Genomic DNA, 115,343 nt, shown 5'->3' on the forward strand with positions numbered 1-115,343 from the left:
GTCAATTCCAGGTACGTTTCTACCGTTAAGGAAATCTTTCATTTTTTCAGCAGTAACAATGAGTTCAGTATAATCTTTACCTTTAATCTCAATATTAATTGGGTATCCTGCTGGCGGACCTGCTTGGTCTTTTTCTACAGAAATTGAGATTCCAGGATAAATATCTTTTAAAGCTTCTTGGACTTTAAGTCTCATTTCTTCAGAATCTCTTCCGTTTCTATACTTGTATTCTTGCATTGAAACGGTAATCTTTGCTTTGTGTGGCATTTCTGCTGATGAACCTCCATCCGTTTGTGGATTTCCGGCGCCTTCTCCAACTTGGGAAACGGCTGATTCCACTAAATAGTTAGATTTAGTAGTCTCATCTACAAATTCTTTAGCATCAAGAACTGCGTAAACTCTTTTCTCAATGTCTTTTGTTATAGTGTTTGTTTTCTCAATATCAGTTCCCTGTGGGTATTCGACATACACTATAATTTGATTGGGTTTATTGTCAGGGAAAAATTCGACTTTTGTTCTCCCGCTTCCAACACTCCATCCAAAATAAGTTATCAGGACGATAAAAAACATAAAGAACATCACAATTACTACGATGTATGGTTTTTTACCGGTCAAGAAGAATTTCAATCCTTTTTCATAACTGTTTTCTAATTTATTTAAAGTGTTATTCTGAAATTTTAATGTTCTGTCTTTTATGACATATTTGTACAACCAAAACATTAAAACTGTAAATAACATTAATGATCCAAGACCTCGAACAGCTCCACCAAAAAAGAGGATCAAAAGGCCAAAAGAACCTAAAATTAAAGTCAGGCGGATTAACTGTTTCTTTGTTAATATTTTTTCGTTGATGTCCATAAACTGTGACACCATAACAGAGTTAAAAAAGATTGCTACAAATAATGAAGAACCTAATACTACCGAAAGGGTTATAGGGAAATAAACCATAAATTGTCCCATTACACCTGGCCACAAACCAAGAGGCACAAAGGCGGCCACGGTTGTAAGAGTAGAAATGATAATAGGCATGGCGATTTCACCAATTCCTTCTTTTGCGGCTTGCAAACGTCCCATTCCTTCGTCTTCCATTAATCTATAGACATTCTCGACAACTACAATTCCGTTATCGACAAGCATTCCCAGTCCCATAATAAGCCCAAATAGAATCATCGTGTTCATCGTGTAGCCTAAGGCGTCTAATACCATAAAGGACAAGAACATTGACATAGGTATGGCGAATCCAACAAATAGTGCATTTCTAAATCCTAGAAAAAACATTAAAACCCCTACCACAAGGACAATTCCAAAAATGACATTGTTTACAAGGTCATCCACTTGATTTAATGTTTTTGAAGAAGAATCATTTGATAGTGTTAAGTTTAAATCCTTCGGTAAAACATTTTCTTTTGCATTAGCAATAATTGTTTTAATTTTTTCCGAAGCTTCTATCATATTTTTTCCAGCTCTCTTTTTTACATCAAGCATCACAACACTTTTACCAAATTCTCTGGCGTAAGTGGTTTTGTCAACGTTTTTAAAGGTAACGGTAGCGACGTCTTTGAGGTAAACAGTTCCGTTTTGGGTTTTTACAACAAAGTTTTCTAAATCGGTTGGTTTTTCTATTTCTCCCTTAATGCTGATAGTTCTCCTTTGTCCGCTTGAAATTATATTTCCTGCTGACATCGTCACGTTTCCGTTTCGGATAGCGTTTATTACGTCATCAAAACTAACTTTTGAAGCCATCATTTTGAAAACATCTACGGCAACTTCAACTTCTTTTTCTTGGGCTCCACGAATGTTTACTTGTTTGATTTCGGCTAAGCCTTCGATTTCATCTTTTAAGTATTCACCAAATTCCTTCAATTTCTCTATTGGAAAATCACCCGATAGATTAATGTTCAAAATTGGAATTTCTTCGGAAAGATTTAAGTCAAAAACATTAGGTTCCACTTTTACTCCATTAAAAGTAGGCCAGTCTTCATTCGATTTTTTGGCGTCAACCTTGTCTTTTACTTTTTGTTTTGCGTCTTCAACTGAGATTTTCTCGTCAAATTCAACCGTAATTATTCCGTAATCTTCTTGAGAAGTCGAAACAATTTCAACAACATTGCTTATGTTCTTTATGTCTTCCTCAAGTGGATCTATGACAAGGCGCTCAATGTCTTCGGCTGTGTTACCGGGATAGATTGTGCTTATGTATATTTTTGTTTCTTTGATTTCCGGAAAATCCTCTCGCGGCATTGCGTAATAGGCTGAAATCCCCAAAACAAAAAACAATGCCATGATAACATAGACGGTCATTTTGTTGTCAATGGCTAATGATGACAGTTTGAATTCTTTGTTTTTATTGTTCGTGCTCATAACGGATATTATTTTATTATAGACACTTTTTGTCCGTCTTTTATACTTCTAGCTCCTTCTTTTATAATGGAATCACCATCGTTCAATCCTTCTAGAATTTCAATTAAATCGCCCTGTGATTTACCGGTTTTAACAATTACTTTTTTGGCAATTGCCTGATTGTCTTTACCTGTTTTCTCAGCGATATAAATGTATTGTTCACCATCTGCATTTTCTGAGATTATGCTTAATGGCACAGTGATTACATTTAAATTAGAATAATCGTTGATGTTTATTTTAGAAGACAGATTTGGTTTTATAAGCCCCGATTTATTAGGCACCTGAATTTGAACTTTAAAGGAACGGTTTCCTGGGTTTATATTATTGTTTACTAATGATATTGTAGTGTTTATTGTTTCATTCAACATAGGGAAATCCACTATTACTTCTGTTCCGCGTTTTATTGATCCAATGTATTTCTCCGGCACTTCAGCTTCCAGATACATGTTTCCAAGACTGATGACCCTTAAAAGTGGGCTTCCAGGCCCTACAACCGAACCTTTTTCTGTTATTATTTCGTCAACTATACCTGAAAATGGTGCTTTTATAACTGTTTTAGCCATTTGTTTCTTTAATTGAAGAACGGCTTTGTTTTGCGCTTCATAGGTTGATTTGGCTTGTAAGAATTGAATTTCTGAACCAATTTTTTGATCCCAAAGATTCTTTTGTCTGTCAAAGGTAGTTTTAGCTAAAACAGCTTGAATTTCTAACTGGGCTAATTGCTGTGTAAGTCCACCATCATCAATTTTTCCTAATGCTTGTCCTTTTGTTACTCGTTGCCCTTCTTTCACGTTTATTTGCGTAAGGATCCCTCCAAATTCAGCATTAACGACTATGTTTTCTTTGGTTTCAACTGCCGCCTGTAATTCTAAATAATGTTTAAAAACACTTTCTTTGGCTTCAAATGTTGTAATGAGAGTTTCTTTATGATTTACATCCAAGGTACTTATAGCATCATCTATTTTTTTTAATTCTTTCGATAATACATCCGCTTCTGTAATAATTTCAGAACGTTTTAATCGCAATTCTTTTAGGTCGCCTTTTTCTATTAAAGCTTCGGTTGAATTTTTTTTATCACCGCCGCATGAAAGCAATACAAGTGAAAATACGGTTAGTAAAATATTTTTTTTCATTTTTATAAAATTATAGTATGGTTCTTATTTATTGATTACTTTTTCTAAACTTGCTTTTTTGTTGATAATATTTACCATTGATTGCAAGTATTGTTGTTGTGTTGAAAACAATTGTCTTTGTGCTTCGCTGAAATCAAAACTGGAAGACAAACCTTCGGTAAACTTAATTTGTTGCTTCTTTTCGATTCTTTCAGCTAGATTTAAATTGCTTTTAGCGGTTGCATATTCTTCGATACTAAACTCGTATTCACTTTTTGCATTAGCGTATTGCAGTTTTAATCGTTGCTCCGTTTCGTTCAATTGTGTTTTGGCTTGGTCCAGTGCAATTTTAGCTTGTTGGGTTCTTGAACTTCTGGCAAGGCTGCTGAAAATCGGAATGTTTAAGCTTACGCCAACATTTGAATAGTTCAACCATTTTTGATTTTGTTCGAAGAATTGAAATTGATCTCCAAAAGCATTGTATCCAAAATTCATGGTAGCTGATAGAGTAGGCAAGGCCTTACTTCTTTGTAGCTTGTATTCTAATTGTCTTTGTTCTTCAAAATTCAAAGCCATTTGGTAATTTACATTTTCAGATGTTACAAACCCTTTTTGAGAAAAAGCCAAGTCTAAATTAGTAATGGTTAAATTGTCTAATTTGTCTGTTAGAATTAGTTCATCGTCTATGTCGATACCCAAATTAATTTTCAACATTTTATTGGCAATTTCCAATAAGCGAATGGTATTCTTTAAATTACTGTTTACAGATGACAGAGTGATTTGTAGTTGCTCTACATTTTCCTCCTCTATTAAACCGTTTTTAAATGTTTCTTTAGTGTCAAACAATGTTTTTTCTAAAGTGGATTTGTTCTTTTTAAGTATGGCAATGCTTTCTTCAGCAAGTAAGACGTTTCCATAAGAATTGATAGTCATTTCTTTAATGTCTGTATCTGTCTTATGTTTTGCATTTTCATAAAATTTTAAATACGTTTTTGAAGCTTGTAAAGCAACAATGTAGGATCCGTCAAAAAGTAATTGGCTTAAAGAAACACGTGCGTTCATATTGTGTTTAGTTCCAAAAGCGACTTCAGCAAATTCTCCTTTATTTCCTCCAAAAAATTCAGCGGGCACAAGTGATTTTTGAAGCTCAAAATTGTTGGTGTAATCTACAACACCATTGATTTGAGGTAGTCCTGCCGCTGTGGTTTCCCATTTTTTTTGTTTAGCCGTTTCTATGTCTCTAGACGCATTGATAGCCGAATAGTTATTAGTCAAAGCGTGACTAATGGCTTGGTCAAGACTAAGCGAATGGCTTTGTTTTACCTTATCGCCTTGGCTCGCGTTTTGTGATTTTGCCGTAGTTGCAAATACCAACAAGGTTATTAATACTATTCTTTTCATTATATATAAGGATTTAATAAGTGTTTTTCAAGTTCAATAATTCCATTTGGTGTTGCCATTGCTCTAGTGTGATATTCTAAAGCTTCCAGTTCCAGTTCTTGTGCTTCTTTTTCAGACATTGTGTTTCCATTTATATTAAAAACCAACATGTAGTAAAATTTAACATGAGTGTCAATTTTCAATTCTTTTCGATAAAAACCATTTTCGATTCCTTTTTCTATGTTTTGTCTAAAGCACTTGGAGCATTCGTCTACTTCTCGTAACATTACTTTCTCAAAAATTTCAGGATAATGTTTTTTTAATTGATAGATAGGTGAGGTTTCTGAAGAGGATTTAAACATTTCACTAAACATTTTCCTGATTTTGAAATTCTCTTCAATGGCATTATAATCCATACTCACTATTTTGTCAATAGTTTGATGCACTTCTTTATGTATAAGGGCAGTGGTTTCTTCTACAAGAACTTCTTTATTACAAAAATATTTATAGATTGTCTTTTTTGATATACACATCTCACAGGCTATATCGTCCATGGTGATGCTTTTAAAGCCCAATTTTAAAAACAGTTCACTTGCTTTTGCAATTATTTTCTCTTTCATTTTCTTTCGTTTTCTTTTTTAAAATTCAACTATTTTAAAAAAGCAGTTGTTGTGTATTGGTAGCTTTTTAAATTATGAATTCTAAATTTGCTATAAGATGTATCTTTTGAGCTGTTGCTACAGTTTCTGGATTATTGTGAAATTGAGTAGCCAACCCAAAATCTTTCGGGTCTATTTGTCCTTTTATTTCAAAAAAAGCTTTTTTGACTCCATTATAGGTATTGTAACCCACTAATTTAGTGTCCAATTCCACCACTTTAGTCACGTTTTTAATAGTTAAATTCCCTTTTAAAAAATTGATGTTGTTGTTTATTTTTTCAAAATAAGTTGATTTGAAGGTTATCATTGGATGCGCCTCATTAGCAAAATAATCACTTAGTCTCAAGTGATTGTCTATGTCTTTTAATTTAGAGTGGTTTTTATTTATTTCTAACGAAAAGGCCAGTGCTACATCTTCCAGTTTATTATCCTTTATATCTACATGGCCGTTGAAGTTGTCCTTAGTACCTGATAAATAAGCAATTATTGATCTTCTTTTTTTTATCAAAACATCTGATTGGCTCGAGTCAATTGTCCAAGTTGTTGTCATATTCAATGAATTTTATATGGAATTTTTATTATAAACTGTTGGACTTCTATCTGCCTATTGTCTTTTAGAAGTTAAAAATTCCGCTGCAAATATATAAAGGAAACTTTAAACACACTAAAAGTTTCCAAAGTATTTTTCAATTATTTCTATTCATTAAGAAAAAATTTAATTCGAACCCGATTTAGAAATTAAAAAATCAATAAGTCTTTTAATAAGTGAAAAGTCAAAATGCGTATGTGAATGATTGTAAAAGGTGTTTTTTTGATTTCTTTTTAGCTGTTTTTTATCTAAAAAGTTAAAAAAAACTAAATGTCTTTCATAGTTTTTTGTTGCTAAAGCCCGACTCATAAAGGTGTAAGAAAAATAACAACATAAAAGTTATTTAATTTGTAATATTCTAATTTCAATTCTTTTTATTTGTAATCGAAATCTTAGTATATGAATTAATATTAATCTGAAATTCAGAATATTTCTTATAGTCAGTAAGGAATTCTGAAGTATAAGTGGAATTAAAATGTAAGATTTAATTCAAATAAGTTGAACAACTTAAAAACTAAATATTACCAACTATGAAATATATCATTGTGTCTTTGTTTTTTCTTCAGTTGTCGTTTGGACAAAATAATTTGGAAATTAGTTATATAATTAAATACAATACGGAAATCTATAATGAAAGAAATGGCACTCTAATCTTAGATCTAAAACAAAACAAAGCTGTTTTTTTTATTTCTAAAATCAATTTAAAAAAAGATTTACGTGCAGTAAACAATGAAATTAATATTATTCAGAAAGATGATGAACGCTATATTGCTACTGATTTAATTAATGATTCATTGTTTTCTAAAGAGAAAATTAAAAATGGAAACTATATTGTTTCTGAAAATGTTCCAAAAATGAGCTGGGAACTTGCTACAGCAACAACAAAAAAAATTGGGGATTATATTTGTTATAAAGCAACAACAAATTTTAGAGGTAGAAATTTCACCGCATGGTATTCCACAGATTACCCCGTTCAATTAGGGCCTTGGAAATTCAATGGTTTGCCAGGATTAATAATGGAAGTATATGATGAAACGAATCGCTATTATTGGGGTGTGATCGAAATAAAGCCAACAAACAAAGAGGTCGTATTTCCTAATGATATCAGCCTGCATAAAAAAATTGATTTAAAAAAATATGTTGAATTAAGATACGATACGAATATGGACAATCTAGATTCAAGATTGCCTAGAGGTACACAAACTCAAACAATAAAAGTTGAAAGAAATGGGCTCGAAATCAAGTTTGAATGGGAAAAATAATAGACAAAAGCATAATAGTCTTCATTTTATTTTTTTGTTTGCCTTGCTGGTCACAAAACAAGTTCACAGGAAAAATAATAGATAATAATGACAATGCAGTAATTTCGGCTAGTGTTATTCTTAAAGATAGTATTGGTAAAATAGTAAGCTATACGTATTCTGATAAATTTGGAAAATACAGTTTGACTTCAGATGTTAAAATGGGAAAGCTCATTTTGTTTGTAAACTCTATGGGTTTTGAACCAAAAAACATTGATGTCTTTATTAATAAAAAAAATGACGATCAAGTCATTGATATTGGATTAACTACAAAGCAATTAGAGTTGAAGGAAGTGGTCATCAAAACAACAAGACCCATAACGATTGAAGGAGACAAAATAACATTTGACGTAAAATCCTTTAGTCAAGGTAATGAACAAGTTGTGGAAGACCTACTGAAAAAAATTCCGGGACTTAATGTGTCTTCTGATGGAACAATAAAAGTAGGTAATCAAGAAGTTGAAAAAGTAATGATTGATGGGGATGACTTTTTTGAAAAAGGTTATAAAATAGTGACCAAAAATATGCCTGTAAGTCCTATTGATAAAATTGAATTATTAAAAAGGTATTCAAACAACAAGCATTTAAAAGGTATTGAAAATAGTGAAAAAGTGGCTTTAAATCTTGTGTTAAAAGAAGATTACAAACGACAATGGTTTGGTAATATGCAATTAGGGTACGGTTTAGTTTCAAATAATCGTTATGAGGTAAGAGGGAACTTAATGAATTTTGGAAAGAAAAGTAAATATTATTTTTTAACTAATCTTAACAACATCGGTTTTGATGCAGTAGGGGATGTTGACAATTTAATACGACCTGTCAGGCAAGGAGAACCAGCAAGTATTGGAGACAATCAATCCGCTAATGCTTTACTGGGTTTTGGTTCTGATTTACCCAATTTAAAACCAAAAAGGACTAACTTCAATAATACTGAAATGCTATCTATGAATAGCATTTTTACGCTTTCGCCCAAAACAAAACTCAAAACATTAGGTTTTTTCAATGCTGATGAAAATGATTTTTACAGAAATAGCTTTCAATCTATTTCTGTTAACACTACTAATTTTGAAAACACGGAAGATTTTATAGGAAGTAAAAAAAAGATAATTGGTTTTGGTAAACTGGATTTAACCTATGATATTTCTAAAACCAAAACACTTGTGTATGTTGGGAAATTTAATAAAAACAAAAAGGATAACAGTAGCGATTTAGTTTTTAACGGTAATTTATTGAATGAAAAGCTAAAAAGTAACAACCAACTTTTTGACCAAAAAATAGTATTTACAAACAAATTCAAAGAAAATAAGGTATTACTGCTTTCGGGAAGATACATCAATGAGAAAACGCCACAAATTCATTCGACTAATCAATTTTTATATCAAGATTTGTTTGGCCAAAATGCAAATAATAGTATTCAAACAAGTGAAAATAAAATGCAATTTGCAGGTTTTGAAGCCCATTTGTTAGATAAGAAAAACAACGGTGATTTGCTGGAAATACAATTTGGGAACCAGCTTAGGATAGACAATTTAAGAAGTGGTTTTCAATTAAGAATGGATGACTATGGTATTGGCGAACCTGTAAATTATCAAAATAATCTTAATTATTCAAGTGACAATATGTATTTATCAACGAAATATCGTTTTAAGATAAATAAATTTAGCTTGATAACCCAGGCTAATTTTCATCAACTCTTTAATCGTTTAGAAAATTTAGAAATAAAGAAATCGCAGAATCCTTTTTTTATCAATCCAAAATTGGGTGTTGAATGGAAAATGAATGATAAAAATAAAGTGGTCTCTTCGTATTCTTATAACACCACCAATGCAAGTATTTTAGATGTTTATGATAATTATATTCAAACAGGTTTTCGTTCTTTCTCTAAAGGGACGGGTGATTTCAATCAATTAACAGCTTCATCGGTTTTGTTTAACTATACCTATGGAAATTGGGGCGACAAATTTTTTGCCAATACTTTTTTGATGTATTCCCAAAACCATGACTTTTTTAGCACGAATTCGATTATCGCCCAAAACTATTTGCAATCAGAAAAAATAGTCATTAAAGACAGACAATTTATAACGGCATCGACTGACGTAGACAGATACTTTAAATCCATTTCATCAAATTTAAAATTATCTTTAGGAGGTTCAAAATCTAATTATGAAAATAGTGTAAACAATTCATTTTTAAGAGAAGTAAAAAACAATTCACTAAACTATGGATTTGAATTACGCTCTGGTTTTAAAGGATTTTTTAATTATCACATAGGTTCAAAATGGGATTATAACGAAGTGAAAACTACTTTTACCAATTCGTTTACAGATAATATGTCCTTTCTTGATTTGTCGTTTATGATGAGTGAAAAAATCAATTTCCAAATACAAACGGAACGATATTATTTTGGTAATTTAGAAAAACAAAACAACAAGTATTATTTTATGGATCTAGAAGGTCGTTATACGGTTAAAGAAAACAAGCTGACTTTTTCTCTTTCTGGAAACAATCTTTTCGATACAAAGAGCTTTAGAAATTACAGTATTAGTGATATTAGTGTTTCTAAAACAGAATACCGTTTACAACCAAGATACGTGATGTTGAAAATTGAATTTAGGTTTTAATAATGTAAAATAGACAATAAACGGTCTTGTTACTATTCACGGTATTTGTGTGTCAATAGTTTGATTTTAGAAACTAATAATTCATAATGGAATTGTATCTTTGGACTTTTTGAAACCCAGAACCTTACTTTTATGCATGCCATTTACGAGTATCAAGAGTTTTTTAGTAGTTATCTAAAAAAACAAACCATCCTTAAAGAACCTAAAAATCTTTATGAGCCTATAGCGTACATTGTAGGTTTAGGGGGTAAAAGAATGCGTCCTGTTTTAACATTAATGGCTGCCGAAGTTTTTAATGCTGATTATGAAAAAGCATTGCCAGCAGCTATGGCTGTTGAAGTATTTCATAATTTTTCTTTGGTTCACGATGACATTATGGACGATGCTCCTTTGCGCCGTGGAAACCCAACCGTTCATGAAAAATGGAACATCAATACTGGAATTTTATCCGGTGATGCGATGCTTATATTGGCCTACCAATTTTTCGAACAATACGAACCGGTTATTTTCAGGGATTTGGCAAAATTATTCAGTAAAACGGCTCTTGAGGTTTGTGAAGGCCAGCAATGGGATGTTGATTTTGAAACTCGTGATGATGTTACGATTCCGGAATATCTTAAAATGATTGAATATAAAACGGCGGTTCTTGTTGCTGCTGCCATGAAAATGGGGGCGATTGTTGCCGAAACTTCTGAGGAAAACGCCAATTTGATTTATGAATTTGGTTTGAATCTGGGGTTGGCATTTCAATTACAAGACGATTATCTCGATGCCTTTGGTAATCCAGAAACTTTTGGCAAGCAAGTGGGCGGTGATATTATCGAAAATAAAAAAACTTATTTATACTTGAAAGCGATTGCGTTTTCTGAGAAAACTCAGGCAGATGAGTTGAGAAAACTATTTGCGATTCAGCCAGAAGATAATTCGAATAAAATAGAATCGGCTAAAAAAATATTTAATGATTCCGGAGCTTCAGCAGCTACCCAACAAGCCATAAAAGAGTATACTTTTAAAGCTTTCGAAACCTTGGATAAAATGAATATTGAAGACGATAAGAAAGAAGTACTAAGGGTTTTTGGTCAAAATCTAATGGGGAGGAACGTTTAGTTAACTGTTTTCAAAAATCCTAAATCCTAAATCGAATATGTTTATAGCTCCACTAAATACTGATGCATTACTATCTGAGGCCGAAAAAGAATTTTTGTACCTCAAGTTAGTAGAACAAACCAAAAAGGATTTTAATCTGGCAAATGAAGGAATTGATTTCCCTATGAGCATTAGCCCGGATGAGTTGAAAATCCAACTGCACGAAAAAATATACAGACTCATTCAATATAAATTTGCCGAATATTTAAACTTGCTTTATATTATAGACGTTTCTGAGGAAGAAGTAAAAAAAATGGATGGCTCTGATTTGGTTGTATTGGCTGAACAAGTGTCTTTTTTAATCCTAAAAAGGGAATGGCAAAAAGTATGGTTTAGAAACAAGTATAAGTAAGTCGGAAATCAAGGAGTTAGGAGTTAAGACTTAAAGTTTAAAAGTTAGGTTTTTGAACTTCCATCTCCCGCCTTCCAATTTTTTATTCTCAGCAACATTGCGCTCGACTTCTATGTTATAAAATTAAGGATTCATTGCCTCCGGTTTTAGCTGGTATTGTGAGGATTTTCATTGATAAAGACTTTAGTCAAAAGATTGATTTCAAATTATTTCATCTTTGTGAAAGTTTTAAATTTTGATAAAGATTTTTCGAGTTACTTAACTTAAAAACCAATATTAAGTCTAATAAACTCAATCTTTATTATAGTTTTTAATGATTGTGAGTACTTTAGAGTAGTATTAACAAAATTAAATATTTACATTTAAACAATAACACACCCCTAACCCCTCTCAAGAGGGGAATTCGCCCCTATTAACATTTAACCATTAGTTGTTTTTAAGCAAATAAATAGAAAGATTTTTATTTAAATATCTTAATTTCAAAGAAATTGAGTTATTTAAAATCCGATAGTTTGGTATTCGATCAGTCACCACCTCCTTTGGAGGGGGCTGGGGGGAGGATCAAAAATACATTCTCACAAAAGGCATAAACGCATTGCTGTATGCGCTTTTATTGTCGTTGTGAAGTACATTGTAACGAACTCCCATAGTTACATTACCGCTTCTATATCCTCCACCAAGAAATAAACCGGTATTCCAATAATTGTTTGATTTTATCGATGGGTCTTGAAAATTCACATTAACTCTTAACTGTTCTAATTCAGCCGAAAGTTGTAATTCTCTAAAAGGGTTGAATAATCCTATTATACTGGCCCCGTATAAATTAGAGGTGTAAAAATATTTTTGCTTTGCATAAGTGTATTGTACTCCCAATCCCAAAGCAAATTGCTGGTCAAAATTATATATGGCACTCGGGGACACTGAAATATCTGTAAATCCTGTTCCGAAACCTAGTCCGATTCCGCCTCCAAATTGTACTTTTCTCCAAAAATCAGCCGATTGATTTTGTGTTGATGAATTTTGTTGTGCCAATAAACTATTCGAAAGCAATAAAAGAATAACTACTAAAATTGATTTCGAAACAGTCAAAATGCGATAATTTTCCATAAACAATTCAATTTTTAACAATTTAATACATAAAAGTAAATATAAATTTATTGGTTTATCGTACTTTTGCCAAACTATTTTAACAAAAAGTATATTCACTAATATTATGGATAGGTTTTCATTTCTAAACGCAGCACATACAGAGTTTTTTGCACAATTATACGATCAATATACAGAGAATCCAGATAGCGTAGAGCCTAGTTGGAGAGGTTTTTTTCAGGGTTTCGACTTTGGAATGGCAACTTATAATGATGAGAATCCAGCAGTTTATGCTGCAAATGCCGCTTCTGGCGCAGTTGACAGCAGCTTGATTTCTGAAAAACTTCAAAAAGAATTTAATGTTTTAAAACTGGTTGAAGGATATCGTACTCGCGGACATTTGTTTACTAAAACAAATCCGGTAAGAGACAGAAGATCTTACGAGCCTACTTTAGATATAACAAATTTCGGACTGTCAACAGCAGATTTAAATACTGTTTTTGATGCAGCTAAAATTATTGGAATAGCCCCATGTTCTCTAACGGACATTATAAAACACCTTGACACTATCTATTGTCAGCACATTGGGGTGGAGTATATGTACATCCGAAAACCAGAGATTATTCAATGGATTCAAAGTAAATTAGGGGTAAATGATAATCAGCCTAATTTTTCAGTAGATGAAAAGAAGTCTATTTTAAATAAATTAAACCAGGCGGTTTCCTTTGAGAATTTCTTGCATACGAAGTATGTAGGTCAAAAACGTTTTTCACTTGAAGGTGGTGAGTCAATTATTCCAGGACTGGACGCTTTAATTGAAAAAGCAGCCGAAAAAGGAGTAGAGCAGTTTGTAATGGGAATGGCACACCGTGGTCGTTTGAATGTTTTAGCAAACATCTTTGGGAAATCCACTCAGGATATTTTTGGAGAATTTGATGGTAAGGATTACGATCAGGAATATTTTGATGGTGATGTAAAATACCATTTAGGACTTACAGCTGATAAAATTACAAGTACAGGAAAAAAGATTAATATCAATCTAGCTCCTAATCCTTCTCACCTTGAAACAGTAGGTGCGGTAATTGAAGGGATTACAAGAGCAAAACAAGATAAATATTTTCCAAATGACTTTTCAAAAGTATTACCTATTGCCGTTCACGGTGATGCTGCAATTGCAGGACAAGGAATTCTTTATGAAATAGTGCAAATGGCACAGTTAGACGGATACAAAACGGGTGGAACAATACATATTGTCATCAATAACCAAGTTGGATTTACAACTAATTATCTTGATGCTCGTTCTTCTACTTATTGTACGGATGTTGCCAAGGTTACATTGTCTCCAGTATTGCACGTAAATGCGGATGATGCTGAAGCAGTAGTGCACGCAATGTCTTTTGCATTGGATTTCAGAATGCAATTTGGTCGTGACGTATTCATTGACTTATTAGGATATAGAAAATACGGTCATAATGAAGGTGATGAGCCTCGTTTTACACAGCCAGTATTATATAAAATCATAGCAAAACATCAAAACCCAAGAGATCTTTATGCTGAAAAGCTTTTGGCTGACGGAGTTATTGATGCTGCTTATGTAAAAGGATTAGAGAAAGAATACAAATCAGGATTAGAAGTAAACCTGGAAGCTTCACGTAAAAAAGAACTGACTATAATCACACCATTTATGCAAAATGAATGGCAAGGTTTTGCTCGTGTTTCTAATGATGAAATGCTTAAAAAAGTAGATACTTCTTTTTCTAAAGAAGGTCTTACAGCTGTTGCAAATGCAGTTTGTAACTTACCTACTGATAAAAAGTTTATTAATAAAATCCAAAAATTAATAAACGACAGAAAAACAATGTTTTTCGAAACCAACAAGCTGGACTGGGCTATGGCTGAGCATTTAGCTTACGGTTCATTAATGATAGAAGGATATGATGTTCGTATATCTGGACAGGATGTAGAGCGTGGTACTTTTTCTCACCGCCATGCGGTTGTTAAAGTAGAAGATTCTGAGGAAGAAGCTGTCTTGATAAACAATATAGAAGGAGAAAAAGGAAAATTCAATGTCTTTAACTCCCTGTTGTCTGAGTACGGAGTTCTTGGTTTTGACTATGGATATGCATTGACAAATCCAAATGCACTGACTATTTGGGAAGCACAATTTGGAGATTTCTCTAATGGAGCCCAAATTATGATTGACCAGTATATTTCATGTGGAGAAGACAAGTGGAACAACCAGAACGGAATTGTTTTATTATTACCTCACGGATATGAAGGGCAAGGTGCTGAGCACTCTTCGGGAAGAATGGAACGTTATTTACAACTTTGTGCAAGACACAATATGTATGTTGCTGACTGTACAACACCGGCTAACTTCTTTCACTTGTTGAGAAGACAAATGAAAACGACTTTCCGTAAACCATTAATTGTGTTTACACCAAAAAGTTTACTACGTGATCCAAGATGTGTTTCACCTATTGAAGATTTTGTAAACGGTTCTTTCCAAGAAACGTTTGATGACGAAACAGTAAATAAAGAAGAAGTGAAAACGTTAGTTTTCTGTACAGGTAAATTCTATTATGATATTACTGCTGAAAGAGAAAATAACGGTCGTAAAGATGTTGCCGTAGTTAGAATCGAGCAATTATTCCCATTGCCAGTAGAGCAATTGGCAGCAATTATAGCGAGATACCCTAATGCTGATGATTACGTTTGGGCACAAGAAGAGCCTAGAAACATGGGGGCTTATAGCTTTATGTTGATGAATTTTGATCTAGTGAAATGGAGATTAGCGTCATTAAAAGCCTATTCAGCATCAGCATCAGGAAGTTACACAAGAGCAAAACGCCGTCAGGCAGATGCAATCCAAATGGTATTTAATAAAGATTTATTTAAATGTTAAGTTAGGAGTTTTTTCCTGCTGTCCGCTGTATCCACGCAAAAAAGCGTGGGATGCCTCCCGAAGTTTCGGGACCATCAGGGCTAAAAAAATAAAACACACAATAAACAGAGGTTGTTTGAAAGAACACTCTAACATATAAAATTCATAATTTAAAAATTATACAAGATGATTTTAGAAATGAAAGTCCCATCACCAGGGGAATCTATAAAAGAAGTTGAAATTGCAACTTGGTTAGTAAAAGACGGAGACTATGTAGAGAAAGACCAAGCAATTGCTGAGGTTGATTCTGATAAAGCAACACTGGAATTACCAGCTGAAGCAAGCGGAATTATCACATTAAAAGCAGAAGAAGGTGATGCAGTAGAAGTAGGTGCAGTTGTTTGTTTAATTGACACTGCAGCAGCTAAGCCATCTGGTTCAGCTCCAGCAGCTGCGGCAGCTCCAGTTGCTGAAGCTCCAAAAGCAGCTCCAGCTCCAGTAGCAGCAGCTCCGGCAGCAACTTATGCTTCAGGAACACCATCTCCAGCAGCTAGAAAAATATTAGACGAAAAAAATATCGCTCCAGCTTCAATAACAGGAACTGGTAAAGACGGTAGAATCACTAAAGACGATGCTGTAAATGCAGTGCCTTCAATGGGAACTCCTACAGGAGGAAGCCGTGGTTCTGAACGTACAAAATTATCAATGTTGCGTCGTAAAGTAGCAGAACGTTTAGTTGCTGCAAAAAACGAAACGGCTATGTTAACTACTTTCAACGAAGTAAACATGACGCCTATCAACTTGATTCGTAATCAATATAAAGATGAGTTCAAAGCGAAACACGCTGGTGTAGGTCTTGGATATATGTCTTTCTTTACAAAAGCAGTTACAAGAGCTTTAAAATTATATCCAGATGTAAACTCTATGATGGATGGTGATTATAAAATAGCTTACGATTTCTGTGATATTTCTATCGCAGTATCAGGACCTAAAGGATTAATGGTTCCTGTTGTTCGTAATGCTGAGAATTTGACTTTCCGTGGTGTAGAAGCTGATATCAAAAGATTAGCTATTAGAGCACGCGATGGACAAATCACGGTTGATGATATGACTGGTGGAACATTTACTATCACTAATGGTGGAGTATTTGGATCTATGTTGTCTACTCCTATTATCAATCCTCCACAGTCTGGAATCCTTGGAATGCACAACATTATCGAACGTCCTATTGCCGTAAACGGTAAAGTGGAAATTCACCCTATGATGTATGTAGCGCTTTCTTATGACCACAGAATCATTGATGGTCGTGAGTCAGTTGGTTTCTTAGTTGCTGTAAAAGAAGCTTTAGAAAACCCAATGGAATTGTTATTAGATAACAATCCTAAAAGAGCATTTGAGTTGTAATAACTTCATTTTATAATAACAAAAAACCCGTTTGAGAAATCAAACGGGTTTTTTGTTATTTATTATTGTATTCCACAAAATCAAAAAGGGCATAATTTTGGGTTTTTGGAATGTGTTCTCCAATAAATGTTAAATTTTCTAAACTACAAAATATTTTGAACTTTGTTTTAGAGCCGTAACTAAGTTGCACTGTTGAAGCAAGTATATCGTTAATTCTCCAATTTACCTGATATTTTCTACTTGAATTTAGTGTCAATTCCATTGAAAAGGTATGCCATTGGTTTCTTTTAATTTTAGTGGCATAAGACTGAAAAGGATTGGCTTGCGAAGTCATGTATACTAAAAGATCATCAGTTGCTGCATTTAATTCGTTTCGAATGATTTGCTTTCCATAACCTATTTCAAAATCAAGTTCGTGGGTGTCATTGTTGTATAAAAACGCTCCTATGCTCGCCATATCTCCTTCCCCTATTGCAGGGACAAAGATTCTCCAGGTGTAGGTGCCGGTACTATAAGTTGTGGTGGTTTTTATTTTTGTTCTTTCCCATGTGTTTGGATTGGTAAAGATATTTAAATGTCCATTTTCTATGTAGTAATTAGGATTTCCTACTTGGGTTGCATCTTCCCAGCCCGTTAAATTATCAAAACTCCAATTCGTCAATGTACTTGTGTTTCCTCGTTTCGACAAAGAGTAATCTGGTGTTAACGTGGTTTCGATTTCTTTATTTAATTCCTCTTGAGAACATGAAAATAGAAGGAGTCCCATAGTAAACAATGCTAGTAATTTGATATTTGTTTTCATCTCTTGCATGGTTATATTGGACATTTTTCATCAAAGTAAATATACGAAATAATTAAAGTAATCTACTATTGCCTTGCTTTTGAGTAATATATCAGCTCCTATAATTCCATGGATAGGTTTTTCCTTATGGAAAATTAATGCTTCATTGACGTGTGATAAGTCAAAAATCACAAGATTGAAATTATTGGTTTTCCAATATCCTATTTGAAGATCGTTGTTTGTTGCTATTTGAGTAGTTATTCCCGTTGCACCAGCTCCTGATGCTTTTGTGTCTGATACTTCTGCATTAACCTGAAACAATTCAATACTTTCATATCCTATGCAACTGTTTGAGGCTCCCGTATCTAAAATGAAATCACCCTTAACACCATTGATTTTTACTTTTATCAAAAGGTGCTGTGTTTTTGTAATCTTAAATTTTATTTTTTTATACTTCTCCTTTTTAAGAATGTCGTGAAGGTTTTTCATAAATAGTAAGTGAAACTCAAATATAGTTTAAAATGTGCAGGAATCTAAAAATCTGCCATTTCAAAATTGTAACTTTGCTGCTTTCAAAAACTAGAAATGATAATCACAGATACCCATACCCATCTTTATAGCGAAGAATTTGATTTAGACCGTAACGAAATGATTCAAAGAGCAATTGATGCTGGAGTTTCTCGTTTTTTTGTGCCTGCTATTGATTCAACGTGTAAAGAGGCGATGTATGAACTTGAAGAAAATAATCCAGATACAGTTTTCCTAATGATGGGTTTGCACCCTACTTATGTTAAAGATAATTATCTGGAAGAATTACAACATGTAGAAACGGAACTTGGAAAACGAAAATTTTATGCCATTGGAGAGATAGGGATCGATTTATATTGGGATAAAACTCATTTAAAGGAACAGCAAGCTGCTTTTAAAAAACAAATTCAATTAGCCAAACAATACAAGTTGCCAATTGTTATTCATTGCCGTGATGCTTTCGATGAAATATTCGAAATATTGGAAGAAGAAAAGTCGGAAGATTTGTTCGGGATTTTTCATTGCTTTACGGGAACTTACGAGCAGGCGTTACAGGCGATTTCGTATAATATGAAATTGGGAATTGGTGGTGTTGTTACTTTCAAAAACGGAAAAATTGACCAATTTCTAAACCAAATAGACTTGAAGCATATTGTTTTAGAAACCGATTCTCCTTACTTGGCTCCAATACCATATAGAGGGAAGCGTAATGAAAGTGGTTATATCGTTAATGTTGTTGCTAAATTAGCTCAGATTTACACGGTTTCCGCCGAAGAAATTGCCGCAATAACAACCGAAAATTCCAAAGCAATTTTCGGGATTTAATGCAGAATTCCCCATAAATTAATATTTTTTTTGTTCATTTGTCCTCACTAAAATAACTATAATGCAAAAATTTGACGCAATTCGTCCATTTTACGATTCAGAAATAAATGAAGCTCTTCTTAGCGTGGTTAATCACCCTATGATGAAGGCATTGATGAATTTCACTTTTCCTGAAGTAGCTGATGAAGTTTGGAAAGAACAACTTAGAAAAACACATTCTATTCGTGACTTTCAGTGTAACTTTATTTATCATACCATAAGAAAGGTTTTAGAGAATAGTTCTGATGGATTGACATTGTCAGGTTTCGAAAAATTAGAAAAAAATGAGTCTTACCTATTTGTGTCTAACCATAGAGACATTGTTTTAGATACTACTTTGTTGAATGTAGCTTTATTCGAAAACGGATTGGTAATGACTGCTTCGGCAATTGGAGATAATCTGGTTAAGAAAGAATTTCTAAATATTTTAGCAAAAATGAACCGCAATTTTTTAGTGCAACGCGGTTTGACGCCTAGAGAAATGCTAATGAGTTCTAAATTATTAGCAGAATACATTGGCCACTTATTGCAACACGAAAGTCGTTCTGTCTGGATTGCGCAGCGAGAAGGAAGAACTAAAGATGGCAAGGATGCAACCAACCCAGGTGTTTTAAAAATGCTAGGAATGGGATCAGACGAACCTAATTTAATGGATTATTTCAAAAAGATAAAAATTGTTCCTGTTTCTATTTCGTATGAATATGATCCTACGGACGTTTTAAAAATTCCACAGTTGATGGCTGAGGCCAATAACGAAGTGTATATTAAAGAAAAGAACGAAGATTTCATGACGCTTCTTAGTGGTGTTATGGGACCTAAGAAGAGAATTCATATTCACATATGTGATGTGTTAGATAAAGAAATAGATGTAATTAAAGCCGAATTTGATAATTCAAACAAGCAAGTTCAAGCATTAGCGCAGACTATTGATGACTCTATCTTAAGTAACTATAACTTGTGGCCTACTAATTATATAGCTTACGATATTTTGAATAAAACAAATTCGTTTTCTCATTTGTATACTGAAAGCGAAAAATCTCTTTTTGAACGTAGATTGGATAAAAGGATTGACGCTGAAAACCCTATTGCATTGCAGGGATTGTTAGATATGTATGCAAATCCTGTTGTGAATAAATTAAAATACACCAATGAGTTCAAAAGCTAAAATACTTTTAATTTATACAGGTGGAACCATCGGGATGCGCAAGGATTTTAATACTGGTGCATTAAAGGCATTCAATTTTAGTAAATTATTGCAAAGAGTTCCCGAGTTGAAGCAATTAGATTGTGAAATTGAAACTTTTACTTTTGACAATCCTATTGATTCGTCTAATATGAATCCGCAAGAGTGGGCTAATATAGCAACGATTATCGAAGATAAATACAATGCATTTGATGGTTTTGTGGTACTTCACGGTTCGGATACAATGTCATATTCAGCATCTGCATTGAGTTTTATGTTAGAGAATTTAGCTAAGCCAGTTATTTTCACTGGCTCTCAATTGCCTATTGGTGATTTAAGGACTGATGCTAAGGAAAACCTAATAACAGCAATTCAAATCGCTTCTTTACAAGCAAATGGTCATCCGGTTGTTAGTGAAGTATGTCTTTATTTCGAATACAAATTATATAGAGGAAATAGAACAACTAAAATAAGTGCTGAGCACTTTAAAGCTTTTACTTCTCCTAATTATCCTGCATTAGTCGATTCAGGGGTTAATCTTAAGATTAGATCTGAGTTGTTATTGCCAAGACAGAATTCAAATGACTTAGTAGTTCATAAAAAGTTAGATAACAATGTAGTTATTGTGAAAATGTTTCCTGGAATGAGTGAAACAGTTTTGGAGGCTATTTTAGCGATACCAAGTCTAAAAGGGGTTGTTCTTGAAACGTATGGGTCAGGAAACGCTCCTACTGAGGATTGGTTTATAGCTTTATTAGTTAAAGCAATAAATAGAGGTGTGCATATCGTAAATGTGACACAGTGTTCTGGAGGTAGTGTAAATATGGGGCAATATGAAACAAGTACTTCTATGAAAGAGATTGGAATTATTTCTGGAAAAGACATTACTACTGAAGCCGCAATTACAAAATTAATGTATTTATTGAGTTTGAACATTCCATTAAAAGAGTTCAAAGCAATATACGAAACAGCAATAAGAGGTGAAATAGGAGAATAATCCTGTTTTATTTTTCTAACTCATTTTTTTTGATGTTATTTGCAGCCTTAATAAAATAGAGAGGTGGCCGAGTGGCTGAAGGCGCACGCTTGGAAAGCGTGTATATGGCAACATATCGAGGGTTCGAATCCCTTCCTCTCTGCAAATATTTAATGCTTCCTGAAAGGGAAGCATTTTTTGTTTTATGTGTGACAAACTTTTTTGTTTGTCTAAGCGTATAAAATAAAAAAAGATCAGGCATAAAATGCCTAGCATTAATTTCGTTGTGAGATACCCTCTTTTAGGAATCAACAAAGTTAATCCCTTTCTCTCTGCAAAGAAATTTATGCTTCCTGAAAAGGGAGCATTTTTTGTTTTATAGTGTTATGTGTTTTTTGTGTGTGATTTTCTCCTAAGGAATCAATAATTTTAATTACTTGCTCTCAATATCAATAAATACAATTCGCTGGTTTATAGCGACTTAGTGTTTTCCCGTTAAAAGTATATTTTTTCAAATTATATTCTGAACGAACAATACCCGATTAATGCAGTTGTTATTACACTAACATTCTATTTATTTGTAGTGTTTAACTTATTTATAAAAATAAGAAAAATACTATTTAAAAAACATAATTGTGTAGTTTATCGATTATATTCGTTGTTTAATCGGAGTTATTATAAGTTTGACTTAAGATTATTAAAGAGGTTAAATAATTACTTTGTTTAAGTTTAAATTAAAAAAAAATGATAAAAGAAAACGAAAAAAACGGATTATATTATTACTTAGGAGCATTTTTTGTTGCTACTGCTAGTTTCTCTGTTGGGGCTTTGTTGTTAATGGTTTTATATATTTCCTTAGGGATATAGATTCTATCAAATAAACTATATTTGTATTGCTCTATAGTATTACACCTTCGTTTTAAATAATTTTTATTACGACGTAATCTTTAACTATAATCAATATGAGACTATTTCTTAGTTGTTTTCTTTTAATGATTTTTTTTAACGGGTATTCACAGGAAAGTGAATCACTGCAAAAAATTCAAAATTCAAAAATTGACTCTTTATACAGAGAAGATCAGTTTTATATAGGGATTACATATAATACCTTACAGCAAAAACCTGCAGGGCTTTCTCAAAATAAGTTCTCTACTGGTTTGTCATTGGGGTTTCTTAGAGATATGCCTATAAATAAAGACAGAACAATTGCCATTGCTTCGGGACTTGGTTTTACTTACAACAATTACAATCAAAACCTGTTCATTACTGAAACAAATGGAACTCCGGTTTACTCCCTTATTGATTCTGAAACAATTTTTAAAAAAAACAAATTCAGTCAGTTATTGATTGATGTCCCTATAGAATTTAGATGGCGTACTTCAACTTATGAGAGCCATAAATTTTGGCGAATTCATGGTGGATTAAAATTCAGTTATCTCCTTTATAACAAATCAATTTTTGATGGTGAACAAGGGAAAAAGATAGTGACTTCTAATAAAGACTTTAATAAACTTCTTTACGGTACTTATATTGCTGCTGGTTACAATTCCTTCAATGTCTATGCTTATTATGGCTTAAATTCCCTTTTTAAATCGGCTACACTTGATGGGGAAAACATCGCTATGAGCTCAATCAATATTGGATTTATTTTCTATATTCTATAGCCACAAATACAATAATAGGATTTGGGGACTCACGCCCAATACGAAACCAATAATCAATTCCATAGTTGTATGCGCTTTCATTTCTAAGCGGGACGAAGCCACAAAGCCATTCATAAGAATTAAAAATGCAATTGAAAAGATGTTTTGAGTATGATTGTGTATGCTGAGTCCAATAACAAAAACCGTTAAGGCACTGATAGCAATCATATGTATACTGGCTTTTGTCTTTGCAAACAGAAGAAACAACGCTATAATTGTGCTTAATAATGCTCCTAAAAAGAAAAAGTGCAATTCAGGATATCGATCTACGGTGATGCTATTTCGAACTAATAATATCAGCAAAAAAATTTGGATTACTAATGGTATTTTTCGCTCCGAAATTTCAAAAGCCATTATGGATTTTATTTTCCCAGTATATCTCAGTATTAAAAAGAACAACGAAGGAACCAGTACCGTGATAATCATTACTTGAATGAAAACAACTGCTTTTTCCCTGTTTATAAAATAAGAATTATTCGAAAAAAGGTAATACAAAGTTGCTATTACCGGAATAAAAATGGGATGTAATATATAGGAGAATAAAGGAAGAATTTTTTTCAAAACGAATAGTATTGGTTCGAAAAACAAATATATACAAAATGGTAAAATACTTAGCCTGAATTGAACTAGTTTTATACTTTGATATAGTGTGCTTATTTACTTTATTTGATTTTTCTGACCGTTTTCGAAACTGAAAATATGTTATTAGATTGTTGCAGTTTGAAAAGAAGTATTATTTTTGATAAAGATTAGAATAAAGTAATTTTTTCTAAAAGCGTATTCCCAATTTTGAATAACCCTAAAGTTAACGTGATTCACGTTCCATAATAAATGAGTTTACAACTTAAAAATATAGTTTCTACAATTCAGGCCAAATGGTTTGGAGACACCCCTGATTCATTAATTGACACGATTTCTATAGATAGTCGTTCATTGCAAAATAGTCCGAGCACCTTGTTTTTTGCTTTGGTGGGCCCTAATAACGACGCCCATATTTTTATAGAAGAATTAATTGATAAAGGAGTGCTGAATTTTGTGGTTACCCATATTCCCGAAGGATGTGAAACCAAAGCTAATTTTCTGGTTGTCCAAAATACCTTAGACGCATTGCAACTTTTTGCGGCCTATTATCGCAGTCTTTTTGAATTCCCGGTTATTGGATTAACGGGAAGTAACGGAAAAACGATTGTAAAAGAATGGTTGAATTTTCTTTTAAGCCCCGATTATAATGTGATTCGAAGCCCTAAAAGTTATAATTCCCAAGTGGGAGTGCCTTTATCAGTGATAGCGATAAATGAAAAGCATAATTTAGGGATATTTGAAGCTGGAATTTCCACAAGGGCGGAGATGATAAAACTGGAGAAAATCATTAAACCTACCATTGGAATCCTTACCAGTATAGGTTCTACTCATGATGAGGGTTTTTCGAACAAAGAAGAGAAGATTAAAGAGAAATTAACGCTCTTCAAAAATTCTAAGGTTCTAATTTATCAGAGGAATCCCGTTGTTGATGCTTGCGTAGATCCAAATTTGAAAGTGTTTACTTGGAGTTTTGAAAACAAAGAGGCCGATGTTTTTATTTCCAAAAAAGAGATTAATGCTGAAAATACCACTATTCAGTATCGCTATAAGGGGGATTCAAATGAATTAGAAATTCCTTTCGTTGATAAAGCTTCTGTTGAAAATGCGATTTCCTGTTTACTCGTTTTATTGTATTTTGAATACGACAAAGCAACGATCCAAAATAGAATTCAATTGCTGTATCCAGTGGAGATGCGCCTGAAAGTGAAAAACGGAATTAACAATTGTAGTATTATTGATGACAGCTATAGTTCCGATTATCAATCATTGAAGATTGCTTTAGACTTTTTGGAAAGTCAAAAAAAACACGCCAACAAGACGGTTATACTTTCGGATATTTTTCAAAGCGGATTGTCTAATGATGAATTATATACCAAGGTTTCCCAACTTATTGTTTCCAATAAAATAAACCGCGTTATAGGAATTGGAGAAACGATTTCAGAGTTCCAAAATAAGTTTGCCAATTGCATTACATTTAAAAATACAGCTGAGTTTGTTACGAATTTTGAAAATTTGAATTTCGCTAATGAAACGATTTTGATAAAAGGAGCGCGTTCTTTTCAATTTGAGGAGATTGTGTATTTATTAGAAGAGAAAACACATGAAACCGTTCTGGAGATTAATCTGAACGCCATAAGTCATAATCTTAATTATTTCAAATCGAAACTGGAACCTGGAATTAAGCTGATGGTTATGGTGAAAGCATTTGGTTATGGTAGTGGCGGACTCGAAATTGCTAATTTACTGGAGCATCATAAAGTGGATTATCTAGGTGTGGCCTTCGCCGATGAGGGAATTTCGTTGAAAAACGGAGGAGTTAAATTGCCTATCATGGTGCTAAACCCTGAAAACACTAGTTTTCCAGCTATAATACAATATCAACTTGAACCAGAAATTTACTGTCTCAAAGGATTGCACGCTTTTCTTAAAATAGCAAAACAGAAAAATTTACACGATTACCCCATACATATAAAACTAGATACGGGTATGCATCGCTTGGGTTTTGAGGAGAATACAATTGAGGAACTGATTGCAGCATTAAAAGAAAACACAACGGTCAAAGTGAAATCCGTTTTGTCTCATATGGCCAGTAGCGATGATTTGATACATCAGGATTTTAGTCTTTCTCAAATAAGTTTATTCGATAGTTTATCCACTAGAATGATTAAGGAATTGAATATAAGTCCTATTCGTCATATTTTGAATACTTCAGGAATTAGCAATTATCCTCTTGCTCAATTTGATATGGTTCGTCTAGGAATAGGCTTGTATGGTGTTTCGAATGATCCACTGGAACAAAAATATCTTGAAAATGTAGGGACCTTAAAGTCGGTTATTTCGCAAATTCGCACGATTCCCGCTGGAGAAAGTGTAGGTTATGGAAGAAGGTTTATGGCTGAGAAGCCTACAAAAATTGCCACAATACCCATAGGTTATGCTGATGGGATTTCTAGAGCTTGGGGAAATGGTGTTGGGTTTGTAACCATAAAAGGTCAAAAAGCAAGTGTTTTAGGAAGTATTTGTATGGATATGTTAATGGTGGATGTTACTGAAATTGATTGTACCGAAGGAAACGCCGTTATTATTTTTGGAGAAAATCCTACTGTTTCATTTATCGCAAAAGAATTAAATACTATTCCTTATGAGATTCTAACGAGTATCTCTCAACGGGTAAAACGTGTATTTTATCGATAATATCTCAATAAATAAGCTATAAATGTTAAAAACTGTTAAAAAAACAGTAATTTAGTTTTTTAATAAGTTTAATCTAACACAAAAAAATATGGGTTTTTTCAGCGATTTCAAAGCATCTTTAATGAAAGGTGACGTATTAAGTTTAGCAACCGCGGTAGTTATTGGTGGTGCATTTGGTAAAATAGTCGGTTCTGCGGTTGATGATGTTATTATGCCAATTGTGGGTTTAATTACTGGCGGAATTGATTTTACTACTAAATTCATAACCTTAGACGGAAATACCTATCCTGATTTAGCAGCTGCAAAAACGGCAGGTGCTGCAGTAATTACTTATGGTAATTTAGTGCAAGCCACTATTAACTTTGTGATTATTTCATTGTTTATTTTTGTCGTTTTAAGAGCGGCTGAGAAAGCTAAAAAGAAAGAAGAGGTTGCAGCAGCAGCTCCAGCAGGTCCTACTCAAGAAGAATTGCTTACTCAAATTAGAGATTTATTGAAAAAATAATACTCTAAACATTATAGTTTATGAACCACGCCTTGAGCGTGGTTTTTTTATGTTTTGTTTGAAATGTAACATTTTGTTATTTTTTGTTAATCCCGTTGTTTTGAATTCATTATTACTTACTTTTGTACTTCAAAATAAGTTTTCAATAATAAAAATATACTATGAGAATAGCAGTTGTAGGTGCTACCGGTATGGTTGGCGAAGTAATGTTAAAAGTTTTGGCAGAAAGAAATTTTCCTGTGACAGAGTTAATTCCTGTTGCTTCTGAAAGATCAGTAGGAAAAGAAATTGAATATAAAGGAAAGAAATATAAGGTGGTTGGTATGCAAACCGCAGTTGATATGAAGGCAGATATTGCTTTGTTCTCTGCCGGTGGAGAAACTTCGATTGAATGGGCTCCAAAATTTGCAGCTGCAGGTACTACAGTTATTGATAACTCATCGGCTTGGAGAATGGATCCTTCCAAAAAATTGATCGTTCCTGAAATCAATGCTTCTTCTTTAACAAAAGACGATAAAATTATAGCAAACCCAAACTGTTCGACTATTCAGATGGTTTTAGTATTGGCTCCTTTGCATAAAAAATACAATATCAAACGTGTTATTGTTTCTACTTACCAGTCTATTACAGGAACTGGAGTAAAAGCAGTGCAACAATTAGAAAATGAATACGCAGGTGTTCAGGGAGAAATGGCATACAAATATCCAATTCATAGAAACGCAATTCCACAATGTGATTCATTCGAAGAAAACGGATATACTAAGGAAGAGATGAAATTGGTTCGTGAGACTCAAAAAATTCTTGATGATAGAACTATTGCGGTTACGGCTACTGCTGTTCGTGTACCTATTGTAGGTGGACATAGCGAGGCTGTAAACGTAGAATTTACTAATGACTTCGTTGTTTCTGACATTCAAAACATATTGCATCATACGGATGGAGTAGTGGTTCAGGACAATAACGACACTTATACGTATCCAATGCCAATGTATGCACAAGGGAAAGATGACGTTTTTGTAGGTAGAATTCGTCGTGACGAAAGCCAGCCAAACTCTTTAAATATGTGGATTGTTGCGGACAACTTACGTAAAGGAGCGGCAACGAATACAATTCAAATTGCTGAATATTTAGTTGCATCAAAATTGGTGTAACACATTCAAATTAAATAGTAAAAACCATCTGTGATAACAATTTTATTTTTGTTAGAATAGATGGTTTCTTTTTATACATTTGTAACCGATGAAAAAGAAGCAAATCATAATTAGTCTTTCTCTGATTGCTACAGTATTGTTTTCGATACTGTTTCAGTCTTTGCATGATTATACCCACTTTGTCAAGCTTCTTACTCAAACAGAATGCCGTCACAAGTATAATGTTACCAATACTGAAATTACACATCAGCATCATAAATATGAGCAATGTGTTGTTTGTCATCTTTCATTAGGGTCTTATATTCCGAATGAAATAGTTGCTTATAAATTCCAGTCGGATTATAAGTTTATCCCCTGCTTTTTCACCACTTTCAAAAAAATAAATTCTTTTTCAGGAAGCCTATATTCCCTTCGCGGGCCTCCTGCACGTATTGTATAAATTGTGAATATTTATTAGTTAAACCATTTTGGAAATAAGTTTCTTTAAACCTAAGAAGACTTGCTTTCAGGAATGCTTTTGTAATATTCGCTATGTACGATTTACAGAAAATAAAAAAACATAAAAATCGTATCACTTATTCTATAGTGATACTGGAACAATACAATCATTCGTAATGAAAAACAGTATAATTACCCTATTATTAATGTTTTCGGCAATGCTTCAAGCCCAAAACACAGTGTCAGGAACAGTCACTACAATTGCAAACCAACCCATAAAAGGAGTTAGTGTTTATGCCCCGGAATTGCATAAAGGAACTACAACTGATGCAGATGGAAAATACACAATCTCAAATCTTCCTAGTAGGAAAACCAAGTTAACATTCGTTTTTGTGGGGTATTCGAGCCAAAACAAAACCATAAATAACCTTCAACAGGAAAATACATTAGATGTGATTCTTGAAGATGCCATTTTCGAAATGGATGAGGTAATCGTATCTACCGCTTTCAATAAAATACAATCCCAAAACGTGATGAAAGTGGAGCACGAAACCATAAAATCCTTACAGCAAAAAGGGACTTCTACTTTAATCGAAGGATTAGCTACTATTCCTGGAGTTTCTCAGGTTTCTACCGGAACTTCCATAGGGAAACCAGTTATCCGTGGATTGAGCGGGAACCGTGTTTTAGTGTATTCGCAAGGTGTTCGAATAGAAAACCAACAGTTTGGTGACGAACATGGCTTGGGGTTAAATGATGCCGGAATAGAAAGTGTTGAGGTTATAAAAGGACCTGCATCTTTATTGTATGGATCAGATGCTTTAGGAGGGGTTTTGTATTTTAATCCTGAAAAATTTGCCAATGTGGATGACTTTAAAGCTAATTTCAGCCAGAAGCTATTCTCAAATACGCTAGGAAGCAATTCCACGCTAGGACTAAAAACGTCTACTGAACATTGGAAATTCCTTGCTCGCGGAAGTTACAATACGCATTCAGATTACCGCATTTCGGGAGGGGATCGTGTGACCAATACCCGATACAATGAAACCGATTTTAAAACGGGTCTGGGGTATAGCGATGCTAAGTTCTCCACTGTTTTTAGATACAATTACAACAAACTGGATTTAGGAATTCCTGAAGAAGGTATAGCCGAACAATCAACTTCCAAAACTACAGGGTTCCCAAAACAGGGAATTTTCAACCATTTGATGAGTTTGAATTCGGTTTTCTATCTAAAGAATTCCAAATTAGATGTTGATTTTGGATATATTGACAATGATCGTTCTGAATTTGAAGATAGTGATGTTGCCAGTTTACAAATGAAACTGAAAACTTTCAATTACGATGTGAAATACCATTTGCCAAAAGCAGGAAAGTTAGAATCTATTGTGGGAATTCAAGGAATGTATCAAACAAATGCGAACCTCGGGGAAGAATTTTTAATACCTGATGCCACAACTACTGATTTTGGTGTTTTTGGAACTGTAAATTACGAATGGAAAACGAATGTCCTTCAGGCAGGTTTGCGTTTTGACAACCGAAAAGTCACTACTGATGAACATGGAACTGTTGGGGATGAAGGCTACTTCAAAGCGGTAGATAAATCATTCGACAGTTTTAATGCTTCTTTGGGGTACAAAACGAATCTAGCTGACGATCTGACTTTGAGAATGAATCTAGCATCAGGTTTTAGAGCACCAAATTTATCTGAACTGACTTCTAACGGTGTCCATGAAGGAACTAATCGTTACGAAATAGGAAATTCTGATTTGAAAACGGAACAAAACGTTCAGTCGGATTTGAATCTTGAATATAAAAACAGCCATTTTGAGTTTTTTGTAAACGGATTTTACAACCACATCAGCAATTATATTTATACTTCCCCAACAGGAGCTGTATTGGATGACAATGATGTTTTTGAATACATTCAGAACAATGCTAAATTGTATGGTGGTGAAATAGGATTGCATTTTCACCCACACCCATTGGATTGGTTGCATTATGAAAGCAGCTTTGAAACCGTTACGGGAAAGAAACAAAACGGAGATTACCTGCCTTTGATTCCGGCTAACAATTGGAACAACACCATTAGAACCGAATTCAAAATCAAAGATTGGCTTAAGGAAGGGTTTGCAACTTTGAATTTCGCATCTACTTTTCATCAAAACAACATCAGCGGATTCGAAACTGAATCTAATGGTTATACTTTAGTGAATTTGGGTTTAGGAGGAACGGTAAAATTGGGTAAAACGGTTTTTGACATAAACCTAAACGGAAACAATTTATTCGATAAAAGCTATATCGCCCACCTTTCCAGACTGAAAAATGATGGAATCCCAAATATGGGAAGAAACATTGTTCTTGGGGTTAATTTCAATCTATAATTAATTTAAACATATAAGTCATATAAGTTTAGTCACAGTTTTAGGCTTACTGTTTTAACCATATAAGGCATATAAGTTTACTGTTTTTTAAACCATTAAGATATTAAGAGTCATTAAGTTTCATAAACTGTTTTACCATATAAGTTATATAAGGTCATATAAGTTTTGTCACCGTTTTTAGCTTAATCTCTTAATGGTTTTTTTAAATTCAATAATTTTTAGATCTGCAAAAATCTGTAAAATCTGCGTGCTAATAATAGGTTGTCTTTTGTTGGCCGTCTTGAAACAGTTTTAGGCTTGCTTTTTTTAAACCATATAAGTTATATAAGGTCATTTAAGTTTACTGTTTTTTTAAACCATTAAGATATTAAGGTATATTAAGTTTAGGAGCTTAATTTTCTTAATCTCGTAATGTTTTTTTTAAATTTATTAATTTTTAGATCTGCAAAAATCTGCAAAAATCTGCGTGCTAATAATAATGTATCTGTTGTTTTTTGTGCTCCATCTTGAAATACGTAGCCGCAAAGTTTAAATAAACTTATAAGCCTTATATGGTTGAATTTTTTCACGAAACAAGCATTACACAAAACAACAAAAAACTTAAATGACTTATATGTTGAAAAATCATCACCGTAACAAAAACACACTTTTATAGACTAATCCTATGTTAAAAAAGTTCCGCTTTCAAGGAACACTAACTAATTCACTATTTTTGTTTTAACCAATAAAATATTTTAATGAAAAAATTAATTCTAATCATGGCTGTATTACCATCTATGGCTTCTTTTGGACAGAACCAAAAGCCAATTCAATATCCAGAAACCAAAAAAGGACCAACAGTCGATCAGTATTTCGATGCTAAAGTCAGTGATCCTTACCGTTGGTTAGAGGACGACATGTCGGCTGAAACTGCTGCTTGGGTAAAAGCGGAGAATGTGGTTACTTATGGTTATTTAAACCAGATTCCTTTTCGCGATGCATTAAAGACGCGTATGGAGAAACTGTGGAATTATGAAAAAATAGGGGCGCCATTCAAGGAAGGGGACTTCACGTATTATTATAAAAATAACGGACTGCAAAACCAATCCGTATTGTATAGAAAAGAGGCCAACGGAAAAGACACTGTTTTTCTGGACCCAAATACTTTCTCTAAAGACGGAACCACTTCTTTAGGAGGATTGGATTTCTCTAAAGACGGTTCTAAGGTGGCCTATGCCATATCAGAAGGCGGAAGCGACTGGAGAAAAGTAATTATTATGGACGCGTTGTCTAACAAAATTCTAGAAGACACTATTGTTGATGTAAAATTCAGCGGACTGTCTTGGAAAGGAAACGAAGGGTTTTACTACTCTAGTTATGACAAGCCAAAGGGAAGCGAACTATCTGCAAAAACGGACCAACACAAACTGTATTTTCATAAACTGGGAACTTCTCAAAAGGAAGATCAGTTGATCTTTGGCGCCGACCAAAAACGAAGATACGTAGGCGGTTATGTGACCGAAGATGATAAGTATTTAGTGATTTCGGCTTCGACTTCAACTTATGGAAACGAATTGTACATTAAAGATTTGAGTTCGCCTAACAGTGCTATTGTGACTATCGTGGATAATTTCAAAAGCGACAACAGTATTATTGACAACGAAGGAACGAAGTTGTTTATTGAGACTGATTTAAATGCGCCAAATAAGCGTGTAGTAACGGTAGATGTCAGCAATCCAGCACCGTCAAACTGGGTGGATTTCATTCCGGAAACCGATAATGTTTTATCGCCATCAACAGGAGCAGGATATTTCTTTGCTAATTATATGAAAGATGCCGTATCAGTTGTGAAACAATACGATTACACAGGTAAAATGATACGTGAAATCCAATTGCCAGCCGTAGGAACAGCAGGTGGTTTTGGCGGAAAGAAAAAAGAAAAAACACTTTATTATTCCTTTACTAATTATACCAGCCCGGGAACGATTTACTCTTTCGAACCAAAAGAAGGAAAATCAGCGGTCTATGCCAAACCAAAAGTAGATTTCAAAAGCGAGGATTTCGAGTCGAAACAAGTGTTTTATACTTCAAAGGACGGTACCAAAATCCCAATGATCATCACCTACAAAAAAGGATTGAAACTAAACGGAAAAAACCCAACGATGCTGTATGCTTACGGTGGTTTCAATGTGAGCTTAACGCCAAGTTTCAGTATTGCCAATGCCGTTTGGATGGAAAACGGAGGCGTTTATGCCGTGCCTAACTTACGTGGTGGTGGAGAATACGGTAAAAAATGGCACGATGCCGGAACCAAAATGCAAAAACAAAACGTGTTCGACGATTTCATCGCCGCGGCGGAATATCTGATTGAAAATAAATACACCTCTCCTGACTTTCTTGCCGTTCGCGGTGGGTCAAACGGAGGATTGCTTGTTGGTGCTACTATGACACAACGCCCGGAGTTGATGAAAGTCGCTCTACCGGCCGTGGGAGTTATGGATATGTTGCGTTACCACACCTTTACTGCGGGAGCGGGATGGGCGTACGATTATGGAACGGCGCAGGACAGCAAAGAAATGTTCGAATACATCAAAGGCTATTCACCGGTGCACAACGTAAAAGCGGGCACGCACTATCCAGCGACAATGGTTACCACTGGTGATCACGATGATAGAGTAGTGCCGGCACACAGTTTCAAGTTTGCTGCCGAGTTGCAGGAAAAACAAACGGGAACTAACCCAACATTAATTCGCATCGATGTCAAAGCGGGTCACGGAGCAGGAAAATCCGTAGCGGCAACAATCCAGGAAAATGTAGATATCCAAGCTTTTACCCTGTTCAACATGAAATTGAAAGCCCTGCCAAAAGCAAAATAAGGAGCTTCTTCCCGCTGTACGCTGTATCTCTCGTGGCGAAACCCGCCACAAGAGGATGCCGCTACCATCAGGGCTAAGGCAGTTGGGGAAATGAGAATTTTTATTTTTATAAAACGCTATTCGAAAGAGTAGCGTTTTTTTATGCCTTAATTTGAGAAATATTAATCGTGATTGAACAAGTCTAAGTAATCTTTAAAAACAAATAGCTTGTTACGCTGTGCACCAGATATTTCTTTTATAATATCAAGCCGTTCTAAATCTGCCAAAAGTTTATAGGCGGTAACTGATGATTTTTGGAGTAGCTCTTCTACTTTTGTGACCTCTATAATAGGCTGTGTGTAGAGATAGCCCACTACTTTACGTGCATCTATATTGCGATTGCCTAATGATTTCAGTTTTTCATCTAAACTTTTTTGCAGTTGCAAAATACCATCGAAGGTAGTTACCCCTTTTTTAGCGGTTTCTATAATTCCCGTTAAAAAAAACTTTAACCACTGGTTGATATCATTGTGTGTTCGAGTTCGCATTAGGTTATCATAATAAAGCATCCTGTTTTTTTCAAAAAAATCAGAAAGATATAGTATGGGTTTTTTCAAGATTCCTTTACTAACTAAATATAGTGTAATTAGTAATCTGCCTACTCTACCGTTTCCGTCTAAAAAAGGGTGAATCGTCTCGAATTGATAATGAATGATTGCAATTTTTATTAAATCAGGTAAAGGCGTTATTTCATCGTTTGCAAAAAGTTCCAGGTCAGAAATTAACTCATTAATGCTAGTGTGAATTGGGGGGATAAAGGTTGCGTCATTAATGCTCGCACCACCAATCCAGTTTTGGCTGCTTCGGTATTCACCGGGTAATTTGTGCTCGCCTCTTACACCCTGCAAAAGTATTTTATGGGTTTGTTTGATAAGGCGAGATGAAAAAGGAAGTTCGTTCAACAGTTTGACTGCTTCGTTCATTGCGTTGATGTAGTTTTGTACTTCTTCCCAATCGGCCCTTTTTTCAAATGCAATTTCTTCTTTGCTTAGAAAAGCTTCTTCCATATTGGTTTGAGTACCTTCAATTTTTGAAGATTGAGTAGCTTCTTTGGCAATGTGCATCCTGATGAACAAATCGATGTTTACATATTCTGAATACATATCTAATCTGCCTAAATGTCTATCTGCTATACTTAGCAACCGAATAACTTCCATGTCATTTAGTATCCAGTTTCGATGAATTGTATCAGGTTGAAAACTTTTATAATATACTTGATTAATATATTTGCCCGAAATAAATTTTTCCATTTAGATGTTTTAAAAACTTAAACAAATATATTCTTATTTAAGTAAAGAAGCAAAAAACTTAAATAACATTTTTATTAATTAAGGTAAACCACTAAAAACTTAAATAAGGAGCTAGCTATATAAGGAATTAAACAAAAAGCTTAATTAACACTTTGGCTTTTTTAAGTGTTTCATAAAACGCTATTCGAAAGAGTAGCGTTTTTTTTTTTTGTTATAATTCATCACGCTCTCTTTGTCATCTCGACGAAGGAGAGATCACATAATCAAAAGTTTTTAAAACACTTTTTAAAAGAGTAGCGTTTTTTTTGTTACAAACACATCACGTTCTCTTTGTCATCTCGACGAAGGAGAGATCACATCATCAAAAGTCTTAAAACGCTATTCGAAAGAGTAGCGTTTTTTTTTACTACTTACCACGCTCTCTTTGTCATCTCGACGAAGGAGAGATCACATTATCATTTAAAAAAAGCAGTATTTTTAAATAATATTAATCAATTAAGTGACTTTCATCAAAAAGCAATATCCCGATAGTTTTGATTCACTTCAATATAAAACATTTATATTTGTTTCTAATCGGTTAAATTACATAAATGACTCAAAACAAACTCTGGACACGAGAAGAACTAATTCTTGCGTTTAATTTATATCTGAAAATTGAATTTGGGAAAACCCATAAAGGAAACCCCAAAGTAATTGAATTAGCAAATATATTAGATAGAACGCCAAGTTCCATAGGAATGAGATTAGGTAATTTTGCCAGCGTTGATCCATATCATCAAAAAAGAGGGGTTGGGGGTTTAAAAGGAGGAATGAATCAAGTAAAACCTATATGGGATGAATTCTTCCACAATCAAGAAGAACTTGTTTTTCTAAGCGAACAAATTCTTGCCGAAAAAGAAAACACTTCAATAGAAAACAAATATCAAGACATTCTTTTCGACTTAAAAGGATTAAAAGGAGAAACTGTAATTCGAGCAGTAAAAACGAGAGTGAATCAATCCGTTTTTAGACAAATGGTGCTGACGAATTACACCTCTAAATGTGCCATAACAGGAATCGATATTCCTGAATTGTTATTAGCAAGTCATATTGTTCCTTGGTCAAAAAATGAAAACGAGAGGTTAAATCCTGAGAATGGTATTTGTCTTTCAGCTCTATATGATAAGGCTTTCGACAAAGGATTAATTGGGATTAATCAAAACTATCAAGTGATTATATCTAACGGTTTAAAAAAGAAAAAAGAAACTTCCTTTTATCAAAGTCATTTTGCTTCTATTGAAAATCTAAAAATAAATGAGCCTTTAAAATACCTTCCAAAAAAAGAGTTTTTGCAATACCATCTTGACACAATTTTTGAAAAATGAGAAACGAGAAAAAATTGTTTGCTATTTATAAAAAGGGAGAACATATGGGGAATCAAAAAAGTATTGACGAAATCGAAGCTATTGAAATTTATGTAATAGATTCTCAGTTTGAAAGTTTTTTGTGTGATGTGAAATTTATGGAACAATACAAAGCTGTTGTTGCAATAGAAAATTTGCATTTTTTTAAATCAAAATACATCAATTTGTAATTATTCCAAAACTATGAATACAATTTGTCAAATTGAAATAGATTACATTAAGCCTTCAAGAAGTATTGAAACACTTTTATTAAAAAATCTTAATAATAAAAGAGTAGTTTACGTTTATAATTACGAGGGATGGTATTTTCGTTTTTTTAATAGTATTAATGAAGTTTTGGATTTTTTTGAAGATAAATTTGAGCCTACAATTAGTTTTGAAGATGAAGAGAAACTAGATAAATTTTTGGAGAATTTAGATTTAAGTTATTAAATCGTTATCCTATGGATCGAGTCACGCCACAAAAACGTTCCAAAATCATGCGAGCCATTCGCAGCACAAACACCAAGGACGAAGTGCGTTTGGCGAAAGCCTTATGGCACCTTGGCTATCGTTACCGTAAAAACAATAAATCAGTTTTTGGCAAGCCGGATTTAACTTTCAATAAACTAAAAATTGCCATTTTCGTTGACAGCGAATTCTTCCACGGCAAGGATTGGGAAACCCATAAAGACCGCGTGAAAACCAACACGGAGTTTTGGCAAAAGAAAATAGAAAGAAACATACAGCGGGATATCGAAGTCAATGCGTTTCTGGAATCCCAAAACTGGAAAGTACTCCGTTTCTGGAGTGAAGACATAGAGAATAATCTGGAGGATTGCGTGGCTAAAATCCAGGATGCAATTATTTCGAGACAAAATCAAAAAGGATAATGGGATTGCTTTCGCCCCGGCGAACAGGTCGTTCCTCTTAACGACGGAGTAGTGAGGATATTTACGTTTATCTACTAAGTTTGTCCTCTCGATTTTAGAAAAATCATTCAAGATACTCTACAAAAACTATACTTTCAATCCGTAAGCAGCAATTCAGCGAGTTTGACATCGTGACCATAGATATCGTCATAAAAATTCACCTGTCCTTCACAATCTACCCAAGAGGTGAAATAGCCAATATAAACTAGAAAGCACGCTGCTTTTCGAGTTCCATTTTTTCTCCTTCTTATTTTCATAATGTTTTATTAATGGGCTCGTTTATTTGTGCTGTAATCGGTAAATTTGAGAGAGAACATTAAATCAATAAAACATGACAGTACAAATTAATACAGACAAAAATGTAGAAGGACACGATAGTATGAATGTGTATTTTACAGAGGAATTGAGAACTACCTTAGCGCGTTTTGAAGACAAAATAACCCGTATAGAAGTACATCTTCGAGATGACAACGCCGATAAAAGCGGAGTCGAGGACAAACGATGTCTCATTGAAGCACGACCGGAAAACATGCAGCCTGTAGCGGTTACCAATTATGCCGATACGACAGAAAAAGCATTTCATGGCGCATTGGACAAGATAAAAAAAGTGTTGGCTACGACTTTCGAAAAACAGAAGCCCTGATGGCTCGAATATAGCTATGCGAGGCTAGCGCAGAAATTTTGTGCGTGGCCTCTCAATGAAAAATAAGAAGTTAATTTTTTCAATAATCTATATCCTTAAAACTTCCATAAATAACAGAGTCGTTCTTCCCTAAAGTATAATGAAGTTCCTCCTTCGTTGGGCGCGAGGCCTCTGGCCGTGCTAGCGAAGCAATGGCAAAACGTGCGTGTTAAGCAAGTTTTACCGACCTGTTTTGTCATCTCGACGAAGGAGAGATCACATAAAGAAACTCGACAGTCAGATAAAAATCAATATATTAGCATTAGCAGAAAACTTCGTATTAATGTTTGAGAAAACAAGAATCCCATTAAAATGCAAACTTTATGATTGAATATACTGAGGGTTATCATACTTATTATGTTTATATTATTACCAATAAATATCGGACAACGTTTTATACTGGAGTGACAAATAATCTTGGGGTAAGACTACAACAGCATCAAGAGAATATTTTAAATGGGAATAAAACTTTTGCATCAAAGTATAATATAGAACTTTTGGTTTATTATGAAAAATTTACTTGGGTTCAACTTGCTATTGCTAGAGAAAAAGAAATAAAAGGTTGGAGAAGAGATAAGAAATTAGACTTAATACGATCGTTTAATGAGAATTTTGAATTTTTAAATCATCATTTTGTAATTGACTATGTGATTCCTCCTTCGTCGGACACGAGGGCTATGCCCGAATTGGCGAAGCAATGACAAAATGTGCGTGTTTAGCATATTTAACTACCAAGTTTTTACGCTCTGCCAATAAGACAAAACGTGAACTTTGATTATGTGATTCCTCCTTCGTCGGAATGACAATGTAGCGAGTGAATTTGTATTTATCCAAAAAACCTACACCCTCAATCCGTAAACAGCAATTCAGCGAGTTTGACATCATGGCCGTAGATATCGTCATAAAAATTCACCTGCCCTTCGCGATCCACCCAAGAGGTAAAATAACCAATGTAAACGGGAATTTTTGTCTTGAGGTTGTACGCTTTCTCTACACCTCGATTCATAGCGGCATCAATCTTTTCTATGGGCCAGTTTGGGTCATCTTCCAATACCTTAATAGCCAAATCCCTAGGTCGTGCCACTCGTATGCAGCCGTGACTAAAAGCCCTTTGTTCTAGCTCAAATAGTTTTTTGGAAGGGGTGTCATGCATATAAATTATATGAGAATTGGGGAATACAAACTTCACTTTTCCCAAGGCGTTTTGTTCTCCGGGTCTTTGCCGTACGCGGTTACCAACCCACTCCATATCATTCTTCGCTAGATAGTATGGGTTCTTGGCAATGGCAGGTAATATCTCTTTTCTCAAGATACTTGAAGGCACGTTCCAGTAAGGACTAAAAACCACTTGACTCATTTGTCCGCTAAAAACAGCGGTTTTATTCATTGATTTTCCCACAACTACCCTTGATATCAAAGCAGGTTTGCCATCCTTGAAATAAGTAAGGGTGAAGGAGGGAATATTCACCACGATGTATTGTTTGTTTTTTGTTATACTGGGAGAAATCCATCGGCAGCGTTCCATATTCAACATGATGGTTTTAATGCGTTCCTCCACTGGGACATTCATATTTTTGATGTGTTTGAGTAATAGCAATGAATCCGCAGCATATCCATTTCGCTCTTTGTATTTTAATACTCCCGCGAGAAGTTCCTTGTCATATAAATTGTTTTTAGAATCGGTTTTTAGGTCGCCGGATATAAACAATCGGTTTCTAATTTTCAAAATCGCGGTAGCTGTATCACCGGGTTTTAGGGATTTTGTTTTTTTAGGGAATTCTATAGCACTCCATCCTCCATGTTTCTCCATGTTTCGGTAGTCTTTTAAAGCTTCTTTTAATTGGTAATATTGCCCCAGTAGCTCTTTGTCTGGCTCATTAATTAAGCTGGGGTCTTGCAATAAAGAATCCAATCTATTGCCGTAGGATTGTTTTTTTCGAGGTAAATACCAACCAAGTTCTTTTGTTTTGTAAACATCGAGGCCTTTGAACACTTTGTTGGCGTAAAAAAAGTAAAGGGAGGACATCAACAGTTCTACTTCCACATTAGATTTTTCCCTTTTCTCCAAATCCTGAAAAATATCTCGTATTTCCTCTTGGTAAGGAACACGAATATGTAAGCCTTCCTGATCCAAGTTGTTGACTTTATCATGCAATAAACTGGCAAACTCATTAATGCCTCTGCTGTCGTACCATAAGTATTGATATTCATTTTTTTTATAGAGTTTTATCACCTCTGGCTTGAAAGAGTTGAACTTGGGGTATTTTTTAAAAAAAGGGGCAATCAACTCACTGTCAAAAGTAGCTGGTGGAAAAGCAGGAATTCTTTGATAAGTAATCGTATAAGCTTCGTTACTGGCTTTAATGTTTTGGGTTAAACCCAACAACAAAAGGCAGTAGAAAGAGAAAACAAATGGAATAAACGTGTTTTTCATATTGTAAAAGGATTAATGGATCGTATTCTAATGGGTCTCCTCATTAAAAAGAAGTTCAGCCAGACGATAGTCTTTATGATAGATGTCAAAATAAAAATTGATTTCCCCGGAATCAGGAACCCAAGCGGTGAAATAACCAATATGAATGGGAATTTTATTCTTTAGAACGCAAGTGGTTTCCTTACTTCCATCCATAGCTTGATCTATTTTGTCAACTGGCCAATCCGGATAGTCCTCCAAAATCAAATAAGCCAATTCCTTTGCTTTTTGCATATTAATGCAACCATGACTGAACTCGGGGAAATCAGCGTCAAAACTTTCTTTGTAGGGAGTGTCGTGTAAATAAATGTCATACGTATTTGGGAATAAAAATTTCACCAATCCCATAGAATTTCTTGGCCCAGGTTTTTGTCTGAGACCATTTTTGTACCATTCCATGTTATTTTTAGTTAAATAACTGCTGTCTTTGGCGATGGCTGGTTTAATTTCATTCTCCACAATGCTTCTGGGAACATTCCAATAAGGGCTAAAAACAACACGACTGATAGACGAACTGAAAATGACGGTTTCTAACATATTTATACCTACAAAAACTTTGGACTCCAATACATTATTGCCGTTTTTCCTGTAAATCAACTTTAACGCCGGAATGTTTACCATTATTAATTCCTTCTCTTTTGCTAATCCAGGGGAAATCCATCGACAGCGTTCCATATTTATTATAATGGTTTTGATGTATTGCTCAATGGGAATGTTCATTCGATTGATGTGTTGGGAGCCAATCATGTAATTTGGTTTGTAGCCGTTCCTTTTTTTGAATTTTAAAACGGCTTCCATTAGTTCGGCATCGTATATATTGCTTTTGGAATCCTTTTCTAAATCTTCTAAAACAACAAGGCGATGCCTGATTTGACCTATGGTTTTCGAGCTGTCTCCCGGGTTGTATTCTATTATACTTAAATCCGTTTCAATAGGATTCCAATCGTTTCTTTTTTCTATTTGACGGTATTTTATTAAAGCATCTCGTAATTTGTAATATTGCGGATGGAGCTGACTTTCATTTTTATGTAAAAGTTGGGGAGCAGCCAGTAATGAATCTAACAGGATTTTATAAGAGGTGGTTTTTTGGGGTAAAAACCAACCTATTTCCTGAACTTTGTTAACGTCTAATCCTTGAAACACTTTTTTTGCATAAAAAATATACAAGCTGGATAACAACAATTCCTTTTCGGTTTTGGTTATTTCAATCGCGGTTCCATTATTGAAAATCGCGGCAATTTTATCCTTATAAGCGATGTTGAATTTAAGTCCTTCGTTTTCGAGTTGGTTTACTTTCGAATACAACAAACTAGCAAACTCAATGAGTTCTTTGTCATCATACCAAATTGATTTATAGTCCCGATTTTTGTATAAAACAACAACATCCGAGCGGTATTTTTTTAAACTGGTGTATTTCTTGAAAAAGCGGTCGATTGTAGCGAGATCTATCGTGACAATGGAATTATTGATTGTAGTGTTAAGATACGTTTTGACACAAGGAGATTCCAATACCGTAGTATTTTCTGTTCCATTACGGTTAATTGCGGCACTTGAAAAGGTTATTAATAAGGCTATAATTGATAACGCCAAGTTTTTCATAGTGTGTACTTTTACTAAAGTTATGAAATTTATGCTTGTTTTTAAAGGGAATTAAGATGGAATTAACGGTTAAAGTACTTGCAAAATGCAGTTGTTGTTTTTTTATTGGATTGTATTTAGGTTGAAATTATTAAATAAATACTCTTCATTTACTACCACTATATTTCTTAACTTTCAAAAAAAAACCATGAAGAAAATCATATTCTCTATCTTATTCTTTTCAGCAATAGGACAAGCGCAAACAAAAACAAGTTTAGTAGAGCAAAAAATAAATACAACCCTTGATGCTTGGCACAAAGCTGCGGCTGATGCAAAATTTGACACCTATTTTGATTTAATGACTTCCGATGCCGTTTTTATTGGTACTGATGCCACTGAGAATTGGTACAAGAAAGAATTTGAAATTTACGCAAAACCGCATTTTGATAAAGGGAAAGCTTGGAGTTTTACGGCTTTAGAACGTCATGTATATATTGACAAAAGCGGAAAAACAGCTTGGTTTGACGAGTTGTTAAATACCCAAATGAAAATATGTCGCGGATCTGGAGTATTGGTAAAAGTAGGTAAGGAATGGAAAATCAAACATTATGTGTTGTCAATGACCATTCCTAACGATAATTCTAAGGAAGTGATAAAGGTTAAAACGCCTATCGAAGACCAACAGATTAAAGATCTTAAAGGGAAGTAATAGTTTTGTTTATATAACGGTTCTCGATACTATTTTTAGCACGGAACGTTTATTCTAAAAAGCAATTTTTGTTCAGTTTAAAAATCACTCGAACTGACGAATACAGGAACTTATTGTTTTTCTCAACGTCACTTCGAGTGTTTTTGGCTTTAACTTAAGTTATTTACAGCTTTCGTCTTAACCAAAAATGTATCGAGAAGTTTTGTTTATATAACGGTTCTCGATACAATTTTTAGCAAGTAACGTTTATTCTCAAAAAGTAATTTTTGTTTAGTTTTAAAAATCACTCGAACTGACCAGTGGGAAATCTATCGTAATTGTCATCGTCACTTCGAGTGTTTTTGGCTTTCAAATCATGTTGATTGCTACTCTCGTGTTAGCCAAAAATGTATCGAGAAGTTTTGTTTTCTACAGCCAAACCTTTCAAATGGAAAGGGACGAATTATTATACTAGTTAATTATGAAACAGTCTTTTGTTTATATATTAAAGTGCTCTGATAAAACTTATTATACAGGTGTAACAAGTAATTTGTCACAACGGATTTTTCAACACAAAGCTGGATTTTATCCTGATTGCTATACTTTCAACAAGAGACCTTTGGAATTAGTTTTTTATTGTGAATTCACTAATATTAGTATGGCAATTGAAACCGAAAAACAAATCAAGAAATGGTCAAGAGTTAAGAAAGAAGCTTTGATTAATGACGATTATCATTTACTTCCCAATCTTGCTAAGAAAAAATTCTTGTAAGATGTTGTTATGAATTTACTTTTATAGACTGACTCTATATTTCATTGTATTTATCAACGTCACTTCGAGTGTTTTTGGCTTTCATAATTAAGTTGATTGCATTTTTTTCTTAGCCAAAAATGTATTGAGAAGTTTTGTTTATAGAACTGTTCTCGATACAATTTTTAAAACAGTATGTTTTTTCTCAAAAAGCAATTTTTGTTCAGTTTTAAAAACCACTCGAACTGACGAGTGGGAAATCTATCGTACTTCTCAACGTCACTTCGAGTGTTTTTGGCTTTCAAAATTAAGTTGATTGCCACTTTCGTCTTAACCAAAAATGTATCGAGAAGTTTTGTTTATATAACGGTTTTCGATACAATTTTTAGCACGGAACGTTTGTTCTCAAAAAGCAATTTTTGTTTAGTTTTAAAAACCACTCGAACTGACGAATACAGGAACTTATTGTTTTTCTCAACGTCACTTCGAGTGTTTTTGGCTTTCAACTTAAGTTATTTGCAGCTTTCGTCTTAGCCAAAAATGTATCGAGAAGTCGTGTTTATAGAACGGTTCTCGATAGAATTTTTAGCACGGAACGTTTATCCTCAAAAAGTAATTTTTGTTTAGTTTTAAAAATCACTCGAACTGACGAGTAGGTAATCTATTGTATTTGTCAACGTCACTTCGAGTGTTTTTGGCTTTCAACTTATGTTGATTGCCACTTTCGTCTTATCCAAAACGCATCGAGAAGTTTTGTTTATAGAACGGTTCTCGATAGAATTTTTAAAACAGTCTGTTTTTTTTAAATAAACAATTTTTGTTTAGTTTTAAAAACCACTCGAACTGACGAACAAAGGAACTTATTGTATTAATTAACGTCACTTCGAGTGTTTTTGGCTTTCAAATTATGATGATTGCCACTTTCGTCTTATCCAAAAACGTATCGAGAAGTTTTGTTTACTATTGCCGTAATTGACTACCATAATTTCAATGTTTGACTCAAAATTATTTTTTTCCTTCCCAAACCCTTCGGTCTTATATATTTCCTTAATTTTGCAAAAATATTTAGAAAGTCGTGGGAAGTAAAAATAAATTAAAAAGGTTCAGAGAAAACGAAACGTTTACTAACGTTTTTCAACCATCGAGAGAAGAAGTAGTAGGAGATTTATTTCCACTAAAAGGAAAATGGAATTCGGATTTCTTTAAGAATGACAATCCATTGGTGTTGGAATTAGGTTGTGGTAAAGGGGAATATTCTGTTGGATTAGCCGAAAGATACCCTAATAAAAACTTTGTTGGGATTGATATCAAAGGAGCTCGTTTCTGGCGTGGTGCTAAAACAGCTGTTGAAACAGGCTTGCATAATGTGGCTTTCATTCGAACTCAAATCGAATTGATTAATCACGTATTTGCTGAAAACGAAGTAGATGAAATCTGGATTACTTTCCCGGATCCACAAATAAAATACAAAAGAACGAAGCATAGAATGACTAATTCGGAGTTCCTGCAATTGTATAAAAAAATCCTTAAAAAAGACGGTGTCGTAAACCTGAAAACTGATAGTGAATTTATGCACGGTTATACTCTTGGGTTGCTTCACGGTGAAGGCCACGAGGTTTTGTATGCTAATCACAATGTATATGTAAACGAAGGAAGTCCGGAAGAAGTGACGGCTTTTCAAACATTTTACGAAAAACAATATTTGGAAATTAACAAAGCAATTACGTATATTAGATTTAAAATTAAAGAATAATAGCACTTTTTTTAGTCTAAAACACCATAAATGAATTTCATCACCCCTTTATTTTTAGGATTTGTTACAGCTGTTATAGGGATTATTCCTCCGGGACTAATCAATATGACAGCCGCAAAGGTGAATCTTAAAGAAGGGAAAAGAAACGCATTGTGGTTTGTGCTTGGTGCTGTAATTGTTATTTTCTTCCAGGCTTATCTGGCGATATTATTCGCTTTGGCTATTGATAAACGTCCTGACATTGTTCTTTTATTGCGCGAAGTGGGTTTTGGAATTTTCGCTGCGCTAACCATTTATTTTTTATGGATTGCCAAAAAGCCAAAAATCAAGAAAGCCAATATCGAAAAAAGCAGCAAGAAGAAACGTTTTTTTCTTGGGATGTTACTCTCTTCACTCAATTTTTTCCCTATTCCGTACTACGTTTTTATTAGTATAACGCTATCCTCATACATGCTGTTTTCTTTCAGTACAGTTTCTGTTTTTACTTTTGTAAGCGGAGTTGTCTTGGGTTCGTTCCTGGTTTTTTACTTTTACATTTCATTCTTCAGTAGAATTGAAAATAAAGCCGAATCACTCCTTAAAAACATGAATACGATTATAGGAAGTATTACAGGCTTGGTTTCTGTAATTACTCTTTTCAATATAGTAAGATACTATTTGGGTTAAAAAAACCATTTAATTATTACGGTATAAGGTATATAAGGTCATTTAAGTAGGGTGTAAATAATAAAACATTTTCCATTTTTTTATGGCAAAACTTTTATCTCAACACTAGATGATTCTAGATTCTGTTTTTTTAAACCTAAGCATTAGCTGAATACTATTTATTTTGAATTAAACGGTATATTTAAACTTGAATTTCTGCTGTTAAATAAATTCCTATGTCAAACGATAATTTTTTTGAAAGAGTGTACGCTGTTGCGAGGCAAATTCCTTACGGAAAGGTAACCTCTTATGGTGCTATTGCTAAAGTATTGGGTGCTGCGGGTTCCGCAAGAATGGTGGGCTATGCAATGAATGCAGCGCACAATATGGAGGATGTTCCGGCGCATCGGGTGGTAAATCGTAAAGGATTGCTCACTGGGAAATTCCATTTTGACGGAACTAATCTAATGCAGCAATTACTCGAAAGTGAAGGGATTGAAGTAATCGAAAACCAAATTGTAGATTTCGAAAAACATTTATGGACTCCGGAAGTAAGAGTTCAGTAATTGTAAATTCAGTCTAACTTTTAAATCAAAATCCACTCTTTTTTTGTTTTCGAATAAAACTATAAATGATATTTTAGGGCGCTTATTCGCTCGGTTTTTATTCGATTCAATCAATTGAAAAACAAACCAAATTTCCTGATAATTACTGCTGATTTGCCTATCAATAAAACCAATTTAAAACGGTTGTTATAAAAATAGAATCTCTTATCTTTGTAATCTGAAATCAGTTTAAATAAACATAGTCTTTTTTAGGGGTATGAATTACTTTAAACATCAAACTTGAAACTTTTATAATGAAATTAGAAAGAAAAGACATTCTTAAAGCTTTAGAAACGATTACTGTAGCTGGAGAAGGAAAAAATATGGTAGAAAGTGGCGCGGTAACAAACGTAATCACTTTTGGGGATGAAGTAGTAGTTGATTTAGTATTACATACTCCGGCAATGCACATTAAGAAACGTGCAGAAGACGATATCAAAAAAACAATACACGATTTAGTTTCTGCGGATGCTAAAGTTAAAGTAAATATCAAAGTGGAAGCTCCTGAAAAAGCGGAAATTAAAGGAAAACAAATTCCAGGAATAAAAAACATTATTGCCGTTGCCTCTGGTAAAGGAGGAGTAGGGAAATCTACTGTAACTGCAAATCTTGCCGTTTCATTAGCAAAAATGGGATTCTCAGTGGGAGTTCTTGATGCTGATATTTACGGGCCATCAATGCCTATCATGTTTGACGTAGAAAACGAAAAACCAATCTCAGTGATGGTGGACGGAAAGTCAAAAATGAAACCAGTTGAGAGCTACGAAATAAAAATACTGTCTATCGGGTTTTTCACGGCTCCAAGTCAAGCGGTAATCTGGAGAGGTCCTATGGCTTCTAAAGCTTTGAACCAAATGATCTTTGATGCTGACTGGGGAGAACTGGACTTTATGCTTATTGACCTTCCTCCAGGAACAGGAGACATTCACCTTTCTATCATGCAATCATTACCTGTTACAGGTGCGGTTGTTGTAAGTACTCCACAAGCAGTAGCTTTGGCTGATGCTAAAAAAGGAGTTTCCATGTTCCTATCTGAAGCGATCAATGTACCGGTACTTGGAATTATAGAAAATATGGCCTACTTCACACCTGAAGAATTGCCTAATAATAAATATTACATCTTCGGACAAGAAGGAGCTAAGAACTTAGCGGCTGATCTTGAGGTTCCATTCTTAGGAGAGGTTCCTATCGTACAGTCGATTCGTGAAGCGGGAGATTACGGTCGTCCAGCAGCAATGCAAACAGGTTCAGTTATCGAAAGTGTTTTCGAAAACATTACTCGTAAAGTTGTTGAAGAAACAATAAAAAGAAACGAAAGTCTTCCTGCCAGCGAAGCAATCAAAATAACAACTATGGCAGGTTGTTCAGCAGTTAAAAAATAATATAAGATTGAATATCATTATTCAAATCTTTAAATAAAAGAATATGACAACAGAAGAATTAATAATCGAAGTCCAAAAAGCACTCGAAGAAATCAGACCTTTTTTGAATTCTGACGGTGGAGATATATCTCTTGTTTCGATTGAGGACGGGAAGCATGTAAAAGTACGTCTTGAAGGTGCTTGTACCAGTTGTAGCGTTAACCAAATGACACTAAAAGCAGGAGTGGAAACTACTATTAAAAAGTTTGCACCCCAAATTGAAACTGTTGTAAATATCCTGTAAAAAATATTTTGGGCGTGCCCCTTTTAAGAAAAAAGGCTATTCATCGTTGCGGTGATATGCCTTTTTTCTTAAAACGGTCGTTTTTTTAGGGTTATAGGTATGTGGTAATTTTTAAATCAAAAAAAATACCTGACAGCCACTGGCTGTCCTCCTCTTAATCTCAAATTTCACGCAAAACCAAATACAACCCACAACCTATAACTCATAATTAATTTATGGATGTTTTAATAAAGATTAAAGATAGAGAAGGAGTAGTACATGAATTGCAAGCTCCCACTGATATGGCCATGAACATCATGGAATTGTGTAAAGCGTATGAGTTGCCTGTAGAGGGAACTTGTGGTGGAATGGCAATGTGTGCTTCATGTCAATGTTATGTTCTTAATGACATACCATTACCTGAAATGGGAGATGATGAAGAAGCAATGCTCTCTGAGGCATTCTACGTGAAGTCAAACAGTCGTTTGGGTTGCCAAATTCCTATTACTGTAGAATTAGAAGGATTAGAACTGGAATTAGCACCAGAAAATTAAAATAAACAGAGATTCATTTGAAATGAAAATTTCAAATTAAAATAAAAAACCCAAATTCCAGTTTTAATAAATTGGAATTTGGGTTTTTTATTTTGTGTTTCTTCTATGTTGTAGCCATATGTGCTTCCATAATGTGCTCTTCAATGGCATCCCATAATCCAATGCGTTTTTCTAGTGCTTCAATAGAAACAGCTTCGACTTCCTCCCATTTCAAGGCATCTTCCTCGCAAAGTTCAGTAATCATTTTCATCGCCATAGGTCCGTGTTCGTCAGCATCTAGTTCGATATGTCTTTCGAAGTAGTAAATTAGTTTACTTAAATCGGTATCCGGAAAATTCTCTTGAAAGTTTTTTAGGATTGCAGTAAACATAGCAGGAATCAAATCTTCTCTTCCAAAAGTGAAAGCGGCAGCTACCTCGTGAGGTTTCCCTTGTTCGATCACGGTAAAAGTGAAATTTAAAAACGCTTTTATATTAGGATGTAAGTTGCTTGTTTTTATAGCCACAAATATATTCTGCAATGAATGTACTTCAGATAAGAAATTTTCTATTTCGGTTGTGTTAGCACCGCAATCTTTCATAGCATCAATGTACATCTCGTAATGACTTTGACGGTGACCATCAAGCGTTAAATCAGATTCTTCGGCCAGAACAATTTCGTTTATTAAATATCGGGTCTCTGGATTTTTGGTTGCAAACCAAGGAGTTGTCGTACAAGTCAATTTAGATTGTAATGCCTTCAATAAAGACATAAAATCCCAAACTGCAAATACGTGATTTTCCAAAAAACAATGTAAATCTTCAATTGTTTTTACGTTTTTATATAGCGGGTGTTGAAGTAAAATATCCTTTTTAGATTGTATTGCGGTATTTATTGTAGTAATGTCCATAAATTGAGTTTGATACAAAAGTAAAAAAGCTTCCTGAAAACAGGAAGCTTTTACTATCAATTTTATTAATACTTTAATAGTTGTTTACATTATTTAAACGCTGGAATTCCAGTAATGTCCATTCCTGTAATCAATAAATGAATGTCATGCGTACCTTCGTATGTAATTACCGACTCTAAGTTCATCATGTGTCGCATAATGGAATATTCTCCTGAGATACCCATAGCTCCAAGAATTTGTCTCGCTTCACGAGCAATATTAATTGCCATATCCACATTGTTTCTTTTGGCCATAGAGATTTGAGCTGTTGTAGCTTTACCTTCATTTCTCAATACTCCTAATCTCCAAGTCAATAATTGTGCTTTGGTGATTTCAGTAATCATTTCGGCTAATTTCTTTTGTTGTAATTGTGTTCCTGCAATAGGTTTGTCAAACTGGATTCTTTCTTTTGCATAACGCAGCGCTGTATCGTAGCAATCCATAGCTGCGCCTATAGCACCCCATGCAATTCCGTAACGAGCAGAATCTAAACATCCCAGTGGAGCGCCTAATCCTGATTTGTTAGGCAATAAATTAGCTTTTGGCACTTTCACATTGTCAAAAATCAATTCTCCGGTAGAAGAAGCTCTTAACGACCATTTGTTATGTGTTTCTGGAGTTGTAAAACCTTCCATTCCGCGTTCAACGATCAATCCGTGAATTCTTCCTTCTTCGTTTTTGGCCCATACTACAGCAACATCAGCAAATGGAGCATTCGAAATCCACATTTTAGCACCGTTCAGTAAATAATGGTCTCCCATGTCTTTAAAGTTGGTAATCATACTTCCTGGGTCTGAACCATGGCTAGGTTCTGTCAAACCAAAACAACCAATCCATTCGCCTGTAGCAAGTTTAGGTAAATATTTCATGCGTTGTTCTTCGTTTCCGTATTTCCAAATTGGATACATAACCAAAGAAGATTGTACTGATGAGGTAGAACGAACACCTGAATCACCACGCTCAATTTCTTGCATAATTAATCCGTAAGAGATTTGGTCTAATCCCGCACCACCATATTCAACAGGGATGTAAGGACCAAAACCTCCAATTTCACCCAAACCTTTTACGATTTGTTTTGGAAATTCAGCTCTTTGAGCATATTCTTCAATAATAGGAGAAACTTCTTTTTTTACCCACGCACGAGCAGAGTCACGCACTAATTTGTGCTCTTCCGTTAATAAATCATCTAATAGGTAGTAATCTGGAGCTTGAAATAAGTCTGGTTTCATATTTAGCTTTTTATAATTTTTTATAATGTTTCTAACTAATGAATTAGCATGAACTAGCAGATTTATTGTATCGATATATGCTAGCAGCTATGGTAATTCGAATACAACAAATTTACACAAAGAAATATAACAAAAGCATTATATATTGTTATAATTTAAAAAATATATGATTGTGTTGTAATAATTTCCGTTGCTGTCTTTTGGGTATCATTAGATGTAATCCTAGATAAACTAAAAAAATTGGTGTTGAAAATGTATAAAGTTACATTTTCAAATAAAAGTCTTTTGTTAGCTCAATGTACTCTGGAGTGTAAATATGTCTAGCAGTTTCAATTACTAATTCGTCAACAAGAATAGTTGAAGTTTCATTTCGACTAAAAGCCAAAAGACTTCGTTTGATTTCTGTGGTTGGAGTTCCTTTTACGCGTGTTATTTTTAGGGGATATAATTCGCATTCTTTGGCTAAAGCCAAGAAATTTTCTTCCTCTTTGAAAGGGATGATTACAGAAAAGATTCCGTTTTCAGAAAGAAACATGGCCGCTGCTTCAATCAATTCCTCAAAAGGCATAGCGTCTTGAAAACGCGCCATATCTCTTTGATTGCATTCGGTTTTGTAATCTTCGCTGTAAAAAGGAGGGTTAGAAACAATTAGATCGTATTCGTCTTCTGGTTCTTCGACAAATTCGTCTAAACCAGCGTGAAAACAAAACAATCGTTCGCTCCAGGGGGATTTCTCAAAATTATCCACCGATTGCTCGTAGGCTTCTTCGTCAATTTCCAATGCGTCAATTTGTTCGGCATGGCTTCTTTGAGCTAGCATCAAAGCAATTACTCCAGTTCCTGTTCCAATATCTAAAATGCTGTTTGGATTGTTGTCCAATGGTGTCCAAGCGCCAAGTAAAACACCGTCAGTTCCAATTTTCATGGCACAACGATCTTGTTCAAGTGAGAATTGTTTAAAGGAAAATTTTGACATAGAAATTTCAGGTTGTAGATTGAGTAATGTTAATTTCAGATATTATTGAAACTGACCACTAAAAACTGAATACTGATCACTAATATTTAAAGGTACATTTCTATAAGACCTTCAGGTAAATCCATGACAACTTTTTTGTTGTCTCTGTCGATTTTCACAATGAAGTGATCAATCATTGGGATAAGCATTTCAACATCACCATTCAAAACCTCAAAAAGCGGTTGTGCAGTAGAGTCATTGATGGATACTATTTTTCCAAATACTCCAAGTCTTTTGTCTTCCACTTCAAAATCAATTACTTCGTGGAAATAGAATTTATTGCCAGAAAGTTTTGGCAACATATTTAAAGGAAGATAGAGTTCGTTACCAATAATGGCGTCAGCCTCTTCCTCGGTATTCATATCTTCAAAACGAATTCTTAGGAAGTCGTTTTTATGCAGCGAACTGCTTTCAATAAAAAAAGGAATCAAGTGTTTGTTGCATTCAACAAACACTGATTCCAGGTTTTCGTATAACTCAGGTTCGTCCGTGTCTAAATAGGCAAGAACTTCTCCTTTGAAACTAAATTTTTTAGCGATTTTACCTAAATAAAAACAATCTTCTTTACGCATTTTCGCCTTCTAAAATTATGCTTGAGCTTCTTCGTTGTTTTCTTCTGCAGCAGGAGCTTCTTCAGAAACTTCTTCTTCTACAGCAGGAGTAGCGGCAGCAATTGCGTCAGCTTCAGCTTGTGCAGCAGCAGCTAAACGTTTTGCGTTAACATCTTGTTCTGCTTTGAAAGCTTTAGCTTTAACATCAGCTTGCGCTTTAGTCAAACCTTCTTTCTTAGCATCAACTGTACCAGTTTTTGATTCTAACCAAGTAGCTAATTTTGCATCAGCTTGTTCTTGAGTTAAAGCACCCTTACGGATACCACCGTCAAGGTGATGTTTCAATAACGCACCTTTGTAAGAAAGGATTGCTCTAGCTGTATCAGTAGGTTGAGCACCATTGTGTAACCATTGAACTGCTTTATCAAGGTTTAAGTCGATAGTTGCAGGGTTAGTGTTTGGATTGTAAGTACCAATTTTTTCTAGGTATTTACCATCTCTTTTTGAGCGAGCATCTGCTGCTACTACCCAGTAAAAAGGTTTTCCTTTTTTACCGTGTCTTTGTAATCTAATTTTTACTGACATAATCGTTTGATTAAATTTTGAGGTTCTCGACCTCGATTAATTAAGGGTGCAAAGATAAGTTTTTTATTTGAATTTGCTAATACTGTTTGTATTTTGATGAAAGGGAGTGAATTAGTCCATTATGGATTGATGATTATTGGCTAAAAACAGGTGTTATGAAGTGATAAATGTCTATTTTTGTTTGTCTAAAAGATTAGTTTATGAGAAAGTTTATTTTACTTGTAATCGCGTTATTGCCTTTTGTCTCGTGTCAGGAAGATGTGAAATTCAACAATCCTTCTTTTCAAGGATTGCGTGACAATGTTTTTTGGCGTGCTGTGGATGCCAGGGCAACAATTGCCTCTGGAGGTGCTTTGACAATTAAAGCGTATACAGCAAATGAAGTTGTTACCTTTAATACTAGTGCAGCTAAAGTTCAGACCTATGTATTAGGTACATCAGCGTCAAATGCTGTTTCTTATGTACTTACAAATGCCGAAGGTAGTATCACTTATGCTACAGGTTCTGGTTTTGGTGATGGCCAGATTGTGATAACAGAATATGATGCTGTTAATAAAACGGTATCGGGTTCGTTCCGATTTAATGCAAAAAACACTTCTAATAATCCCTTAGGTGGTCCTTCTTTGAATTTTCAACAAGGAATTTTCTATAAAATTCCCGTGAATTAATAAGCTCTATTTGTTTTTTGTTATAGAACAGTAGGATAAATTTCTGACGGTTAAAACGGACCGTTTGTTTTATTGGAATTTTATTGAAATTCAATCTTTTATAAAGTTTAATCTGCGGAATTGGAATAATATTATGAGTATAAGTTGTTGTTTCAAAGTATTTTGGCCAAATACTTTTTATATGATGTCCTTTTGTTTAATGCTATTCGACCCTTTTTTTAGTTTTTTTATAAAAATAAATTTAGAAATTAGCTAATATATAGTAGATTAGAAAAAAATAAGTTTACATTTGTTGCAATTATTATAAATAAGAACATATGAATATTTTTGTTGGAAGCCTTCCATTCAGTATTGAGGAAGCAGATTTAAGAGAGTCTTTCGAGGCTTATGGAGCAGTTGATTCAGTTAAGATCATTACTGATAAATTTACTGGAAGAAGTAAAGGATTTGGTTTTGTTGAAATGGCAAATGATGATGAAGCTCAAAAAGCAATTGATGAGTTGAACGGTGCTACTGTTCAAGGACGTACAATTGTTGTTAACAAATCTGAACCAAAACCAGAAGGTGAAAGAAGAAGCTTTAATAACAACCGTGGTGGAGGAGACTCTCGCGGAGGTTACGGAGGTGGAAACAGCCGTGGTGGAGAAAACCGTGGTGGTGGAGATAGAGGAAGATACTAATTCTTTTTTTCTAGATATAAAAAAAGCTGTCAATGTAAATTGACAGCTTTTTTGTTTTTAGGTATTTTGTATTATTGTTACTTAGGTGCTTATTCTTTTTCCAATACTTTAATGTCTTCTATTAATGAAGCCATACTAGTAGGGTCAAGACTGTTGTAGATTCCTCTAATTATCCTGTTTTTATCGATTAGAACAAAATTCTCGGTGTGTAAAAAAATGGAGTCGTCTTTATTTTCGCCCAAATCTTCTTCCACAAAATAAAATTTTCGTCCTAAATTATAAATCTCTTCTTTGGGTCCAGTGAGCAATTTCCATTTGATGTAATTAATGTTTTTTGTTTTGGCATACTCAGCTAAAACAGCAACACTGTCTTTTTCAGGTGTTACAGAATGGGAAAGCAACATAACATTATCATTGCTAAGAAACTCCTTTTGCAATACAGACATACTATTAGTCATCTTAGGACAAATACCAGGGCAAGAGGTAAAAAAGAAATCAACCACGGTAATCTTACTATCTAGGTTTTTTTCTGAAAATAATTTTCCTTCTTGATCGGTTAAATTAAATGGCCGAATCTTGTGAAAACTTTCTTCTGAATCTATTTCCCAGACCGGTGTAAAATTAGCCGTGTTGTAATAGGGTAATTTTCGTGTTTCTTGACAAGAGAACATAGCAATTCCTAGAAGCACTATTAAATATTTTGTTTTCATTTTGTTGTTAATTTTAATTTTTCGTCCCTTAAAGTATAACACAAATTTGATTTTTGTAAGCCATAACGATGTCCATCTTTTACTTCGTAATTGATGTAGGGTTTTCCGTTTTCACGCCAAGCTTGTTGTATTCCGTATTCTCTATCCTCTTTGAAAGTCAAAAAGCAATACTGACTTCCACTTTCATACCATTGTTTTTGAATGCCTTCTCGCTTGTCATTATAATAAATGAAATCAAATTTTGGCTGCCCGTTTTCCCAATAACCAAAATGTCTTCCGTATGCCTTGTTTTCTTTATAACTTCGGCAATCTTTGAGTTTTCCATTTAAGTAATAACTCCTTGTCAATCCGTGTTGTTTTCCGTTCAAAAAGCTGAAAACGGCTTTAACTTGTGTAGGACTATAAACTTCTTTTACATATCCAGAATAAATCTTGTTTTTAAAAAACACGATTCCGTTATCTAGTTTTATGTTTTTGTTTTCGGATGAAATCGTATCTTTTGGTATTTCTGAAGCATTAACAACTAAAGAAGAAAGCACAATTGCTTCTTCTTTAATTGTTTTTTTACAACTTAAAGCAAGTGATGCTATAAGTAATAAAGCTCCTAATTTAAAATGTAAATGTTCCTTTAGCACCATGATAACTTCCTGCTTTTAGTATGTAAAATCCAGAATTCATATAATTAACATTAGAACAATGGTAATGATAGATTCCATTTGGATAATCTGCTGTTGCCCCTGTATGACCTCCATTTGAGTCTAAATTAGAAGGATAAGTACCGTCTTTATCTTTACGACCATAAATAGGGAAACCATCACGCAGCCACCCTATTAATTTTATGTCATCTTTAGATGTGAAATCTCCATTAAAATGGTAATGATACAAACCTCCAGGCCCACTATGCGCTCCTGCTCTATCAAATGATTTAAGAGTTCCCGCATCAACAGGTACATTTCCTCCTTCTCTATCATTATAAATAGCAACTCCATTCAATGCCATCCCAATTGGTCCTAGTGAAGTCTCTTCTTTAGTAGTAGCGGATACCGGATTGATTTGAATAGTCATTACAAAATTTTGTTCTTGTAAGTTCCCTGGATTCACTGTTTGTCCTGTAGTTTGTGCTTCATATAGCGCATTTCCTGTTCCCCAATATGGAGTAACGTGGTCTGGAACTCCTTTTGACTTTAACGTAACCGTTGTGCAATCAGCAGATAAAGTAACTGCGCTTTTATAGTTACTGCTAAATACCGTTGGAACCGTATTACAAACTGTTGTGGTTACTGGGGTTGTTGTAGAAGTGCTGCTACTTGTTCCCGAATCATCTTTGCTACAGCTTACAAGACTTACTGCTAAACACAATGCTAGTGCCCAATTTTCTGTTTTTTTCATTCGTATTACTTTTTTCATCTTAATTTAGTTTTTATTTGGGGGTCTTCTATCTTCAGGTTTTGGTGCTTTTTTTAATTCTTCTCTGGTAATAAAACCATCTTTGTTTAAATCTACTTTAGCAAAATCATCTTTTAAAGGGCCTTTTATTTCTTCTTTAGAAAGTTTGCCGTCCTTATTCGCATCCATTTGTTTGAATAGCTCTTCCACTGTTGGCGGTTTTTTACCATCCTGTCCTTGTGGTGGTTGTCCAAAAGAGACATAAGTTCCTAACATCATTAATAGTACACTTAATAAGAGTGTTTTTGAATTATTCTTTTGCATATTTATAAGATTTAATTAGTGCTAGCGATTACAAAGTTGAAAATTTATTTAAATACTATTTTAACTATTCAGTGAAAGACGCCATGTTTTCAGTGAACGCTTTCAATGGCCCTTTAAACGGCTGTTTATAAGGTTTTAAAAACAGTGTTTTTAGAATCGAATTGCTTTTTATTTTATTTATTTGTATTGTCTAATAGCCATTATCACATTGTTATGTATTTATGTAAAGGCAATATAAAGGACTACTAAAAAAACCAGAACTATGAATAAATTTACCAGAGCGCTTTTTCAGATTCTTTTTTGGGCTGTCATATGGATTGTTTTAGGGCTATCTCAAAATAATTTTGTTCATTTTTTAATCGAAAATTGGATGGCTTATTTTTTTCAAAGTCTATTAGTTTTAAGTTTAATTTATATTTTAGTGCCGCAAATATTATTTCGAAAAAAGTTTTTAGTATTTGGCTTAATATCAATAGGTTTACTAGTCCTTTTTGCATTTGTTTCGTCTCAATTTATAGCTGGTCATGCTGGGCCGTTAAGACCACCTCCGATGCATCATAATTTAGGACAAAGAGGTGCGCCTTCCCCTTTTTTCATCAATTTTTTAATCATCACCGTTGCTTACATCTTGACAATTTTCGTCGAAACTTTTTCATTTGCTCAAACAAAAGAAGAAGCCTTGATTTTAAGCAAATCTGAAACTCTTGAAACCGAACTGAAATTTCTTAAATCACAGATAAATCCCCATTTTTTATTTAACTCTTTGAATAATATTTATGCTCTCTCTGCAATTGATGCTCAAAAAACGCAGGAAAGTATTTTGAATCTCTCTGATATGCTGCGTTATGTTTTATACGAATGTGAAAAACCTAAAGTTGCCATCGAAAAAGAAATTACTTATATCGAAGATTTTATAAAACTATTCAAATTAAAAAGTAGTAAAGCCTACCCTATAATAACAACGTTTTCTATAGATAATCCTCAGCTTCAAATTGCACCTATGCTGTTGATTCCCTTTGTTGAAAATGCATTCAAACACAGTAATATTCATAATATTCTGGAATCTTTTATTACAATTGAAATTGAAACAAAAGACGAAATGATTGTTTTTAAAATTGAAAACAGTCTCAATAAAGAACCTGTTAGCAAAGACAAAGTAGGAGGTATCGGTATGCGTAATGTTCAAAAAAGATTATCTTTACTTTATGCTGAAAAACATGAATTAATAATATCCGAAAACTCAACTTCTTTTGCAGTAACCCTAAAAATCAACACCAATGTTTAAATGCATTATTATTGATGATGAAGAATTAGCAAGAGGTTTGCTTAAAAGTTATGTGGCCAAATTGGATTTTTTAGAATTAGTTGGTTCTTTCGAAAACCCTTTAGAAGCATTAGATTGCCTAAAAAGTGAAGACATTAAGCTTGTCTTTTTAGATATTCAAATGCCTGAAATAAAAGGCACCGACTTTGCCAAACTCATTCCCACAACTACCAAAATTATCTTTACAACTGCCTATTCTGAATATGCTTTAGACGGATTTGAGTTGAGTGCTATTGATTATTTACTAAAGCCTATTACGTTTCAGCGTTTTTTAAAAGCAGTTCAAAAAATTCAACCTGAAGAAACGACTATTTCAAATGAGAAAACAATTACCGTAAAATCAGGGTATGATTTATTCAAACTTAAATTAGACGATATTACACATATCGAAAGTGACAGTGAGTATGCTGTTTTTCATACCAATTCTAAAAAAATAATGAGCCTGCAATCCTTAAAATCATTGGAAAAATCATTAGACTCTTCTGTTTTTATACGTGTTCATCGATCTTTTATTATCAACAAAAACAAAGTGACAGGCCTTAAAGGAAGAGACCTGTCATTAGGGATTATACAAATTCCGGTAAGTGATAGCTATTACGATAAGGTGAAGCGGGAGTTGTTTTCTTGAACGTAAAAGTATTTTATATTTTTATTAGAGTTTTTCTTTTAAACTACATTAAGCATTTTTTGTGTGGCTATTATGGCCGCAACTGTCTGATCTGAATCCAAACCTCTCGTTTTGAATTCTTTTCCGTTATTTGTCCAGGTGATAATCGTTTCGCATAAAGCGTCTGAACTACTTCCAGGTGGAATTCTCACAGCATAATCAATCAATTTAGGCAGTGCAATTTTCTTTACGGTGTATATTTTAGCCAAAGCATTCATAAAAGCGTCAAATTGTCCGTCTCCCTGAGCGTGTTCTTCTATAAGCTCGCCATTAATTTTTAAACTTAACGTTGTTGATGGACGCATTCCTTTTGCATGCGATAGTATATAGGATTCTACAATGATTTTCTCTTCATAGCTTTGACTATCTAATACATCTGAAATGATGTAGGGTAAGTCTTCCTTGGTTACAGTTTCTTTTTTGTCTCCCAATTCAATTATTCGTTGGGTAACTAGTTTTAAATCTTCTGGATTCAGTTTTAAACCCAGCTCCTGTAGGTTTTTTTCAATATTGGCTTTCCCAGATGTTTTTCCCAGTGCATATTGTCGTTTTCTTCCAAAACGTTCTGGCAGTAAATCATTGAAGTATAAATTGTTTTTGTTGTCTCCATCAGCGTGTATTCCGGCGGTTTGCGTGAATACATTGTCTCCTACGATTGGTTTGTTAGCAGGAATTCGGTATCCTGTAAAGGTCTCTACTAATTTGCTCACGGAGTATAAAGAAGATTCTTTTACATTGATTTTTATTTCCGGCATAAAATCATTTATTACCGCAACTGTGCTTTCAAGAGGTGCGTTTCCTGCACGTTCTCCCATCCCGTTTACCGTAACATGTAATCCTTTGATTCCGGCTTTCAACGCTTCCATAACATTGGCAATACTTAAGTCATAATCATTATGCGCGTGGAAATCAAAATGAATATTGGGGTATTTTGCCGTAATTTTCGAAATGAATTCGAAAGTTTGTGCTGGTATAAGAACCCCTAATGTATCAGGTAATAATATTCTTTTTACGGGCTGTGTTGATAAAAATGCCAAGAATTGAAAAACGTATTCAGGAGAATTTCGCATTCCGTTACTCCAGTCTTCCAGATATACATTGGTTTCAATATCATTTGCTTTCGCTAAAGAAATAATTTTAGCAATTTCCTCAAAATGTTGCTCGGGTGTTTTTTTTAATTGATGTGTTAAATGGTTTAAGGAACCTTTAGTCAATAGATTTTGAACTTTGGCACCCGTTTTTTTCATCCATTCGATAGAAAGACCGCCGTCTACAAAAGTCAAAACTTCTATTCGTTGCTCATATCCTCTTTCTTTGGCCCAAGCCATAATGCCTTTTACACCTTGAAACTCACCTTCACTTACACGAGCCGAAGCAATTTCGATTCTGTCAATATTTAATTCTTCCAGTAATAATTGAGCAATGGTTAACTTTTCCGCAGCAGAAAACGACACCCCTGATGTTTGTTCTCCATCACGAAGTGTAGTGTCCATTATTTCAATTTTTCTTTTTTCCATTTTAAATTATTCTAATATGATTTGGATATTTCTATTCCGTCATCATACAGTTCTATTTTATATAATTGTAATAGCAACTACATTCTTAAACTGTAAAGCTTTTAGTAGTGCAATAGTTTTTATTAGTAGGGAAGCTTGTCTGCAAATGCGATTACTTCGGGTTTGATGTTTTGCAAATAATCAATATCATCAAAACCATTGATCATATTGTCCTTTTTATAACCGCTGATGTCAAAAGTTTCCTTTTCTCCAGTTGCTTTAAGTGTAATTGATTGTTCAGGAAGGTTAATTTCCAGTTCGGTTTTTGGGTCGGACTCAATAGCTTTGAATATTTTATCAGCAAATTCAGGGCTAACTTGAACGGGTAAAACACCTATGTTTAAGCAGTTGTTTCTAAATATGTCTGCAAAAAAACTCGAAACCACACATCTAAAACCGTAATCGTAAACTGCCCAAGCAGCATGTTCTCTTGACGATCCAGATCCGAAGTTTTTTCCTCCCACAAGAATTTTTCCGCTGTATGTTGGATTGTTTAAAACGAAATCCTTTTTTGGAGAATCATCATTGTTGTATCTCCAATCACGGAAAAGATTGTCTCCAAAACCAACACGTTCTGTTGCTTTTAGAAAACGAGCGGGAATAATTTGATCAGTATCTACATTTTCTATAGAAAGCGGAACCGCTGTGCTGGTAAGTATATTAAATTTATCGTAAGCCATTGTGTTTTTGTTTAGTCTTCCAAATACCGAATAGGGATTTTAGGAGAACGTGTGTGTTTTTGTATTTTATATTGATTGCTCTTTTGGGCCCAAGTTGATTATATCAACTCCCTAGGATCAGTCAAAACTCCTGTTACAGCAGCTGCAGCGGCCATAAAAGGACTTGCTAGCAAAGTTCTGGAACCAGGTCCTTGACGTCCTTCAAAATTTCTGTTTGAAGTACTCACTGCGTATTTTCCAGCAGGAACTTTATCGTCATTCATTGCTAAACAAGCGGAACAACCCGGTTGACGCAATACAAAACCTGCATCAGTCAATATATCAAGAATTCCTTCTTCTTTTATTTGTGCTTCCACTACATGAGATCCCGGTACTAACCAAGCGGTAACGTTTTCTGCTTTTTGACGCCCTTTTACGATTGAGGCAAAAGCCCTGAAATCTTCGATACGACCATTAGTGCAACTGCCCAAGAATACGTAATCGATTTTTTTGCCAATCATAGTGTCACCTTGATTGAAGCCCATATATCCTAATGATTTTACGTATGTTTCTTCTCCTTCGGCAACTTCGTTAGCTGTTGGGATATTTTTAGAAATTCCTAATCCCATTCCAGGATTGGTTCCGTAGGTAATCATCGGTTCGATATCTGCTGCGGCAAAATTGATTTCTTGGTCAAAAGTTGCGTCGGCATCTGTTTTTAATGTTTTCCAATACGCTAGTGCTGTTTTCCAAGCTTCTCCTTTTGGAGTGTATAAACGACCTTCTAAATAATCAAAAGTAGTTTGGTCAGGAGCAATCATTCCGCCACGAGCACCCATTTCGATACTTAGATTGCAAACTGTCATACGTCCTTCCATTGTCATGTTTTCAAAAACATCACCTGCGTATTCTACAAAATAACCAGTTGCTCCAGAAGTGGATAATTTAGAAATGATATAAAGGGCAACGTCTTTTGGTGTAACTCCTAATTGAAGTTCTCCTGTTACGTTGATTCTCATTTTTTTGGGTTTCGGTTGCATAATGCATTGCGTGGATAGAACCATCTCAACTTCGGATGTTCCAATCCCAAAAGCAATAGCGCCAAAAGCACCATGGGTAGAAGTGTGTGAATCGCCGCAAACTATGGTGGCTCCAGGAAGTGTAATTCCGTTTTCAGGACCTACAACGTGTACAATTCCATTTTTTTTATTCCCTAATCCCCAGTGGCTAATCCCATATTCATTAGAATTTTCTTCTAATGCCCTAAGCTGATTAGCGGATAAAGGGTCTTCAACAGGCAAGTGTTGGTTTATAGTTGGTGTGTTGTGATCTGCAGTTGCAAAAGTACGTTCTGGGTATAAAACCGATATTCCTCTAGTTTTTAAACCTAAAAAGGCAACAGGACTTGTGACTTCGTGGATGAAATGACGATCAATAAAAAACACATCAGGTCCATCTTCAATTTTACGAACTACATGTGAATCCCATACTTTGTCAAATAATGTCTTACTCATTTTTACTGTTTTTTTATTGTATAAATAGTTCTTGAAACTAAGGGAATTACTCCTTATTTTAATAACGGAAACAAATATAGGTATAGGTGGTTTTATATTTAAATTGATATTTCCGGTATTTACGATATCCAAAGTTGTTTTGGTTCCCTTTTAAGATTGGTTCTGATGGTTTATGCTTCGGTTTTGATTTTTTAATATGTTCTTTAGGAATTATATTAAAGGGGTTAATCTGAATCAATGCTTTATTTGTAAAAAACAAAAAATCGTTGTTTTTAATGTAAAAACAGCTGTAAAATCAATTAAATAGTAAATATTCAATGTAAAATCATTGATAATGCAATTAATTACAAATTAGACTTGTCGATATTATCATTCTTATTAAAGCAAAAGTTACTTTTTTTTTAGAATGGATATTGATTTTATTTATCTGTGATACTACGACATCCAAAAGTTGAGATTAGTCAATATTTTGTGAAAAATATCCTGATTTTGTAAATTATTAGGAAGGAATTCGTGGACTATTCCGTTTATTTTTATGTTTTATGTTTTTCTCAAAATATTTTTTTTTTTGCTATTTTCAATTAGTTAAAAGTCTAAAAAAAACCTAAATTTGAAATTCGTTTTTTGTACTATTTACGAATTACAATCTCTTCATTTGCAGTTATGTACTTAATATTCGATACTGAAACCACAGGATTACCAAAACGTTGGGACGCAGCCATTACAGACACTAACAACTGGCCGCGCTGTATTCAGATTGCATGGCAGTTGCATGATGATATGGGAAAACTCATCGAGCACCAAGATTATTTGGTCAAGCCTGATGGATTTAATATTCCTTATGATGCCGAGCGTATTCACGGTATTTCAACAGAATTAGCCGAACAAGACGGAATTTCTCTGGCGGAAGTATTAGAGAAGTTTAATATCGCTTTGTCAAAGGCTAAATTTATTGTGGGTCAGAATCTGGGTTTTGATGTCAATATTATGGGTTGTGAATTTCATCGTTTAGGAGTTGATAGTACAATGGCTTCAATGCCGGTTCTCGATACCTGTACGGAAGTTACTGCTTCTTTATTGAAATTGCCTGGAGGACGTGGAGGACGTTTTAAATTACCTACGCTAACTGAATTGCATAGCTTTCTTTTTAACAAGCCATTCTCAGAAGCGCACAACGCAACTGCCGATGTTGAGGCAACGACGCGTTGTTTTTTAGAGTTAATTAGAAGAGAAAATTTCACCAAAGAACAACTTGATGTTCCTGTTTCCTATTTTCAAGATTTTCAAAATAAGAATCCAAGGGAAATTCAGCTCATTGGATTAAAACACATTAATTTAAAGCAAGCCTCAGATAAAATCCGTCAACAGTTTGGTGAAAAACAAACGAGTACGGTTTCGAAAGAAGTGCTTTCTGAGAATAAAAAAGTACTTGTAGATGCTGAATTTGTGCATTTACATAATCATACACAGTTTTCGGTTTTGCAATCCACTATTAGTATTGCTCAGTTGGTTAAAGCTGCTGCACAACAAAAAATGCCTGCCGTTGCCATGACGGATTATGCCAATTTAATGGGAGCTTTTCACTTTGTTAGAGATGTTCTAAATCATAATAAAGCGGCTGCAGCAAAAAATAAAGGATTGATTGAAAATGGTGAAGAACCTACTGAAGTTTCCATGAAACCTATTGTGGGTTGTGAGTTTTTTGTTTGTGAAGATCATAAGGACAAGAAACGAAAAGACAATGGATACCAAATAGTATTATTGGCGAAGACCAAAAAAGGCTATCATAATTTGGCTAAAATGTCTTCTGTAGCCTATACAGAAGGGTTTTATTATGTGCCGAGAATTGATAGAAAAGTGATTCAGAAATACAAGGAGGACATTATTGTATTGTCCGGAAATTTGTATGGAGAAATTCCGAGTAAGGTTTTAAATCTTGGTGAAAACCAAGCCGAAGAAGCTTTAGTATGGTGGAAAGAAGAATTCAAGGATGATTTCTATATTGAGTTGATGCGTCACAATCAAGAAGATGAAAACAGGGTGAATACCACTTTGATTTCTTTGGCGAGAAAACACGATGTCAAAATTATTGCTACTAATAATACTTTTTATATAGATAAGGAAAATGCCAATGCGCACGATATTTTACTTTGTGTGCGGGATGGTGAAAAACAAACTACGCCTATAGGTCGTGGTCGTGGTTATCGTTTTGGGTTGCCTAATCAGGAATACTATTTCAAGACCGGGGAAGAGATGAAAAAACTCTTTGCCGATTTGCCTGAATCGATTTCGAATCTATCCGAAATTGTAGATAAAATAGAGATATACGATCTGGCGCGTGAGGTTTTGTTGCCAAAGTTTGAAATTCCAGTAGAATTTAATGTTCCTGAAGATGAAGTAGATGGTGGAGTAAGAGGGGAAAATGCTTATTTGAGGCATCTTACTTATGAAGGAGCAATTAAAAGATATCCTGAAATTACGGAAGAAGTTCGGGAGCGACTGGATTTTGAGTTGTTGACGATTTCTAATTCGGGTTATCCGGGTTATTTCTTGATTGTTCAGGATTTAATAGCTGAAGCACGAAGAATGGGAGTTTCCGTAGGTCCTGGTCGTGGATCAGCTGCGGGTTCTGTGGTGGCCTATTGTTTGAAGATAACCAACATTGACCCACTGAAATACAACCTGCTTTTTGAGCGTTTCCTGAATCCTGATCGTGTGTCCCTGCCCGATATTGATATCGATTTTGATGATGAAGGTCGAAGTAGTGTTATGGATTACGTGATTCGGAAATATGGTTCTAAACAAGTAGCCCAGATTATCACCTATGGTAAGATGGCAACAAAATCGGCGATTAGAGATACCGCTCGTGTTTTGGATTTGCCTTTGTTTGAAGCGGATAAAATAGCGAAGTTGATCCCGGGGATGATGCCTTCCAAATGGAATTTAGCTCGTTTCCTTAATGAAGAGGAAGCCACTATTAAAAAAGTGGTTCGCCCGGAAGAATGGGATAAAATAAAAGAATTAATAGGGATTGCGAATGAAGATGATTTAGGGGGAGAAACAATTCAACAGGCAAAAGTCCTGGAAGGGAATATGCGTAATACCGGAATTCACGCCTGTGGAGTAATTATTACACCAAGTGATATTACGGATTTCGTTCCTGTAGCCACTGCTAAAGATTCAGATTTATATGTTACCCAGTTTGATAACTCGGTTGTGGAAACAGCGGGTTTATTAAAAATGGACTTCTTGGGTTTGAAAACCCTTACCTTGATTAAAGACACGGTTAAACTGGTGAAATATCGAAATAATATAGATTTAAATCCGGATGAGTTTCCTATTGATGACTTGAAAACCTACGAGCTCTTTCAAAGAGGAGAAACAGTAGGTATTTTTCAATACGAGTCGCCCGGGATGCAGAAATACATGAAGGAGTTGAAACCAACAGTCTTTCCTGATTTAATTGCCATGAATGCTTTGTATCGTCCGGGTCCAATTGCTTATATCCCAAGTTTCGTAAAAAGGAAAAATGGGGAAGAGGAAATTATCTATGACCTTGATGCCTGTGAAGAGTTGCTTAAAGACACTTACGGAATTACCGTTTACCAAGAACAGGTAATGCTTTTGTCCCAAAAACTGGCGGATTTCTCTAAAGGTGATGCCGATGTATTGCGTAAAGCGATGGGAAAAAAGCAGAAGGATGTTTTGGATAAAATGAAACCTAAATTTATTAATCAGGCAGTGGCCAAAGGACATGCTGAGGATAAATTAGAAAAAATATGGAAAGACTGGGAAGCCTTTGCTGAATATGCCTTTAATAAATCGCACTCGACTTGTTATGCTTGGATTGCCTATCAAACCGCTTATTTAAAAGCGAATTATCCAGCCGAATATATGGCAGCCGTACTGTCTAATAATATGAGTGATATCAAGCAGGTTTCTTTCTTTATGGAAGAATGCAAGCGTATGGGATTGCAAGTGTTGGGGCCGGATGTGAATGAGTCTTTTTATAAGTTTACTGTAAACGATGATTATGCAGTCCGTTTTGGAATGGGTGCGGTAAAAGGAGTGGGTGCGGGAGCAGTTGCAACTATTGTGGAAACCCGAAAAGAGAGTAGGTATAAGTCGGTTTTTGATATGACTAAACGTATTGATTTGCGTGCTGCCAATAAAAAAGCTTTAGAGAATTTAATATTAGCCGGAGGGTTTGACTCCTTTGATGGGTCTACGCGTGCACAGTATTTTCATGATGACGGAGATGGAATTACTTTCTATGAAAAAGCCATTAAGTATGGCGCTAAATTTCAAGAAAACGAAAATTCATCCCAGGTAAGTTTGTTTGGAGAAAGTAGTGATGTCCAAATTGCGGAACCCGTAATGCCTCCTTGTGAAGACTGGAGCACGATGGAAAAACTGGCCAAAGAAAAAGAGGTTGTAGGGATTTATTTATCCGGACATCCGCTGGATGATTTCAAGTTTGAAATGAAATATTTTTGTAATACCCGTCTGGATGCATTGCGAAATCTGGAATTGCATGTGGGTAAAAATCTTGCCTTTGGTGGGATTGTAACCGATGTTCAAAGGCGAACTGCCAAAAACGGAAAGGACTGGGCTATATTCACTCTTGAAGGATTTGACGAGAGTTATGAATTTAAGATTTTTGGCGAGGAATATCTGAAGTTCAATTTTTTCCTGATTCCCAATAATTTTGTCTATCTAAAAATAAACGTCAAAGACGGCTGGATTAATAGAGATACGAATAAAAAGTCGGAACCCAGAATTCAGTTTGTCGAAGCGAGGCAATTGCAGGACGTTTTAGCTGCTTTTGCTAAAAAGCTTGTCGTCTTACTTAATATTTCTGATTTGCAAACGGAGTTTATTCATCATCTAAGTCGTGCTTTTCAAGAGAATAAAGGGGATAGCCAAGTGTCTTTTGAAATTATGGAGTTGGAAAAAATCAAGAAATTGATTGAAGTGGTTCCCGATGTTGAATCGAATGAAGATGATGATTTTACCGAAGATCAAGAAGATGGCGTTGAAGATGTTAAAGCGGGAACAGTTACTGAGGTAGAAGAGATTAATGTGGTGACTAAATTATCAATGGCAAGTAGAAAGTTAAAGATTAATATCTCGAATGAGTTATTATTGGAATTAGAAAAAATGCAGATTAAATTCAAGTTGAATTAAGCTCTCAGAGGGAAACAGTTGTTTTTCTCAGTTAAAACTTTATTGGATTCTTTGTGTTTGCGTTAAAGGTATGTGTGCATATTAATTCCTTAATGAAATTAATGAAAATTGTGTCAAATAGTGATGTGATGCTACTTTGGGAGCTTTTTCGTGTTTTTAAAATGTCTAAATTTGTAGTAATTTAAATATAGAAATTATGAAAAAGAATCTTTTATTATTAGGATTTATATTTTGTGGAATGTCAGTTATTGGGCAAACACAAAAAAAAGAAAGTTGGTATTTTAAACTAGGGGGGTCTTATTTTACACAAACTGCTGCTACTGAATTTCCAATTGTTTCGGAATCATTACCCAATACAGATGTATATGCTGCGAATGGTACCACTTTGGTTTCGAGAGAAGCTAATACAGGATCTTTTGGAGAAGGATTCCGTGGTGGGGTAACCGCTGGATATCGTTTTTCAACGCGTTTGGGTGTTGAAATGGGTTTTAACTATTTTAAAAGTAATAGTAAAACGATGGTTGAGACTGTAAATAGATTAGTGGCACCAGGTCCTGTTTTTGTGTCTGGTACTGCTGTGGGGCAAATTACCGCTTTTGATGTGGCTCCAGCAATTGTTTTGTTTTTAGGTGAAACAAAAGGATTTGAACCTTACACTAAAGTGGGTATTATAGTGCCTGTTGTTGGGGATTTGACCATTGAAACGAATAGAACTTATACGACTCCAGCAGGGATTACAACTGCTTACGCTAAAGATGTTATTTTGCCAAATCCAACAGTTGGTTTTATGGCTGTTTTAGGAACATCGTATAAATTAGGAAAAAACATTTCGGCCTTTGCGGAATTAGAATACCGTAATTTCACTGTTCACGGAAAATCTAAAGAAACTGAGGTGTATACTGAAAACGGTGTGGATAGATTGAATACTCCTACGGGATTTCGTCAAGACGCCTCTTATTCTGCAAGCCATGTAAATTATGTGGAGCAAATTAATACCACATCTAATAATAAATTAACTAATGGCGCCGGTTTTGATTCTTCCAGGGCAGCGGATGACATTAGTTCTTACGTGGGGATTAGCGGATTAGGATTGACTCTTGGATTGAAATACAGTCTATAATCAAATAGAATTAAAATACAATGAGACCTTCTGGAAAGAGGGTCTTTTTTGTTTGACAGTCTTGATGATTGCCTGAAAAGAAGCGACGTTTTGTTTAAAAACAATTACCCTAGCCCTGATGGAAGCGGCATCCCACTCTTTTGGGCGTGGATATAGCGGACAGCAAGAAGTGGCTCCTTAATATTCTACTGGTTAAAACAGAATAACAAATAGTAATGCATACATAATCAAAACTAATTTAGGAATAGTGTTTCATTAGTTTTTAATTTCTAAATTTGCATAGAGGTTTTGATTTTTGTCGAAACCTATTATCCGAATAGTCGGTATTTAAACCTATAAATAAAAACAACATGGCATTAGCAATAACAGACGCAAATTTTGAGGAATTAGTATTAAAATCAGACAAGCCAGTAATGGTTGACTTTTGGGCTGCATGGTGTGGACCTTGTAGAATGGTTGGTCCAATCATCGACGAAATTAGCGAAGAGTATGCTGGTAAAGCAGTTGTAGGAAAGCTTGATGTAGATGCAAACCAAGAATTTGCAGCAAAATACGGAGTAAGAAACATCCCTACAGTTTTGATTTTTCAAAACGGAGAAGTAGTAGGAAAGCAAGTAGGAGTAGCTCCTAAGCAAACTTACGCTGACAGTTTAGACGCGTTGTTGTAATCAGTAGATTGCAATTTATATAGAATCTGATATTACTTCGGGTTTGAAGGCTTGGCATTTGTCAGGCCTTTTTTTTGTTAAAGCTGAATTTAGTTCAGCTTCTCTTTTTTGAATTTAGATCAGCTTCTCTATTTAGTTTTATTTCAGTAACTTTTAATTTTTAAATCATTTAATCTTTTAATATATTTGAGAGATGAAGATCGAATCGCACATAGAGAAAATTTCCAGTTTCCAGCATCTTGAATTATTAGCTAATCAGGTGGTGGAGGGTTTTATTTCAGGGATGCACAAAAGTCCGTTTCATGGATTTTCGGCTGAGTTTGCTGAGCACAAAGTATATAATGTAGGAGAAAGCACGAGGCATATTGATTGGAAACTTTTTGCTAAGACAGATCGCTTGTATACTAAGCGATATGAGGAAGAAACAAACCTTCGTTGTCATATCATTATTGATAATTCCTCCTCAATGCATTATCCAAAATTAAAAGAAGGCCAGCAATTTTATGAAAGCAAGATCGGTTTCTCTGTTTTGGCTTCGGCCGTATTGATGAATTTATTAAAGAAGCAAAGAGATGCGGTAGGGTTAAGTGTGTTTTCGGACACTTATGAGTATTACGCGCCTGAAAAGGGCAGTGATCGTCATCATCGAATGGTGTTAAGTGCTTTGGAAGGTATTCTAGCGAACCTAGTAGCCAAGAAAAGCACCAATACGATTACATTCTTACATCAGATTGCTGAAAAGATGCATCGCCGTTCTATGATTGTTTTGTTTACTGATATGTTTCAGGAGGAAGAGGAAGAAGCGCTGTTTAATGCTTTGCAGCATTTAAAACACAATAAGCATAAAGTGGTGTTGTTTCATGTTGTTGATAATAAAACCGAATTGAATTTTGACTTTGACAATACGCCAAGGAAGTTTATTGATGTCGAAACAGGGGAGGAGGTTTCGGTTTTTGCGGATAATGTGAAGCAGGAATACGAAAAGCAGATGGAAGGCTACTTTAAAAGGTTGTCTTTAATATGTGCTCAGAATAGAATTAAGTATGTTCCGGTTAGTGTGGGGGAAGATTTTGAAAAAATTCTATTAACCTATCTTGTTGAAAAACAAAACTTTGGGTAATGTTAGAAAAATAAAATAAAAAATTTTCAAAAAACACTTGTGTAACTCGGATTCTATTGTATCTTTGCCACCGCAATAAGCAGTTGGTTTGGTAGTTCAGTTGGTTAGAATACCTGCCTGTCACGCAGGGGGTCGCGGGTTCGAGTCCCGTCCAGACCGCATATTGGGGAGAGCCTTTCTTAACGGAAAGGCTTTTTTGCCCCTATAAGGTTTCTAAAATTAGTTGTGTTGTTTGGTCGAGTTGGTAGCAACGAGACCGGGTTTAGTAGTTAGACCAATGAAAAGCTTTCCACTTTATTGTGGATGGCTTTTTTGATTTTAGGGTAGTTTGTAATTGAATTTTCGAAAATTATTTATTTTTCAATTCAGGTTCAATACTATTTTATTTGGACCTTTAAAATTGTTATTTGGAGGATTATGGGACTAAAAAGAGTTTTTGAATCCTATTATAGGTAACGATTTTAGTGTTTCAGTCTCCGGTTTTTGAAATTATGTAAGAAATAGTGGTTGTGATGATGAATTTTTAAATCAATAACGATATGGCTTTCAATTTATTAGTAATTTATTAAAAAAAATGCAATAAAAAAAGACAGAAACCCTTGTGATACTCGACTTCTATTGTATCTTTGTCATCGCAATAACGCAGCTGGTTTGGTAGTTCAGTTGGTTAGAATACCTGCCTGTCACGCAGGGGGTCGCGGGTTCGAGTCCCGTCCAGACCGCAATATTGTAAAAAAGCCTTTCTTAACGGAAAGGCTTTTTTGATTTTATATAAGTTTGAAAATTATCAATTTGATAATTGTTGATTTACTGATTTCTAAGATATAATTTTAAAGACTTCATAAAGTATTAATCCGCATATATAGGCACCATAGGTTCCTAATGCGTATCCCAATACAGCTAATAATACTCCCACAGGCGCTAAAAACGGACTAAATGCTGCTGCAACTATAGGTGCAGATGCCGCGCCACCAATATTAGCTTGACTGCCTACCGCAACATAGAAAAAAGGAGCCTTAATAATACGGGCAACTACAATCATAACCAAGATGTGAATAGTTATCCATATTCCCCCTACAACAAACAATAGAGGATTGTTGAATATTGCAGCAAGATCCATATGAGTCCCTATTGTTGCCACTAAAATATATAGAAATACGGTTCCTACTTTTGAAGCGCCATAACTTTCTATTTTTCGTGCTTTGGTAAAAGACAATAGCACTCCTGCTGTTGTTGTAATTATTACCAGCCAAAAGAATGGGTTTGAAAAGGAATACTTTTCTAATTCAGGATAGTTTAATTTAAAAAAAGGGGCCAATATATCAGCTAAAAAATGTCCTATTCCCGTGAAACCAAAAGCAACCATCAGAATGACCATTAAGGAGTTTGTTTCAAGTTGTTTTCTCTTACCGGACTGTTCTTCTTCCAAGTTCTTCTCTAATTCAATTATAGGAGAGTTATCTGCTTTTAACCATTTGTTTATTTTATCTGTTTTTTGAGCTCCATACAACAAGAATCCCATCCATATATTAGCCACTAAGACATCAACAGCTATCATTTGTGCAAATAAACTTTTGCTTGCTCCAAACACTTCTAACATTGCTGTTTGATTTGCTCCTCCGCCTATCCAGCTTCCAGCTATCGTTGCAAGTCCTTTCCACACTTCTTCACCGTTAGATAAAGCGACCTCAGGATAAAAACTACCTACGATATATAATGCTATCGGTCCGCCTATTATAATTCCTGCCGTTCCTGCTAAAAACATAATAACGGCTTTGCTTCCCAGTTTTTTTAATGCAACAAAATTGATGCTCAAAGTAAGCAGCACTAAACTAGCGGGTAATAAATAACGGGAGGCAATGGTATATAGATTCGAAGTTTCTCCAGATATAATATTGAAGGTGTTGAAAATTGCCGGAATAAAATAGCACAATAATACCGAGGGAACTATGCTGTAGAATTTCTTAAAAAAAGGTTTCTCACTTGAAGAAGTGATAAAGATTAAGCCTAATATTGTAATTAGTATTCCTAATACAACTGCATCGTTAGTTATTAAGGCGGCTGGTTTTTCGATCATGATTAGTTTTCTGTTTCTATGTTTTTAATGAGTACCGCTAGCATTTCAGCTTTAAGAGTAGCTCCAATTTTATCGTAATCTTTTTGAAGCGCTTTTAAATTTGTGAGATCCCAATCTATATTTTTGTTGTCTTCACTCCATTTCGGTATCATTTTCAAGGTTAATTTGCAGGCAGAATTTTTAAATAATTCACTTGCTTTCACTTTAGGAAAGCCCAAAGGTTCCCCATTTAAAAACCCATTTACAGCCGCTCTAATTTCTTTTATATAAGCCGTATTGTAGGTGTTATTCAAAATGATAACAAGATCTTTTGTCGCTATTGAACGCCGAATATAAGTTAAGTTTCCTGCCCAGCTTCCGGTATGTGATACAATTTTACCCTTAAGACTGTCATTAGAAACGTGCCATCCATAACCATAGTCAGAAGTGCCTTTAGTAGGAGGGTGTTTGCTAAACGCTAAATCCTTTGAAGCAGCATTAAAAATAGTATCGCCGTATAAAAATTGGTCCCACTTCAATAAGTCTTCTATGCTTGATGATAAACGACCTGATCCTAGGCGACCGCTTAAAAAACGATAATACCCATTGTTAGGTAAGGTTTCTGGAATTACATTTTTACATTCGGTTAAACTGAACATATAACCTGGGGCGTAATTTTTTTTGTCCCAAATACTGTCTCTCCCTATGAAAAAAGAACTGTTCATTTGCATAGGTTCGAATACTTTTTGGCTCAAATAATGTTCTAAAGTACTTCCACTTGCCGCATTTACGATTTCAGCAAGTAGGATGTATCCCGTATTCGAATAATGGTATTTTTCACCCGCTACGCTTATAATTGCAGGCTTCTTAGTTTTGAAATAATGTAAAATATCTTTATTATAGGCAATTATGGAAGGATCCCAGTTTTCTTTAAAATAGTCCTCATAATCTGCTAATCCGGAAGTATGAGATAGCAATTGCGAAATGGTTACCTCTTTATATGGAAAATCATCACCCAAATAAGTTGTAACGAGATCCGTAACTCTTAATTTGTTTTCCTGTTGAAGCAAAAGTATTGCTGTAGCGGTAAACTGTTTAGAAACCGAAGCAATTTCTAAAGAGGTAGTGGCGATGAATGGTGTTTGTTTTTTTAAATTGGCTATGCCGTATCCTTTTTTAAAGATTAGTTTGCCATTTCGTTTTACAGCTGCAGCTCCGTTGAACATTTTTGCCGCATATAACTTTGAGAAATAACGGTCCAAAGTATCATTTTGTAGTTCAGTCGCAGTTTTTACATTCGTTCTTTTCTGTGCCTTACAGTTGGTAAGTGAAAAGAATAAAAATAAAAGGAGTGCCGTTTGATATATTTTATACATAAGTTTCTATTTTGTTCCAGTTGGGATCTATTAGTCCAATTCCGTTAGTATCATTGAGATGGATGCATCCGTTTATTACTTGATGACCTTGGTAAGGATCATTGGTCACTCCTAAATTACCATCTAAATCTACCCAGTCAGCCATTGCCCCTAAGTGCGCGGCAGCTGCTATAGCGCATGAGGTTTCAGACATACAACCTAGCATTATTTTTAGATTCAATGATTTGGCTAAGTTAGCCATAGAAAAAGCTTCGTGCAATCCAGTTGATTTCATTAATTTGATGTTGATACCGTGATAAAAATTACTAGCCGTTTTTACATCTTCTAAACGTTGTATTCCTTCATCACCAATCAACGGTAAAGTACTTCTGGCGACTAACCACTCCATATCGGCAAAGGATTTTTTAGGCATGGGTTGTTCGATAAAAATAACATTTTCTTCCTTTAACCATGCGATTTTATCAAGAGCTTCTTCTTTATTGGTCCAGCCTTGATTAGCATCTATAAATAAAGGCTTATCGGAGACGTTACGTACCGCTTTTATGATTTCAGAATCGTTATTGCCACCAAGTTTAATTTTTAGATAATGATAGCTAGCTGCTTCTTCGACCCTTTTTTCGATAATTTCAGCACTATCGATACCAATAGTTTTGCTGGTTTTAAGTTCTTTTTTAGGTAAATTAAAATACTGGTGCAATGGAACATTCATTATTTTTCCTAAAAGATCATGAAGCGCTATGTCTATGGCTGCTTTAACGGCTGTGTTTCCTGGCGCATGCTGATCTAAGTATTTTACTATTGTTACAATTTCTAATGGAGAGGTGAGTTTACTACGATCTAACGTTCTTATAAAAGCTTGGGCTGTTTCAATTGTTTCTCCGTATAAGGGAGGCATTGAAGCCTCCCCATATCCTGAATAACTTTCGTATTTTAGTTTTACTAAAAGAATAGGGGTGTTTGTTCGTGCACCACCGGCAATTCTAAATACGTGTTTCTTATTTAATAAATACGGTTTAATTTCTATGGAAATCATTTAATATCCTGTGTTTTGGGGTTTGATATTTGGATTGGAATTAATTTCCTTTAAAGGAATAGGCAAAATGAATTTATCATTAGGATAGCTTACCGTCATGCTTTTTTCTGACTGGATAATTTTCACGTCTTTTTTATTTCTGTTTAAATCGAATAAACGATGTCCTTCAAAAGCTAGTTCTTTTCTTCGTTCCTCAAGAATTCGATTCAGTAAAGCAGGACCTGTTTCTGTTGCATTCAACGCATTTGGGTTCGCTCTTTTTACAATAACATTCAAATCGTTTTGCGCTAAAGTGTTTTCGCCTTCTTTTGCGTAAGCTTCAGCTCTAATTAAATATTGCTCGGCTAAACGTAAGATTTTAATATTGTCATCGCTCAATGTTCCTTTAGGAAATTTATTCACAAAAAACGCATTTTTCTCAGCACCTGGTTTTGCGCCTGATGTGATTGCGGTTCTTCTTGCGTCTTGACTACCATAAAGATCATAAAGCTCAGTAGGCACTAAAGCGTCTGCGTAACCTGCGACGCTAAAGAAGTGTCCTAAACTGTTACTACCTTCATTATCTGCAATTGTATTAACAATTTCAAATAATGTTTCATTATTTAGTTTGGTACTCCAAAGCGTAGGATAGTCTTTGTTCGCGATTAAGCTGTAACCTCCTGTTGCAATAACTTCTGAGCTGTATTTAATAGCGTTAATTTTGTCATCTTGGTACAATGCCACTCTTGCCATTAGTCCTTTAGCCGCTCCAATTGAGAAGACGCCTTTTCCTTTTTGAGCTTGCATTAACCCTAAAGCAGCAGTTAAATCCTTGTTGATTTGGGTATACACTTCTTTTACCGTATTTCTTTTTGGGGAAGTTTGAACGATATTAACCTCTGTGATTATAGGGATTCCTATATGGCTTGCATCTGCAGTGAAATTATAAGGTTGCGCAAACATTCTAACAAGATCAAAATGTGCTAATGCTCTAAGGATATGTGCTTCCCCTATTAATTGATTGATAGCATTTTGTTTTGTAGGAGTTGTTCCTTGCAATGTTTTTCCGCCTTCAATAGCGCGCGTTGCATTGACAATTACCTGATATCCTTTTTCCCATAAACCCTCGGCTTCACCATTTCTTTCTGAAACAACGAAAGTTTCATATTCTAAATAGCGACCTGTATTTCTCGAACTCAGGTAAAGATTATCGGCCATTAATTCAGGAATCACATACATGGTTCTTCCATAATAATCATTGCTTTGTAATTTGCTATAAGCCCCATTTAAAGCAGTTTGTAAAGTAATTTGATCCACAACGGCGCTTTCTGCAGCGACACTTTGTTCTGGATTGATGTCTAAAAAAGATTCGCTACATGAAGCAGTAAGCAACACGATAGCTAGAATTGCTATATTTTTATATTTTATGATCATTTTTTTTGTTTTTAGAATGAAAAATCAACTCCCATTAAAAATTGTTTCGAAATTGGAATTCTTAGATTGGCAGTTCCGTTGATTCCTACCTCTGGATCCACCTCTAGTCCTTTGTCTTTTACCCATGTCAATACGTTTGTCCCTTTTAGATAAAACCTCACATTGCTGATTTTTAATTTATCAGTCAATGTGCTTGGAAACTGGTAAGCAAGAGTGATGTCTCTAAGTCTAACATAAGTTCCGTCATATAGGAAGCGGGTGGAATGTTGATTAGCTAATCCAGACTGAGTATTACCCCAAACTACTTTTGGGACATTTGTAATATCACCTGGCTGTTGCCATCTGTTTTCATAGATTTTACGCGTTAGGTTTCCTCTATCATTTAGTTTGGCACTACCGTCGCTATTTACATATCGACCCCAAGTATCATACACTTTGTTTCCATTATTCATGAAAAGCATAAACGACAGACTTACATTTTTATAGCTAAAAGTATTGGTGAATCCAGAATAAAATTTAGGCAAAGCACTCCCTTGCTTGTACGGATCAGCTTTACTGTAATCACTGGTTGTCGCTGTTTTCGTTTCGTTAGTGTACCAAAGTGCGTTTCCGTTTTGAGGGTCAACACCTGCGTATCCTGGCATATAAAAGGTATAGAAATCATTTCCTACTTCTCTGATATAGTTGTCTTCAATAATAGGTTCGTTATTTTTTAATTTTACTATTTCATTAGTATTTGTAGTGATATTAAAATCTGATTTCCAAGAAAATCCATCAGGATTATCAAATATAGCGGCTGATAAAGCAAATTCGATTCCGCTATTTTTCATTTCCCCTACATTTTCTAAATAGCTTGTGATTCCGTTTGTAGCCGAGATAGGCACTTTGAATAATAAATCAGTCGTCGTTCTGGTATAATATTCAAAAGTTCCAGATAATCTATTAAACAATCCAAAATCCAAACCAATATTAAACGGTTTGTTTTTTTCCCATGTTAACGATGGATTTGATTGTTGACTATAGGAATATCCTGGTTTGTCATTATAATCATCTCCTGTACTGTACAATCCTCTTGATGCAAAATCACCTATTTCTTGATTTCCGTTAATACCATAACTGGATCTTAGTTTTAGTTTGTTTACAAAAGTTAGGTTTTCCATAAACTTTTCTTTCTCAATATTCCAACCCGCTCCTACTGAACCAAAATTAGCGTATCTCACATCAGATCCAAATCTTGATGAACCATCCCTTCGGGCAGTTACATTCAAGAAATATTTATTGTTTAAAGCATAGTTTATGTTGAAAAACAAGGAAGATAGTGCCGAAGCTGTTTTTGAACTAGAAGCATCTCTATAAACAGAAGCATTATCAAGCGAAGTTAATCCAGGGGCACCATAGTTACTTGCATACGCAAATACGGAGCTGCTTGTGATTTTTTGTGCCTCTTGACCCAATAAAAATTTAAGATTATTAGATTCATTCAGGTCCAGACTGTATTTTAATAAGTTAGTTACATTCCAATTTAGTACAACGTTATCCGAAGCTCTACCGCGTCCACCATCATTTCTACCTTCTCCAAAATAAGGATTGTCATACTGAAATTCATCGGCTAAATTAAAGTCCACATTCCCTTTTGTTTCAAATGATAATTTCTTGTTGAAATCATAGTTCAGACCTATATTTCCTAAAATGCCATACAGTTTAGATTTTCTAATGTTTTCTTTGGCTATTCCCACTGGATTATAAGTCAGTAGGATACTCGTGTTGTATGATCCGTCAGCATTATAAACCGGTTGCCAAGGAACTTCTCTAGCCATTGCTCTTACAGGATTATTTGCATTACCCGCCTCATCAATAGTGTTGAGTATTTGATTACTTGCAGCAACACCAAAACTCAGCGATAATTTATCTGTTGCCTTATGGTTTACATTTATTTTAGCATTAAATTTTTTATAATCTACACCTATAATCACTGCTTGTTGATCATAAATTCCCAGGGAAGAGTAAAATGTGGTTTTGTCACTACCACCACTAGCGCTAAAACCATATTGCTTGTATTCTCCAGTTCTACCTATAACATCTTGCCAGTTTGTATTTACATCTTCGTCAACGTTGTCATAAATGTATTTTTTGGCAATTTCGGGGCTTTCGCCAATGTTTATACGGCTTTCGATCAATAATTCTAAGCTTTCAGGAGTTGTTAGTAATTTATTTCTTTCTGGAAGAATCATTTCACTTACACCATACTGACTGCTGAAATTAAATTTAGTCTTACCTGATTTTCCTCTTTTTGTAGTAATAAGCACTACTCCGTTTGCCCCTCTAGAACCATAGATAGAAGTTGCCGAAGCATCTTTTAAAACGGTAATTGTTTCAATATCTTTTGGATTAATTCCAGCAATTGTATTGGAACTGGTTGCTATAGTGGAAATATTTCCTGAAACCACAGGGATTCCATCAACAACATACAATGGGTCAGAATTGGCATTTATTGAGCCCACACCCCTAATGCGAATACTTTGTGCATAGCCTGGTTGACCGCTTGAAGAAGACATTTGCACTCCAGCCACGTTTCCTTGTAAGCTTTCTTGAAAAGAGGCAGCAGGTGTTTCTTTAATTTTTGAAACATCAACATTTACGGCAGCACCTGTAAAAGAGCTTTTGCTTTGCTTGTCATAAGCAACAACAATTACTTCGTTTAGGTTACTAATATCAGGAGTCATAGTTATCTTAAAAGTAGTTGCTTGGCGGCTCACTTTTCGAGTTTCGGTTTTCAAACCTAAATAACTAATTTCTATGATATCATCATAATTAGCTTTTAAGGTAAATTTCCCGTCAAGATCCGTTAATGTTCCTGTTGTGGTGTTTTTTATACTCACGTTTATACCCACAAGTGGAACGCCTGATTCATCAACAACTGTCCCTTTTATTTCAATTTTTTCTTGAACAAAGTGGTCGTTGTCGATTGTGTTTTTCACTAAAACAGCATCGGTTTTTTTAGAAATTGAAGCGGTTTCTTTAAAAAGAATAACCTTTCTATTCATTAGTTCATAAGATATTCCGGTGCCTTTTAACGCTTTATCAAGTATGATATTGATTTTATCAGAGGAAGCTTTAATTGTTATAACGGTATTCTCATCAACTAATTTGTTGTTGTAAAAAAAAGTATAATCAGACTGGCCTTCAATTTTAGAAATGACTTGTTTTAGAGCCACTTTTTCATACTCAACAGCTATTTTTTGCCCATAAGTGGGTAAGCTTGTTGCCGAGATTTTAAAAATAGTAATTGCAACTAGTAACGAATATATTTTCATTATTCTGATAAATTTATCTAAAGAAGAGGAATAGCTTCTTGTAGAATTCTTTTTAATTCGGTTTTTTTTCATAATTTTAACTTTGGTTTTTGTTAGTACTCTGTTTAGAAACGGTATTCAGCTATAAAGCCTTTTAAATGAAGAGAGTGTTGGCGCACTCTCTTTTTTTTATTTTGATTTAATCAAAAGTGTTTTTGTGTTTTTTGTGTAACTGCAGTTTAAATTTGACGAAATCTCTAAGACTCTCATGATATCTTCAATAGAGTTGCTTTTTTCAATAACCCCAGAAAAGGAGTAGTCTTTAAATCCTTTTGAATCAACAATCACTTTTACCCCAAACCAGCGTTCAATATTCAAGGCAAATTCGTCTAATGGAGTCTTATTGAAAATCAATCTCCCGGACTTCCATGAAGTAATGTCTTCGGTGGTGACTTGGGCTACAGATAGTTCTTTTTCCTTTTTAGAAAACGTTGCTTTTTGTTTAGGACTTAAAGTCAATAGAGGTTTGATTTCCTTTTTATCGTACAATTCAACTTTTCCGGTTACAAGTGTTGTTTCAACATTTTTTTCAGAAGAATAAGATTTAACATTGAAGGTGGTTCCTAGAACTTTTACTTTAATTCCAGATGCAGTTTCAACAATGAAAGGTTTGTTTTTATTTTTCACAACATCAAAAAAAGCTTCTCCGTAAAGACTAATTCGTCTTTCTTCTTTGTTGTATTGATTACTGACCACGATTTTACTTTCGGCATTTAGCCAAACGATAGTTCCATCACCAAGAGTGATTTTTTTTTGTTCTTTTGCTGATGAGGTATAGGCAGTGAAATGGTTAGCAGTAGCGTCTGCTAAGCTGTTGGAATAATATAAATAAGTGGTTAATAGCAAAGGAATCATAATTGCCGATGCTATTTTCAGGAATAAACGACGCTTGTTTTTAGATTTGTTGTTTTTCTTTAAAAAAGCTTTGTATTGCTTGTTTGGACTGATCTTCTCAAAGTTGTTGTCGAGAGTATCAATAACGTGTGTTGCTTTTATTTTGTTAAATAAAGCTTGATTTTCTGAAGAGGAGTTAATCCAAGAGATAACTTCTTTATCGAATTCAGAATTACCTTTTTTGATTATAAATTGTATTAAATCAGATTCTTTCATATAGGGCATTTTATACTAAAACGATTTAATATAAAGTTACCCCTACGTTTTTTATAAATATTTTAAAAAAAAGTCGTTATAAAAAGAGTGCAGTGTGTTCCTTAAGCTCCATTCGTAAGAATTTAAGAGCTTTTGTAAGTTGGTTTTCAACTGTTTTTGTAGAGATGTTTAGCTCTTCGGCAATCTCTTTGTGTTTTAATCCTTGAAACCTACTTTTTATAAAGATCCGTTTACAAGCTTCCGGGAGCTTGTCCACTGATTTATTGATTTTTTCAAGAAGTTCATTTTCAATATAAAGTGTGCTTGTGTCATCTAATAAGGCCAAGTGATTGATGCTTTTCCTTTCTGCATCACAAAAATCTTTGTAATTAGAACGCACCTTTTGATGCTTGAAGTAATCTAGACAAGCATTTTTAACCATTTTAAATAAATACGAATGCAAGTTTAGGTCTAATTCTAGCTTAGCTCTTTTTTTCCAAAGTTTGAAATAAATATTTTGGACAATTTCTTTAGCCTCTTCTTCATTTTCAATATAGCTATTGGCAAAATGAAATAATTTTTGAAAATACAACTGGTAAAGCGTTTCAAAGGCAGCGTTTTCGCCCTCCTTCAATTGATGAATAAAAAAAGAAGTATTTATAGTATCTTTATCCAACGGGCTGTTTTTTAATAAGGATTTAATTGTATTCTTTGCGAATATCACAAAAATAAGTTATAAGCCAAAATTATTTATCGATTTTAAATTTTGAGTGTCAAAAATCAGCTTTGGTGTTTTTGATTATAAATTTATTGTGAATTGTGTTAAGTATAACGAAATTCAGCTAAAACAAACCCTCTTTGTGTTGCCAAACTAAAGTTATGAATAGTGCTAAAAAAAGAACAGAAACTAAAAACTGTATAAAAGAGGAGGTTAAAAAACCAATGAACGATCCTGTTGCGGCTTTCAAAGCGCGGTTGTGGTTTTTAGAATCCAAAAGCAGTTCCCCAATTAATGCTCCCAAAAACGGACCAATTATAAAACCAAAAGGGATAGGGGCAAGAATTCCAATAATTAACCCAATGTTTGTCCCCCAAATTCCATAGGAACTGCCTCCAAATTTCTTTGTTGCTTTTGCAGGAATTAGATAATCTAAAACGCTAAAAAGAATAGTAAGGAATAAAGTAGTCCCTAGAATCCAATAATTAAAAGGGATGCTTTTTGTAAAATAAAGAAGAAGCAATCCTAGCCAACTGATACTCACTCCAGGTAATACGGGGATTAAACTGCCCAAAACACCTATTAGCATAAAAATTAAGCCAATAATAATAAGCAGTATATCCATAAGTTTATTTTTAGTAATTTTGAAAACTTAAAATTAACACTTATTCGGCATACGAAAGTATTAAAAATTAAGAGCGCTATTTTTAAAAAGAAGTGAAGATCGTTTTCTTTCTAAAGTATTCCAGAAATAATAGTTGTATTTTTATAAAAATATTAGTCCATTTGAAACATAAAATGTTGAAGCATAATTATCTTTTTTTACTATTTATCTTTCTTAATTCCTGTCAGTATATTGACAAGCAAATTCCTTCTGAAAAGGATTTGCTGCAAAAGGAATTGAAGGCTATCAATTGGAAAGAAGTTGACGAATACCCTTCCTTTGCTGATTGCGAAAAGATAGACAACAAGGAACAGCGTCAGAAATGTTTTTTTCAGTATTTAACGGAGCTTATACAACAAAAATTAAGCGTGGACACCTTATCAATGCTTTATCCTGAATTAGACACTATAGAGGTAAAGGTCACTATTTTTCCAAATGCAAAAATGAAATTTGAACCGCAGTTTCCTAAAGATTCGGTTGCATATGATACCATTAAAATCGACAGTATTCTTCACGCGAGATTAGTAAACTTCCCTAAAGTAAATCCAGCGATAAAAAGAGGGATTCCCGTGAAAACCCAGTTTATTTTGCCGGTAATTATAAAAATGGAGTAGCCGATGCCGTTCACTTTTTCACATCCATCTATAATTTTACCTTTATTGAGAAGTAACAAGCTTTCGGCAACGGGATTGATTGTAGGTTCAATATGTCCTGATTTTGAATATTTTATTAGAATGAAGGTGCAAAGTAATATTAGTCACACTTTCGTAGGGCTATTATTATTTAATATACCTATTGGTTTTTTAGTTGCGTTGTTGTTTCATGAAATAATAAAAAAGACTTTAATAGAAAACTTACCTTCTTTTTTTCGAAATAGATTTGAAGTTTTGAAGAACACGAAATGGATAGATTACCTAAAAGGGAATTTTTATTATGTTTTAATTTCAATTCTAATAGGTGCTTTTTCGCATATTTTTTGGGATGCATTTACTCATGAATCAGGATATTTTGTTGAAAAAACACCTCTATTGCTCAATAAAGTAAATAATATTCCTTTTTATAAAATAATTCAACATTCAAGTTCATTAATCGGGATGATTTTCATTCTCCATTATGTTTATAAATTGCCTTTTAAAAAATCTACAACAACAAAGTCATATTGGAAATATTGGGTTTTAGTTTTAATTTTTGTCTTTGTTTTTATGTCGATTAGATGGGCTTTTGGATTGTCAATAAAGCAAGTAGGAAATATTGTGGTAAGTCTTATTTCTACAATAATTTTAGCAATAACTTTTGCAAGTTTGTTTTTTAGAGACAAAAAAGTTATTTAGGAAACTTCCTCCCTTTCCATTCGTATTTCCCAAACACCGAATATAAAGCAACTGCCACACTAAAAAAGGGATAAAGTAAACTGCTTCGTATTAGGTAATTGGTTTTAGTTCCTGAAAAAATATTGGTTTTGAATATCAATAAGGCATCAATCACATATTTCAATACTAACAATACTAAGATAATCTCCCATTCAAGTAAATTCAATACCCATAATCCACAACCAATAATTACTCCCAAGTTCCCCATAAAAACCACAATCCCTAATCCTTTCCCAAAACCGCTTTGGTAGGAAGTTGTTTTGGCAGCCCAGCGCACTCTTTGATGGAATAAAGATTTCCAGTCATCCAAAGGTTTAGTGGTGACAATATTGTTTTTTGATTTTAGATAATAGACTTTTTTAACAGAATGAGCAATTGCTTTTTGCAACAAGAAAACATCGTCGCCGCTGGCAATTTTATCATTTCCATCAAATCCGTTTAATTCCTGAAAAAAGGATTTGGTATAGGCCAAATTTGCGCCATTACACATAAACCCTTTACCAATTCCAAAACTACCAATGGTTGCGCCTTGCAAGCTAGCAATATCCAGTTGTTGAAACTGCTGTAAAAAAGAATGGTTACAATCATAAGTCACCGCCCCGGCGATCATAGAAACAGTATGTGTTTGAATGTAATTGTCAAGTGTCAATAACCAATTTTCAGTGACAACACAATCAGCGTCTGTGGTGATAACCCAATCAGTATTAACAGTATCGATAGCTGTTAAAATCGCATCTTTTTTTGGAGATTTTGTTTGTCTGATGTTGTCAATAATGCTGATTTGAAACGTATAATTTGAAACTTGAAACTTTTCTTTAGATTCATCATCAACAAGAATGACTTGAAATAAGGTTGTTGGATAATTCAGTTTCGAAAAGCTATCTAAAAGAATAGGTAAATTATCGGCTTCATCACGAAAAGGAACAATAATAGTGAATACCGTCTTTGGCTTTAAGCCAATAGAATCATAGTTTTTTATTTTGGTAAAACCATAAATAAGCAAACTAATTACAATTAGATAGACACCTAAAACAATACTTAAAATAATTGCAATCATTGATTTAAGTGGGTTAGTTTGTTTGTCTTGTTTCCCCTTCGGGGTCTAGGGGGCTTTTAAAACTCAACACGTAATAACTGCCAATCACAACTGGCAGAACCACGTTTAGAAACCACATTAATGTTGATGCAAATATGACAATCCATTCGTTTACACCTAATATCCCAAAGAAAAAGATGGCTACACTTCCTTTTACGGCAAAGTCTAAAAACTGAAAAGTAGGCAAGGAGGAGGCTAGGAAATAAACGCTTGTCACGGCTGCCATCAAAGTCAAGTAAGGTAAATCAACATCAAAAGCTAGAAATAAAAAGTAGTATTGATGCGAAAAGACTAAGTATCTAAAGCAACCTAGAAAAATGTTTTTTTGGTGAATACGTTTAGGAATTTCGTTGATTTTATGAATCAGTTTTTCGATAGAATAGCCTTTTATAGTCAGTTTTTTTATAGAAAAGAGCAACACGAAAGTTAAAATTAATATTCCGAAAATTATTGCTACCGTTTTTGTGGTAATGACATTATATATGGCATTAAAATACAACAAGCCAAATATCCCTATGACAATTGTCAACACCATTTGGATTCCGTTGCAAATCAGGTTAAGGAATATTACTTTCTTGGTTTCTGATTTTTCATAATACAGCGCTTTTCCGGCATATTCACCAACTCCGTTGGGAGTGAAAATTCCAGCTGTTAATGCGGCTAGAACTTGTTTTGTAGCTTCTGAAACCGAAATAGGTTTTAGATACGAAGCTAGATTTTGCCATTTTAAAATCTCGAAATAACGATTCAACACACTCAATAATAAGATGAAACTAATCCCTGCAACCGACTGATTTTTTTTGAATTTAGCTATAAATTGTACCCAGTCCAGTTTGTCATTGTTAGCAAGTTGGTTGTAAATAAAATAAAATGCTCCGCACACAATCAAAACTTTGATTATAAGAACGAGGAATTGTTTAGTTTTGTGTGGAATTGAAATCATTAGTGCAAAGAAAGGGAAAAGTATTGTGAAAATGCTATTTCGCCAAGATTCACAGAGAAATTACTAAGTAGCGCAAAGATTTTGATTATGTCGGTAATAATTCAAGCTTGGTGAATCTCTGCGTTAGCTTCGAGTATCTTTGTGAAATAAATTAACGTTAAAATAAAACTTTTGGCAAACGAACGCATCATATTAGGAATTGACCCAGGGACCACAATAATGGGTTTTGGTTTGATTAAAGTCGTTAATAAAAAAATGGAGTTTATTCAATTGAATGAATTGCAGTTGAATAAAATGGACGACCATTATATGAAACTGAAACGAATTTTTGAACGTACAATTGAATTGATTGACACCCATCACCCAGATGAAATTGCGATTGAAGCGCCTTTTTTTGGTAAAAACGTACAGTCGATGTTGAAACTTGGTCGCGCGCAAGGAGTCGCTATGGCTGCCGGATTGTCAAGAGATATTCCTATTACAGAGTACGAACCCAAGAAAATTAAAATGGCTATTACCGGTAACGGAAATGCCAGTAAAGAGCAAGTAGCCAAAATGCTTCAGCAATTATTGGGACTAAAAGAATTGCCAAAAAACCTGGATAGTACGGATGGACTGGCAGCTGCGGTTTGTCACTTTTTCAATTCAGGAAAAGTAATTGGAACCAAAAGTTATACGGGCTGGGATGCTTTTGTAAAACAAAACGAAGAACGAGTTAAAAAATAGTGTTTAGTGATCGGTTTTTAGAACTGACCACTGAGCACTGACCACTTATTATGTCAGGAATCTACATACACATACCTTTTTGCAAGCAAGCGTGTCATTACTGCGATTTTCATTTTTCGACTTCGATGAAGAAGAAAGAAGAAATGGTTTTGGCTTTGGCCAAGGAAATCCAAATGCGTAAAAGTGAGTCGGATAACGAAAACGTGGAGACCATTTATTTTGGAGGTGGAACGCCAAGCGTATTGACTTCGGATGAAATTAATTTCTTGATTGAAACTGTTTACGAACATTATACTGTTGTCGAAAACCCGGAAATTACACTGGAAGCGAATCCTGATGATTTGTCTAGCGAACGGATAATCGAACTTTCGAAAAGTAAAATTAATAGGTTGAGCATTGGAATTCAGTCTTTTTTTGAAGATGATTTGAAGATGATGAACCGGGCGCATAATTCGGCGGAAGCCAAAAAATGTCTGGAAGAAGCAACAAAGTATTTTGATAACATCTCGATTGATTTGATTTACGGAGTTCCTGGGATGAGTAATGAAAAATGGAAAAAAAATATTGAGACCGCTATGTCTTTTGGGATTCCTCATATTTCCAGTTATGCTTTGACGGTGGAACCTAAAACAGCCTTAAAGAAATTAATCCAAACCGGAAAAATTGCCGAACCCAAAGATGAAATTGCTCAGGAACATTTTATGATTTTAGTGGAAACACTGGAAGCGAATGGTTTTATTCATTATGAATTATCAAATTTCGGGAAGGCTAATTTTTTCTCTAAGAACAATTCAGCTTACTGGCTAGGAAAAAAATACTTAGGAATTGGCCCTTCAGCACACAGTTACGATGGTGTTTCCCGTAGTTGGAATGTTTCTAATAACCCTATGTACCTAAAGTCAATGCAGGAAAATCAATTGGCAAATGAAGTTGAAATTCTTTCAATAACGGATCGATATAATGAATATGTGATGACTGGTTTGCGTACGATTTGGGGAGTTTCATTAGAAAGAATTAGTACTGAATTTGGACAAACTTATTTGGATTATTTGATGAAACAAGCTCATAAGTTCTTGGACGACGGATTGCTTTTTATTGAAAATGATATATTAAAACCAACTCCAAAAGGAAAGTTTTTGACAGATGGAATTGCATCGGATTTATTTTACTTAAATTTGGAATAATAAATTAACCGCAAAGAGCACAAAGAAAGAACAAGGAGCACAAAGCTTTGTGATCTTAGCGTAAACCTTAGTGACCCTTGTGGTTGAAAAATTATGAAAACTACAATTCAGCACAACAATACAACTTTCGAAGTCGATTTATCAAAACCAATTGACATTTCGATTCCATTGACTAATACTGACGAAAACCCTATTGCTTGGTATATTGATAAACCAGTGATAGAACCCGTTCGTTTTGAAGAGTGGATAGGGAAAGTTTCATCAGGAATGTCCTCAACGAATTTCAATAATATTAAATTCAATCCTCACGGTCACGGCACACATACGGAATGCTTAGGTCATATCACCCATGATTTTTACAGTATCAACCAGTGTTTGAAGCAGTTTTTCTTTATGGGTGAATTGATTTCGGTGGAACCAGAAACTCAAGGAGACGATTTGGTTATCACCAAAAAACAAATTGAAAATGCTTTGAAGGAGAATTTGCCTGAAGCTATAATAATTAGAACGGCTCCAAATTCAGAATCCAAAAAACATTTAAAATATTCTCATACTAATCCGCCTTTTCTGTCTGAAGACGCTGCGATTTTCATTCGCGAAAGCGGAATCAAACATCTATTAATTGATTTGCCAAGTGTTGATAAGGAAAAAGACGAAGGAAAACTGTTGGCACACAAAGCCTTCTGGAATGTAAGAGATGTGAAAAACTTGAATACTGATGCTCGACTGGATTGTACGATAACCGAAATGATTTTTGTAGCTGATGAAATACAAGATGGAAGTTATCTATTGAATTTGCAAATCGCTTCTTTTGAAAATGATGCCAGCCCTAGTAAACCGGTATTGTACTCAATTTCAGAAACTAAATAATTTTTAAAGATGAATCTCGAAAACTATTACGAATATTGTTTGTCTAAGAAAGGTGTGACGGAACACTTCCCTTTTGACGAGGATACTTTGGTTTTTAAAGTGGGAGGAAAAATGTTTGCTCTTTCGTCATTAAAGCAATGGGAGAAAGGAGAGCCATCTGTAAATTTAAAATGTGATCCAGAACGTGCCGAAGAATTGCGTGCTCAATACGATGATATCATCCCTGGTTGGCATATGAGTAAGATTCACTGGAACACGATTGCCATAAATAAAGAAGTTTCCGATTCTCTCTTAAAAGAATTGATTGACCATTCTTATGATTTGGTATTTAGTAGTTTAACTAAAAAAATTAAAGAGGAGATTTTAAAAAACGAAAACCTTTCGTCGACACTTTAACGCTATTCAACGACAGTAGTATTGCAATTATCGAAAAGCTATATATAAAATTCGTAATAGCATTATTTTTAAGGTTGGCAAAATATATATAAAAACAAATGGGCAGATCACTAAATATATTATTAATCGAAGATGATGCAATTGAGGTAATGAAATTCAATAGAGTTTTAAGCACCATGAATTCGAAACATAAAATTATTGAAGCCAACAATGGTGAGGAAGCATTAACAATTTTAAAGGTAAAAGAAATTATACCTGATATCATTATATTGGATTTAAATATGCCGAAAATTAATGGAATTGAATTTTTGGGCATATTAAAAGGGGATGAATATTTAAAATACATACCAGCTATCATTTTAACCACATCAAATAATCGGAAAGATGTTATGGAATGTTACAGAATTGGAATTGCTGGATATTTGTTGAAACCCCTTAAGTACGATGACTATGTGGATCGCATAAAAAAATTAATAGAATATTGGAGTTGTAACGAGTTAATATCTCAGTAAAGGATGTACGGAATTGTAAATAAAGCAATAGAGGAGTTAGTTACGGCTAATTTTGGTGAGGAAAAATGGGAAGCTGTTAAATTGCGCAGCGGAATAGATGTTGATTATTTTATCAGCAGCGAGCCTTATGACGATGATCTGACTTTTAAGTTGGCTCAGGCCGTTTCTGACGAAATGGGAATGACAGTGAGTGCTGTTTTAATTGCTTTTGGAGAATGGTGGGTTTTAAAAACTACAAAAGATAAATATGGTGGATTAATGGAAGCGGGTGGAAATGATTTGAAAGAATTTTTAATAAACTTACCACTTTTTCATAATCGAGTTATGCTAATTTATCCCAAATTAACTCCTCCAGAATTTAAAGTGAGTGATATCACTGAAAACAGTATCAATTTACATTATTTTTCAAAAAGAGAAGGTCTTCAGGATTTTGTAAGAGGTTTAATTCAAGGATTAGGAAAAATGTATAATACCCCAGTAGCTATTAATTTAATCCAAACTCGAGACAAAGGTAGCTCACATGAAATTTTTAACGTAATTTGGTAAAAAAAGATGGAAAAGTTAAGATTTGATTTTGATCAAAAAAACTTCAATAAACTATTCCCGTTTTATATATTAATTGATTCTGATTTAAAAATAAAGGGGTTTGGTGAAAGTTTGGCAAAGGCTTTACCAAAGATTAAACTTAATGATGATTTTGCGGCCTCTTTTGCCGTTAAAAGGCCCTATGTTGACACTCCTACTTTTGAAAATTTAGTTGCTGTCTTTAATCAATTAGTCCTTATAGCAACAACCTCTGAATCTGTTGATTTAAGAGGGCAATTCCAGGAACTTAACGGCTGTATTTTATTTGTGGGTTCTCCGTGGTTTGTTTCGATGGACCAAGTTAGAGAAAAAAAATTAACACTACACGATTTTGCTTTCCACGATCCTCTATTAGACCTACTCCATGTGTTAAAGACACAAGAAATCACTACCAAAGAATTAAAAGAATTATTAATTAAAATTAATAATCAAAAGAAAATATTAAAAAGAGATCAGGAGGAATTAAATAGACTTTCTCTTGTGGCGAGTGCTAATGAAAATGGTGTTGTTTTCACAAAGCCTAGCGGTGAAATATTTTGGTGTAATGAAGCCTATTTAAAGCTTACTGGTTATTCTAAAGAAGAAGTAATGGGGAAAACCCCTATTCAACTTGGCAAATGTAATGAAACTAGTGAGGAAGAGTTGCTTAAAATGATAGTCCCATTTGTAAATGGAGATCCGTTTAATGTTGAACATCTTCATCGAAGAAAAAACAGTAGAAACTTTTGGGTTAGAACTAAAGGACAGCCTATATTAGACTCAGATGGGGAAGTGGTACAGTACTTTGCTATGATTGAGGATATTACCATAAAAAAGAAACACGAAGAAATATTACGAAACGAAAAAGAGAAGTACAGCAACATTATTGCCAATATGAACTTGGGGCTGATTGAAGTTGATCATAACGAAAGGATTATTTTAGCTAATAATAGTTTTTGCGATTTTAGTGGATATAGCCTAAAAGAGTTAATAGGTAAAAAAGCATCTAGTTTGCTTCTAACAGACGAAAGTAGAGAATTGGTTAAATCTAAAAATAAATTAAGAACTGAAGGTATTACCGATTCGTATGAGTTACAAGTAAAGAATAAAAAGGGGGAGCTTAGGCATTGGTTAGTTAGTGGAGCGCCAAATTATGATTTAAACAACAAGGTGATAGGTTCAATAGGAATACATCTAGACATAACGGAGCAGAAAGAGCAAGAAGAAAGGTTATATTTACTATCCTTAATTGCTGAAAAAAATATAAATGCAGTTCTGATTTCAGATGTTGACGGTAATATTGAATGGGTTAATTCAAGTTTTGAAAAGATGTCAGGTTATACGAAAGAGGAATTAGTTGGGATAAAACCAGGTCATATATTACAAGGGCCCAAAACAAATCTTGATACCATTGCGTACTTAAAAAAACAAATTAGCAAAGGTCAACCGTTTAGTTGTGAAATTATAAATTACTCCAAAACGGGAGAGGAATATTGGGTGAAAATTCAAGGACAAGCTTTGTATAATAAGAAGGGCGAAATAGTTCGGTTTTTTGCTATTGAAGAAAATATTTCCAATAAAAAATTATTAGAAAGTAAAAGTCAAGAATTGGTAATAAGTCTTGCTAAGTCTAATAAAGAATTGGAAGATTATGCTCAAATAGTTTCACATGATTTAAAATCACCCTTACGCAGCATACATTCATTAATTTCTTGGATTAAAGCGGATAATGACAAAGTTTTTAGTGACCAAACCTTGAACTATTTTTCAATGATGGAAAATAAAGTGGAGAAAATGGATCATTTAATTGAAGGAATCTTGACTTATTCTAAAATTGATAAAGAGGACATGGCTATTGAAAAGGTTAATACTCATCAGATAATTCAGAGTATAATTGATATTATCCATATTCCAAAACACATTACTATTATTATAAAAAACACCTTGCCAATTATTAATGCTGATCGCTATAGAATACAGCAGCTATTTCAAAATATTATTGGGAATGCGGTAAATTATATCGAGAAAGCTATTGGTTTAGTTGAAATATCTTCGGAAGAATTTGATAATTATTATGTTTTTTCTATAAAAGATAATGGAGTTGGAATTGCGAAAAAAAATCACCAAAAAATATTTAATACTTTTCAATCGTATACTACAAGCGAGCATTCAACCGGTCTAGGTCTATCAATTGTTAAGAAAATTATCGAAACATACAAGGGTGAAATTTGGATTGAAAGTGAAGAAGGAGTAGGCACAACCTTTTTCTTAAAACTTAATAAATAAACCATGAAAATTATTCAAGCCTCTAAAAATGGAAATCAAAACTGGGATTATTTTCAAGAGAAAACAATTCTAAAAAATCCATTAGTCTTGGTTTTTGGTAATAGGTTTCTTTTAGAAAATGTAGAAGTTATAAATAATATTCGTCAAGAATTTCCATATGAAGATATAGTTTTTGGGTCAACAGCTGGGGAAATATTATGTTGTAATGTAAACGACAATTCTATTTCTGTAACTGCTATGGAGTTTGAAAAAGGTTCTTTTGTAGTTGAAAGAGAAAATATTCTAAACTATGATAAAAACGCAAAAAAGCTAGGGGAAGCACTCTATCATAAAATTCCAAAAGAAAATTTGAAACACTTATTTGTTTTATCTGAAGGGAGTTTTGTAAATGGTAGTTCCTTAATAAATGGGTTAGAAATCAAAATTGATTCTGCAGTTTCTGTAACGGGAGGGATGTGTGGTGATGATGCCCGATTTGAAAAAACAGTAGCTTCATACAAAGAGAATCCAAAAGAAGGAGAAGTAATTTTGATTGGATTTTATGGTGAAACATTAGAAGTGTCTTTTGGCAGCTTTGGCGGTTGGATCCCTTTTGGACCGGAAAGAATAATAACAAAATCAGAAGCTAATATTCTTTATGAAATTGATGATCAGCCTGCTCTTGACTTATATAAAAAATATTTAGGGGATAAAGCGGAAGAGTTACCGAAAGCCTCTCTATTGTATCCTTTAAATGTAACTCCAGAAGGTAAAAATGAACCCGTTGTAAGAACGATATTAAAAATTAAGAACGAAGATCAATCCATGACGTTAGCGGGGGATGTTCCAGTAAATTCTAGAGTTCAATTAATGACTGCGTCCGTTGATGGCATTGCAGAGGGTGCGCAAATCGCAGCAAAATTTGCTATGAAAAACCGAATAAACGCACCGGAAATTGCAATTTTAGTAAGTTGTATTGGTCGAAAATTAGTTATGAATCAAAGGGTAGAAGAAGAAATTGAGCAAGTTCGAGAGTCTATTGGAGAGAGGATTCCAATAACTGGATTTTATTCCTATGGAGAAATGGCACCTTTTAATGGGAGTACATTATGTGAACTTCACAATCAAACAATGACATTAACCTTAATAAGCGAATAATGAACCCATTATTAAAAAGGCAAATTGACAAAAAACTTAAAGGAGGATTGAATGATTTGGACCTTTTTCTAGAAGCAATTAATGATTCGTACAAAAATTTTGAAGATCAAATAGCATTATTGCAAAGGGCAATGAAAATTAGTTCTGACGAACTTTTTGAGGCCAATAAAAAATTGAGAGACGAGGCAGAGAGTCTAAAAGAAGTAAACAAAAATCTGGAGTTTATTCTTAATTCAATGAGTCTTGATGTGGAAATTACATCAAATGCAGACTCATTTAATTCAGCAGATTATATTCAGCAACAATCTGTAGAGATTGTAAAGATCAGTAGGCAAAGAGAGGAGTTGCTCTTAAATCTTGAAAAGCAAAATCAGGCTTTAAATGAATATGCCCATATGGTTTCCCATGATTTAAAAGCGCCATTGCGCAGCATTGATACACTTATAAATTGGTTTATCTCCGATAATGAGGAGATGATGGATGAAACTAATCTTAGATCATTAAATTTAATTCTTTCTAATGTAGAGAAAATGGATTTATTGATTAAAGGAATTTTAGATTATTCATCAATTGAAAAACAAGAAAAGGATAATAGAATAATTGACATAAATTTTGTGGTAGATGAAATTTTAATGACTACCAATGTGCTAGAAAATGTAGATGTTACTATAAAAAATCAATTGCCTAAAGTGTTTGGTAATGATCTTAGATTCAAACAGATATTTCGAAATTTACTTCAAAATGCCGTGAAATATAATAATAAAGAAATTAAAATTATTGAAATAGGTCATTCAGAAAATGATAACGAATTCTGTTTTTACATTAAAGACAATGGAATAGGTATTCCAGAAAAATACCAAACTAAAATTTTTGATATTTTTTCTAAATTAGAAAATAATGACCCCTCACCAGGTATTGGTCTTTCTATTGTGAAAAAAATTATAGATTTATATAAAGGAAAAATTTGGCTGGAAAGCCAAGAAAATATCGGAACAATTTTTTATTTTACAATAGCTAAAGGATATGGAACAGCCTAATTTAAATTATATAAACGAGCTTTCAGGAGATAATTTTGAATTCAAGAATAAATTAATCGGTATTCTCAAAAAAGAACTCCCAATTGAAATAGCAATTTATGCTGAGCAATTTAAAAATACTAATTTAATATTAGCGTCACAATCCGTTCATAAATTAAAACATAAAATTTCTATACTAGGTTTAGAAAAAAGTTATTATATTGCTGAAGAATATGAACGTAATTTAAAAAAAAACACTACAAATTTAGAGCCTGATTTTGAGAATATTTTAAAAATCATGCAGGAATTTGTGAATCATTTATAAAACTCCATGCCTTATGAATTGTATTATAATTGATGATGAAGAAATGGCAAGAGCTATTATTGTACAATTCATTTCAAAGAATACAGATCTAATCATTAAAGGTGAGTTTTCTAATGCTTTACAGGCCATTAAATATTTAAATCAAAATGATGTTGATTTAATATTTTTGGATATTCATATGCCTGATTTTACGGGTTTTGATTTTATTCAAACTATTAAAAACCCTCCCAAAGTAATTTTGATCACATCGGATAGTAATTTTGCCATTGAAGCATTTGAGTATAAATGTGTTGTGGATTATCTTGTAAAGCCCATTACCGAAGATCGTTTTCAAAAATCAATTCAAAAAGCAAATTCATATAAAATAAACTTCAATTCAAATGAATCTGCAGCTGTTTCCGAGGACAATATAAATGAATTTTATGTTAATATTGACCGTAGGTTAATCAAAATTGAAATTGCTTCAGTGAATATTGTTGAAGCCAAAGGAGATTATATTCATATCAAAACGGAGGGAAATAATTATATTGTTCACTCTACACTTAAAAAAATTGAGGATAAATTACCAAAAGATTTATTTTTAAAAGTGCATCGCTCTTTTATTATTAACACAAAAAAAATAATTGACATTGAAGACAATAGTGTCTTGATTGCCAAAGACGTAATTCCAGTAAGTCGAGCTAATAGGCCTGAATTAATGAAAAGATTAAATCTTTTATAATCTGCTCACCGTAACTTAATTGCATCTCACCTATAGTAAGTACGGAATAGACTAATACTTTTTTTTAATTTACATTGATTTCATAATTTCGAATAATAAATTTAGATTATTTAAATTAGAAATTTATGATGAACTTTACACTATATAAAAACGAAAATTCATTTTTTGGCTTAATGGCTCTTATTTGCTGCTTATTACTTTTTGGATTTGAAGTTAAAGTAAATGCGCAGACAGGGCCGGATTTTGGAGCGGTTTCTGAATTTGTACTTTTTTCGGGAAGCGGTGCAGTATCTAATACTGGAATTTCTATAGTGAAGGGTAATGTTGGATCGAATCTTGGAGTTATATCTGGTTTTACAACTCCTACTACTATTGATGGAAATATAGAAAATGTAAACCCAATTGCCGCACAAGCTGCTTTAGATTTAACGGCAGTCTGCGTTCAACTTCAAAATACTCCTGCAACAATTACAAGTCACATTCCAGTATATGGAAATGGAGAGACTCTTTTTCCAGGAGTTTATTCTCATGTAGCTGCTGTTTCTATTAATGGATCTCTGACATTAGATGCTCAGGGAAATCCCAATGCATTGTTTATTATTAAAATTGTAGGAGCTCTAACTACATCAGCAGGTGCGACTGTGATTTTGACTAACGGGGCAGTTGCTGAAAATGTAATTTGGATTGCTAAAGGTGCAATTGCGATGGCTGCAGGAACTACTATGACTGGTACAGTGATAGCATATGACGGAGCAGTTTCTATGGGAGCAGACAGTATTCTAAATGGAAGAATGTATGCCAATGTTGGCGCTGTCTCAATTTATGGAACAAAAGCAACAATTCCTACAGCAAATTTGTCTTATGCTTTTTTAGGACCTTATATTAATGTTGGTCAAGCAAAGGGTTTGTGGGTTCCATTAATGAAAGGGGATAAGTTTGATCCCAGTGATGACCAACAGTCAGTTGCTGACACTGATTTTGTAGGTAATGCTACATATGCAATGGTCGAAACTCAAAAAGAGACGATCAGCTTTACTGACGGATTAATGGATGACGCTTACTTTTTTAGAGTGAGAATGGGGCAAAGTAATCCTTCAACTTCTTTTTATTTGGGTATTGATGTTTCGGGGGATTTAATAGCGGATCTTTTTATAGAAGCAAATATGAAAAGTCAAACCCCTTATGTTTCTTTTCATAAAAGAGATTATTCGAAAACAGGTCTTTCACCGTCTCAAACTTCTTGGTTAAACGGAACAAAAAACAACGAATTCTTTTTGGATACAAGAAATGCCGATATATCTTCATATAGTGCAGGAACTGATATTGATGGTGGTAATAGTGGAATGGATTACTGGATAGAATTTGGTTTTACAGAAGAAAGCTTAAAAACATATGTGCTTAATAATTTTGGGTTGTCCATTACTGGAAGTTCTGCAATTGCATTGTATGGATTTACATCAACTAGTCAAACTTCTAATGGTGATATTGCAGGAGTAAATGATAAAGAGCCAGGAGTTTTGGATAAAACCTGGGAAGAATTAGGAGTTATCATAAATGGAACATTAGATAATATTGCATCTGGAGAAATTTTAACTCCGACAGTAGAAATTCAATCAACTACAGACACTACTCCAGTTATTTCTGGAACATGGGGAGGGGATATGTTAGGAGATGATCATTTATCAATTACAATAAATGGGATTACTTATTCTCAAGATATTTATATAAATAATACGAACTGGAGTGTTGCTATTTTATATCCTGAATTGTTGCCAGGAACTTATGAAGTTGTGGCTACTACAACTAGAACTTCTAATAATAAAACGGTTGCCGATTCAACAACTGCTGAATTGGTTATTCTAGGTACTGCTGAAACCACAACTGTAACATCTGCAAATGACGGAGGGCTAGAAAGCAATGGTGATTTAGCTAGTCTTATTGCCAAGAGAAGTTTCAACAGAATAAAAACAAATAGTTTTGCCAACAAAAAAGAGGCGCAAAAAAAGTTTGTTCCTTCTTCTCTTTTTTCTAAAACAACTGGTTCAATTGTTGAGTTTTCTTCTTTAATTCCTAATACAGGTATGCTTGGTACCGAAACCACATTTGTTTCCAGTCCGACAGATTTAATAGGAATCACTAATGCTCAGCAAGTATATTCGGTTGATTATTATCAAGGAGATAATAGAGTAGCGGCAGTTTTGGCTACGGCTACAGTCGGGGCTGTTTACAGTCACTCTAAAGCAATTTGTGACCGTTTGAATAATTCATCTCTTGAAAATATTATAACAATCAATCTGAGTGGATATGAAGTTATTTTGGTCGAATTAAAAAGAGCAAACGGACTTACTGAATATGCTGTGAATTTTTCTATACAACAGTTGACAGCAGCAAATAAACTTCACAGTTACTGGAATATAGAACAATATCCTGCAGGGAATTATCTTAATTTTCAAGTTTGGGGATCTTCAACAGCTCAGCTTTGCCATATTGCAAAAGGTATTATTTTTAAAATGCAACAACAAAAAACCTTATCTCCCGAAATGGTTGATAATAGGACTCCGACCGTTTTTGTGAAAAAGGGGTTTTATAAAAACGGTAAATTAAATTTGGCGATTATTAATAAATCAAGATCTTTCAATTTAACTTTTGAAGGAAATAAAAAAGCAACTGAATTAGCAACAACTGAATTGATTTATCAAAATGTAAGTTTGACGGGGGCTTATGAACAAAATGTAGTTTTAGATTTAGGAGGGATATTTGATATAGGTCTTTCAATCGTTGGAGATAAGTCAAAACAACTGGATGGATTATATTTAGCAGATGGCCCTTGGGGACTGGATTATTCCAAAACAGAAACAACCATTTCTTCATTTGTGATTGACAATATTGCAAATACTAGCATCGCCAAAGATCAATATGCCATAGAAAGAAACATCTCAGTTACAGGAGACATATTCGGTACTTTGAACGTTTTTAGAAACATTCTTCCAGGTGAATTAATGTTTGATGCCAGCTCATATTCAACCTTAGGATTTACGATTCAAAATTCATTGCCAGTAGAGGTAGTTTTAGTAACAGAAAACACAACTGACTGGAATAACAGATTGCGTTATCAAATGCCTGCAAACACATCACCGACTGAGACGAATGTTCTTTTTGATAAGTTTACTAATCCATTAGGACAGAAATATAATAATGAAAAAATAAAAGGAATTGTGTTTTCGGTGCAAGGCAATTATCAGGTTTTCCAACCTTTTACAGTTTCTGTTTCTCAGTTGATATTTAAAAATGAAAGTACGTTAAGTGTAGACAGTTTTGTTAATACTTTAGTTAAAAACATTTATAATTATCCTAATCCTTGCGTACAGTCAACAACAATTGTATTACCTAAAGTAACTGATAGTGTTAATGTGAAAATTATAGATATGACAGGTAGAACAGTAAGTAATAAAACCTTTATGTCAATTCCTTCTAATAATGAAATTGCAATAGGATTAGACAATTTGAAGAAAGGAGTTTATTTTTTTATTGTGACAACTAATGAAAAAGAGCAGTTCCAAAACAAGTTTATAATAAACTAATTGTGTTGTTGTTTGAAAGGCTGCCAGCCACGGGCAGCCTTTTTTTTGAATTCTATGTATTCACATTTTAGTTGTATTTTATTTAAAGATTAAAACAGGAGAGTAATAAATAGCATTATGAGAGTCAAAACTTACAATTAATGCGGATAAGTGTCTTTTGTCGATTAATTTATGCAGTTAAACTATTTTTTTTTATTTTAGGTATTGAAATATAAGAAGAAAAAGATGAAAATATTAGGATATACAGAAAGTTATAATGATGAGTCCAAGTTTTCCGACACTAATAATGGGTATTATTTAGTTTCTATAAAATGGTCTGTTTTAAATGATGAGTATATTACTTTTATAAGAAAAAGTGCTATAGCATACTGTTATAATTTAGATTGGGCTGGTCCTAAAAGTAAGTTTGAATTAGAACAATATGTGAAAAAAGAGGAAACAATTATTGTGCACCATTCATTAATACAACCCTTTTTGATTAAATGTTGTGTTGAAAAAAAGGATTGTTTTATGTTGCCCAATACGGATGAAGTGAGGAAAGTAATTGGTTTTAAAAACACTGACTTACAGCTAGTGATATAGAAAAAGTAATACAATTACTTGTGATTTTCTACCTTGTTTAATGCAATTATAATAACTGTATCTTCAATATTTCACTTATAAACATCGCTAAGCTAATTGTTTTAGAGAATAAAAAGCCAAAAAGGTTGTCTTTAATGCAACCTTTTTGGCTTTGCTATTTACCTCTAATTTAATTTAAAAATAGGTTTTTCAAAGAGACTCCATTTTAATCTTAAACCCATTTCAGTATATGTAAATCCTGCCACGGATACAGAAGCAATATTACTCTTGATTCCGTAAATATTTGCTAATAAACGATCAGAGAATTTATAACCTAATTTGGCCTGTACTCTATAAGTCCATTGTTTATCATTGTTTTCTATAAATTGATACCCAGTAGCTAGATTCGCGTTATAGAACCAACTGTTTACTTCGGCGATTTTCTCGTCTTTAAGCAATTCTATAAAAACTTCAACAGCATTAAACTTACTTGGACTAAAATAATCAGTAGGCACTTGGTTTTTGAAGGCAATGTACTGGTAGTTCAATCCTCCTTTTAAAACAGGACTAGACATAAAGTTGTAATAGAATGAAGTAAACAAGAGGTTACGGGTATTGTCATCCGTTTGTGTAGTGTAAAAATATTGCGTAAACCATCCAAAATTAAAATTGGTGCTTAGATTGTAATTCAGGTAGTAATTATTAGCAGCGATTTCTTTGTCAATCAAATCAGAGTTGAAATTTTGAATTTCTCTTTTATAACCTATTTCTAAATCTTGTAATTTCATAGGTTTTATTTTGAAAAACGTATGTATTAAAGCTTGGTTGTACGAGCTGGTGTTAGAATTCGCTGATGTTACTCCTGCGTTGAATGTGTAGCTAATTTTTGGGTGGAATTTGTAATTCACTCCTGCTAAGAAATCGTTCGTTTTCGCACTAGCTTTAGAAACTGTATTTTCCGTTTCTCTATATTGGTAACTTGCATTAAAGGCCAATTTAGTAGATACTGGAATAACAATTGAAGTAAGAGTAGCTTTGGCAGTGTTTTTACCGTTATCAAAGGCATAAGAAAGTTTTTCCTCAAGTGTTGGTGTGTACTCTTCGTTTATTTTTTTTAGAAAGTTTACAGCATCATTTTGATTTTTAAAAATTTCCAATGTTTTAGCAACTGCATCTAATGATTTATGAGTTTCTCCGTCTGCATAATAAGCATTAGCAATTCCAAGATTTCCATCAAAGGATTTTGAATCGTTTTCTAAAATCGTTGAGTAATATCCAATACTTTCTTTAAAATCACTACGGTAAACAGCTAAGGTTGCAGATAATGCTAATAGCCAATTCTCATTTTTATACTGCGTATTTAATTCTTCGATCTTGGCCTGAGCCACTTTGTACTTTTTATTCCAAATCAAAGCTTGAACATAACGTTCCTGAGTTTGTTTGGCTAATGCTTCATCAGTATTCCCAACTACTTTTTGTACCGCTTCTTCTGCTATTTCTAATGCTTTTTTGTCTTTACCGTCAATATGTTCAATTAAAGACAAGCCGTTTAAAGCGATAATAGGATCGCTTTTTGCAATTAAAGTGTAGTTTTCTTTTCCCTTTGCTATGTTTTTGGTAATCAAATATAAGTTGGCTTTGTTCAGCAAAGTCTCTTTGTCATTAGGGAAGTCTGCTAATATTTCGTCGTAAAAAGCATCCGCTTCGGGATATTTTTTTTCATTTACCTTCTGATTAGCGTATCCTAATTTAATGTATTTTCTTGAAATCAAAGCCCCTGGATTAGCGGGGGATAGTGCTAAAGCTTTGTTGACATTTATTAACGCATCCCTATATTCTTTTAAATTAGACAGCGTATTTGCAAATCCAAGATGAGCCACAAAGCTAGTTGGGTTTTTTGCTACAAGGATTGTGTAGAAGATTTTGGCTTCATCAAATTTTTTATTCCATAACAAGGCTTCTGCGTAATTGAGCTCAATTTCCAGATCGCCAGGATTTTCTTTTTTTAAATCAATAAATAATTCTAAAGCTTTTTCGGCTTGTTTATTAAGACCAATTGCTCTAGCATAACACAAACGTGCAGTTTTGTTTTGAGGATAGTCCTTTAAAATATTTTCGAAGAATACTTCTGCTTTATCAAACTCCCCTTTTTCAAGATTACCAAATCCCTCACTCATTTCTTGAGCATTGATTACATTACCTAAAATAATGAAGAGAAGAAAAAATGTTTTTTTAAATAATTTCATTCGTTTTGATTCTTTATTTATATGGTTGCAAGTTAAGTATAAACCTACGATATTTCACCTACAGAAAGAGGTCATTCATCGAAACATTAAATATAGTTATAGCAATCTGGCTGATATTTGTATCATTATTAACAAGTAAAACAAAATAGTATGTCAATTCAAATACAATATAATGCAGGGGTTTACGAAATCAATGGTTTGTTGAATTCTCAAAATTGTGTATATTTAAAAAATCATTTTGAAATTCTTATGAAAAATTCAAGAGGAGTAGTACTTTCTTTAGACAAGATTGTTGATATTGATTGTTATTCAGTAAACAGTATTGTTTCAATGTGTAAGAAAGCTTTTGTAGATAACAAGTCATTTTATATTATTGGTAGTAAAAACAAAAAAGTATTCGAACAATTTAGCGCGCTGCAATTAAATGATTTTTTGCTTTAATCTTTTTTTGGTTTTAAATAAGTTTTAAATGAAAATAACCTCAAATTCAATTTTATCTTTTTCAAAAAAAATAAGTTCGGAGCAACTTTTTATGATTACCATACTTTTTGTGAATGGGGGAAATTATATTTATAATTTATTGTTAGGACGTATATTAGGTCCTGCTGAATTTTCGGATGCTGCAATTCTAATTACATTGTTGCTTATATTATCTTTTGTAGGGATGACTTTTCAAATTGTAACAGCAAAATATGCCGTTTTGCTTGAAGGTAATATGTTGTTTTCTTTTGTTAAATTCATAACAAAATACGCTGCTTTTTTTGGTGTTTTGTTTGGTATTCTTATTGCTTTTTTTAATAAAGAATTGCAGTTTTTATTTCATACTAAAACGGCATCGATGTTCTTTGTTTTTGGTATAGGGATACCTTTGTATTTTTTTATGAGTGTAAATAGAGGATTGTATCAAGGTAAAAATTTACTAAATAAATTATCTATTACCTATCAAACAGAAATGATAAGTCGATTGGTTCTGACTATGGTTGCTATTTTTCTATTTCCTAAGGTGCCAACATCATTAATTGTAGCATTTGGAATTTTATTTTCATTTGTATTTGGTATATTCCCTTTTAATAAAACTGTTTTCAAAAGCTTTAAAGTTGCTTCAAGCCCTGATTTAGACACAAAGTCCATCACTACTTTTTTTGCATTAACAGCTTTTTATGAACTGACGCAAATTATTATAAATAATAGTGACATTATATTAGTTAAGCATTTCTTTGATAATAAACAAGCGGGTCTGTATGCTTCATTAGCACTTATTGGTCGTGTAGTCTATTTTGTTGCTTGGATGTTTGTTATGTTGTTATTACCCAAGGTAATTCAAATGAAAAAAGACAATCAGGATACTTTACCTATTTTGTTGAAATATGTAGGTTATATAGTAATACTTTCAACTGCAATTGTTGTTTTCACAGCATTGTTCCCTGAATTTGTGGTAAATGTTATGTTTGGTAAGCAGTATGTGTCAATCTCTTTTTTGTTGTGGAAATATGCATTGGCTACTTCACTTTTTGCTGTAGCAAATATTTTTGCATATTATTATTTGTCACTTAATCAATATTTCCCAGTAGTGGTTTCGGCAATATTAGGCTCTGCCCAAATTGGATTAATCATTGGTTTTCATAATTCCTTAGAACAAGTAGTACACATGCAAATTATTGCTATGGTTTTGTTATTGTTTTTTCAATTGTGTTATTTCTTTTATAGTAACAGAAAATCAATCATTTAGATTATTTAACTTAGTGTTAAAATTTTTAGTATATTCAAACCTGCAACCCAAATCTAAAATACATGAAAATTGCTATCGTAACAGCTTTTCCCCCTAGTAAAGTAACCTTGAATGAATATGGTTATCATTTAGTGAAAAATTTTGTCAAGAAAGATACCGTTTCTCAAATGGTTTTAATTTCTGATAAGACTACCGAGTCCAAATTGATGGATTTTGAGAACAGTCATAAAATAAAAGTTAATGAATGTTGGGAGTTTAATAATTACGGCAATATTATTTCAATATATAAAGAGATTCTTAGAGAGAAGCCAGATGCTGTTCTTTTTAACCTGCAATTCATGAAGTTTGGAGACAAAAAAATCCCTGCTGCATTAGGATTGATGATTCCGATGTTGCTTCGATTTAGAGGCATTCCTACTGTTTCATTATTGCACAATATTTTGGAACAAGTAGATTTAGAAAGTGCGGGGTTTACCGATAATAAAATAACTCAAAAAATTTACAATTTTATTGGCACTACCCTTACTCGCTTTATTTTAAAATCTAATACCGTAACAGTAACTATAGGTAAATATGTGGATGTTTTACAATTGAAATATAAAGCTAAGAATATAAAAATGATACCACATGGAACCTTTGATAGTATAGAGGAGCCCTCTTTTGAATTAGCGCCAGGACCAAAACAAATAATGGCTTTCGGGAAATTTGGTACTTATAAAAAAGTGGAAATTCTTATTGAAGCGGCAATAATTATGAGACAGAACAGTAATGAACCAATTGAAGTTGTAATTGCGGGAACTGATAGCCCTAATACACCCGGTTATTTAGTAAGTGTTCAAGAAAAATATAAAGATATTGAAGGGATTACTTTTACGGGTTATGTAGAGGAAAAAGATGTAGCTCGTATTTTTAATGATTGTACGGTAGTTGCTTTTCCATATACTTCTACTACAGGAAGTTCTGGTGTGTTGCATCAAGCCGGTAGTTATGGTAAAGCGGTAGTAATGCCTGATTTAGGTGATTTAGCTTTATTGGTTAAAGAAGAAGGGTATAAGGGTGAATTTTTTAACCCTGAAAGTGCTGACTCTTTGGCGAAAGCGATTGAAATTATTTTTAATGATGATAATTATAGAAAAAAGATAGCTATGGCTAATTTTGAAGCTGCAAGTGCTTTATCTATGGATAAAATCACTGATATGTATATGGATAGTTTTAATCAAATTATTAAAGCGAAAAATTAGTTCGAAATATATTGAAAAGCGGGTTTGTTTTTACCATTAGTATCAATAAACCCAAATTTTTTCTGTCTGTTTTTTTGCCAAGGCCATTTTCCTGCAACTTGATCAGGTACATGTGGAAAATCGTATAAGGTCCAAGACATAAAGGAATAATTATTTTTCTTGAAATAATTTTGCATTTTTTGATGATATTTTGCTTGTTTTTTATCACTTCCTTCCCAGAAATTCCATACACCTCCATAAGAGGGTACGCCAAATTCTTCAATTACAACTGGTTTTTTTGTTGCTTTAACCAAAGTATTTGTTTCATATTCTAAATGCTTAATGTCATTGTAGAAGTGATACGATATAATGTCTACCTTATTTACCAGATTAGTAGCTTCAACCGAGTTGGACCATCCTATTGTAATTAAATGATTGGGATCGTTTTCTTTAACAACAGTTATAATGTGTTCAAGCCAACTTAATACATTGTTTTTGTCTCTATTTTCAAAATCCAAGTTGGGTTCGTTTTTTATATCCCAAGCGATTATCGCATTATGATTTTTAAAAACCGATACAATTTGCTCAGCATGTCGGTGTGTTAAAGTCCAGCTCTCTAGAGTGTAATCACTATAAAAATCAAAAAGAGTTACTACAACAGCTAGTTTTTTGGCTTCAGCCAAATCCAATAAAATCTTTAGTTTGTCAATCTTTTCTTGAATTATTTTGGCTTTGCCAAAGTCGTCATATTGTATAAAAATTCGAATGGTGTTGAGGTTGGCTTTTTTTATAATGTCAAAATCTTTTGCAATTGTATCTTTGTTGAATAAAGGCCCAAAAGTATCCCAAGCTGAATTTTTTGGGTAATAGTTAATCCCTTTTAGAATAAAGGGTTGATTATTTTTTAAAATTTGGTTCCCTTTTGTAGTGTAAACAGGTTTTGCTTTTATCGTATCTGTTTTAAATGGTTCTGGATTCATTTTTAATAAATGGCGAACTCTCCAAAAACCATCTTCCAAAAGCATCATTACTTTGTATGTGGCAGTATCTTGTATGCTTGTAATCAATTGGTCATTATGGTATATTTTTTGAAATTCAACAACGTTTTTATCTGTGAAAACAACTTGTTGACCATCTTCACTATAAAACTCTAGCTCAGGAAAATGTTTGATTGTGGTGCTCTTTATGGTAATGCCGTTTGTTTTATTGTATTTGATGTTTTTGTATAAGTTTTGTCTAGCATTTTGGGTATAAAAATCCTCGATACCTTTTGTGGTATTTGAATCAAAAGCATTGTTTTTTACATACCATGATAAAAGATAATCTTTCTCTATTTTATGAAGAGTGTTCTGTTCTATTTTTCTACCAGGATTGATTAAATCTACCCAATTTACTTTGGGGAGATACGTATCTTCTGTTGTTTTTTCAAGATGTAAAATGGTGCTTCTGTCGGCTCCAGAATTTAAATATTCCAAGACTTGGCTAATTCCTAATAACAATAAAATGTTAACTAGGATAAAACTGCCAATAAGTACAGACCTATATATGTTTTTGTTGTTAATTATTGACATATTGGATGTTTTTAGTTTTTTTGGTTACCCCTAAAGTAGTGATTTCAAAACGGTATTTCTTTTCTTTATAATAATCTGGAGACAAATAAAAAGAGGTAATTCCTTTGGAGGACTCTTGTTGAATAGTTTCTAAAAGTTTGTTGTTGTAAAATATCTTTAAAACTACTTTTATTCCGTCAGGAATTAATTGATTCATAAAACTTTTTATAGGTCCAACTGTGAGGGTTCTTTTGTTTTTCGAAAACGAATAATCAAAACTGTTAATCACAGATTTGTACGCTATTGTAATAGTGTTGCTTTGTGCAATACCAGTAATGTATCCTTTTATAGTATAAGTTTCAGGATGATCGGGGTGCAATATTTGAGCAGTTGCAATACCGCTTATAGTGGTTCCGTAGGACTTTAATACCATTTTGTTATTGTTCTCAATATGAAAAGCCACCAAAGTGCCATCACTAACTAAATTATTATATTCATCCTTGATTGTGTTAGTTTTTAGAGTTGTGATTTGATTTCCATCGGCATATTCATGATTTTGAGAATAATTTATTTCGAAATCTGTAGCTATTGAGGGGTAGATGTCTGTTTCAACTTCTTTAGTGGAGGTTTTGTCGCATACGCTGCTGACTAGCATTTTTCCAGATTTGTTTTTGGAATAAATATTTTTCCAAGCAATAAAATCCTTTGTTTTTTCAGTCTCAACGGTTGTCGTATTCAGGAACTGATGTTTAATTAATACGCTTGTATTATCTTCTTTTGGATTGTCGTAACTATCTGTTGGAACAACTACCATCATGGCAAAATGATCTTTACCAGTTAAGATGGTTCTTGGTCCTAAATAATTTTCAATTAAAGTAGTTGTTGCGTTATTAGGGGTTATTTTAAAATTTCCATTTAAGACACTTTTATTGTTTTCGATTAAATACCAAGAGACTATTCCTGTTTTTTGGCTGTATGTATTAGGTATTCTGAAACTCAATTTTCCTTTTAAATTTTTGGGTTTTAGTACTGTTTTTCCATAAGAGGTAACTATAAATAAATTAGTATTACTCGTTTTTGTAGTTGCCGAAAAATTAAGTGCAATTGATTTTCCCGCTACATAGTTTTTTGTAGTTGTTAGTAAAGTAATAGCATTAATCTCTTTATTTGTTATTGTTGTGGAGAAAACAAATAAAAAGAAAATTAAAAAAGGGAGTGCTATGTAGAAGATTTTTTTCATTATTTTGGATTTCCTATATAGTTATTCATTTCGATTTTTATGTATTTAAATCCTTTGCCTTCTGTTTTTTGGAGCTGATCTTCATGCTGTTGTTTACTTCGGGTTGGTATAATTGTTCGTGCAAGATCTCCATTAGGTAGGCCATTTACAAAACAATTTTTTAGAGACGATTTTAAAATTTTGCATTTTGTTAAATCTAATAATGCATAATCAAAATACTGTTTGCGTTGTACACGGACTCCTTCACGCAAAAAATAATGATCTACATACAACAATTCTTTTTGAGTATTGTAATAGGAAATTAACAGTTCAGGAACTGTAACGTCTTGGATTCCATAATTGAATAGTGTTCCTTTTAGACGCATATTTTTGACCTCTAAATCGGATAAAGTGACTTGGGTGTAAAAATCTGTTGTAGCAACGTTTCCTGCACTTTGAATGTCAAATTTTACTGGAATAGCATTGAGTTTTATTGGTGAATATTCATTTGGATTGAAAGAAGTAGGTTTAATATCTTCCTTATTTACCCAAGATATTTCTTCAAAATTAACTCTAAAACTGGTTGTTTCTTTTGGCATTAATTTGTGCTTTATTACATACTTTGCATTAAAAGTGGCAAGAATTTGGTCGTTTTGATTGTATATAGTTGACTTTAAAACTACATCAGCGGGGCTGTTATCAATATTTTGTAATTCACCGATTATTATATACTCATTATTGTATTTGATGAGTTTAGCAGATAATATTTCTAGCTCAGGTTGTTTTAAAACATCATCATGATAGGTTTGTTGTGTCGATATTTTTCGTCTTCCGTGTTTGAAAAAAGCAGTTGTATTGCTTGCTAGAAATTGATCTGGCGGAATGTCTAAATCCATTTTTAGGGGTAAAATATACCATTTTCCATTTTTTTTAATTGCTTGATGATGGAAGTCTTTGTTTATGATTTCTAATGGTGTAATCCATTTTGTATGGGCTATCAGTTCTGAATTAGTTTTTGATTTTTTTACAATTTGGACATCAATAGCATCTAATTTTGCATACGAATTTAAGATGCCATCCGTAACGGAAGTTTCCAACATAAATTGAGAAATTGATAATTTTTTATCTGGATCGATATACGAATGTGCTTTTTCGTATTCTTTAAAATCCAATGCATCATAATAGGCCCTTACAACATTTTGCGGGCTAATTTGAGTTGCATTATAGGTGTAAAAATCATATAAACAATAGCCAACAATAACCAGTAGGAATAAGGCCCAAAGATGTAACATCGTTATTAGCTTAAAAGAGAATTTTTTATAAGTTAGCCCAAATTTAAAAAAATCAGGTTTTGCAAAATATTTGAGCTTCAATGCTTGATAAATAGCCAATTGGATGTTTAAAACAAATGCAATTATCACTGTAATCAAGGGAATAATACCCCACATTAGTTTTTGATAAAGAGGCACTTCATCTTTAGGTAATATTTTAGATAAGGGTGGGACATTTAATTTTTCCCAAACCATAATGCCGTTTTCTAATTGAGAAAGGCGGTGCCACCCGCAAAAATAAAGGATTGGATCGTAAAATTTGTCATTAGAAAAAACATATTTAAGGTTATATTTTTCGGGTACAGTAAGAAATTGTTGCAATGATCCAATACCTTCAACCCCTCTGAATTTTGAATTTTCCAATCGTTCTATAGCTCGTGAAGTGAGTTCAGGTAATCTTCGAGCCGAATGGTAATCACCATCTACAGTCATGGCTTTTGTTTGAGAGGACAAGGTTGCCATTTGGTCTCCAAAACCTAAAGGCAAATACCGCCATTGATCGTGTTGGTCTTGATTTAGATAATTAACTAAAGGTAAGGTGTCTATTTTTTGAGGTTGAAAAGGTCTAAAATAACCTAACGTAATTGTAAATACAGCTATAAATAAAAAAGCACCTGAAAATAAAGCACTAATAATACGATGGTAAACTGAACCAAAACGCAGCTGGATAGCTTCTTTTAAATCTCCTTCAGCTAATCGATATATAAATTCTCCAAACATTGGTAAACTCATAATAGAGGCCCAAAGTGTAAAACGGTCTAAGGTTAATATATTAAAGGCATTTTCACCAAGTATCATTAATGGAATTGGTGTTGTTCCTCCTGTTCCCAAAATTAGCAGCAATGAAATTGATAATCCAAAAAAGAGATAACGTTTGCTATAATAACGATATAAAATATAAGGTAGGATAAAAAACAAAATTCCCCATGGTATAACAAAAAACATTAATCCTGAAGAGGTGACCTCTAAGAAATTGTCTCGACTACCGTGTGGAATAGGGACTTGTGTAATGGGATTATTCTTTGAATTTACCCAATAAGGGAAGATGCAAAATACAATCAGAACTAGAGAGCTGGCCCCGAATAAAATAATTCTTTTAAATAAAAAAAAGAAAGACTGTAGAAATATTTTGAATTTCACCTTTTTGTATGAGCCAACTTTTTCTTGTGAAAAATCCATTATTACCATTCCAATCAAAGGAAAAATAAAAAAAATCATTCCAAAAATAGGCGTTACATGGTGTGAAGTAATAGTTACAGCCAAAAGGGACAATGAGGTAAAAAGGTATTTGTATTTACCTGTTTTTAACCAAAGGTAAATTTCAGGAATACAATGCATGAGTATAGAAATACCAATAATACTCGGGAGTTGACCGAATATATGTAAGGTCTCAATAAAAGAGGACGAAAATACAGCAAGTATAGCTGCGTATCCTGAAACTGTTCTGTTGCCTGTAATTGTTAAGGAGAATCTATAGACACCAGTAATAAATAAGATTATTGAAAGGATAGCAACCGTAAACAGTCCGAATTTTAAACCACCAATTAATGAAAATAAACCAATAACTTGATGTACTAATGGAGGATATCCCATTACACTAAATCCAGTGTACCAGCTATAATTCCACGGTTCAAACCAACTATGGGCATAATGATTGGCAAAAAACATATGGATTAATGCGTCATAGGAACTCTCCAAAGTAAAAAAAAGAGCACTAGTGTGAAAGACAATTCCAATGAGTAAGGCGACAATTAAATATTTATTTGTTTTTTCTTTCACTAAGGTTATTTTATTTGGAGATATTGTAAATGTAATAATAAAAGGACTTGTTCCATAAAGGAATGTTAGAATATGTGTTAAAAATATATTTGATAAACTAATTGATTATTGATATATTTACTAAAACCAAACTACTAAAAACAATGTGTTTATGAAAATTTTAATTATTGATGATCAAGAATTAGTTGTTATTTCTTTAGAAAAATGTCTTGTAGATTTGGGGTATGAAGTAATCAGTTCCAATACAATTTCAGATGGTATAGAAAAATATGATTTGAATACACCAGACTTAGTAATTGCCGATATCAACATGCCTTTTTCAGATACTTCGAGCTTCTCTAATAATAACGAGTCTTCACAAAATGCAACTAATGGCCTTGAAATTGCAAAGCATATCAAAATAACAAGAGGACATACAACACCTGTAATGATTTTATCTGGAAATACTGATGAAGATACCATCGTTAAAGGATTTGATCTAGGGGTTGATGATTATATGAAAAAACCTTTGAGTTTAAGTGAAATTGGTGCACGAGTTAAAAGGCTAATTGGTGCTGGAGAAAAAATTTCAGCTAACACTAAAAAAAATCAAATTATTCAAAACAACTGTATTGGCGTTGTAATTCCGTGTTACAATGAAGAATTAAGGTTGTTGAGTGATGAGTTCAGGTCATTTGTGAATTCAAATTTAGGATATCATTTGTGTTTTGTAAACGATGGTAGTAAGGATAAAACATTAGAGGTTTTAGAAAAATTAAGAGAAGGAAATGAAGATCATATTAGTATTTTTGACTGTGAAAAAAATGGAGGGAAAGCTGAAGCGGTTCGTTTAGGGATGTTGCATCTGGCAAAACAAGATCAGTTCAATTACATAGGTTTTCTTGATGCTGATTTATCTACGGATTTTGAAGATTTTCATGATTTGGCAAATACGATTTCTATTTCGAATTTTAAAATTGTAAGTGGTTCACGAATGACTCGTATGGGAGCCGATATAACTAAAGAATCTGCTCGAGCAATTATTAGTAAAATTATCAATTTTATTATTCGAAAAACCATTGGAATGGAATTTAATGATACTCAATGTGGTGCTAAAATTATGAGTAAAGATGTTATCGAAAACACATTTCAAGTTAAATTTTTAACCAAATGGTTGTTTGATGTTGAGATTTTTATGCGAATGAAAAAAATATATGGTGATGAGGAAACTAAGAAATTAGTTTGTGAACAACCACTTAAAAGATGGATTCATGCTGATGGTTCTAAACTATCATTTAAGGACTCTTTGAAAATTGTTTTTCAAATTGGTCAAATTGCTATACATTATAGATAAAAATGATTTACTTTTGCGAAAAAAATGGAGATAGTTAGTCTCAATTAATTATGAAAGAACAATTTAAGAAATTTTTAAACGAAGACCAGGATCCTAAATCAATTGAGAAAATCACAGCGAAACTACAGGATTTGTTGATGAAAAATGAAGAAGTGGGTTATATAGGTGTTCAAAAAAAACCTGCTATTACCGTTTTTCCAGATAGTATTGTTTTAACCAATAAACGAATTATTTTATGCAAACCTAAAAATTTGGGATTGTCAATGGATTTTGTCGATTATGATTGGGAAGATGTAGCTGCAGCTTTTGTTAAAGAAAATATATTAGGATCTGAATTTTCATTTTCCACCAAGAGTGAATTAACTATTTCAATTGACTATATTCCAAAAACCCAGGCTAGAAAACTTTATACTTTTGCAAAAGAACAAATGGATGTAATAAAATCCGGAAGTGTCTTGAATACTGTTGTAGCTGAAGAAATTGTTGAAACGCAAATTCTAGAAATAGAAGAAATAGAAGAAATGGAAACGGAAGAAGTGACTAATTTCGCTGAAATAATTACTGTTTCTCAAACTGATTATAGTGCCGAAAACCAGCAATATAATGACTCTCCGGAAACTTCAAAAGATAAATCATTAAGTGAATTGTCGCAAGATGAACTTTTTGAAAAATTACAGAATTACAAAAAGCTATTAGATAATGGCTTGATTCTACAAGGAGAATATGATGCTTATAAAAAGGAGATTTTAAGTCATATGTAGGTTAAATTATATTTCGCCAAGATTAAAATAGAAAACCCGACAATTTTTAAAGTTGTCGGGTTTTGTTATATAGCCGATAGAACACTATCTTTTTTGACTTTATGACTTTAGGCTTTTGACTAAAGCGTTCTCTTTTGTTTTTCTACAAAATTATGTGCTTGCAACTCCAGTAATTCAGTTGCTTTTTGACGCTGTAAATCATGTAGTTTCCTGTCCTGTGATATTTCTTCGTAAACCTTGTCATGCATAGATGCACTTGTTTTAACTAACAAGTGTCTTTGGTATTTGTCCTGTTTCAAGCTTGCTTTTAATGCGGTTTCTAAATCTTCCAACTTGAAATCGTATTCCCCTTTAGGCGAAAGTAATTTGGCTATAATCGGAGACGTTTCTATTGCTAGAAATAATAACATAATAAAGAAGGAAGGAATCCAAGGCAGCTTGTTTAAGGCATTAATACGTGCCATTAAACCGTCAAAACCATCAATAATTGGTTGGGTTTCCGTTATTTTTTTGTCTAAATCAGCCTGTAGTGTTTTTCCTTTAAGTTCTTTTTCAGCAATTTTGGCTAGATTGTTTTTTTGTAAAGTATCAAACTCTTTTTTGGCTAAATCGTGCTTGGCTATTTTTTCTTTAAAAACGGGGCCTTTACCTAATTTTTTTGTTCCGGAGGTTCCTTCTGCTTCCGCTATGTATGTTTCGTAGTAGGAGTTGACTTCTTTTTCCTTTTTACTCATTTCCGACTTTAAACTATCGATTTCCGACTTGTTTTTGTCTAAATCCGATTTGAAATAATTACCCAATTCTTTCTTGTTATTCAAAGCCATTGCGTTTTTCTCTTTCAATAAAACGGTGTTGATTTCTTTCTCAAATATTTTAATCTCTAGTGGTTTTGAGATTACTATAGCAATTATAATTGCCAGTATTATTCGAGGTGTGGCTTGAAGTAATTCGCTGCCTATTTTTTCTCTTTTTCGAATGGTAGAAACGATGAAACGATCAAGATTAAAGATAAGTAAACTCCATACAAACCCAAAAAGTAAAGCAGGGATAATGTTGTCAAAAACTGTGAATAGGGCGTAAGAACTGGCGATAAAAGCCATTACAGCTGTAAAAAAAACGGTAGCGCCTATTCCTACGTATTTCGTTTGTTCTCCCTCGGAGCATCCTTCAAGGATGTTTTTGTCTGCTCCAGAGCAAACAATGAAAAATTGTTTTAACATGATTGATTATGATTTGATTGATGTTTGCAAATTTAACGCCAAAAAATCAATTATGTTGTAAAATGCTGATATGTTTTTGTTTAGGGAGTTGTATAATACAAAAAGAGCCGTTCGTTAGAACAGCTCTTTTTGATTATTGAATTATAATTAACTTATGCTTGAGGTGCACCCGCCATAATTTCGGCATTGGCAAATTCTTCAAATTTTGCAAAGTTAGCCTTGAATTTTTGACCAAGCTCTGAAGATTTAATATCATACATCTCTTTGTCAGCCCAAGTGTTTCTTGGATTTAAAATCTCTGCAGGAACCTCTGGACAAGATTGTGGAATTGAAATTCCAAATACTGCATGGTTTTTATATTCGACATCGTTTAACTCACCGTTTAATGCGGCAGTAATCATGGCACGAGTGTATTTTAATTTCATTCTGCTACCAGTACCGTAAGGTCCGCCAGTCCATCCTGTGTTGATTAACCAAACTTTTACATTGGCATCTTTTATTTTTTTACTTAACATCTCTGCATATTTTGTAGGATGTAAAGGCATAAATGGCGCTCCAAAACAAGCTGAGAAATTAGGTTGTGGCTCTGTAACTCCAGCTTCGGTTCCGGCAACTTTCGCTGTGTATCCAGAAATAAAGTGGTAAGCTGCTTGACCTGGTGTCAATCTTGAAATAGGAGGCAAAATTCCGTAAGCATCAGCAGTAAGGAAGAAAATGTTTTTAGGATTATTTCCTATTGAACCTGGCTGAATGTTGTCAATATGGTATATTGGGTAACTAACTCTTGTGTTTGGAGTGATTGAAACATCTTCAAAATCAACTTCATTAGTTCCTTTTTTGAAAACTACGTTTTCTAAAATAGCACCTTTTTTAATCGCTCTAAAAATATCTGGTTCATTCTCTTCCGAAAGATTGATCACTTTTGCGTAACATCCTCCTTCAAAATTGAAAACCGTATTTTCATTTGTCCAACCGTGTTCGTCATCACCTATCAATTTTCTTTTAGGATCTGCAGATAAAGTTGTTTTACCAGTTCCAGACAATCCAAAGAATATAGCTGTATCACCTTCATCACCTACATTAGCACTACAGTGCATTGGCAAAGTGTTTTTGTCAACAGGAAGGATGAAATTTAAAGCAGAAAAAATTCCTTTTTTCATTTCACCTGTATAACCAGTTCCACCTATTAGCGCTACTTTTTTTGTGAAATCTAAAATAGCAAAGTTACCTTGACGGGTTGCGTCTACTTCAGGATTTGCAATAAAACCCGGAGCGCATATGACAGTCCATTCAGGAGTGAAGTCTGCCAGTTCTTGTATTTCTGGTCTCAAAAACATATTGAAACAAAATAAATTTGCCCAAGCTGTTTCGGTTACTACACGTACATTTAATCTGTAATTTGGATCAGCACATACGTAAGAATCTCTAACAAATACTTCTTTGTTAGATAAATAGTTTGTTACTTTATTGTATAAGGCGTCAAAAGCTTTAGGCTCGAAAGCAAGGTTTACTTTCCCCCA

The 115,343-nt window shown here is 33.8% G+C and carries 100 protein-coding genes and 3 tRNA genes (2 of these 103 cut by a window edge); 62 read left to right on the forward strand and 41 right to left on the reverse strand.

Annotation, left to right across the window (positions count from 1 at the left end; genetic code table 11):
• The 5 genes from FLAK523_RS04875 to FLAK523_RS04895 form a co-directional block, all read right to left on the reverse strand.
• Positions 1-2,361, reverse strand: the 5' portion of a protein-coding gene (locus FLAK523_RS04875) for an efflux RND transporter permease subunit (RefSeq protein ID WP_248907147.1). The gene continues 1,110 nt to the left of window position 1, outside the view; the window shows 2,361 of its 3,471 coding nt (coding positions 1-2,361); it begins with the start codon at positions 2,359-2,361; its stop codon lies off the left edge, out of view.
• A gap of 8 nt (positions 2,362-2,369) precedes the next feature.
• Positions 2,370-3,533 (reverse strand): efflux RND transporter periplasmic adaptor subunit, encoded by a 1,164-nt coding sequence (locus FLAK523_RS04880; RefSeq protein WP_248907149.1) that lies wholly within the window; start codon positions 3,531-3,533, stop codon positions 2,370-2,372.
• Between the two features lie 24 nt (positions 3,534-3,557).
• Positions 3,558-4,913 (reverse strand): TolC family protein, encoded by a 1,356-nt coding sequence (locus tag FLAK523_RS04885; protein ID WP_248907151.1) that lies wholly within the window; start codon positions 4,911-4,913, stop codon positions 3,558-3,560.
• On the reverse strand, positions 4,913-5,512 hold the full coding sequence (locus FLAK523_RS04890; protein ID WP_248907153.1) for a TetR/AcrR family transcriptional regulator: 600 nt from the start codon (positions 5,510-5,512) through the stop codon (positions 4,913-4,915). The genes FLAK523_RS04885 and FLAK523_RS04890 overlap by 1 nt, the downstream gene beginning before the upstream one ends.
• Positions 5,513-5,579: 67 nt before the next feature.
• Complete coding sequence (locus FLAK523_RS04895) at positions 5,580-6,101, reverse strand: YceI family protein (RefSeq protein WP_248907155.1); 522 nt, start codon at positions 6,099-6,101, stop codon at positions 5,580-5,582.
• Between the two features lie 569 nt (positions 6,102-6,670).
• On the opposite strand from FLAK523_RS04895, the gene FLAK523_RS04900 reads away from it, so the two are divergent.
• From FLAK523_RS04900 to FLAK523_RS04915, 4 genes are all read left to right on the forward strand, one after another.
• Complete coding sequence (locus FLAK523_RS04900) at positions 6,671-7,402, forward strand: GLPGLI family protein (protein WP_248907157.1); 732 nt, start codon at positions 6,671-6,673, stop codon at positions 7,400-7,402.
• On the forward strand, positions 7,390-10,062 hold the full coding sequence (locus FLAK523_RS04905; protein ID WP_248907159.1) for a TonB-dependent receptor: 2,673 nt from the start codon (positions 7,390-7,392) through the stop codon (positions 10,060-10,062). Before FLAK523_RS04900 ends, FLAK523_RS04905 begins: the two co-directional genes overlap by 13 nt.
• A gap of 132 nt (positions 10,063-10,194) precedes the next feature.
• The gene (locus FLAK523_RS04910) at positions 10,195-11,169 is read left to right on the forward strand and encodes a polyprenyl synthetase family protein (RefSeq protein ID WP_248907161.1); all 975 of its coding nucleotides are present in this window, start codon (positions 10,195-10,197) and stop codon (positions 11,167-11,169) included.
• A gap of 37 nt (positions 11,170-11,206) precedes the next feature.
• Positions 11,207-11,560: a hypothetical protein gene (locus tag FLAK523_RS04915; RefSeq protein WP_248907163.1), complete on the forward strand. Its 354-nt coding sequence runs from the start codon at positions 11,207-11,209 to the stop codon at positions 11,558-11,560.
• A gap of 561 nt (positions 11,561-12,121) precedes the next feature.
• Here the strand turns inward: FLAK523_RS04915 and FLAK523_RS04920 are convergent.
• Positions 12,122-12,667, reverse strand: a complete 546-nt coding sequence (locus tag FLAK523_RS04920) for a hypothetical protein (protein ID WP_248907165.1) — start codon at positions 12,665-12,667, stop codon at positions 12,122-12,124.
• Positions 12,668-12,773: 106 nt separating this feature from the next.
• Here FLAK523_RS04920 and FLAK523_RS04925 point away from each other — a divergent pair, with 106 nt between their 5' ends.
• Both FLAK523_RS04925 and odhB read left to right on the forward strand, forming a co-directional pair.
• Positions 12,774-15,551: a 2-oxoglutarate dehydrogenase E1 component gene (locus tag FLAK523_RS04925; protein ID WP_248907167.1), complete on the forward strand. Its 2,778-nt coding sequence runs from the start codon at positions 12,774-12,776 to the stop codon at positions 15,549-15,551.
• A gap of 165 nt (positions 15,552-15,716) precedes the next feature.
• Positions 15,717-16,934 carry a 2-oxoglutarate dehydrogenase complex dihydrolipoyllysine-residue succinyltransferase gene (gene odhB / locus FLAK523_RS04930; RefSeq protein WP_248907170.1) on the forward strand — a complete coding sequence of 406 codons (1,218 nt, stop codon included), beginning with the start codon at positions 15,717-15,719 and terminating at the stop codon, positions 16,932-16,934.
• Positions 16,935-16,989: 55 nt separating this feature from the next.
• Here odhB and FLAK523_RS04935 read toward each other — a convergent pair whose 3' ends face one another.
• Positions 16,990-17,736, reverse strand: a complete 747-nt coding sequence (locus tag FLAK523_RS04935) for a hypothetical protein (RefSeq protein WP_248907172.1) — start codon at positions 17,734-17,736, stop codon at positions 16,990-16,992.
• A 30-nt stretch (positions 17,737-17,766) separates the two neighbouring features.
• Positions 17,767-18,204, reverse strand: a complete 438-nt coding sequence (locus FLAK523_RS04940; RefSeq protein ID WP_248907174.1) for a retropepsin-like aspartic protease — start codon at positions 18,202-18,204, stop codon at positions 17,767-17,769.
• Between the two features lie 96 nt (positions 18,205-18,300).
• Between FLAK523_RS04940 and FLAK523_RS04945 the strand changes: the two genes are divergently transcribed.
• The 6 genes from FLAK523_RS04945 to FLAK523_RS04965 all read left to right on the forward strand — a co-directional run bounded on the left by FLAK523_RS04945 (position 18,301) and on the right by FLAK523_RS04965 (position 22,930).
• Positions 18,301-19,068 carry a TatD family hydrolase gene (locus tag FLAK523_RS04945; RefSeq protein WP_248907176.1) on the forward strand — a complete coding sequence of 256 codons (768 nt, stop codon included), beginning with the start codon at positions 18,301-18,303 and terminating at the stop codon, positions 19,066-19,068.
• Between the two features lie 61 nt (positions 19,069-19,129).
• Complete coding sequence (locus FLAK523_RS04950) at positions 19,130-20,272, forward strand: 1-acyl-sn-glycerol-3-phosphate acyltransferase (RefSeq protein WP_248907178.1); 1,143 nt, start codon at positions 19,130-19,132, stop codon at positions 20,270-20,272.
• Positions 20,256-21,287: an asparaginase gene (locus FLAK523_RS04955; protein ID WP_248907180.1), complete on the forward strand. Its 1,032-nt coding sequence runs from the start codon at positions 20,256-20,258 to the stop codon at positions 21,285-21,287. The genes FLAK523_RS04950 and FLAK523_RS04955 overlap by 17 nt, the downstream gene beginning before the upstream one ends.
• A gap of 57 nt (positions 21,288-21,344) precedes the next feature.
• Positions 21,345-21,429: transfer RNA gene (locus FLAK523_RS04960), tRNA-Ser, on the forward strand.
• Positions 21,430-22,010: 581 nt separating this feature from the next.
• Positions 22,011-22,133, forward strand: coding sequence for a hypothetical protein (locus FLAK523_RS15220; protein ID WP_256469083.1), 123 nt, complete (start codon positions 22,011-22,013; stop codon positions 22,131-22,133).
• A gap of 95 nt (positions 22,134-22,228) precedes the next feature.
• Positions 22,229-22,930, forward strand: a complete 702-nt coding sequence (locus tag FLAK523_RS04965) for a porin family protein (RefSeq protein ID WP_248907182.1) — start codon at positions 22,229-22,231, stop codon at positions 22,928-22,930.
• On the opposite strand, the gene FLAK523_RS04970 is transcribed toward FLAK523_RS04965, so the two are convergent.
• On the reverse strand, positions 22,925-23,530 hold the full coding sequence (locus FLAK523_RS04970) for a hypothetical protein (protein WP_248907185.1): 606 nt from the start codon (positions 23,528-23,530) through the stop codon (positions 22,925-22,927). The two genes, FLAK523_RS04965 and FLAK523_RS04970, sit on opposite strands and share 6 nt — an antisense overlap.
• A 270-nt stretch (positions 23,531-23,800) precedes the next feature.
• On the opposite strand from FLAK523_RS04970, the gene FLAK523_RS04975 reads away from it, so the two are divergent.
• The 6 genes from FLAK523_RS04975 (at position 23,801) to FLAK523_RS05000 (ending at position 33,578) form a co-directional block, all read left to right on the forward strand.
• Positions 23,801-26,245, forward strand: a complete 2,445-nt coding sequence (locus FLAK523_RS04975; protein ID WP_248907187.1) for a bifunctional UDP-N-acetylmuramoyl-tripeptide:D-alanyl-D-alanine ligase/alanine racemase — start codon at positions 23,801-23,803, stop codon at positions 26,243-26,245.
• A gap of 88 nt (positions 26,246-26,333) precedes the next feature.
• Positions 26,334-26,750 carry a large conductance mechanosensitive channel protein MscL gene (mscL, locus tag FLAK523_RS04980; RefSeq protein WP_248907189.1) on the forward strand — a complete coding sequence of 139 codons (417 nt, stop codon included), beginning with the start codon at positions 26,334-26,336 and terminating at the stop codon, positions 26,748-26,750.
• 161 nt (positions 26,751-26,911) lie between these two features.
• Positions 26,912-27,901 (forward strand): aspartate-semialdehyde dehydrogenase, encoded by a 990-nt coding sequence (locus FLAK523_RS04985; protein WP_248907191.1) that lies wholly within the window; start codon positions 26,912-26,914, stop codon positions 27,899-27,901.
• Positions 27,902-27,989: 88 nt separating this feature from the next.
• Complete coding sequence (locus FLAK523_RS04990) at positions 27,990-28,340, forward strand: hypothetical protein (RefSeq protein ID WP_248907193.1); 351 nt, start codon at positions 27,990-27,992, stop codon at positions 28,338-28,340.
• Positions 28,341-28,515: 175 nt separating this feature from the next.
• Positions 28,516-30,723, forward strand: coding sequence for a TonB-dependent receptor (locus FLAK523_RS04995; RefSeq protein WP_248907195.1), 2,208 nt, complete (start codon positions 28,516-28,518; stop codon positions 30,721-30,723).
• A 737-nt stretch (positions 30,724-31,460) separates the two neighbouring features.
• Positions 31,461-33,578, forward strand: coding sequence for a prolyl oligopeptidase family protein (locus FLAK523_RS05000; RefSeq protein WP_248907197.1), 2,118 nt, complete (start codon positions 31,461-31,463; stop codon positions 33,576-33,578).
• 161 nt (positions 33,579-33,739) lie between these two features.
• Here FLAK523_RS05000 and FLAK523_RS05005 read toward each other — a convergent pair whose 3' ends face one another.
• Complete coding sequence (locus FLAK523_RS05005) at positions 33,740-34,867, reverse strand: Fic family protein (RefSeq protein ID WP_248907199.1); 1,128 nt, start codon at positions 34,865-34,867, stop codon at positions 33,740-33,742.
• 590 nt (positions 34,868-35,457) lie between these two features.
• On the opposite strand from FLAK523_RS05005, the gene FLAK523_RS05010 reads away from it, so the two are divergent.
• Genes FLAK523_RS05010 through FLAK523_RS05025 form a run of 4 tightly spaced genes read left to right on the forward strand, consistent with a single transcriptional unit; the run spans position 35,458 to position 37,142 of the window.
• Positions 35,458-36,231, forward strand: coding sequence for an HNH endonuclease (locus tag FLAK523_RS05010; protein WP_248907201.1), 774 nt, complete (start codon positions 35,458-35,460; stop codon positions 36,229-36,231).
• The gene (locus tag FLAK523_RS05015) at positions 36,228-36,440 is read left to right on the forward strand and encodes a hypothetical protein (protein ID WP_248907203.1); all 213 of its coding nucleotides are present in this window, start codon (positions 36,228-36,230) and stop codon (positions 36,438-36,440) included. Before FLAK523_RS05010 ends, FLAK523_RS05015 begins: the two co-directional genes overlap by 4 nt.
• A 13-nt stretch (positions 36,441-36,453) precedes the next feature.
• Positions 36,454-36,702 (forward strand): hypothetical protein, encoded by a 249-nt coding sequence (locus FLAK523_RS05020; protein WP_248907205.1) that lies wholly within the window; start codon positions 36,454-36,456, stop codon positions 36,700-36,702.
• An 11-nt stretch (positions 36,703-36,713) separates the two neighbouring features.
• Positions 36,714-37,142: a very short patch repair endonuclease gene (locus FLAK523_RS05025; RefSeq protein ID WP_248907207.1), complete on the forward strand. Its 429-nt coding sequence runs from the start codon at positions 36,714-36,716 to the stop codon at positions 37,140-37,142.
• A 134-nt stretch (positions 37,143-37,276) separates the two neighbouring features.
• Here FLAK523_RS05025 and FLAK523_RS05030 read toward each other — a convergent pair whose 3' ends face one another.
• Positions 37,277-37,438, reverse strand: a complete 162-nt coding sequence (locus FLAK523_RS05030; protein WP_248907209.1) for a hypothetical protein — start codon at positions 37,436-37,438, stop codon at positions 37,277-37,279.
• 74 nt (positions 37,439-37,512) lie between these two features.
• Between FLAK523_RS05030 and FLAK523_RS05035 the strand changes: the two genes are divergently transcribed.
• A complete protein-coding gene (locus tag FLAK523_RS05035) occupies positions 37,513-37,824 on the forward strand; it encodes an HPF/RaiA family ribosome-associated protein (RefSeq protein ID WP_248907211.1) in 312 nt (103 codons plus the stop codon).
• Positions 37,825-38,186: 362 nt separating this feature from the next.
• Entirely contained in the window at positions 38,187-38,564 is a 378-nt protein-coding gene (locus tag FLAK523_RS05040) for a GIY-YIG nuclease family protein (RefSeq protein WP_248907213.1), read from the forward strand.
• 146 nt (positions 38,565-38,710) lie between these two features.
• On the opposite strand, the gene FLAK523_RS05045 is transcribed toward FLAK523_RS05040, so the two are convergent.
• A complete protein-coding gene (locus FLAK523_RS05045; protein WP_248907215.1) occupies positions 38,711-40,297 on the reverse strand; it encodes a murein L,D-transpeptidase in 1,587 nt (528 codons plus the stop codon).
• 27 nt (positions 40,298-40,324) lie between these two features.
• On the reverse strand, positions 40,325-41,935 hold the full coding sequence (locus FLAK523_RS05050; protein ID WP_248907217.1) for a murein L,D-transpeptidase: 1,611 nt from the start codon (positions 41,933-41,935) through the stop codon (positions 40,325-40,327).
• A 187-nt stretch (positions 41,936-42,122) separates the two neighbouring features.
• Between FLAK523_RS05050 and FLAK523_RS05055 the strand changes: the two genes are divergently transcribed.
• From FLAK523_RS05055 to FLAK523_RS05090, 8 genes are all read left to right on the forward strand, one after another.
• Entirely contained in the window at positions 42,123-42,623 is a 501-nt protein-coding gene (locus tag FLAK523_RS05055) for a nuclear transport factor 2 family protein (RefSeq protein WP_248907219.1), read from the forward strand.
• A gap of 460 nt (positions 42,624-43,083) precedes the next feature.
• Positions 43,084-43,374, forward strand: coding sequence for a GIY-YIG nuclease family protein (locus FLAK523_RS05060; protein ID WP_248907221.1), 291 nt, complete (start codon positions 43,084-43,086; stop codon positions 43,372-43,374).
• 1,054 nt (positions 43,375-44,428) lie between these two features.
• Complete coding sequence (gene trmB, locus FLAK523_RS05065; RefSeq protein WP_248907224.1) at positions 44,429-45,106, forward strand: tRNA (guanosine(46)-N7)-methyltransferase TrmB; 678 nt, start codon at positions 44,429-44,431, stop codon at positions 45,104-45,106.
• 30 nt (positions 45,107-45,136) lie between these two features.
• A complete protein-coding gene (locus FLAK523_RS05070; protein WP_248907226.1) occupies positions 45,137-45,772 on the forward strand; it encodes a LysE family transporter in 636 nt (211 codons plus the stop codon).
• 215 nt (positions 45,773-45,987) lie between these two features.
• On the forward strand, positions 45,988-46,317 hold the full coding sequence (locus tag FLAK523_RS05075) for an MGMT family protein (protein ID WP_248907228.1): 330 nt from the start codon (positions 45,988-45,990) through the stop codon (positions 46,315-46,317).
• A gap of 293 nt (positions 46,318-46,610) precedes the next feature.
• Positions 46,611-47,738, forward strand: coding sequence for an Mrp/NBP35 family ATP-binding protein (locus tag FLAK523_RS05080; protein ID WP_248907230.1), 1,128 nt, complete (start codon positions 46,611-46,613; stop codon positions 47,736-47,738).
• Positions 47,739-47,781: 43 nt separating this feature from the next.
• Entirely contained in the window at positions 47,782-48,021 is a 240-nt protein-coding gene (locus tag FLAK523_RS05085) for a NifU family protein (RefSeq protein WP_248907232.1), read from the forward strand.
• A gap of 215 nt (positions 48,022-48,236) precedes the next feature.
• On the forward strand, positions 48,237-48,554 hold the full coding sequence (locus FLAK523_RS05090) for a 2Fe-2S iron-sulfur cluster-binding protein (RefSeq protein WP_248907234.1): 318 nt from the start codon (positions 48,237-48,239) through the stop codon (positions 48,552-48,554).
• Between the two features lie 103 nt (positions 48,555-48,657).
• On the opposite strand, the gene FLAK523_RS05095 is transcribed toward FLAK523_RS05090, so the two are convergent.
• The 5 genes from FLAK523_RS05095 to FLAK523_RS05115 form a co-directional block, all read right to left on the reverse strand.
• A complete protein-coding gene (locus tag FLAK523_RS05095) occupies positions 48,658-49,443 on the reverse strand; it encodes a DUF3050 domain-containing protein (protein ID WP_248907237.1) in 786 nt (261 codons plus the stop codon).
• Positions 49,444-49,532: 89 nt separating this feature from the next.
• Positions 49,533-50,711, reverse strand: coding sequence for an acyl-CoA dehydrogenase family protein (locus FLAK523_RS05100; RefSeq protein WP_248907239.1), 1,179 nt, complete (start codon positions 50,709-50,711; stop codon positions 49,533-49,535).
• Between the two features lie 262 nt (positions 50,712-50,973).
• On the reverse strand, positions 50,974-51,687 hold the full coding sequence (locus FLAK523_RS05105) for a tRNA1(Val) (adenine(37)-N6)-methyltransferase (protein ID WP_248907241.1): 714 nt from the start codon (positions 51,685-51,687) through the stop codon (positions 50,974-50,976).
• Positions 51,688-51,773: 86 nt separating this feature from the next.
• On the reverse strand, positions 51,774-52,298 hold the full coding sequence (gene rimM / locus FLAK523_RS05110) for a ribosome maturation factor RimM (RefSeq protein ID WP_248907243.1): 525 nt from the start codon (positions 52,296-52,298) through the stop codon (positions 51,774-51,776).
• Between the two features lie 15 nt (positions 52,299-52,313).
• Positions 52,314-52,862, reverse strand: a complete 549-nt coding sequence (locus FLAK523_RS05115) for a 30S ribosomal protein S16 (RefSeq protein WP_248907245.1) — start codon at positions 52,860-52,862, stop codon at positions 52,314-52,316.
• A gap of 200 nt (positions 52,863-53,062) precedes the next feature.
• On the opposite strand from FLAK523_RS05115, the gene FLAK523_RS05120 reads away from it, so the two are divergent.
• Together FLAK523_RS05120 and FLAK523_RS05125 are read left to right on the forward strand one after the other, a co-directional pair.
• On the forward strand, positions 53,063-53,530 hold the full coding sequence (locus FLAK523_RS05120) for a DUF6252 family protein (RefSeq protein ID WP_248907247.1): 468 nt from the start codon (positions 53,063-53,065) through the stop codon (positions 53,528-53,530).
• A gap of 317 nt (positions 53,531-53,847) precedes the next feature.
• Positions 53,848-54,210 (forward strand): RNA-binding protein, encoded by a 363-nt coding sequence (locus FLAK523_RS05125; RefSeq protein WP_248907249.1) that lies wholly within the window; start codon positions 53,848-53,850, stop codon positions 54,208-54,210.
• Between the two features lie 89 nt (positions 54,211-54,299).
• Here FLAK523_RS05125 and FLAK523_RS05130 read toward each other — a convergent pair whose 3' ends face one another.
• The 4 genes from FLAK523_RS05130 to FLAK523_RS05145 are packed head-to-tail and all read right to left on the reverse strand — an operon-like array spanning position 54,300 to position 56,630.
• Positions 54,300-54,920, reverse strand: coding sequence for an SCO family protein (locus FLAK523_RS05130; protein WP_248907251.1), 621 nt, complete (start codon positions 54,918-54,920; stop codon positions 54,300-54,302).
• Complete coding sequence (locus tag FLAK523_RS05135) at positions 54,917-55,558, reverse strand: toxin-antitoxin system YwqK family antitoxin (protein WP_248907253.1); 642 nt, start codon at positions 55,556-55,558, stop codon at positions 54,917-54,919. Before FLAK523_RS05135 ends, FLAK523_RS05130 begins: the two co-directional genes overlap by 4 nt.
• Positions 55,530-56,327 carry a YHYH protein gene (locus FLAK523_RS05140; protein ID WP_248907255.1) on the reverse strand — a complete coding sequence of 266 codons (798 nt, stop codon included), beginning with the start codon at positions 56,325-56,327 and terminating at the stop codon, positions 55,530-55,532. Before FLAK523_RS05140 ends, FLAK523_RS05135 begins: the two co-directional genes overlap by 29 nt.
• Before the next feature lie 6 nt (positions 56,328-56,333).
• A complete protein-coding gene (locus FLAK523_RS05145; RefSeq protein ID WP_248907257.1) occupies positions 56,334-56,630 on the reverse strand; it encodes an EF-hand domain-containing protein in 297 nt (98 codons plus the stop codon).
• A gap of 262 nt (positions 56,631-56,892) precedes the next feature.
• Here FLAK523_RS05145 and FLAK523_RS05150 point away from each other — a divergent pair, with 262 nt between their 5' ends.
• A complete protein-coding gene (locus FLAK523_RS05150; protein ID WP_248907259.1) occupies positions 56,893-57,915 on the forward strand; it encodes a sensor histidine kinase in 1,023 nt (340 codons plus the stop codon).
• Positions 57,908-58,582 carry a LytTR family DNA-binding domain-containing protein gene (locus FLAK523_RS05155; protein WP_248907261.1) on the forward strand — a complete coding sequence of 225 codons (675 nt, stop codon included), beginning with the start codon at positions 57,908-57,910 and terminating at the stop codon, positions 58,580-58,582. The genes FLAK523_RS05150 and FLAK523_RS05155 overlap by 8 nt, the downstream gene beginning before the upstream one ends.
• 38 nt (positions 58,583-58,620) lie before the next feature.
• Here FLAK523_RS05155 and FLAK523_RS05160 read toward each other — a convergent pair whose 3' ends face one another.
• The 3 genes from FLAK523_RS05160 to leuC all read right to left on the reverse strand — a co-directional run bounded on the left by FLAK523_RS05160 (position 58,621) and on the right by leuC (position 62,350).
• Positions 58,621-60,138, reverse strand: coding sequence for an alpha-isopropylmalate synthase regulatory domain-containing protein (locus FLAK523_RS05160; RefSeq protein WP_248907263.1), 1,518 nt, complete (start codon positions 60,136-60,138; stop codon positions 58,621-58,623).
• A 122-nt stretch (positions 60,139-60,260) separates the two neighbouring features.
• Positions 60,261-60,857, reverse strand: a complete 597-nt coding sequence (leuD, locus tag FLAK523_RS05165) for a 3-isopropylmalate dehydratase small subunit (RefSeq protein WP_248907265.1) — start codon at positions 60,855-60,857, stop codon at positions 60,261-60,263.
• Positions 60,858-60,955: 98 nt separating this feature from the next.
• Complete coding sequence (leuC, locus tag FLAK523_RS05170; RefSeq protein WP_248907267.1) at positions 60,956-62,350, reverse strand: 3-isopropylmalate dehydratase large subunit; 1,395 nt, start codon at positions 62,348-62,350, stop codon at positions 60,956-60,958.
• Between the two features lie 663 nt (positions 62,351-63,013).
• Here leuC and dnaE point away from each other — a divergent pair.
• The 6 genes from dnaE to FLAK523_RS05200 all read left to right on the forward strand — a co-directional run bounded on the left by dnaE (position 63,014) and on the right by FLAK523_RS05200 (position 71,167).
• Positions 63,014-67,537, forward strand: coding sequence for a DNA polymerase III subunit alpha (gene dnaE, locus FLAK523_RS05175; RefSeq protein WP_248907268.1), 4,524 nt, complete (start codon positions 63,014-63,016; stop codon positions 67,535-67,537).
• Between the two features lie 196 nt (positions 67,538-67,733).
• Positions 67,734-68,657: an outer membrane beta-barrel protein gene (locus FLAK523_RS05180; RefSeq protein ID WP_248907271.1), complete on the forward strand. Its 924-nt coding sequence runs from the start codon at positions 67,734-67,736 to the stop codon at positions 68,655-68,657.
• A gap of 350 nt (positions 68,658-69,007) precedes the next feature.
• Positions 69,008-69,325 (forward strand): thioredoxin, encoded by a 318-nt coding sequence (gene trxA / locus FLAK523_RS05185; RefSeq protein WP_248907273.1) that lies wholly within the window; start codon positions 69,008-69,010, stop codon positions 69,323-69,325.
• A gap of 193 nt (positions 69,326-69,518) precedes the next feature.
• Entirely contained in the window at positions 69,519-70,445 is a 927-nt protein-coding gene (locus FLAK523_RS05190; RefSeq protein ID WP_248907275.1) for a DUF58 domain-containing protein, read from the forward strand.
• Between the two features lie 85 nt (positions 70,446-70,530).
• Positions 70,531-70,604, forward strand: a tRNA-Asp gene (locus FLAK523_RS05195).
• Between the two features lie 489 nt (positions 70,605-71,093).
• Positions 71,094-71,167 (forward strand) — tRNA-Asp (locus FLAK523_RS05200).
• Positions 71,168-71,262: 95 nt separating this feature from the next.
• On the opposite strand, the gene FLAK523_RS05205 is transcribed toward FLAK523_RS05200, so the two are convergent.
• From FLAK523_RS05205 to FLAK523_RS05240, 8 genes are all read right to left on the reverse strand, one after another.
• The gene (locus tag FLAK523_RS05205) at positions 71,263-72,522 is read right to left on the reverse strand and encodes a DUF819 domain-containing protein (protein WP_248907277.1); all 1,260 of its coding nucleotides are present in this window, start codon (positions 72,520-72,522) and stop codon (positions 71,263-71,265) included.
• A gap of 2 nt (positions 72,523-72,524) precedes the next feature.
• Entirely contained in the window at positions 72,525-73,877 is a 1,353-nt protein-coding gene (locus FLAK523_RS05210) for a serine hydrolase (protein WP_248907279.1), read from the reverse strand.
• Complete coding sequence (locus FLAK523_RS05215) at positions 73,870-74,910, reverse strand: dipeptide epimerase (protein WP_248907281.1); 1,041 nt, start codon at positions 74,908-74,910, stop codon at positions 73,870-73,872. Before FLAK523_RS05215 ends, FLAK523_RS05210 begins: the two co-directional genes overlap by 8 nt.
• Complete coding sequence (locus FLAK523_RS05220; RefSeq protein ID WP_248907283.1) at positions 74,911-76,323, reverse strand: RagB/SusD family nutrient uptake outer membrane protein; 1,413 nt, start codon at positions 76,321-76,323, stop codon at positions 74,911-74,913.
• Between the two features lie 11 nt (positions 76,324-76,334).
• Entirely contained in the window at positions 76,335-79,709 is a 3,375-nt protein-coding gene (locus FLAK523_RS05225; RefSeq protein ID WP_248907285.1) for a TonB-dependent receptor, read from the reverse strand.
• 96 nt (positions 79,710-79,805) lie between these two features.
• Positions 79,806-80,786: a FecR family protein gene (locus tag FLAK523_RS05230; protein WP_248907287.1), complete on the reverse strand. Its 981-nt coding sequence runs from the start codon at positions 80,784-80,786 to the stop codon at positions 79,806-79,808.
• A gap of 76 nt (positions 80,787-80,862) precedes the next feature.
• Complete coding sequence (locus FLAK523_RS05235; protein WP_248907289.1) at positions 80,863-81,441, reverse strand: RNA polymerase sigma-70 factor; 579 nt, start codon at positions 81,439-81,441, stop codon at positions 80,863-80,865.
• Positions 81,442-81,607: 166 nt separating this feature from the next.
• Positions 81,608-82,108: a DUF456 domain-containing protein gene (locus FLAK523_RS05240; protein WP_248907291.1), complete on the reverse strand. Its 501-nt coding sequence runs from the start codon at positions 82,106-82,108 to the stop codon at positions 81,608-81,610.
• A gap of 176 nt (positions 82,109-82,284) precedes the next feature.
• On the opposite strand from FLAK523_RS05240, the gene FLAK523_RS05245 reads away from it, so the two are divergent.
• Both FLAK523_RS05245 and FLAK523_RS05250 read left to right on the forward strand, forming a co-directional pair.
• Positions 82,285-82,761: a hypothetical protein gene (locus FLAK523_RS05245; RefSeq protein WP_248908050.1), complete on the forward strand. Its 477-nt coding sequence runs from the start codon at positions 82,285-82,287 to the stop codon at positions 82,759-82,761.
• Positions 82,762-82,764: 3 nt separating this feature from the next.
• A complete protein-coding gene (locus FLAK523_RS05250) occupies positions 82,765-83,478 on the forward strand; it encodes a DUF4184 family protein (RefSeq protein WP_248907293.1) in 714 nt (237 codons plus the stop codon).
• Here FLAK523_RS05250 and FLAK523_RS05255 read toward each other — a convergent pair.
• Positions 83,471-84,574, reverse strand: a complete 1,104-nt coding sequence (locus FLAK523_RS05255) for a glycosyltransferase (RefSeq protein WP_248907295.1) — start codon at positions 84,572-84,574, stop codon at positions 83,471-83,473. The genes FLAK523_RS05250 and FLAK523_RS05255 overlap by 8 nt on opposite strands.
• A gap of 13 nt (positions 84,575-84,587) precedes the next feature.
• A complete protein-coding gene (locus FLAK523_RS05260) occupies positions 84,588-85,556 on the reverse strand; it encodes a lysylphosphatidylglycerol synthase domain-containing protein (RefSeq protein WP_248907297.1) in 969 nt (322 codons plus the stop codon).
• A gap of 171 nt (positions 85,557-85,727) precedes the next feature.
• Between FLAK523_RS05260 and ruvC the strand changes: the two genes are divergently transcribed.
• The 13 genes from ruvC to FLAK523_RS05325 all read left to right on the forward strand — a co-directional run bounded on the left by ruvC (position 85,728) and on the right by FLAK523_RS05325 (position 99,456).
• On the forward strand, positions 85,728-86,282 hold the full coding sequence (ruvC, locus tag FLAK523_RS05265) for a crossover junction endodeoxyribonuclease RuvC (protein WP_248907299.1): 555 nt from the start codon (positions 85,728-85,730) through the stop codon (positions 86,280-86,282).
• Between the two features lie 50 nt (positions 86,283-86,332).
• On the forward strand, positions 86,333-87,466 hold the full coding sequence (gene hemW / locus FLAK523_RS05270; protein ID WP_248907301.1) for a radical SAM family heme chaperone HemW: 1,134 nt from the start codon (positions 86,333-86,335) through the stop codon (positions 87,464-87,466).
• A gap of 93 nt (positions 87,467-87,559) precedes the next feature.
• The gene (locus FLAK523_RS05275) at positions 87,560-88,336 is read left to right on the forward strand and encodes a cyclase family protein (protein WP_248907303.1); all 777 of its coding nucleotides are present in this window, start codon (positions 87,560-87,562) and stop codon (positions 88,334-88,336) included.
• A 9-nt stretch (positions 88,337-88,345) separates the two neighbouring features.
• A complete protein-coding gene (locus tag FLAK523_RS05280; protein ID WP_248907305.1) occupies positions 88,346-88,732 on the forward strand; it encodes an MmcQ/YjbR family DNA-binding protein in 387 nt (128 codons plus the stop codon).
• 98 nt (positions 88,733-88,830) lie between these two features.
• Positions 88,831-89,244: a response regulator gene (locus FLAK523_RS05285; RefSeq protein ID WP_248907307.1), complete on the forward strand. Its 414-nt coding sequence runs from the start codon at positions 88,831-88,833 to the stop codon at positions 89,242-89,244.
• Positions 89,245-89,247: 3 nt separating this feature from the next.
• Positions 89,248-89,790: a heme NO-binding domain-containing protein gene (locus FLAK523_RS05290; protein WP_248907309.1), complete on the forward strand. Its 543-nt coding sequence runs from the start codon at positions 89,248-89,250 to the stop codon at positions 89,788-89,790.
• A gap of 6 nt (positions 89,791-89,796) precedes the next feature.
• Complete coding sequence (locus FLAK523_RS05295) at positions 89,797-92,094, forward strand: PAS domain S-box protein (protein ID WP_248907311.1); 2,298 nt, start codon at positions 89,797-89,799, stop codon at positions 92,092-92,094.
• Positions 92,095-92,097: 3 nt separating this feature from the next.
• Entirely contained in the window at positions 92,098-93,231 is a 1,134-nt protein-coding gene (locus FLAK523_RS05300; protein ID WP_248907313.1) for an FIST signal transduction protein, read from the forward strand.
• Entirely contained in the window at positions 93,231-94,268 is a 1,038-nt protein-coding gene (locus FLAK523_RS05305) for an ATP-binding protein (protein ID WP_248907315.1), read from the forward strand. The genes FLAK523_RS05300 and FLAK523_RS05305 overlap by 1 nt, the downstream gene beginning before the upstream one ends.
• Positions 94,255-94,572: an Hpt domain-containing protein gene (locus FLAK523_RS05310; RefSeq protein WP_248907317.1), complete on the forward strand. Its 318-nt coding sequence runs from the start codon at positions 94,255-94,257 to the stop codon at positions 94,570-94,572. Before FLAK523_RS05305 ends, FLAK523_RS05310 begins: the two co-directional genes overlap by 14 nt.
• 13 nt (positions 94,573-94,585) lie before the next feature.
• Positions 94,586-95,293 carry a LytTR family DNA-binding domain-containing protein gene (locus FLAK523_RS05315; protein ID WP_248907319.1) on the forward strand — a complete coding sequence of 236 codons (708 nt, stop codon included), beginning with the start codon at positions 94,586-94,588 and terminating at the stop codon, positions 95,291-95,293.
• Positions 95,294-95,418: 125 nt separating this feature from the next.
• Positions 95,419-98,874 (forward strand): ice-binding family protein, encoded by a 3,456-nt coding sequence (locus tag FLAK523_RS05320; protein ID WP_248907321.1) that lies wholly within the window; start codon positions 95,419-95,421, stop codon positions 98,872-98,874.
• A gap of 225 nt (positions 98,875-99,099) precedes the next feature.
• On the forward strand, positions 99,100-99,456 hold the full coding sequence (locus FLAK523_RS05325) for a hypothetical protein (RefSeq protein WP_248907323.1): 357 nt from the start codon (positions 99,100-99,102) through the stop codon (positions 99,454-99,456).
• Positions 99,457-99,620: 164 nt separating this feature from the next.
• Here FLAK523_RS05325 and FLAK523_RS05330 read toward each other — a convergent pair whose 3' ends face one another.
• Entirely contained in the window at positions 99,621-101,681 is a 2,061-nt protein-coding gene (locus FLAK523_RS05330) for a hypothetical protein (RefSeq protein ID WP_248907325.1), read from the reverse strand.
• Between the two features lie 150 nt (positions 101,682-101,831).
• Here FLAK523_RS05330 and FLAK523_RS05335 point away from each other — a divergent pair, with 150 nt between their 5' ends.
• From FLAK523_RS05335 to FLAK523_RS05345, 3 genes are all read left to right on the forward strand, one after another.
• Entirely contained in the window at positions 101,832-102,122 is a 291-nt protein-coding gene (locus tag FLAK523_RS05335) for a hypothetical protein (protein WP_248907327.1), read from the forward strand.
• Positions 102,123-102,150: 28 nt separating this feature from the next.
• Positions 102,151-103,410 (forward strand): oligosaccharide flippase family protein, encoded by a 1,260-nt coding sequence (locus tag FLAK523_RS05340; RefSeq protein WP_248907329.1) that lies wholly within the window; start codon positions 102,151-102,153, stop codon positions 103,408-103,410.
• A gap of 62 nt (positions 103,411-103,472) precedes the next feature.
• Entirely contained in the window at positions 103,473-104,651 is a 1,179-nt protein-coding gene (locus FLAK523_RS05345; protein ID WP_248907331.1) for a glycosyltransferase, read from the forward strand.
• Here the strand turns inward: FLAK523_RS05345 and FLAK523_RS05350 are convergent.
• The 3 genes from FLAK523_RS05350 to FLAK523_RS05360 are packed head-to-tail and all read right to left on the reverse strand — an operon-like array spanning position 104,648 to position 110,509.
• Entirely contained in the window at positions 104,648-106,201 is a 1,554-nt protein-coding gene (locus tag FLAK523_RS05350) for a glycoside hydrolase family 2 TIM barrel-domain containing protein (protein ID WP_248907333.1), read from the reverse strand. The two genes, FLAK523_RS05345 and FLAK523_RS05350, sit on opposite strands and share 4 nt — an antisense overlap.
• Positions 106,188-107,420: a hypothetical protein gene (locus FLAK523_RS05355; protein WP_248907335.1), complete on the reverse strand. Its 1,233-nt coding sequence runs from the start codon at positions 107,418-107,420 to the stop codon at positions 106,188-106,190. Before FLAK523_RS05355 ends, FLAK523_RS05350 begins: the two co-directional genes overlap by 14 nt.
• Complete coding sequence (locus tag FLAK523_RS05360; RefSeq protein WP_248907337.1) at positions 107,420-110,509, reverse strand: hypothetical protein; 3,090 nt, start codon at positions 110,507-110,509, stop codon at positions 107,420-107,422. Before FLAK523_RS05360 ends, FLAK523_RS05355 begins: the two co-directional genes overlap by 1 nt.
• 151 nt (positions 110,510-110,660) lie before the next feature.
• Between FLAK523_RS05360 and FLAK523_RS05365 the strand changes: the two genes are divergently transcribed.
• Both FLAK523_RS05365 and FLAK523_RS05370 read left to right on the forward strand, forming a co-directional pair.
• The gene (locus FLAK523_RS05365) at positions 110,661-111,842 is read left to right on the forward strand and encodes a glycosyltransferase (RefSeq protein WP_248907339.1); all 1,182 of its coding nucleotides are present in this window, start codon (positions 110,661-110,663) and stop codon (positions 111,840-111,842) included.
• Positions 111,843-111,892: 50 nt separating this feature from the next.
• Complete coding sequence (locus FLAK523_RS05370; RefSeq protein ID WP_248907341.1) at positions 111,893-112,603, forward strand: PH domain-containing protein; 711 nt, start codon at positions 111,893-111,895, stop codon at positions 112,601-112,603.
• Between the two features lie 119 nt (positions 112,604-112,722).
• On the opposite strand, the gene FLAK523_RS05375 is transcribed toward FLAK523_RS05370, so the two are convergent.
• Together FLAK523_RS05375 and pckA are read right to left on the reverse strand one after the other, a co-directional pair.
• Positions 112,723-113,823: a DUF4407 domain-containing protein gene (locus FLAK523_RS05375; RefSeq protein WP_248907342.1), complete on the reverse strand. Its 1,101-nt coding sequence runs from the start codon at positions 113,821-113,823 to the stop codon at positions 112,723-112,725.
• 152 nt (positions 113,824-113,975) lie between these two features.
• Positions 113,976-115,343: the 3' portion of a phosphoenolpyruvate carboxykinase (ATP) gene (gene pckA / locus FLAK523_RS05380; protein ID WP_248907344.1), read on the reverse strand. Its footprint extends 234 nt past the window's final position; 1,368 of the gene's 1,602 nt are visible here — the last part of the coding sequence; its start codon lies off the right edge, out of view — the gene reads right to left on this strand; its stop codon occupies positions 113,976-113,978.

It is taken from the genome of Flavobacterium sp. K5-23, assembly GCF_023278045.1.
Classification (GTDB): Bacteria; Bacteroidota; Bacteroidia; order Flavobacteriales; family Flavobacteriaceae; genus Flavobacterium.

Excerpts from the sequence above, each read along its gene's own strand:
- FLAK523_RS05350 (WP_248907333.1), bottom strand. The coding sequence starts at position 106,201 with ATGTCAATAATTAACAACAAAAACATATATAGGTCTGTACTTATTGGC.
- FLAK523_RS05145 (WP_248907257.1), bottom strand. The coding sequence starts at position 56,630 with ATGCAAAAGAATAATTCAAAAACACTCTTATTAAGTGTACTATTAATG.
- FLAK523_RS05330 (WP_248907325.1), bottom strand. The coding sequence starts at position 101,681 with ATGAAATTATTTAAAAAAACATTTTTTCTTCTCTTCATTATTTTAGGT.
- FLAK523_RS05250 (WP_248907293.1), top strand. The coding sequence starts at position 82,765 with ATGCCGTTCACTTTTTCACATCCATCTATAATTTTACCTTTATTGAGA.
- FLAK523_RS05295 (WP_248907311.1), top strand. The coding sequence starts at position 89,797 with ATGGAAAAGTTAAGATTTGATTTTGATCAAAAAAACTTCAATAAACTA.
- FLAK523_RS05000 (WP_248907197.1), top strand. The coding sequence starts at position 31,461 with ATGAAAAAATTAATTCTAATCATGGCTGTATTACCATCTATGGCTTCT.
- trxA (WP_248907273.1), top strand. The coding sequence starts at position 69,008 with ATGGCATTAGCAATAACAGACGCAAATTTTGAGGAATTAGTATTAAAA.
- FLAK523_RS05155 (WP_248907261.1), top strand. The coding sequence starts at position 57,908 with ATGTTTAAATGCATTATTATTGATGATGAAGAATTAGCAAGAGGTTTG.
- FLAK523_RS05280 (WP_248907305.1), top strand. The coding sequence starts at position 88,346 with ATGAATCTCGAAAACTATTACGAATATTGTTTGTCTAAGAAAGGTGTG.
- FLAK523_RS05340 (WP_248907329.1), top strand. The coding sequence starts at position 102,151 with ATGAAAATAACCTCAAATTCAATTTTATCTTTTTCAAAAAAAATAAGT.
- FLAK523_RS05010 (WP_248907201.1), top strand. The coding sequence starts at position 35,458 with ATGACTCAAAACAAACTCTGGACACGAGAAGAACTAATTCTTGCGTTT.
- FLAK523_RS05305 (WP_248907315.1), top strand. The coding sequence starts at position 93,231 with ATGAACCCATTATTAAAAAGGCAAATTGACAAAAAACTTAAAGGAGGA.
- FLAK523_RS05260 (WP_248907297.1), bottom strand. The coding sequence starts at position 85,556 with ATGATTTCAATTCCACACAAAACTAAACAATTCCTCGTTCTTATAATC.
- FLAK523_RS05080 (WP_248907230.1), top strand. The coding sequence starts at position 46,611 with ATGAAATTAGAAAGAAAAGACATTCTTAAAGCTTTAGAAACGATTACT.
- FLAK523_RS04950 (WP_248907178.1), top strand. The coding sequence starts at position 19,130 with ATGCAAAAATTTGACGCAATTCGTCCATTTTACGATTCAGAAATAAAT.
- FLAK523_RS04945 (WP_248907176.1), top strand. The coding sequence starts at position 18,301 with ATGATAATCACAGATACCCATACCCATCTTTATAGCGAAGAATTTGAT.
- rimM (WP_248907243.1), bottom strand. The coding sequence starts at position 52,298 with ATGCGTAAAGAAGATTGTTTTTATTTAGGTAAAATCGCTAAAAAATTT.
- FLAK523_RS05100 (WP_248907239.1), bottom strand. The coding sequence starts at position 50,711 with ATGAAACCAGACTTATTTCAAGCTCCAGATTACTACCTATTAGATGAT.
- leuD (WP_248907265.1), bottom strand. The coding sequence starts at position 60,857 with ATGGCTTACGATAAATTTAATATACTTACCAGCACAGCGGTTCCGCTT.
- FLAK523_RS05135 (WP_248907253.1), bottom strand. The coding sequence starts at position 55,558 with ATGGTGCTAAAGGAACATTTACATTTTAAATTAGGAGCTTTATTACTT.
- FLAK523_RS04890 (WP_248907153.1), bottom strand. The coding sequence starts at position 5,512 with ATGAAAGAGAAAATAATTGCAAAAGCAAGTGAACTGTTTTTAAAATTG.
- FLAK523_RS05085 (WP_248907232.1), top strand. The coding sequence starts at position 47,782 with ATGACAACAGAAGAATTAATAATCGAAGTCCAAAAAGCACTCGAAGAA.
- FLAK523_RS04885 (WP_248907151.1), bottom strand. The coding sequence starts at position 4,913 with ATGAAAAGAATAGTATTAATAACCTTGTTGGTATTTGCAACTACGGCA.
- FLAK523_RS05075 (WP_248907228.1), top strand. The coding sequence starts at position 45,988 with ATGTCAAACGATAATTTTTTTGAAAGAGTGTACGCTGTTGCGAGGCAA.
- FLAK523_RS05095 (WP_248907237.1), bottom strand. The coding sequence starts at position 49,443 with ATGGACATTACTACAATAAATACCGCAATACAATCTAAAAAGGATATT.
- FLAK523_RS05115 (WP_248907245.1), bottom strand. The coding sequence starts at position 52,862 with ATGTCAGTAAAAATTAGATTACAAAGACACGGTAAAAAAGGAAAACCT.
- hemW (WP_248907301.1), top strand. The coding sequence starts at position 86,333 with ATGTCAGGAATCTACATACACATACCTTTTTGCAAGCAAGCGTGTCAT.
- FLAK523_RS04935 (WP_248907172.1), bottom strand. The coding sequence starts at position 17,736 with ATGAAAACAAATATCAAATTACTAGCATTGTTTACTATGGGACTCCTT.
- FLAK523_RS04985 (WP_248907191.1), top strand. The coding sequence starts at position 26,912 with ATGAGAATAGCAGTTGTAGGTGCTACCGGTATGGTTGGCGAAGTAATG.
- FLAK523_RS04925 (WP_248907167.1), top strand. The coding sequence starts at position 12,774 with ATGGATAGGTTTTCATTTCTAAACGCAGCACATACAGAGTTTTTTGCA.
- FLAK523_RS05160 (WP_248907263.1), bottom strand. The coding sequence starts at position 60,138 with ATGGAAAAAAGAAAAATTGAAATAATGGACACTACACTTCGTGATGGA.
- FLAK523_RS05090 (WP_248907234.1), top strand. The coding sequence starts at position 48,237 with ATGGATGTTTTAATAAAGATTAAAGATAGAGAAGGAGTAGTACATGAA.
- FLAK523_RS04955 (WP_248907180.1), top strand. The coding sequence starts at position 20,256 with ATGAGTTCAAAAGCTAAAATACTTTTAATTTATACAGGTGGAACCATC.
- FLAK523_RS05125 (WP_248907249.1), top strand. The coding sequence starts at position 53,848 with ATGAATATTTTTGTTGGAAGCCTTCCATTCAGTATTGAGGAAGCAGAT.
- FLAK523_RS05300 (WP_248907313.1), top strand. The coding sequence starts at position 92,098 with ATGAAAATTATTCAAGCCTCTAAAAATGGAAATCAAAACTGGGATTAT.
- FLAK523_RS05290 (WP_248907309.1), top strand. The coding sequence starts at position 89,248 with ATGTACGGAATTGTAAATAAAGCAATAGAGGAGTTAGTTACGGCTAAT.
- FLAK523_RS05045 (WP_248907215.1), bottom strand. The coding sequence starts at position 40,297 with ATGAAAAACACGTTTATTCCATTTGTTTTCTCTTTCTACTGCCTTTTG.
- FLAK523_RS05030 (WP_248907209.1), bottom strand. The coding sequence starts at position 37,438 with ATGAAAATAAGAAGGAGAAAAAATGGAACTCGAAAAGCAGCGTGCTTT.
- FLAK523_RS05365 (WP_248907339.1), top strand. The coding sequence starts at position 110,661 with ATGAAAATTTTAATTATTGATGATCAAGAATTAGTTGTTATTTCTTTA.
- FLAK523_RS04915 (WP_248907163.1), top strand. The coding sequence starts at position 11,207 with ATGTTTATAGCTCCACTAAATACTGATGCATTACTATCTGAGGCCGAA.
- FLAK523_RS15220 (WP_256469083.1), top strand. The coding sequence starts at position 22,011 with ATGATAAAAGAAAACGAAAAAAACGGATTATATTATTACTTAGGAGCA.
- FLAK523_RS05370 (WP_248907341.1), top strand. The coding sequence starts at position 111,893 with ATGAAAGAACAATTTAAGAAATTTTTAAACGAAGACCAGGATCCTAAA.
- FLAK523_RS05025 (WP_248907207.1), top strand. The coding sequence starts at position 36,714 with ATGGATCGAGTCACGCCACAAAAACGTTCCAAAATCATGCGAGCCATT.
- FLAK523_RS05285 (WP_248907307.1), top strand. The coding sequence starts at position 88,831 with ATGGGCAGATCACTAAATATATTATTAATCGAAGATGATGCAATTGAG.
- dnaE (WP_248907268.1), top strand. The coding sequence starts at position 63,014 with ATGTACTTAATATTCGATACTGAAACCACAGGATTACCAAAACGTTGG.
- FLAK523_RS05190 (WP_248907275.1), top strand. The coding sequence starts at position 69,519 with ATGAAGATCGAATCGCACATAGAGAAAATTTCCAGTTTCCAGCATCTT.
- FLAK523_RS05005 (WP_248907199.1), bottom strand. The coding sequence starts at position 34,867 with ATGGAAAAATTTATTTCGGGCAAATATATTAATCAAGTATATTATAAA.
- FLAK523_RS04995 (WP_248907195.1), top strand. The coding sequence starts at position 28,516 with ATGAAAAACAGTATAATTACCCTATTATTAATGTTTTCGGCAATGCTT.
- FLAK523_RS05070 (WP_248907226.1), top strand. The coding sequence starts at position 45,137 with ATGAATTTCATCACCCCTTTATTTTTAGGATTTGTTACAGCTGTTATA.
- FLAK523_RS04940 (WP_248907174.1), bottom strand. The coding sequence starts at position 18,204 with ATGAAAAACCTTCACGACATTCTTAAAAAGGAGAAGTATAAAAAAATA.
- FLAK523_RS05130 (WP_248907251.1), bottom strand. The coding sequence starts at position 54,920 with ATGAAAACAAAATATTTAATAGTGCTTCTAGGAATTGCTATGTTCTCT.
- FLAK523_RS05105 (WP_248907241.1), bottom strand. The coding sequence starts at position 51,687 with ATGTCAAAATTTTCCTTTAAACAATTCTCACTTGAACAAGATCGTTGT.
- FLAK523_RS05015 (WP_248907203.1), top strand. The coding sequence starts at position 36,228 with ATGAGAAACGAGAAAAAATTGTTTGCTATTTATAAAAAGGGAGAACAT.
- FLAK523_RS05375 (WP_248907342.1), bottom strand. The coding sequence starts at position 113,823 with ATGTTAAAACAATTTTTCATTGTTTGCTCTGGAGCAGACAAAAACATC.
- FLAK523_RS05120 (WP_248907247.1), top strand. The coding sequence starts at position 53,063 with ATGAGAAAGTTTATTTTACTTGTAATCGCGTTATTGCCTTTTGTCTCG.
- FLAK523_RS05230 (WP_248907287.1), bottom strand. The coding sequence starts at position 80,786 with ATGAAAGAATCTGATTTAATACAATTTATAATCAAAAAAGGTAATTCT.
- FLAK523_RS05215 (WP_248907281.1), bottom strand. The coding sequence starts at position 74,910 with ATGATTTCCATAGAAATTAAACCGTATTTATTAAATAAGAAACACGTA.
- FLAK523_RS04895 (WP_248907155.1), bottom strand. The coding sequence starts at position 6,101 with ATGACAACAACTTGGACAATTGACTCGAGCCAATCAGATGTTTTGATA.
- FLAK523_RS05355 (WP_248907335.1), bottom strand. The coding sequence starts at position 107,420 with ATGAAAAAAATCTTCTACATAGCACTCCCTTTTTTAATTTTCTTTTTA.
- FLAK523_RS04965 (WP_248907182.1), top strand. The coding sequence starts at position 22,229 with ATGAGACTATTTCTTAGTTGTTTTCTTTTAATGATTTTTTTTAACGGG.
- FLAK523_RS04910 (WP_248907161.1), top strand. The coding sequence starts at position 10,195 with ATGCATGCCATTTACGAGTATCAAGAGTTTTTTAGTAGTTATCTAAAA.
- FLAK523_RS05180 (WP_248907271.1), top strand. The coding sequence starts at position 67,734 with ATGAAAAAGAATCTTTTATTATTAGGATTTATATTTTGTGGAATGTCA.
- FLAK523_RS05210 (WP_248907279.1), bottom strand. The coding sequence starts at position 73,877 with ATGTATAAAATATATCAAACGGCACTCCTTTTATTTTTATTCTTTTCA.
- FLAK523_RS05040 (WP_248907213.1), top strand. The coding sequence starts at position 38,187 with ATGATTGAATATACTGAGGGTTATCATACTTATTATGTTTATATTATT.
- FLAK523_RS04975 (WP_248907187.1), top strand. The coding sequence starts at position 23,801 with ATGAGTTTACAACTTAAAAATATAGTTTCTACAATTCAGGCCAAATGG.
- FLAK523_RS05315 (WP_248907319.1), top strand. The coding sequence starts at position 94,586 with ATGAATTGTATTATAATTGATGATGAAGAAATGGCAAGAGCTATTATT.
- FLAK523_RS05150 (WP_248907259.1), top strand. The coding sequence starts at position 56,893 with ATGAATAAATTTACCAGAGCGCTTTTTCAGATTCTTTTTTGGGCTGTC.
- FLAK523_RS05140 (WP_248907255.1), bottom strand. The coding sequence starts at position 56,327 with ATGAAAAAAGTAATACGAATGAAAAAAACAGAAAATTGGGCACTAGCA.
- odhB (WP_248907170.1), top strand. The coding sequence starts at position 15,717 with ATGATTTTAGAAATGAAAGTCCCATCACCAGGGGAATCTATAAAAGAA.
- FLAK523_RS05225 (WP_248907285.1), bottom strand. The coding sequence starts at position 79,709 with ATGAAAAAAAACCGAATTAAAAAGAATTCTACAAGAAGCTATTCCTCT.
- FLAK523_RS04900 (WP_248907157.1), top strand. The coding sequence starts at position 6,671 with ATGAAATATATCATTGTGTCTTTGTTTTTTCTTCAGTTGTCGTTTGGA.
- FLAK523_RS05345 (WP_248907331.1), top strand. The coding sequence starts at position 103,473 with ATGAAAATTGCTATCGTAACAGCTTTTCCCCCTAGTAAAGTAACCTTG.
- FLAK523_RS05055 (WP_248907219.1), top strand. The coding sequence starts at position 42,123 with ATGAAGAAAATCATATTCTCTATCTTATTCTTTTCAGCAATAGGACAA.
- leuC (WP_248907267.1), bottom strand. The coding sequence starts at position 62,350 with ATGAGTAAGACATTATTTGACAAAGTATGGGATTCACATGTAGTTCGT.
- FLAK523_RS05320 (WP_248907321.1), top strand. The coding sequence starts at position 95,419 with ATGATGAACTTTACACTATATAAAAACGAAAATTCATTTTTTGGCTTA.
- FLAK523_RS05275 (WP_248907303.1), top strand. The coding sequence starts at position 87,560 with ATGAAAACTACAATTCAGCACAACAATACAACTTTCGAAGTCGATTTA.
- FLAK523_RS04920 (WP_248907165.1), bottom strand. The coding sequence starts at position 12,667 with ATGGAAAATTATCGCATTTTGACTGTTTCGAAATCAATTTTAGTAGTT.
- FLAK523_RS05255 (WP_248907295.1), bottom strand. The coding sequence starts at position 84,574 with ATGATTGCAATTATTTTAAGTATTGTTTTAGGTGTCTATCTAATTGTA.
- FLAK523_RS04990 (WP_248907193.1), top strand. The coding sequence starts at position 27,990 with ATGAAAAAGAAGCAAATCATAATTAGTCTTTCTCTGATTGCTACAGTA.
- FLAK523_RS05035 (WP_248907211.1), top strand. The coding sequence starts at position 37,513 with ATGACAGTACAAATTAATACAGACAAAAATGTAGAAGGACACGATAGT.
- FLAK523_RS05205 (WP_248907277.1), bottom strand. The coding sequence starts at position 72,522 with ATGATCGAAAAACCAGCCGCCTTAATAACTAACGATGCAGTTGTATTA.
- FLAK523_RS04905 (WP_248907159.1), top strand. The coding sequence starts at position 7,390 with ATGGGAAAAATAATAGACAAAAGCATAATAGTCTTCATTTTATTTTTT.
- FLAK523_RS04880 (WP_248907149.1), bottom strand. The coding sequence starts at position 3,533 with ATGAAAAAAAATATTTTACTAACCGTATTTTCACTTGTATTGCTTTCA.
- FLAK523_RS05310 (WP_248907317.1), top strand. The coding sequence starts at position 94,255 with ATGGAACAGCCTAATTTAAATTATATAAACGAGCTTTCAGGAGATAAT.
- FLAK523_RS05020 (WP_248907205.1), top strand. The coding sequence starts at position 36,454 with ATGAATACAATTTGTCAAATTGAAATAGATTACATTAAGCCTTCAAGA.
- FLAK523_RS05325 (WP_248907323.1), top strand. The coding sequence starts at position 99,100 with ATGAAAATATTAGGATATACAGAAAGTTATAATGATGAGTCCAAGTTT.
- FLAK523_RS05050 (WP_248907217.1), bottom strand. The coding sequence starts at position 41,935 with ATGAAAAACTTGGCGTTATCAATTATAGCCTTATTAATAACCTTTTCA.
- mscL (WP_248907189.1), top strand. The coding sequence starts at position 26,334 with ATGGGTTTTTTCAGCGATTTCAAAGCATCTTTAATGAAAGGTGACGTA.
- FLAK523_RS05240 (WP_248907291.1), bottom strand. The coding sequence starts at position 82,108 with ATGGATATACTGCTTATTATTATTGGCTTAATTTTTATGCTAATAGGT.
- FLAK523_RS05220 (WP_248907283.1), bottom strand. The coding sequence starts at position 76,323 with ATGATCATAAAATATAAAAATATAGCAATTCTAGCTATCGTGTTGCTT.
- FLAK523_RS05060 (WP_248907221.1), top strand. The coding sequence starts at position 43,084 with ATGAAACAGTCTTTTGTTTATATATTAAAGTGCTCTGATAAAACTTAT.
- FLAK523_RS05335 (WP_248907327.1), top strand. The coding sequence starts at position 101,832 with ATGTCAATTCAAATACAATATAATGCAGGGGTTTACGAAATCAATGGT.